Annotated in this window: 115 protein-coding genes and 2 pseudogenes (1 of these 117 only partly in view); 34 read left to right on the top strand and 83 right to left on the bottom strand. The window is 72.0% G+C overall.

Annotated features, from left to right (window positions below):
- The 6 genes from tkt to pgl form a co-directional block, all read left to right on the top strand.
- Window positions 1-283, top strand: partial view of a transketolase gene (tkt, locus tag SACE_RS10565; RefSeq protein WP_021341286.1) — the 3' end only. Its footprint begins 1,817 nt before the window's first position; 283 of the gene's 2,100 nt are visible here — the last part of the coding sequence; its start codon lies off the left edge, out of view; the stop codon is at window positions 281-283.
- A gap of 14 nt (window positions 284-297) precedes the next feature.
- Window positions 298-1,398: a transaldolase gene (tal, locus tag SACE_RS10560; protein ID WP_009942962.1), complete on the top strand. Its 1,101-nt coding sequence runs from the start codon at window positions 298-300 to the stop codon at window positions 1,396-1,398.
- A gap of 255 nt (window positions 1,399-1,653) precedes the next feature.
- Entirely contained in the window at window positions 1,654-3,297 is a 1,644-nt protein-coding gene (locus SACE_RS10555; protein WP_009942963.1) for a glucose-6-phosphate isomerase, read from the top strand.
- Entirely contained in the window at window positions 3,294-4,823 is a 1,530-nt protein-coding gene (zwf, locus tag SACE_RS10550; protein ID WP_009942964.1) for a glucose-6-phosphate dehydrogenase, read from the top strand. The genes SACE_RS10555 and zwf overlap by 4 nt, the downstream gene beginning before the upstream one ends.
- Window positions 4,820-5,782, top strand: a complete 963-nt coding sequence (opcA, locus tag SACE_RS10545; RefSeq protein WP_009942965.1) for a glucose-6-phosphate dehydrogenase assembly protein OpcA — start codon at window positions 4,820-4,822, stop codon at window positions 5,780-5,782. Before zwf ends, opcA begins: the two co-directional genes overlap by 4 nt.
- Window positions 5,779-6,558 carry a 6-phosphogluconolactonase gene (pgl, locus tag SACE_RS10540; RefSeq protein ID WP_009942966.1) on the top strand — a complete coding sequence of 260 codons (780 nt, stop codon included), beginning with the start codon at window positions 5,779-5,781 and terminating at the stop codon, window positions 6,556-6,558. Before opcA ends, pgl begins: the two co-directional genes overlap by 4 nt.
- 205 nt (window positions 6,559-6,763) lie before the next feature.
- Here pgl and SACE_RS10535 read toward each other — a convergent pair.
- A pseudogene (locus tag SACE_RS10535) lies at window positions 6,764-7,562 on the bottom strand (RNA-guided endonuclease InsQ/TnpB family protein); the annotation flags it as partial.
- The gene (locus SACE_RS39085; protein WP_231849968.1) at window positions 7,517-7,906 is read right to left on the bottom strand and encodes a helix-turn-helix domain-containing protein; all 390 of its coding nucleotides are present in this window, start codon (window positions 7,904-7,906) and stop codon (window positions 7,517-7,519) included. The pseudogene SACE_RS10535 and the gene SACE_RS39085, both read right to left, overlap by 46 nt.
- Before the next feature lie 111 nt (window positions 7,907-8,017).
- Between SACE_RS39085 and SACE_RS10530 the strand changes: the two genes are divergently transcribed.
- Window positions 8,018-9,232 carry a glycoside hydrolase family 10-like protein gene (locus tag SACE_RS10530; RefSeq protein ID WP_009942967.1) on the top strand — a complete coding sequence of 405 codons (1,215 nt, stop codon included), beginning with the start codon at window positions 8,018-8,020 and terminating at the stop codon, window positions 9,230-9,232.
- A gap of 102 nt (window positions 9,233-9,334) precedes the next feature.
- Here SACE_RS10530 and SACE_RS10525 read toward each other — a convergent pair whose 3' ends face one another.
- The 4 genes from SACE_RS10525 to rraA form a co-directional block, all read right to left on the bottom strand.
- Entirely contained in the window at window positions 9,335-9,796 is a 462-nt protein-coding gene (locus SACE_RS10525; protein WP_009942968.1) for a pyridoxamine 5'-phosphate oxidase family protein, read from the bottom strand.
- Between the two features lie 280 nt (window positions 9,797-10,076).
- Window positions 10,077-10,712, bottom strand: a complete 636-nt coding sequence (locus SACE_RS10520) for a potassium channel family protein (RefSeq protein WP_009942969.1) — start codon at window positions 10,710-10,712, stop codon at window positions 10,077-10,079.
- A 19-nt stretch (window positions 10,713-10,731) separates the two neighbouring features.
- Window positions 10,732-12,054: a TrkH family potassium uptake protein gene (locus tag SACE_RS10515; RefSeq protein ID WP_011873580.1), complete on the bottom strand. Its 1,323-nt coding sequence runs from the start codon at window positions 12,052-12,054 to the stop codon at window positions 10,732-10,734.
- Window positions 12,055-12,163: 109 nt separating this feature from the next.
- A complete protein-coding gene (gene rraA / locus SACE_RS10510) occupies window positions 12,164-12,640 on the bottom strand; it encodes a ribonuclease E activity regulator RraA (RefSeq protein ID WP_009942971.1) in 477 nt (158 codons plus the stop codon).
- A gap of 154 nt (window positions 12,641-12,794) precedes the next feature.
- On the opposite strand from rraA, the gene SACE_RS10505 reads away from it, so the two are divergent.
- Window positions 12,795-13,706 (top strand): amidohydrolase family protein, encoded by a 912-nt coding sequence (locus SACE_RS10505; protein WP_009942972.1) that lies wholly within the window; start codon window positions 12,795-12,797, stop codon window positions 13,704-13,706.
- A gap of 133 nt (window positions 13,707-13,839) precedes the next feature.
- Here the strand turns inward: SACE_RS10505 and SACE_RS10500 are convergent, their stop codons facing one another.
- The 5 genes from SACE_RS10500 to gap all read right to left on the bottom strand — a co-directional run bounded on the left by SACE_RS10500 (window position 13,840) and on the right by gap (window position 17,598).
- Window positions 13,840-14,181 (bottom strand): RNA polymerase-binding protein RbpA, encoded by a 342-nt coding sequence (locus SACE_RS10500; protein WP_031334125.1) that lies wholly within the window; start codon window positions 14,179-14,181, stop codon window positions 13,840-13,842.
- Window positions 14,182-14,237: 56 nt separating this feature from the next.
- Window positions 14,238-14,471, bottom strand: coding sequence for a preprotein translocase subunit SecG (gene secG / locus SACE_RS10495; protein WP_009942974.1), 234 nt, complete (start codon window positions 14,469-14,471; stop codon window positions 14,238-14,240).
- 97 nt (window positions 14,472-14,568) lie between these two features.
- Window positions 14,569-15,354 (bottom strand): triose-phosphate isomerase, encoded by a 786-nt coding sequence (gene tpiA, locus SACE_RS10490; RefSeq protein ID WP_009942975.1) that lies wholly within the window; start codon window positions 15,352-15,354, stop codon window positions 14,569-14,571.
- Window positions 15,355-15,356: 2 nt separating this feature from the next.
- Window positions 15,357-16,559 carry a phosphoglycerate kinase gene (locus SACE_RS10485; protein ID WP_009942976.1) on the bottom strand — a complete coding sequence of 401 codons (1,203 nt, stop codon included), beginning with the start codon at window positions 16,557-16,559 and terminating at the stop codon, window positions 15,357-15,359.
- A 28-nt stretch (window positions 16,560-16,587) separates the two neighbouring features.
- Complete coding sequence (gene gap / locus SACE_RS10480; RefSeq protein ID WP_009942977.1) at window positions 16,588-17,598, bottom strand: type I glyceraldehyde-3-phosphate dehydrogenase; 1,011 nt, start codon at window positions 17,596-17,598, stop codon at window positions 16,588-16,590.
- A 435-nt stretch (window positions 17,599-18,033) separates the two neighbouring features.
- On the opposite strand from gap, the gene SACE_RS10475 reads away from it, so the two are divergent.
- Window positions 18,034-18,996: a glycoside hydrolase family 16 protein gene (locus SACE_RS10475; RefSeq protein WP_009942978.1), complete on the top strand. Its 963-nt coding sequence runs from the start codon at window positions 18,034-18,036 to the stop codon at window positions 18,994-18,996.
- Window positions 18,997-19,378: 382 nt separating this feature from the next.
- Here SACE_RS10475 and whiA read toward each other — a convergent pair whose 3' ends face one another.
- From whiA to SACE_RS10445, 6 genes are all read right to left on the bottom strand, one after another.
- On the bottom strand, window positions 19,379-20,359 hold the full coding sequence (whiA, locus tag SACE_RS10470) for a DNA-binding protein WhiA (protein ID WP_009942979.1): 981 nt from the start codon (window positions 20,357-20,359) through the stop codon (window positions 19,379-19,381).
- Window positions 20,350-21,330, bottom strand: coding sequence for a gluconeogenesis factor YvcK family protein (locus tag SACE_RS10465; RefSeq protein ID WP_009942980.1), 981 nt, complete (start codon window positions 21,328-21,330; stop codon window positions 20,350-20,352). Before SACE_RS10465 ends, whiA begins: the two co-directional genes overlap by 10 nt.
- Window positions 21,327-22,205, bottom strand: coding sequence for an RNase adapter RapZ (gene rapZ, locus SACE_RS10460; RefSeq protein WP_009942981.1), 879 nt, complete (start codon window positions 22,203-22,205; stop codon window positions 21,327-21,329). The genes SACE_RS10465 and rapZ overlap by 4 nt, the downstream gene beginning before the upstream one ends.
- Window positions 22,202-24,355, bottom strand: coding sequence for an excinuclease ABC subunit UvrC (gene uvrC / locus SACE_RS10455; RefSeq protein ID WP_011873579.1), 2,154 nt, complete (start codon window positions 24,353-24,355; stop codon window positions 22,202-22,204). Before uvrC ends, rapZ begins: the two co-directional genes overlap by 4 nt.
- A 178-nt stretch (window positions 24,356-24,533) precedes the next feature.
- Window positions 24,534-25,613: a glycoside hydrolase family 172 protein gene (locus SACE_RS10450; RefSeq protein WP_011873578.1), complete on the bottom strand. Its 1,080-nt coding sequence runs from the start codon at window positions 25,611-25,613 to the stop codon at window positions 24,534-24,536.
- A 232-nt stretch (window positions 25,614-25,845) separates the two neighbouring features.
- The gene (locus SACE_RS10445) at window positions 25,846-26,868 is read right to left on the bottom strand and encodes a beta/alpha barrel domain-containing protein (protein ID WP_009942984.1); all 1,023 of its coding nucleotides are present in this window, start codon (window positions 26,866-26,868) and stop codon (window positions 25,846-25,848) included.
- Window positions 26,869-27,017: 149 nt separating this feature from the next.
- Between SACE_RS10445 and SACE_RS10440 the strand changes: the two genes are divergently transcribed.
- The 3 genes from SACE_RS10440 to SACE_RS10430 all read left to right on the top strand — a co-directional run bounded on the left by SACE_RS10440 (window position 27,018) and on the right by SACE_RS10430 (window position 29,505).
- The gene (locus SACE_RS10440) at window positions 27,018-27,776 is read left to right on the top strand and encodes a DeoR/GlpR family DNA-binding transcription regulator (protein WP_009942985.1); all 759 of its coding nucleotides are present in this window, start codon (window positions 27,018-27,020) and stop codon (window positions 27,774-27,776) included.
- Window positions 27,769-28,944 (top strand): MFS transporter, encoded by a 1,176-nt coding sequence (locus SACE_RS10435; protein WP_009942986.1) that lies wholly within the window; start codon window positions 27,769-27,771, stop codon window positions 28,942-28,944. The genes SACE_RS10440 and SACE_RS10435 overlap by 8 nt, the downstream gene beginning before the upstream one ends.
- A gap of 234 nt (window positions 28,945-29,178) precedes the next feature.
- On the top strand, window positions 29,179-29,505 hold the full coding sequence (locus tag SACE_RS10430) for a hypothetical protein (protein WP_009942987.1): 327 nt from the start codon (window positions 29,179-29,181) through the stop codon (window positions 29,503-29,505).
- A 20-nt stretch (window positions 29,506-29,525) separates the two neighbouring features.
- On the opposite strand, the gene SACE_RS10425 is transcribed toward SACE_RS10430, so the two are convergent.
- On the bottom strand, window positions 29,526-30,110 hold the full coding sequence (locus SACE_RS10425; RefSeq protein WP_009942988.1) for a helix-turn-helix domain-containing protein: 585 nt from the start codon (window positions 30,108-30,110) through the stop codon (window positions 29,526-29,528).
- 315 nt (window positions 30,111-30,425) lie between these two features.
- On the opposite strand from SACE_RS10425, the gene SACE_RS10420 reads away from it, so the two are divergent.
- From SACE_RS10420 to SACE_RS10410, 3 genes are read left to right on the top strand one after another with little or no spacing between them, the layout of a single operon-like run.
- Complete coding sequence (locus SACE_RS10420; protein WP_009942989.1) at window positions 30,426-31,262, top strand: EamA family transporter; 837 nt, start codon at window positions 30,426-30,428, stop codon at window positions 31,260-31,262.
- Window positions 31,263-31,293: 31 nt separating this feature from the next.
- Window positions 31,294-31,941 (top strand): FMN-binding negative transcriptional regulator, encoded by a 648-nt coding sequence (locus SACE_RS10415; protein WP_009942990.1) that lies wholly within the window; start codon window positions 31,294-31,296, stop codon window positions 31,939-31,941.
- Window positions 31,942-31,965: 24 nt separating this feature from the next.
- Window positions 31,966-32,673 carry a B3/B4 domain-containing protein gene (locus SACE_RS10410; protein ID WP_009942991.1) on the top strand — a complete coding sequence of 236 codons (708 nt, stop codon included), beginning with the start codon at window positions 31,966-31,968 and terminating at the stop codon, window positions 32,671-32,673.
- A 21-nt stretch (window positions 32,674-32,694) separates the two neighbouring features.
- On the opposite strand, the gene SACE_RS38655 is transcribed toward SACE_RS10410, so the two are convergent.
- Window positions 32,695-33,036 (bottom strand): aminotransferase class IV, encoded by a 342-nt coding sequence (locus SACE_RS38655; protein ID WP_009942992.1) that lies wholly within the window; start codon window positions 33,034-33,036, stop codon window positions 32,695-32,697.
- Between the two features lie 3 nt (window positions 33,037-33,039).
- Between SACE_RS38655 and SACE_RS39710 the strand changes: the two genes are divergently transcribed.
- Window positions 33,040-33,174 carry a hypothetical protein gene (locus SACE_RS39710; RefSeq protein WP_009942993.1) on the top strand — a complete coding sequence of 45 codons (135 nt, stop codon included), beginning with the start codon at window positions 33,040-33,042 and terminating at the stop codon, window positions 33,172-33,174.
- 207 nt (window positions 33,175-33,381) lie between these two features.
- On the opposite strand, the gene SACE_RS10400 is transcribed toward SACE_RS39710, so the two are convergent.
- From SACE_RS10400 to SACE_RS10360, 9 genes are all read right to left on the bottom strand, one after another.
- Window positions 33,382-34,539 carry a GDSL-type esterase/lipase family protein gene (locus SACE_RS10400; protein WP_009942994.1) on the bottom strand — a complete coding sequence of 386 codons (1,158 nt, stop codon included), beginning with the start codon at window positions 34,537-34,539 and terminating at the stop codon, window positions 33,382-33,384.
- A 137-nt stretch (window positions 34,540-34,676) separates the two neighbouring features.
- Window positions 34,677-35,132 carry a PH domain-containing protein gene (locus SACE_RS10395; protein ID WP_009942995.1) on the bottom strand — a complete coding sequence of 152 codons (456 nt, stop codon included), beginning with the start codon at window positions 35,130-35,132 and terminating at the stop codon, window positions 34,677-34,679.
- Entirely contained in the window at window positions 35,129-35,626 is a 498-nt protein-coding gene (gene ribH, locus SACE_RS10390) for a 6,7-dimethyl-8-ribityllumazine synthase (RefSeq protein WP_009942996.1), read from the bottom strand. Before ribH ends, SACE_RS10395 begins: the two co-directional genes overlap by 4 nt.
- Window positions 35,623-36,921, bottom strand: coding sequence for a bifunctional 3,4-dihydroxy-2-butanone-4-phosphate synthase/GTP cyclohydrolase II (locus SACE_RS10385; RefSeq protein ID WP_044547844.1), 1,299 nt, complete (start codon window positions 36,919-36,921; stop codon window positions 35,623-35,625). Before SACE_RS10385 ends, ribH begins: the two co-directional genes overlap by 4 nt.
- Before the next feature lie 11 nt (window positions 36,922-36,932).
- Window positions 36,933-37,583, bottom strand: coding sequence for a riboflavin synthase (locus SACE_RS10380; protein ID WP_011873574.1), 651 nt, complete (start codon window positions 37,581-37,583; stop codon window positions 36,933-36,935).
- A gap of 9 nt (window positions 37,584-37,592) precedes the next feature.
- Window positions 37,593-38,591: a bifunctional diaminohydroxyphosphoribosylaminopyrimidine deaminase/5-amino-6-(5-phosphoribosylamino)uracil reductase RibD gene (ribD, locus tag SACE_RS10375; RefSeq protein ID WP_037305750.1), complete on the bottom strand. Its 999-nt coding sequence runs from the start codon at window positions 38,589-38,591 to the stop codon at window positions 37,593-37,595.
- A 44-nt stretch (window positions 38,592-38,635) separates the two neighbouring features.
- Complete coding sequence (rpe, locus tag SACE_RS10370) at window positions 38,636-39,322, bottom strand: ribulose-phosphate 3-epimerase (protein WP_009943000.1); 687 nt, start codon at window positions 39,320-39,322, stop codon at window positions 38,636-38,638.
- 139 nt (window positions 39,323-39,461) lie between these two features.
- Window positions 39,462-40,856: an amino acid permease gene (locus SACE_RS10365; RefSeq protein WP_009943001.1), complete on the bottom strand. Its 1,395-nt coding sequence runs from the start codon at window positions 40,854-40,856 to the stop codon at window positions 39,462-39,464.
- A 134-nt stretch (window positions 40,857-40,990) separates the two neighbouring features.
- On the bottom strand, window positions 40,991-41,410 hold the full coding sequence (locus SACE_RS10360) for an OsmC family protein (RefSeq protein WP_009943002.1): 420 nt from the start codon (window positions 41,408-41,410) through the stop codon (window positions 40,991-40,993).
- A gap of 218 nt (window positions 41,411-41,628) precedes the next feature.
- Between SACE_RS10360 and SACE_RS39705 the strand changes: the two genes are divergently transcribed.
- Both SACE_RS39705 and SACE_RS10355 read left to right on the top strand, forming a co-directional pair.
- Complete coding sequence (locus tag SACE_RS39705) at window positions 41,629-41,757, top strand: hypothetical protein (RefSeq protein WP_009943003.1); 129 nt, start codon at window positions 41,629-41,631, stop codon at window positions 41,755-41,757.
- A gap of 48 nt (window positions 41,758-41,805) precedes the next feature.
- Window positions 41,806-42,519, top strand: a complete 714-nt coding sequence (locus SACE_RS10355) for a zf-HC2 domain-containing protein (RefSeq protein WP_009943004.1) — start codon at window positions 41,806-41,808, stop codon at window positions 42,517-42,519.
- A gap of 77 nt (window positions 42,520-42,596) precedes the next feature.
- Here the strand turns inward: SACE_RS10355 and SACE_RS10350 are convergent, their stop codons facing one another.
- The 6 genes from SACE_RS10350 to SACE_RS10325 all read right to left on the bottom strand — a co-directional run bounded on the left by SACE_RS10350 (window position 42,597) and on the right by SACE_RS10325 (window position 50,209).
- Window positions 42,597-43,067, bottom strand: coding sequence for a nucleoside deaminase (locus SACE_RS10350; RefSeq protein ID WP_009943005.1), 471 nt, complete (start codon window positions 43,065-43,067; stop codon window positions 42,597-42,599).
- Between the two features lie 77 nt (window positions 43,068-43,144).
- On the bottom strand, window positions 43,145-44,566 hold the full coding sequence (locus SACE_RS10345; protein WP_009943006.1) for an RsmB/NOP family class I SAM-dependent RNA methyltransferase: 1,422 nt from the start codon (window positions 44,564-44,566) through the stop codon (window positions 43,145-43,147).
- A complete protein-coding gene (gene fmt, locus SACE_RS10340; protein ID WP_009943007.1) occupies window positions 44,563-45,492 on the bottom strand; it encodes a methionyl-tRNA formyltransferase in 930 nt (309 codons plus the stop codon). The genes SACE_RS10345 and fmt overlap by 4 nt, the downstream gene beginning before the upstream one ends.
- Before the next feature lies 1 nt (window position 45,493).
- Complete coding sequence (gene def, locus SACE_RS10335) at window positions 45,494-46,042, bottom strand: peptide deformylase (RefSeq protein WP_009943008.1); 549 nt, start codon at window positions 46,040-46,042, stop codon at window positions 45,494-45,496.
- A 195-nt stretch (window positions 46,043-46,237) separates the two neighbouring features.
- Window positions 46,238-48,046: a gamma-glutamyltransferase gene (gene ggt / locus SACE_RS10330; RefSeq protein WP_009943009.1), complete on the bottom strand. Its 1,809-nt coding sequence runs from the start codon at window positions 48,044-48,046 to the stop codon at window positions 46,238-46,240.
- A 624-nt stretch (window positions 48,047-48,670) separates the two neighbouring features.
- Window positions 48,671-50,209: a putative glycoside hydrolase gene (locus SACE_RS10325; protein WP_021341834.1), complete on the bottom strand. Its 1,539-nt coding sequence runs from the start codon at window positions 50,207-50,209 to the stop codon at window positions 48,671-48,673.
- Between the two features lie 263 nt (window positions 50,210-50,472).
- Between SACE_RS10325 and SACE_RS10320 the strand changes: the two genes are divergently transcribed.
- Window positions 50,473-51,525 carry a polysaccharide deacetylase family protein gene (locus SACE_RS10320; protein ID WP_009943011.1) on the top strand — a complete coding sequence of 351 codons (1,053 nt, stop codon included), beginning with the start codon at window positions 50,473-50,475 and terminating at the stop codon, window positions 51,523-51,525.
- 114 nt (window positions 51,526-51,639) lie between these two features.
- Here SACE_RS10320 and SACE_RS10315 read toward each other — a convergent pair whose 3' ends face one another.
- Entirely contained in the window at window positions 51,640-53,661 is a 2,022-nt protein-coding gene (locus SACE_RS10315; protein WP_011873567.1) for a primosomal protein N', read from the bottom strand.
- Here SACE_RS10315 and SACE_RS40060 point away from each other — a divergent pair.
- From SACE_RS40060 to SACE_RS10305, 3 genes and pseudogenes are all read left to right on the top strand, one after another.
- Window positions 53,560-54,249 (top strand): annotated as a pseudogene (locus tag SACE_RS40060) (hypothetical protein); the annotation flags it as partial. The gene SACE_RS10315 and the pseudogene SACE_RS40060 sit on opposite strands and share 102 nt — an antisense overlap.
- A 112-nt stretch (window positions 54,250-54,361) precedes the next feature.
- Window positions 54,362-54,631: a type III PLP-dependent enzyme domain-containing protein gene (locus tag SACE_RS39695; protein WP_009943014.1), complete on the top strand. Its 270-nt coding sequence runs from the start codon at window positions 54,362-54,364 to the stop codon at window positions 54,629-54,631.
- Window positions 54,632-54,792: 161 nt separating this feature from the next.
- Window positions 54,793-55,251 carry a tRNA (cytidine(34)-2'-O)-methyltransferase gene (locus tag SACE_RS10305; protein WP_009943015.1) on the top strand — a complete coding sequence of 153 codons (459 nt, stop codon included), beginning with the start codon at window positions 54,793-54,795 and terminating at the stop codon, window positions 55,249-55,251.
- Here SACE_RS10305 and SACE_RS10300 read toward each other — a convergent pair.
- Complete coding sequence (locus SACE_RS10300) at window positions 55,227-55,949, bottom strand: YwaF family protein (protein ID WP_011873565.1); 723 nt, start codon at window positions 55,947-55,949, stop codon at window positions 55,227-55,229. The genes SACE_RS10305 and SACE_RS10300 overlap by 25 nt on opposite strands.
- 221 nt (window positions 55,950-56,170) lie before the next feature.
- Here SACE_RS10300 and SACE_RS10295 point away from each other — a divergent pair, with 221 nt between their 5' ends.
- Window positions 56,171-56,929 carry a S1 family peptidase gene (locus tag SACE_RS10295; RefSeq protein ID WP_009943017.1) on the top strand — a complete coding sequence of 253 codons (759 nt, stop codon included), beginning with the start codon at window positions 56,171-56,173 and terminating at the stop codon, window positions 56,927-56,929.
- Window positions 56,930-57,009: 80 nt separating this feature from the next.
- Here the strand turns inward: SACE_RS10295 and metK are convergent, their stop codons facing one another.
- From metK to SACE_RS10250, 9 genes are all read right to left on the bottom strand, one after another.
- The gene (gene metK, locus SACE_RS10290; RefSeq protein ID WP_009943018.1) at window positions 57,010-58,191 is read right to left on the bottom strand and encodes a methionine adenosyltransferase; all 1,182 of its coding nucleotides are present in this window, start codon (window positions 58,189-58,191) and stop codon (window positions 57,010-57,012) included.
- A gap of 116 nt (window positions 58,192-58,307) precedes the next feature.
- Window positions 58,308-59,561, bottom strand: a complete 1,254-nt coding sequence (gene coaBC, locus SACE_RS10285) for a bifunctional phosphopantothenoylcysteine decarboxylase/phosphopantothenate--cysteine ligase CoaBC (RefSeq protein WP_009943019.1) — start codon at window positions 59,559-59,561, stop codon at window positions 58,308-58,310.
- A complete protein-coding gene (gene rpoZ, locus SACE_RS10280; protein WP_009943020.1) occupies window positions 59,558-59,851 on the bottom strand; it encodes a DNA-directed RNA polymerase subunit omega in 294 nt (97 codons plus the stop codon). The genes coaBC and rpoZ overlap by 4 nt, the downstream gene beginning before the upstream one ends.
- A 232-nt stretch (window positions 59,852-60,083) precedes the next feature.
- Window positions 60,084-60,686, bottom strand: a complete 603-nt coding sequence (gene gmk / locus SACE_RS10275) for a guanylate kinase (protein ID WP_021341627.1) — start codon at window positions 60,684-60,686, stop codon at window positions 60,084-60,086.
- Complete coding sequence (mihF, locus tag SACE_RS10270) at window positions 60,683-61,000, bottom strand: integration host factor, actinobacterial type (RefSeq protein WP_029621395.1); 318 nt, start codon at window positions 60,998-61,000, stop codon at window positions 60,683-60,685. The genes gmk and mihF overlap by 4 nt, the downstream gene beginning before the upstream one ends.
- 995 nt (window positions 61,001-61,995) lie before the next feature.
- Entirely contained in the window at window positions 61,996-62,775 is a 780-nt protein-coding gene (locus SACE_RS10265; RefSeq protein WP_009943023.1) for an ESX secretion-associated protein EspG, read from the bottom strand.
- A gap of 71 nt (window positions 62,776-62,846) precedes the next feature.
- Entirely contained in the window at window positions 62,847-64,076 is a 1,230-nt protein-coding gene (locus SACE_RS10260) for a PPE domain-containing protein (RefSeq protein WP_009943024.1), read from the bottom strand.
- A gap of 12 nt (window positions 64,077-64,088) precedes the next feature.
- Window positions 64,089-64,595 carry a DUF3558 domain-containing protein gene (locus SACE_RS10255; protein ID WP_157355916.1) on the bottom strand — a complete coding sequence of 169 codons (507 nt, stop codon included), beginning with the start codon at window positions 64,593-64,595 and terminating at the stop codon, window positions 64,089-64,091.
- Between the two features lie 34 nt (window positions 64,596-64,629).
- Window positions 64,630-65,130: a hypothetical protein gene (locus SACE_RS10250; RefSeq protein WP_009943026.1), complete on the bottom strand. Its 501-nt coding sequence runs from the start codon at window positions 65,128-65,130 to the stop codon at window positions 64,630-64,632.
- 343 nt (window positions 65,131-65,473) lie between these two features.
- Here SACE_RS10250 and SACE_RS10245 point away from each other — a divergent pair, with 343 nt between their 5' ends.
- Window positions 65,474-66,427, top strand: coding sequence for an alpha/beta hydrolase (locus SACE_RS10245; protein WP_031334385.1), 954 nt, complete (start codon window positions 65,474-65,476; stop codon window positions 66,425-66,427).
- Window positions 66,428-66,586: 159 nt separating this feature from the next.
- Here SACE_RS10245 and SACE_RS10240 read toward each other — a convergent pair whose 3' ends face one another.
- The 7 genes from SACE_RS10240 to SACE_RS10210 form a co-directional block, all read right to left on the bottom strand.
- Window positions 66,587-67,069, bottom strand: coding sequence for a hypothetical protein (locus tag SACE_RS10240; protein ID WP_009943028.1), 483 nt, complete (start codon window positions 67,067-67,069; stop codon window positions 66,587-66,589).
- Window positions 67,066-68,142 carry a serine/threonine-protein kinase gene (locus SACE_RS10235; RefSeq protein WP_009943029.1) on the bottom strand — a complete coding sequence of 359 codons (1,077 nt, stop codon included), beginning with the start codon at window positions 68,140-68,142 and terminating at the stop codon, window positions 67,066-67,068. Before SACE_RS10235 ends, SACE_RS10240 begins: the two co-directional genes overlap by 4 nt.
- A 142-nt stretch (window positions 68,143-68,284) precedes the next feature.
- The gene (locus tag SACE_RS10230; RefSeq protein WP_009943030.1) at window positions 68,285-69,631 is read right to left on the bottom strand and encodes a cytochrome P450; all 1,347 of its coding nucleotides are present in this window, start codon (window positions 69,629-69,631) and stop codon (window positions 68,285-68,287) included.
- Between the two features lie 90 nt (window positions 69,632-69,721).
- Window positions 69,722-69,979, bottom strand: a complete 258-nt coding sequence (locus tag SACE_RS10225; protein ID WP_009943031.1) for a hypothetical protein — start codon at window positions 69,977-69,979, stop codon at window positions 69,722-69,724.
- Between the two features lies 1 nt (window position 69,980).
- A complete protein-coding gene (locus tag SACE_RS10220) occupies window positions 69,981-70,241 on the bottom strand; it encodes a non-oxidative hydroxyarylic acid decarboxylases subunit D (RefSeq protein WP_009943032.1) in 261 nt (86 codons plus the stop codon).
- A complete protein-coding gene (locus tag SACE_RS10215; protein ID WP_009943033.1) occupies window positions 70,238-71,662 on the bottom strand; it encodes a non-oxidative hydroxyarylic acid decarboxylases subunit C in 1,425 nt (474 codons plus the stop codon). Before SACE_RS10215 ends, SACE_RS10220 begins: the two co-directional genes overlap by 4 nt.
- A 4-nt stretch (window positions 71,663-71,666) precedes the next feature.
- A complete protein-coding gene (locus SACE_RS10210) occupies window positions 71,667-72,260 on the bottom strand; it encodes a non-oxidative hydroxyarylic acid decarboxylases subunit B (protein ID WP_009943034.1) in 594 nt (197 codons plus the stop codon).
- Window positions 72,261-72,477: 217 nt separating this feature from the next.
- On the opposite strand from SACE_RS10210, the gene SACE_RS10205 reads away from it, so the two are divergent.
- Window positions 72,478-72,903 (top strand): MarR family winged helix-turn-helix transcriptional regulator, encoded by a 426-nt coding sequence (locus tag SACE_RS10205; RefSeq protein WP_009943035.1) that lies wholly within the window; start codon window positions 72,478-72,480, stop codon window positions 72,901-72,903.
- A gap of 141 nt (window positions 72,904-73,044) precedes the next feature.
- Here the strand turns inward: SACE_RS10205 and pyrF are convergent, their stop codons facing one another.
- Genes pyrF through pyrR form a run of 7 tightly spaced genes read right to left on the bottom strand, consistent with a single transcriptional unit; the run spans window position 73,045 to window position 81,684 of the window.
- Complete coding sequence (gene pyrF, locus SACE_RS10200) at window positions 73,045-73,881, bottom strand: orotidine-5'-phosphate decarboxylase (protein ID WP_009943036.1); 837 nt, start codon at window positions 73,879-73,881, stop codon at window positions 73,045-73,047.
- On the bottom strand, window positions 73,881-77,213 hold the full coding sequence (gene carB, locus SACE_RS10195; protein WP_009943037.1) for a carbamoyl-phosphate synthase large subunit: 3,333 nt from the start codon (window positions 77,211-77,213) through the stop codon (window positions 73,881-73,883). Before carB ends, pyrF begins: the two co-directional genes overlap by 1 nt.
- A complete protein-coding gene (gene carA, locus SACE_RS10190) occupies window positions 77,213-78,334 on the bottom strand; it encodes a glutamine-hydrolyzing carbamoyl-phosphate synthase small subunit (protein WP_009943038.1) in 1,122 nt (373 codons plus the stop codon). Before carA ends, carB begins: the two co-directional genes overlap by 1 nt.
- Entirely contained in the window at window positions 78,331-78,867 is a 537-nt protein-coding gene (locus SACE_RS10185) for a PH-like domain-containing protein (RefSeq protein ID WP_009943039.1), read from the bottom strand. Before SACE_RS10185 ends, carA begins: the two co-directional genes overlap by 4 nt.
- The gene (locus SACE_RS10180) at window positions 78,867-80,165 is read right to left on the bottom strand and encodes a dihydroorotase (RefSeq protein ID WP_011873556.1); all 1,299 of its coding nucleotides are present in this window, start codon (window positions 80,163-80,165) and stop codon (window positions 78,867-78,869) included. The genes SACE_RS10185 and SACE_RS10180 overlap by 1 nt, the downstream gene beginning before the upstream one ends.
- Window positions 80,162-81,094: an aspartate carbamoyltransferase catalytic subunit gene (locus SACE_RS10175; RefSeq protein ID WP_009943041.1), complete on the bottom strand. Its 933-nt coding sequence runs from the start codon at window positions 81,092-81,094 to the stop codon at window positions 80,162-80,164. Before SACE_RS10175 ends, SACE_RS10180 begins: the two co-directional genes overlap by 4 nt.
- Window positions 81,094-81,684, bottom strand: a complete 591-nt coding sequence (gene pyrR / locus SACE_RS10170) for a bifunctional pyr operon transcriptional regulator/uracil phosphoribosyltransferase PyrR (RefSeq protein WP_009943042.1) — start codon at window positions 81,682-81,684, stop codon at window positions 81,094-81,096. The genes SACE_RS10175 and pyrR overlap by 1 nt, the downstream gene beginning before the upstream one ends.
- 350 nt (window positions 81,685-82,034) lie before the next feature.
- Between pyrR and bldD the strand changes: the two genes are divergently transcribed.
- Entirely contained in the window at window positions 82,035-82,523 is a 489-nt protein-coding gene (gene bldD / locus SACE_RS10165) for a transcriptional regulator BldD (RefSeq protein WP_009943043.1), read from the top strand.
- A 191-nt stretch (window positions 82,524-82,714) separates the two neighbouring features.
- On the opposite strand, the gene nusB is transcribed toward bldD, so the two are convergent.
- The 3 genes from nusB to SACE_RS10150 all read right to left on the bottom strand — a co-directional run bounded on the left by nusB (window position 82,715) and on the right by SACE_RS10150 (window position 84,987).
- Window positions 82,715-83,161, bottom strand: a complete 447-nt coding sequence (nusB, locus tag SACE_RS10160) for a transcription antitermination factor NusB (protein WP_009943044.1) — start codon at window positions 83,159-83,161, stop codon at window positions 82,715-82,717.
- 66 nt (window positions 83,162-83,227) lie between these two features.
- Entirely contained in the window at window positions 83,228-83,794 is a 567-nt protein-coding gene (gene efp, locus SACE_RS10155; RefSeq protein ID WP_009943045.1) for an elongation factor P, read from the bottom strand.
- Between the two features lie 83 nt (window positions 83,795-83,877).
- Window positions 83,878-84,987, bottom strand: a complete 1,110-nt coding sequence (locus tag SACE_RS10150; RefSeq protein ID WP_009943047.1) for a M24 family metallopeptidase — start codon at window positions 84,985-84,987, stop codon at window positions 83,878-83,880.
- Window positions 84,988-85,124: 137 nt separating this feature from the next.
- Here SACE_RS10150 and SACE_RS10145 point away from each other — a divergent pair, with 137 nt between their 5' ends.
- Window positions 85,125-85,652: a methylated-DNA--[protein]-cysteine S-methyltransferase gene (locus tag SACE_RS10145; protein ID WP_009943048.1), complete on the top strand. Its 528-nt coding sequence runs from the start codon at window positions 85,125-85,127 to the stop codon at window positions 85,650-85,652.
- Window positions 85,653-85,681: 29 nt separating this feature from the next.
- Here SACE_RS10145 and SACE_RS10140 read toward each other — a convergent pair whose 3' ends face one another.
- Complete coding sequence (locus tag SACE_RS10140; RefSeq protein ID WP_011873555.1) at window positions 85,682-86,995, bottom strand: MFS transporter; 1,314 nt, start codon at window positions 86,993-86,995, stop codon at window positions 85,682-85,684.
- A gap of 63 nt (window positions 86,996-87,058) precedes the next feature.
- Here SACE_RS10140 and SACE_RS10135 point away from each other — a divergent pair, with 63 nt between their 5' ends.
- Window positions 87,059-88,072, top strand: coding sequence for a GlxA family transcriptional regulator (locus SACE_RS10135; protein ID WP_009943050.1), 1,014 nt, complete (start codon window positions 87,059-87,061; stop codon window positions 88,070-88,072).
- On the opposite strand, the gene SACE_RS10130 is transcribed toward SACE_RS10135, so the two are convergent.
- Window positions 88,069-88,842, bottom strand: coding sequence for a PIG-L deacetylase family protein (locus tag SACE_RS10130; protein WP_009943051.1), 774 nt, complete (start codon window positions 88,840-88,842; stop codon window positions 88,069-88,071). The genes SACE_RS10135 and SACE_RS10130 overlap by 4 nt on opposite strands.
- Before the next feature lie 371 nt (window positions 88,843-89,213).
- On the opposite strand from SACE_RS10130, the gene SACE_RS10125 reads away from it, so the two are divergent.
- Window positions 89,214-90,389 (top strand): glycoside hydrolase family 64 protein, encoded by a 1,176-nt coding sequence (locus tag SACE_RS10125; protein WP_011873554.1) that lies wholly within the window; start codon window positions 89,214-89,216, stop codon window positions 90,387-90,389.
- 36 nt (window positions 90,390-90,425) lie between these two features.
- On the opposite strand, the gene SACE_RS10120 is transcribed toward SACE_RS10125, so the two are convergent.
- The 8 genes from SACE_RS10120 to SACE_RS10085 form a co-directional block, all read right to left on the bottom strand.
- Window positions 90,426-91,907, bottom strand: coding sequence for a glycoside hydrolase family protein (locus SACE_RS10120; RefSeq protein ID WP_009943053.1), 1,482 nt, complete (start codon window positions 91,905-91,907; stop codon window positions 90,426-90,428).
- Window positions 91,908-92,121: 214 nt separating this feature from the next.
- Entirely contained in the window at window positions 92,122-92,553 is a 432-nt protein-coding gene (gene aroQ / locus SACE_RS10115; protein WP_009943054.1) for a type II 3-dehydroquinate dehydratase, read from the bottom strand.
- Entirely contained in the window at window positions 92,550-93,665 is a 1,116-nt protein-coding gene (gene aroB, locus SACE_RS10110) for a 3-dehydroquinate synthase (protein ID WP_009943055.1), read from the bottom strand. The genes aroQ and aroB overlap by 4 nt, the downstream gene beginning before the upstream one ends.
- A gap of 43 nt (window positions 93,666-93,708) precedes the next feature.
- Window positions 93,709-94,236: a shikimate kinase gene (locus SACE_RS10105; protein WP_009943056.1), complete on the bottom strand. Its 528-nt coding sequence runs from the start codon at window positions 94,234-94,236 to the stop codon at window positions 93,709-93,711.
- On the bottom strand, window positions 94,236-95,441 hold the full coding sequence (gene aroC, locus SACE_RS10100) for a chorismate synthase (RefSeq protein ID WP_009943057.1): 1,206 nt from the start codon (window positions 95,439-95,441) through the stop codon (window positions 94,236-94,238). The genes SACE_RS10105 and aroC overlap by 1 nt, the downstream gene beginning before the upstream one ends.
- Before the next feature lie 69 nt (window positions 95,442-95,510).
- Window positions 95,511-96,140, bottom strand: a complete 630-nt coding sequence (locus SACE_RS10095; RefSeq protein ID WP_231849964.1) for a prepilin peptidase — start codon at window positions 96,138-96,140, stop codon at window positions 95,511-95,513.
- 179 nt (window positions 96,141-96,319) lie between these two features.
- Window positions 96,320-96,775 (bottom strand): PTS sugar transporter subunit IIA, encoded by a 456-nt coding sequence (locus SACE_RS10090; RefSeq protein ID WP_009943058.1) that lies wholly within the window; start codon window positions 96,773-96,775, stop codon window positions 96,320-96,322.
- Entirely contained in the window at window positions 96,772-97,008 is a 237-nt protein-coding gene (locus tag SACE_RS10085; RefSeq protein ID WP_009943059.1) for a PTS sugar transporter subunit IIB, read from the bottom strand. The genes SACE_RS10090 and SACE_RS10085 overlap by 4 nt, the downstream gene beginning before the upstream one ends.
- A gap of 330 nt (window positions 97,009-97,338) precedes the next feature.
- On the opposite strand from SACE_RS10085, the gene SACE_RS10080 reads away from it, so the two are divergent.
- From SACE_RS10080 to SACE_RS10060, 5 genes are all read left to right on the top strand, one after another.
- Window positions 97,339-98,115, top strand: coding sequence for a GntR family transcriptional regulator (locus SACE_RS10080; RefSeq protein WP_029621397.1), 777 nt, complete (start codon window positions 97,339-97,341; stop codon window positions 98,113-98,115).
- Window positions 98,112-99,401, top strand: a complete 1,290-nt coding sequence (locus SACE_RS10075; RefSeq protein WP_009943061.1) for a PTS transporter subunit EIIC — start codon at window positions 98,112-98,114, stop codon at window positions 99,399-99,401. Before SACE_RS10080 ends, SACE_RS10075 begins: the two co-directional genes overlap by 4 nt.
- A gap of 45 nt (window positions 99,402-99,446) precedes the next feature.
- Window positions 99,447-99,716 (top strand): HPr family phosphocarrier protein, encoded by a 270-nt coding sequence (locus tag SACE_RS10070; protein WP_009943063.1) that lies wholly within the window; start codon window positions 99,447-99,449, stop codon window positions 99,714-99,716.
- A 298-nt stretch (window positions 99,717-100,014) separates the two neighbouring features.
- Window positions 100,015-101,199, top strand: coding sequence for an IS30 family transposase (locus tag SACE_RS10065; RefSeq protein WP_143538303.1), 1,185 nt, complete (start codon window positions 100,015-100,017; stop codon window positions 101,197-101,199).
- A gap of 165 nt (window positions 101,200-101,364) precedes the next feature.
- Window positions 101,365-101,946, top strand: coding sequence for a hypothetical protein (locus SACE_RS10060; protein ID WP_009950844.1), 582 nt, complete (start codon window positions 101,365-101,367; stop codon window positions 101,944-101,946).
- A gap of 16 nt (window positions 101,947-101,962) precedes the next feature.
- On the opposite strand, the gene SACE_RS10055 is transcribed toward SACE_RS10060, so the two are convergent.
- From SACE_RS10055 to SACE_RS10005, 11 genes are all read right to left on the bottom strand, one after another.
- Window positions 101,963-102,817, bottom strand: coding sequence for a shikimate dehydrogenase (locus SACE_RS10055; protein WP_009950845.1), 855 nt, complete (start codon window positions 102,815-102,817; stop codon window positions 101,963-101,965).
- Window positions 102,804-104,030 carry an endolytic transglycosylase MltG gene (gene mltG, locus SACE_RS10050; protein ID WP_009950846.1) on the bottom strand — a complete coding sequence of 409 codons (1,227 nt, stop codon included), beginning with the start codon at window positions 104,028-104,030 and terminating at the stop codon, window positions 102,804-102,806. Before mltG ends, SACE_RS10055 begins: the two co-directional genes overlap by 14 nt.
- Complete coding sequence (gene ruvX, locus SACE_RS10045; protein WP_009950847.1) at window positions 104,027-104,503, bottom strand: Holliday junction resolvase RuvX; 477 nt, start codon at window positions 104,501-104,503, stop codon at window positions 104,027-104,029. Before ruvX ends, mltG begins: the two co-directional genes overlap by 4 nt.
- Window positions 104,500-107,172 (bottom strand): alanine--tRNA ligase, encoded by a 2,673-nt coding sequence (alaS, locus tag SACE_RS10040; protein ID WP_009950848.1) that lies wholly within the window; start codon window positions 107,170-107,172, stop codon window positions 104,500-104,502. The genes ruvX and alaS overlap by 4 nt, the downstream gene beginning before the upstream one ends.
- Before the next feature lie 66 nt (window positions 107,173-107,238).
- On the bottom strand, window positions 107,239-107,538 hold the full coding sequence (locus SACE_RS10035; RefSeq protein ID WP_029622145.1) for a hypothetical protein: 300 nt from the start codon (window positions 107,536-107,538) through the stop codon (window positions 107,239-107,241).
- The gene (locus tag SACE_RS10030) at window positions 107,535-107,936 is read right to left on the bottom strand and encodes a DUF948 domain-containing protein (RefSeq protein WP_009950852.1); all 402 of its coding nucleotides are present in this window, start codon (window positions 107,934-107,936) and stop codon (window positions 107,535-107,537) included. Before SACE_RS10030 ends, SACE_RS10035 begins: the two co-directional genes overlap by 4 nt.
- A 99-nt stretch (window positions 107,937-108,035) precedes the next feature.
- Window positions 108,036-109,001: a 2-hydroxyacid dehydrogenase gene (locus tag SACE_RS10025; RefSeq protein ID WP_009950853.1), complete on the bottom strand. Its 966-nt coding sequence runs from the start codon at window positions 108,999-109,001 to the stop codon at window positions 108,036-108,038.
- 530 nt (window positions 109,002-109,531) lie between these two features.
- On the bottom strand, window positions 109,532-110,893 hold the full coding sequence (locus SACE_RS10020; protein WP_009950854.1) for a replication-associated recombination protein A: 1,362 nt from the start codon (window positions 110,891-110,893) through the stop codon (window positions 109,532-109,534).
- A 35-nt stretch (window positions 110,894-110,928) separates the two neighbouring features.
- Window positions 110,929-112,440 (bottom strand): SulP family inorganic anion transporter, encoded by a 1,512-nt coding sequence (locus SACE_RS10015; protein ID WP_009950855.1) that lies wholly within the window; start codon window positions 112,438-112,440, stop codon window positions 110,929-110,931.
- A 94-nt stretch (window positions 112,441-112,534) separates the two neighbouring features.
- Window positions 112,535-113,134, bottom strand: coding sequence for a carbonic anhydrase (locus SACE_RS10010; protein ID WP_009950857.1), 600 nt, complete (start codon window positions 113,132-113,134; stop codon window positions 112,535-112,537).
- Between the two features lie 69 nt (window positions 113,135-113,203).
- Window positions 113,204-113,587, bottom strand: a complete 384-nt coding sequence (locus SACE_RS10005) for a hypothetical protein (RefSeq protein ID WP_231849963.1) — start codon at window positions 113,585-113,587, stop codon at window positions 113,204-113,206.
- Window positions 113,588-113,664 lie beyond the last annotated feature (77 nt).

Below are 113,664 nucleotides of genomic sequence, written 5' to 3'. Positions count from 1 at the left end.
AACCCGTGTGGTGTCGATGCCGTGCGTGGAGTGGTTCGACGCGCAGGACGAGGCCTACCGCGAGCAGGTGCTGCCGCGGGGCGTGCGCGCCCGGGTGGTCGTCGAGGCCGGTATCGCGCAGCCGTGGTACCGCTTCGCCAAGGACAGCGGCGAGATCGTCTCGATCGAGCACTTCGGCGCCTCGGCGGACTACAAGACCCTGTTCAAGGAGTTCGGGTTCACCGCCGACGCCGTGGTCGCCGCGGCGCGCCGGAGCCTGGACAACGCACGCGCCAACGCGTGAGTGGAGGAACATCAGTGACCACCAACAGCAACCTCGAGGCGCTGAGCGACGCGGGTGTCTCCATCTGGCTGGACGACCTCTCCCGCAAGCGGATCAACTCCGGCAACCTCGCCGAGCTGATCTCCGACTACGCGGTCGTGGGCGTCACCAGCAACCCGACGATCTTCGCCAAGGCGCTGTCCAACGCCGCGGACTACGACGAGCAGGTGCGTGAGCTGGCCGCGCGCGGCGCGAGCGTCGACGACGCCGTCCGCGAGCTGACCACCCGCGACATCCGCGAGGCGGCCGACATCTTCCGCAACATCTACGAGGCGGGCCACGACGGCCGCGTCTCGCTGGAGGTCGACCCGCGGCTGGCGCACGACACCGAGCGCACCGTCGCCGAGGCCCTGGACCTGTGGAAGGCCGTCGACCGGCCCAACCTGATGGTCAAGATCCCGGCCACCGTCGAGGGCCTGCCCGCCATCACCCGCGTGCTGGCCGAGGGCGTCAGCGTCAACGTGACGCTGATCTTCTCGGTGGAGCGCTACCGGGACGTCATGGACGCCTACCTCGCCGGTCTGGAGCAGGCCAAGGCCAACGGCCACGACCTCGCCCGGATCGCCTCGGTGGCCTCGTTCTTCGTCTCCCGGGTCGACACCGAGATCGACAAGCGCCTGGAGTCGGTCGAGGGCGGGCAGGAGCTGCGGGGCAAGGCGGCCATCGCCAACGCCCGGCTGGCCTACGCCGCCTACGAGGAGGTCTTCGCCTCCGACCGGTTCAAGGCCCTGGCCGCCGAGGGCGGCAAGCCGCAGCGCCCGCTGTGGGCCTCGACCGGCGTCAAGGACCCGTCCTACTCCGACACCCGCTACGTCGACGAGCTGGTCGCGCCGAACACGGTGAACACCATGCCGGAGGCGACGCTGTTCGCCTCGGCCGACCACGCCGACGTGCGGGGCGACCAGGTGTCGGGCAAGGCGGCCGAGTCGCAGCAGGTCTTCGACTCGCTGTCGGCCGCGGGCATCGACCTCGACGACGTGTTCGCCGTGCTGGAGCGCGAGGGCGTCGACAAGTTCGAGAAGTCCTGGGAAGAACTGCTGCAGACGGTTCGCGAGCAGCTCGACCAGGCCAAGTGAGCGGTGGGCGCGGGGCGCCGGCGGCGAGACCGCCGGTGCTCCGCGCCCTTCCGGTGCGCGGCATGCCGCGCTTGGCCGGATCAAGCAGACTGTGGGCACGCCGCCGGTGTCGTGCCCGCGGTTCGGCAACGCCGAGGATGCCCATCCCGGCCCGCTGCGGGGCCACGACGGCCGGCTGGCCGTCCAAGACCACCGGCCGGTGCGCACCTTGGTGTCCAATCCACGCTTTTGGAACTCGAGCGCTGAAGGACTTACATGGCGACCGAAACCTCAGTCGAAATCTCCGACTCGGCGCTGGCTGACGAGGCCCGGCCGCTGGCCGAGCGGCTGGCCGGTGACAAGGCGGCGAGCAGGCTCGCCGCGCAGGACCCCACGCTGTGGGGCCCGGACGCCGAGAGCGAGGCGTCCATCCGGCTGTCCTGGACCACCCTGCACGAGAGCTCCCGGCCGCTGCTGGCCGAGATCGACGCCCTGCGCGCGGAGCTGCACTCCGAGGGTCTGGACCGGATCGTGCTGGCAGGCATGGGCGGCTCGTCGCTGGCGCCGGAGGTGATCACCGCGACCGCCGGTGTACCGCTGGTCGTGCTGGACACCACCGACCCCGGTCAGGTCGCCGACGCGCTGGCAGGCGACCTCGACCGCACCGTGCTGGTCGTCTCGTCGAAGTCGGGCACCACCGTCGAGACCGACAGCCACCGCCGCGTGTTCGAGCGGGCGTTCTCCGAGAACGGAATCGATCCTGTGACCCGCATCATCGTGGTCACCGACCCGGGATCGCCGATGCAGAAAGCCGCCGAGGAGGCCGGCTACCGCAAGGTCTTCACCGCCGACCCCAACGTCGGCGGCCGCTACTCCGCGCTGACGGCCTTCGGCCTGGTGCCCGCCGGGCTGGCCGGCGCCGACATCGCCACGCTGCTCGACGACGCCGCGGCGGCGTTCGGTTCGCTGCGCGAGGACTCCGAGAACAACCCGGCCGTGCGGCTGGCCGCGGCACTCGGCGCGGCGCACGCCAGGAGCGCCGAGAAGGTCGTCTTCGCCGACACCGGCTCGGGCGTCAAGGGCCTGCCGGACTGGGCCGAGCAGCTCATCGCCGAGTCGACCGGCAAGAACGGCACCGGCCTGCTGCCGGTGGTCACCGAGGGCGCCCGCGCGGCCGGCTTCGCCGACGCCGGTGACGACGCCACGACGGTGGCGATCGGTCCCGCCGACGAAGCGGCCCGGATCAGCGTCGACGGCCCGCTCGGCGGCCAGTTCCTGCTGTGGGAGTTCGCCACCGCGCTGGCCGGCCGCCTGCTGGGCATCGACCCGTTCGACCAGCCCGACGTCGAGGCCGCCAAGAAGGCCGCGCGTGCGCTGCTGGACGGCGCGGGCGGTGGCCCGGCCGCGACCCCGGCGACCGTCGACGGCTCGATCGAGGTGCACCCCTCCGGCGACTGGCTCTCGGCCGGGGTCGGCACCGTCGCCGAGGCGCTGCGGGCGTTCCTGGCGACCGCGCCGGGCAGCGGCTACCTGTCGGTGCAGGCCTACCTCGACCGGCTCGACGACGCCTCGGCGGCCGTGCTGCGCCCGGAGCTGGCGCGCCGCACCGGCCTGCAGACGACCTTCGGGTGGGGTCCGCGGTTCCTGCACTCCACCGGGCAGTACCACAAGGGCGGCCACCAGAACGGGGTCTTCCTGCAGATCACCGGCACCGCCGAGGAGGACCTGGAGGTCCCCGGCCGGCCCTACACGCTGGGCGAGCTCCAGCGCGCCCAGGCGCTGGGCGACGGCCAGGTGCTGGCCGAGCACAACCGGCCGGTGCTCCGGCTGCACCTCAACGACCGGGCGGCCGGCCTGGTCGAGCTGGTGAAGGCGGTGCAGGGCCTGCACCAGGACCAGGCACAGGAGGGCGAGGCGTGAGTTCGCAGTGGCAGAACCCATTACGTGACCCGCGGGACAAGCGGCTCCCGCGCATCGCGGGGCCGTCCGGGCTGACGATCTTCGGCGTCACCGGCGACCTGTCCCGCAAGAAGCTGATGCCGGCGATCTACGACCTGGCCAACCGCGGGCTGCTGCCGCCGGGCTTCGCGCTCACCGGCTTCGCCCGCCGGGACTGGGCCGACCAGGACTTCGGGCAGGTCGTCTACGAGGCGGTCAAGGAGCACGCCCGCACCCCGTTCCACCAGACGGTGTGGGACCGGCTGGCCGAGGGCTTCCGGTTCGTGCCCGGCTCCTTCGACGACCCGGCGGCGTTCGACCGGCTCGCCGAGACGGTCAAGCAGCTCGACGCCGAGCGCGGCACCGGCGGCAACCACGCCTTCTACCTGTCGGTTCCGCCGTCGGCGTTCCCGACGGTGCTCAAGCAGCTCTCCCGCTCCGGGCTGACCGAGCAGTCGCCCGACACCTGGCGGCGGGTGGTCATCGAGAAGCCGTTCGGCCACGACCTGTCCAGCGCGCAGGAGCTGAACCGGATCGTCAACGAGGTCTTCCCCGAGGACTCGGTGTTCCGCATCGACCACTACCTCGGCAAGGAGACCGTCCAGAACATCCTGGCGCTGCGCTTCGCCAACCAGCTGTTCGAGCCGATCTGGAACGCCCACTACGTCGACCACGTGCAGATCACGATGGCCGAGGACATCGGCCTCGGCGGCCGGGCCGGCTACTACGACGGCATCGGCGCCGCGCGCGACGTCATCCAGAACCACCTGCTGCAGCTGATGGCGCTGACCGCGATGGAGGAGCCGGTCTCCTTCTCGCCGCAGGACCTGCGGGCGGAGAAGCTGAAGGTGCTCTCTGCGACCAAGCCGGTCGGTCCGTTCGACCAGACCACCGCGCGCGGCCAGTACACCGGCGGCTGGCAGGGCGGTTCGCTGGTGCCCGGGCTGCACGAGGAGGGCGGTTTCTCCCCCGACTCCACCACCGAGACCTACGCCGCGATCACCCTGGAGGTCGAGAGCAGGCGCTGGGCCGGGGTGCCGTTCTACCTGCGCACCGGCAAGCGGCTGGGTAGGCGGGTCACCGAGATCGCGGTGGTGTTCAAGCGCGCCCCGCACCTGCCCTTCGACGACACCATGACCGAGGAGCTGGGGCAGAACGCCCTGGTGATCCGGGTGCAGCCGGACGAGGGCGTGACGATGCGCTTCGGCTCGAAGGTCCCCGGCACCTCGATGGAGGTGCGGGACGTGACGATGGACTTCGGCTACGGCCACGCCTTCACCGAGTCCTCGCCGGAGGCCTACGAGCGGCTGATCCTCGACGTGCTGCTCGGCGAGCCCTCGCTGTTCCCGGTCAACGAAGAAGTCGAACAGTCCTGGAAGATCCTCGACCCGGTGCTGGACTACTGGGCCGCGCACGGCAAGCCCGAGTCCTACAAGGCCGGGACCTGGGGTCCGCCGTCGGCGGAAGCCATGATGGCCCGCACCGGACGCACCTGGAGGCGACCGTGATCATCGATCTGCCGTCCACCACCACGTCGCAGGTCAACAAGAAGCTGGTCGAGCTGCGCGAGAGCGGTGGCGCCGTGGCGCTGGGCCGGGTGCTGACCCTGGTGATCGTCACCGGTGACGGGACCGAGGTCGAGAAGGCCATCCAGGCGGCCAACGACGCCAGCCGGGAGCACCCGGCGCGGGTGATCGTCGTGGCGCGCGGCCTCAAGCAGGCGGCGCCGCGGCTGGACGCCCAGATCCGGGTCGGCGGTGACGCCGGCGCGTCCGAGGTCATCGTGCTGCGCCTGTACGGCGCGCTGGCCGACGAGGGCGCCGGGTCGGTCGTGCCGCTGCTGCTGCCGGACGCGCCGGTCGTGGCGTGGTGGCCCAGCGACGCTCCGGAGAGCCCGGCCAAGGACCCGATCGGCGCGCTGTCGCACCGGCGGATCACCGACGCCGCCGCCGAGGCAGACCCGATCGGAGCGCTGCAGGACCGCGTCCGCTCCTACACCGACGGCGACACCGACCTGGCCTGGACGAGGCTGACGTCGTGGCGCGCGGTGCTGGCGGCGGCCCTGGACCTGCCGCCGCACGAGCCGGTCACCGCGGCCACCGTCAGCGGCGCGGCGGACTCGCCGTCGACCGACCTGCTGGCGGCGTGGCTGGCGAGCTACCTGGACATCCCGGTGCGGCGGCTGGAGCACCCGCGCGGGCCGGGCATCGTCTCGGCGGTGCTGGAGCGCCCGTCGGGCAACGTCGAGATCGTCCGGCCGGACGGCAAGGTCGGTTCGCTGACCCAGCCGGGTCAGCCGGACCGGCGGGTGGCGTTGCAGCGCCGCGAGGTGCGGGACTGCCTGACCGAGGACCTGCGCAGGCTGGACCCCGACGAGATCTACGAGGCGACCCTGCACGGGCTCTCCAAGATCACCAAGGGTGACGAGGCGGAGCAGGAGACCGACGAGGAGGGCGAGGAGTCGTGACCGCTCCTGACGTCGTCGTCCACGAGGGCAGCGACTTGCTGGCCGCGGCCGCCGCGGCCAGGCTGATCACCGCCGTCGTCGACGCGCAGACCGCGCGCGGTGCGGCGTCGGTGGTGCTCACCGGCGGGCGCACCGGGATCGGCGTGCTGGAGCAGGTCCGGCTCTCCCCCGCCTGCGGCGCGGTGGACTGGGGCCGGGTCGACCTGTACTGGGGCGACGAGCGGTTCCTGCCCGACGGCGATCCCGAGCGCAACGAGACGCAGGCCCGCAAGGCCCTGCTCGACCACGTGGCCGTCGACCCGGCCAGGGTGCACCCGATGGCGCCGTCGGACGGCAGGTTCGGCCCGGATGCCGACGCGGCGGCGGCCCACTACGCCGAGGTGCTGGCCACCCAGGCGGACGCGGCGACCGACACGCCGGTGCCGGCGTTCGACGTGCTGATGCTGGGCGTCGGCGAGGAGGGGCACACCGCCTCGCTGTTCCCGGACACCCCGTACGTTCGGGAGTCCGTGCACATGGTCGTCGGCGTGCACGACTGCCCGAAGCCGCCGCCGACGCGGATCTCGCTCACCCTGCCCGCGATCCGCGCGGCCTCCCAGGTGTGGCTGATGACCACCGGTGCGGCCAAGGCCGAGCCGGTGGCGGCCGCCCTGGGCGGCGCGGACCCGGTCGACATCCCGGCCGCGGGCGCGCACGGGCGCAACCGCACCCTGTGGCTGCTCGACCGCGAAGCGGCCGCGGCCGTCGCTCCCCTCGAGGTAGTCGAGGAGCACTGAGCGGGCGGTAGCTGCGAAGCGGGCCTGTCGCCACCGGCGGCGGGCCCGCTTTTCGCTCTCCGGGGAGGCTGGATTTCGCTCCCCAGGGAGGCTGGTTGATTTGATTCGAAGGCGAGTCTCGTTGACTTCCTTCCCACGCCTGAAGGCGGGGAATTCCAACCCTCGCGGGTCGGGTTTCCTGCTTCGTAGACGGTTGCCGTTCCGGCTATCGCTGGGCGGGTCTTACACCGTCTCCACAGGCAGACACCGCCAGCCCGGCGGCCTCGATGTTCTTCGCTGCGTTGACGTCCCGGTCATGGGTCGAGCCGCATCCGGTGCAGGTCCATGACCGCACCTGAAGCGGCATCGATCCAGCGAGGCGACCGCACCGAGCAGGTTTTGCTGGAGGGGAACCACTGGTCGACCGCGATCACCTCACGTCCGTACCAGTCGGCCTTGTACTCCAACATGGTGCGAAACTCCGACCACGACGCATCAGAGATCGCACGTGCCAGGCTGCCGTTGCGCAGCATGTTCCGGACTTGCAGGTCTTCGATCACGACCGTTTGGTTCTCACGGACGAGTCGAGTCGTCAGCTTGTGCAGGTAGTCCCGCCGTCGGTCGGTGATCCGCGCATGCACGCGGGCCACCTTCCTACGGGCCTTGGCCCGGTGGTTCGATCCTTTTTCCTTACGGGCCAGTTCCCGCTGGGCACGAGCGAGCCGGGCCCGATCTCGGCGTTCGTGACGGGGATTGTTGACCTTCTCTCCGGTCGACAGCGTCACCAGCGACTCGATCCCCGCATCAACACCAACCGCATTGCCGGTCGTGGGCAGGTGTTCAACGTGGGTTTCGACGAGGATCGACACGAACCAGCGCCCAGCCGCGTCGCGGGAAACCGTGACCGTGGACGGCTCCGCGCCCTCCGGCAGCGGCCGGGACCACACGATGTTCAACGGCTCAGGCACCTTCGCCAACGTCAGCAGGCCATCCCGCCACTTGAACGCCGACTTGGTGTACTCGGCCGACTGGCGAGACTTCTTGCGGGACTTGAACCTTGGATACTTCGCGCGTTTGTCGAAAACGCCGCGAACGCGCCCTGAAGGTGCCGCAACGTCTGCTGGAGAGGAACCGACGGCACCTCGCTGAGGAACGACAGATCGCCGGTCTTCTTCCAGGCAGTCAGTAGCGCGGAGGTTTCGGCGTAGCTCACCCGTCGCTGCTCGCGGTGCCACGCCTCGGTGCGTGCTTGGAGGGCATTGTTGTAGACGAGCCGGATGCAGCCGAACGTGCGCAACAACTCCTGTTGCTGCTGTTCGGTGGGGTAGAAACGGTACTTGTATGCCCGTTTCACCCGTGTCCTGGCCATGTCTCGCACGCTAACCTGCAGTATGCGAAGCTGATCAGTGGGTAACCGAAGGGCACTGGGATCGGCTTCCTCCCCACGGCTGAAGCCGGGGTCTCCGCCGATTGGAGTTCGATGACCTCCCACCCGTCCCGCAGGACGTTCCTGGGCGCGGCGATCGCCTCCGCCGCGTTGCTGCCCGGTCTGGTCGCCGTCGCGGGCGCGACGGCACCGGCCGGTCCGACCACCGAGATGCGCGGGGAGTGGATCTCCTCGGTGTCCAACATCGACTGGCCGAGCAAACCCGGCCTGAGCGCCGAGGCCCAGCGCGCCGAGTACACCAGGCTGCTCGACCAGGCCGTGGCCGACAAGCTCAACGCGGTGTTCGTGCAGGTGCGCCCGACCGCCGACGCCTTCTGGCCGTCGCCGCACGAGCCGTGGTCGCACTGGCTGACCGGCGAGCAGGGCGAGGACCCCGGCTACGACCCGCTGGCGTTCATGGTCGCCGAGGCCCACAAGCGGGGGTTGCAGTTCCACGCCTGGTTCAACCCGTACCGGGTGAGCATGCAGGCCGACCCGAACGCCCTCGTACCCGAGCACCCCGCGCGCAAGCACCCGGACTGGGTCTTCGCCTACAACGGCAAGCTGTACTACAACCCCGGAGTTCCCGAGGCGCGCGCGTTCGTCGAGGACGCCATCATGCACGCCGTCGAGAACTACGACGTGGACGGCGTGCACCTCGACGACTACTTCTACCCCTACCCCGCCTCCGGCCAGAAGATCCCCGACGAGGAGACGTTCCGGCAGCACGGCGGCAGCTTCGACGACATCGAGGACTGGCGGCGCAACAACGTCGACCTGCTGGTGTCCGAACTGGACCAGCGCATCCACGCGGCCAAGCCGGACGCACTGTTCGGGATCAGCCCGTTCGGCATCTGGCGCAACGCCTCCAGCGACCCCGACGGCTCCGACACCAAGGGGCTGGAGTCCTATTCGGCCATCTACGCCGACAGCCGCAAGTGGGTCAAGGAGGGATGGGTCGACTACATCACCCCGCAGATCTACTGGCAGATCGGGCACTCCGCCGCCGACTACGCGGTGCTGGTGCCGTGGTGGGCGAAGACGGTTGCGGGCACCGACGTCGGGCTCTACATCGGACAGGGTGCCTACAAGGTCGGCAGCGAGGGCTGGACCGACCCGGGCGAGCTGTCGGCGCACCTGACGCTCAACCGCGACCACCCCGAGGTCAAGGGCGACGTGTACTTCAGCGCCAAGTCCCTGACCGGCAACGCCAAGGACGCCTACGCCAAGGTGGTCGCCGACCACTACGGCGACGTCAAGGCGCCGTGACGCCCGGGGCCGGTGGCCGCGGTGCGCGGTCGCCGGCCCCGCTCGCGGAAGTCACGTCCAGGCCCCGCACGCGAAAGTCGAGTCCAACCTGCGGTCACGTCGTCAGTGCGCGGCGAGCTTGCGGAAGTCCCAGCTCCGCACGGTTTCCGGGGTGATCCGCAGCCACGCGTGCCGCTGGTCGTGGACGAACTCCTCGGAGTCGAAGTACTTGCGCGCGAACAGTCGCTCGGGCACCTCCAGTGCCGGTTCCGCTTCCCCGGTCCTGGGCACCTCGCCGACCACCTCGGCGTCGCCGACCAGCTCCGCGCCCCGCAGCTCGTGGTAGTCCACGCCGGCGTCGACCAGCACCGCCACCCGCGGGTCGCGGGCGATGTCGGCCCACCGCTGGCTGCGGGTCAGCGAGTAGAGCCACAGCGACCCGGTGTTCCAGACGAACCACAGCGGTGTGACGTGCGGTCCCGAGTGCCCGCTGGTCCCGACCCGGCAGGTCCGCTCCGAGGCCAGGAAAGCGTCCAGTTCGCCAGGGGACATGGCGATCCGCCGACCGCGCTTCTGCTCCACCACGCCCGGTTCCTCCCATCCACGAGCCGTCGGGCCGATCAAAGCACACCGCCGCCCGTCACCCGGCCGGCAGGCACGGCCACGGGGTGTCAGAGCCTGACTTTCATCTTTGCAAGCGGTGTCAGCCGCTTGGCCCACCCTCGCAACCGGCACCGCCGCGGGTTCTCAGGCGTCCTCTGGCGAGGACAGCTTTTTCGCGGCGCATGGCTGATGCGTGAAAAAAGATCTTGGAGCCAAAGGGGCCGCCACCGGAACCGCCACGCAAGACGAGTTCAACAAACTCTCAGGTGATGTCTGCGAACTCCTCCACCTGGTCCTTCTGCCCGGCCACGATGAGGATGTCGCCCTTGCGCACGACGGTGTCGGCCGTGGCGTAGGTGAACTCCTCCCCCGGTCGCTTCACGCCGACCACGGTGACGCCGTACTTGGAGCGCAGCCTGCTCTCACCCAAGGCCCGGTCCACCGCCTCGTCCGGCGTGAGCGTCTTGACCAGCGCGAAGTCCTCCTCGATCTCGATGTAGTCGAGCATCCTGCCGGTCACCAGGTGCGCCACGCGCTCGCCCATGTCGTGCTCGGGCAGCACGACGTGGTGCGCGCCGACCCGTTCGAGGATGCGGCCGTGCTGCCTGCTGGTGGCCTTGGCCCAGATGTGCGGGATGCCGAAGTCGGCCAGCAGCGAGGTGGTCAGGATGCTGGCCTCCAGGTCGGTGCCGATCGCCACCACGGCGCGCCGGAACTGCGGCACGCCCAGCTGGCGCAGGCTCTCGGGGTCGGTGGTGTCGGCGACCGCGGTGTGGGTGAGCTCGTCGGCGTGCCGCTGCACCACGTCCGGCCTGGAGTCGATGGCCAGCACCTCCGACCCGCGGCTCACCAGTTCTCCGGCCAGCGAGCTGCCGAACCGGCCCAGCCCGATCACCACGATCTGACTCGTTTCGTTCCTAGCCAACGATCGGTCGCTCCTCTGGTAGCTCGTAGCGGCGGGGGCGTTCCCGCAACGCCAGCGCGGAGGCCAGCGTGATGGGACCGAGCCGCCCGATGAACATCAGCGCCACCAGCAGCGCCTGCCCGGCCACCCCGATATCCGGGGTGATGCCGGTGGAGAGGCCGACCGTGGCGAACGCCGAGACCACCTCGAACAGCACCTGGTCGAGCCCGAAGGGCGTGATGACCAGCAGGACCAGCGTGCACGTCATGACCAGTGCGACGCCCAGCAGGGCGATCGTCAGCGCCTGCCGCTGCACTCCTTCGGGCAGCCTGCGGCCCATCACGTGCACGGTGGGCTCCCCGCGGATCTCGGCGTGGATGACGAACGCCAGCAGCGCGAAGGTGGTGATCTTGATGCCGCCCGCGGTGCCCGCGCTGCCGCCGCCGATGAACATCAGCACGTCCTGCACGAGCAGGGTCGCCGGGTACATGCTGCCGATGTCGACGGTGTTGAAACCCGCGCTGCGCGGCATCACGGCGGCGAAGAACCCCGCCAGCAGCTTGGTCTGCGGGCTCAGCGGACCGAGCGTGGCGGGATTGGTCCACTCGGCGACCGTGATCGCCCCGCAGCCGCAGACCAGCAGCACCGCGGTGCCCGCGACGGTGATCTTGGTGTGCAGGCTCCACCGCCTCGGCACGCGCAGGCGGCGGCCGAGCTCGAGCAGGACGGGGAACCCCAGGCCGCCGGCGATGACGGCGAAGATGATCGGCAGGCAGAACCACGGGTCGGCGACGAACCCCATCATGTTGTCGGAGTGGAGCACGAAACCGCCGTTGTTGAACGCCGAGACCGCGTAGAACGCGCCTTCGTAGGCCGCGCGGCCCAGCGGCCGGTCATAGCCCGCGAACAGCCGTGCGGTCAGCGCGAGCATGACGACGGACTCGAACAGCGCGGTGACCAGCACGATCAGGCCCAGCACCCGGCGCACCTCGCCCAGCCCGAGCGTCTTGGTCTCGGCCTGCGCGGTCAACTGCATACGCAGCCCGAAGCGGCGCAGCACCAGCAGGCTCAGCACCGAGGCCATCGTCATGATGCCCAGCCCGCCGAGCTGCATCAGGCACAGGACGACCACCTGGCCGAACACCGACCAGTACATCGGGGTGTCGACGACGTAGAGCCCCGTGACGCACACCGCCGAGACCGAGGTGAACAGAGCCGTCATGAAATCGGCCGACTCATCGCCCGCGGCGGCGCCGGGCAACATCAGCAGCGCCGTGCCCGTACCGGTCAACGCGCCGAAGCCGCCGACGATCAGCACCGCCGGGCGCCTGCGCACGGCGGTGAGCTTCGCAGACCGCCCGGACCGGGCCCTGTCGTTCACAACCTGCGCGCCCCGCTGTCGATCGGTTCTTCCCGACAGCCTCGCAGACCAGCCCGCGGCGTGCTCAGTCCGCGGAGGCCACGACGACGATGCCGTCGGTGTCGCTGACCAGGTGTTCGCCCGGCACGAAGTCGACGCCGCCGAAGGACACCACCTCGTCGAGCACGCCCTCGCCGGTCTTGGTGCTCTTGCGCGGGTTGGTGCCCAGCGCCTTCACACCGAACTCCATCCCGGCCAGCACGGCCGAGTCGCGCACCGCGCCGTGCACCACGACGCCGCTCCAGCCGTTGGAACGGCCGAGCTCGGCGATCAGGTCCCCGATCAGCGCCGTGTGCACCGAGCCGCCACCGTCGACGACCAGCACGTCGCCCTCGCCGGGCCCGGAGAGCACCTGCTTGAGCAGCGCGTTGTCCTGGAAGCAGCGCACCGTGCGGATCCGGCCGGAGAACACCGCGCGGCCCCCGTAGTTGCGGAGCTGCACGTCGCAGCTGCGAACCGACGGGCCTTCCCGGTCGGCGAGGTCAGCGGTCGACAGATCCATGGTTCCTCCACGCGACGTCTCCAGAAGTGGCGTGAGCGTATCGGCTCCGCCCGGTACCGGAATCGCGGTCGCGAGCAACGCCACACCGGGTTCCAGCCCCCGCGAACAGTGCGCACGCGCGGCGCGAGGGGGCGCCCCGCTCTATCGTCGGGCGATGGGAGCCACCGGCAAGGTGTCGACGCTCGAACCCCTCGTCGACTCCAACGTGCACCTGTGGGACCAGCACGTGAACCCGGTGTTCTGGCTGACCGACCGCACCGCGGCCAAGGCCCTGCTGGGCGACTACGAGTCGCTGCCCGACACCTACCTGCTCGCGGACTACCGCACCGAGACCGAGGGCTGCGGCGTGCGCGGCATCGTGTGGTCCGATCCGGGTGCGGCCGATCCGGTCGCCGCGGCCGAATGGGTGCAGCGGCAGGACGACGGCAGCGGCGAGGTGACCGGGCTGGTGACCCTCGGCGACCCGGCCTCGTCGGACTTCGCGGGTCTGGTGGAACGCGTGCGACGCATACCGCTGGTACGCAGCGTGCGCGTCCGGTTCGTCGAAGCCCTGACTCCCGGCGGCTCGGCGACCGGGTCTCCGCTGGACGACCCGCGGACCATGGACAACCTCGCCCTGCTCGCCCGGCACGGCCTGGTCGCCACGATCGAGGCCGAGAGCAGGCAACTGCACCTGGCCGCCCGGATCGCCCGCGAGTTGCCGGACCTGCGCGTCGTCATCGACCACTTCGGCTGGCCGACCGACCTGACCGACGCAGGCTTCCAGCAGCACACCGAGCGGCTCGACGCCCTGGCGGCGGAGCCCAACGTCGCGACGCGGATCGACGCGCTCGGCACCGTCTTCGGCGACTGGACCACCGACGGCGTGCGCCGCTGGCTGCTCGCGGCCGTGGAGATCTTCGGTGCGGGCCGGTGCATGCTCGGCTCCGACCTGCCGATCGAACGGCTGCGCTCGGGCTTCCGCCCGCTGTTCGACGCCTACGGCGAGATCTTCACCCACCATTCCGACGCCGAGCGCCAGATGCTCGGTCACGGCACCGCGCAGCGCTGGTACGGCGCACCGTGACAGCCGACCGCGCGGAACCGTGACAGTCGCGGGAAGCACTGCCGCTGGGCCGACCCGCCACCCGGGCGCGGCCGCCCGCAAAAGCAGAACCGGGCGGGTGGGGAGATCCCCACCCGCCCGGTTCCGGCGTCACTCAGCGGCCCTTGCGCTCCTTCAGCTTGGACAGCGCCTCCTCGAGGATGGCCATGCCGTCGGAGTCACTGCGGCGTTCCTTCACGTAGGCCAGATGACTCTTGTAAGGCTCGTTGCGCCGCGCTTCCGGCGGGTTCTGCTCGTCCTGTCCCGCCGGGAGACCGCAACGCGGGCAATCCCACTGCTCCGGCACGTCGGCGTCCAGGGCGAACGACGGCCGGGTGTGGTGGCCGTTGGCGCACCAGTAGTCCACCCGCTTGCGCGGCGCCGACTCACCCCGCTCCGACTCGCCCATCGGACCCGCCCCCACGCGCGTGCCGCGAATGGCGTTACCACCAGTCATCCATCCTCACCCACCAAGCGGCCCGGGGTCGCCCGCTGCACCCGGGGTGCAGCCGGTCAACCGATCTTGATCAGCAGGCCGACGCCGACGATGGCGATGATCCACAACGCGATGACGAAGAGCGTCATCCGGTCGAGGTTCTTCTCCGCGACGCTGGAACCGGCCAGGCTGGACTGCATACCGCCGCCGAAAAGCGAGGAGAGCCCGCCGCCCTTGGCCCGGTGCAGCAGCACCAGCAGCACCAGCAGCACACTCGTCACGATCAGCATGATCTTCAGGAAAAGGTCCATCACGTCCTCGTTCGCACAGCGGTTCGCAACCTAGAGTACCGGGCCGCTCTCAGCCAGTGGACCGCCGTCCGCCTCAAGCGGCCCGGCACTCACCGAGTCACGGCAGGGGTCCGCCCGCGGCCATGGCGCTGAGCTTGGTGAACTCGTCGCCGTTGAGGCTGGCCCCGCCGACCAGAGCGCCGTCGACGTCGTTCTGGCCGATGAGCTCGCCGATGTTGCTGGACTTCACCGAGCCCCCGTAGAGGACCCGGACCTCGTCGGCGATCTCCTTGCCGTACTTGTCCGCCAGGGCGGTCCGCAGCGCCGCGCACACCTCCTGCGCGTCCGCCGCGGTCGCGACCTTACCGGTCCCGATCGCCCACACCGGCTCGTAAGCCACCACGACCTGGCGAATCTGCTCGGTTTTCAGCCCCTTGAGCGCGTTGATGAGCTGGGTGGTGCTGTGCTCGACGTGCCCGCCGGCCTCGCGCACCTCCAGCGGCTCGCCGACGCAGAGGATCGGCGACATCCCGTGCTTGAGCACCGCGCGCACCTTGCGGTTGACGACCTCGTCGGTCTCGGCGTGGTGCTCGCGGCGTTCGGAGTGGCCGACGACGACGTAGCTGCAGCCGAGCTTGGCCAGCATCGGGCCGGACACCTCACCGGTGTAGGCACCGGACTCGTGCTCGGAGACGTCCTGCGCGCCGTGCTTGAGCAGGAGCTTGTCGCCGTCGATCAGCGTCTGCACGCTGCGGATGTCGGTGAACGGCGGGATCACCGCCACCTCGACCTTGGCGAAGTACTTCTCCGGCAGGGAGAAGGCGATCTTCTGCACCAGGGCGATGGCCTCGAGGTGGTTGAGGTTCATCTTCCAGTTGCCCGCGATCAGCGGTTGCCTGGCCATGCTCAGCGTCCCTCCTCGAGCACCGAGACACCGGGGAGCTCCTTGCCCTCCAGGTACTCCAGGGAGGCACCGCCACCGGTGGAGATGTGGGAGAAGCCGTCCTCGGGCAGGCCGAGGCTGCGCACCGCGGCGGCCGAGTCGCCGCCGCCGACGACGCTGAACGACCCGGAGTCCACGATGGCCTGCGCGATGCCGCGGGTCCCCTCGGCGAACGCGGGGAACTCGAAGACACCGGCCGGGCCGTTCCAGAACACCGTCCTGGAGCCGGCCAGGATGCCCGCGAACAGCTCCACGCTGCGCGGGCCGATGTCCAGGCCCATCCAGTCGGCCGGGATCGCGTCGGCGTCGACCACGCGGGACTCGGCGTCGGCGGCGAAGCGGTCGGCGACCACGACGTCCACCGGCAGCACGAGCTTGTCGCCGTGCTCCTCCAGCAGCTTGCAGGTGGACTCGACCTGGTCCTGCTGCAGCAGCGACTTGCCCACGCTGTGGCCCTGGGCGGCCAGGAACGTGTAGGCCATGCCGCCGCCGATCAGCAGCTTGTCGACCTTGGGCAGCAGCGCCTGGATCACGCCCAGCTTGTCGGAGACCTTCGAGCCGCCCAGCACCACCGCGTACGGGCGCCGCGGGTCGCCGGTGAGCGTGCGGAGCACCTCGACCTCCGACAGCACCAGTCCGCCGGCGTAGCCCGGCACCCGCTTGGCGATGTCGTAGACCGATGCCTGCTTGCGGTGCACCACGCCGAAACCGTCGGAGACGAAGGCGGCGCCGTCACCGACCAGCGCGGCCAGCTCGTCGGCCAGCGCACCGCGCTCGGCGTCGTCCTTGCTGGTCTCGCGGGCGTCGAAGCGGACGTTCTCCAGCAGCACCACCGAACCGTCGGCCTGGGCCGCCACCGCCGACTTCGCCGACTCGCCGACCACGTCACCGGCGAGGGCGACGTCGGCGCCGAGCAGCTCGCCGAGCCTGGCGGCGACCGGGGCCAGCGAGAACTTCGGGTCCGGCTCGCCCTTGGGACGCCCGAGGTGGGCGGTGACCACGACCCGCGCGCCCGCGCCGGTCAGCTTCTCGATCGTCGGCAACGACGCCCGCACCCGGCCGTCGTCGGTGATCCTGTCGCCGTCCAGCGGCACGTTGAGGTCGGCGCGCACGAGCACGCGCCGACCCCGGACGCCTTCGGACAGCAGATCGTCAAGGTTCTTCACGGTCTGCTCCTGCAGTGGGACTTCGGGTTCAGGCCAGCTTCTTGCCGACCAGCGCGGCCAGGTCGGCCAGGCGGTTGGAGTAGCCCCACTCGTTGTCGTACCAGGAGACGACCTTGACCTGGTTGTCGATGACCTTGGTCAGCGGCGAGTCGTAGATCGACGAGGCCGGGTCGGTCACGATGTCGCTGGAGACGATCGGGTCCTCGTTGTAGCGCAGGACGCCCTTGAGCCTGCCCTCCGCGGCGGCGGCCTTGAACGCCTCGTTGACCTCCTCGACCGAGGTCTTCCTGCCGACGGTCGCGGTGAGGTCGGTGACCGAGCCGGTCGGGACCGGGACGCGCAGCGCGTAGCCGTCCAGCTTGCCGTTGAGCTCGGGCAGCACCAGGCCGATGGCCTTGGCCGCACCGGTGCCGGTCGGCACGACGTTCAGCGCGGCGGCGCGGGCGCGGCGCAGGTCCTTGTGCGGGCCGTCCTGCAGGTTCTGGTCCGCGGTGTAGGCGTGCACCGTGGTCATCAGGCCGTGCTCGATGCCGAAGCTGTCGTGCAGCACCTTGGCGATCGGCGCGAGGCAGTTGGTGGTGCAGGAGGCGTTGGAGATGATGGTCTGCGAACCGTCGTAGAGGTCGTCGTTGACGCCCAGCACGACGGTCAGGTCCTCGCCCTTGGCCGGGGCGGAGATGATGACCTTCTTTGCCCCGCCCTCGTCGACGTGCTTGCGCGCGTCGGCGGCGTTGGTGAAGAAGCCGGTGGACTCCACGACGACGTCGACACCCAGCTCGCCCCACGGCAGCTTGCCCGGGTCGCGCTCGGCGAGGATCTTGATGAGCTTGCCGCCCACCTCGATGCCCTCACCGGTGACCTTCACCTCCTGGTCGACCCGACCGAGGATGCTGTCGTACTTCAGCAGGTGGGCCATGGTCGCGACATCGCCCAGGTCGTTGGCGGCCACGATCTCGATGTCGTGTTCGCTGGCGGTGGCTGCCCGCCAGAAGTTCCGCCCAATACGACCGAAGCCGTTGATACCTACGCGAACGGTCACGCCGATCTCTCCTCGTGACTGACCCGGCCGGCTGCGCGGCGGGCGAGCGGTTTGTGTCTCACCGGCAACCCTATCGGTCCTGCTCCGGGTCTCAACCGGGCGGGCGACGCAGGTCGCGCAGGGGGTTGGTGGTGTCCACGGTGCGGGATGGCAACGGGTCCCGGCGGCCTCCCGCCACCCGCGCGCGCTCCCCCTTCCGGTGCACCGGGATTGGGTGCGTTCGCCGGTTGATCGGAATGCGTGAGAGCGCTCTCATATACCCGTGACCGACGTCTCTGCACCGGTCCCGCACGGCGCTCCGCGCCACGAGGGCGCCCTGGCGGCACATGACGCGCAGCGTCATGAGGGCGCCCTGGCGCCATCCGCGCGGAGCGCGGATGAGTCACGGCCCCACTGGGGCCCAACGACCGGTGTCCGGAAGGAAGGCGAACCCTGATGCCCCGACCCCCACTGCCCCGCACCGCGCGAACCCCGCACCGCCGCCGACGCGTCGCCGGCCTGTCGCTCGCCCTCGGCCTCACCCTCACCGGGCTGGCCACCGTCCCGGCGCAGGCCGACGTCCCGCCGCCGGAGCCGGGCTGGACGCTGGCCTTCGGCGACGACTTCACCGGCCCGGCGGGTTCCGGGCCTTCCGGCGAGTGGATCGTCGACACCGGGCACTCCTACCCCGGCGGTCCGGCGAACTGGGGCACCGGGGAGATCCAGAACTACACCGGCGATCCCGCCAACCTCAGCCACGACGGCCAGGGCAACCTGCGGATCACGCCGCTGCGCGACGGGTCGGGCGGCTGGACCTCGGCCCGCATCGAGACCCGGCGCGCGGACTTCAAGGCGGCCGAGGGCGGCGTCATGCGGCTCGAAGCGCGGATCAGGATGCCCGACGTCACCGGTGAGGCCGCGCTGGGCTACTGGCCCGCGTTCTGGGCGCTCGGGGCGCCCTACCGCGGGAACTACTGGAACTGGCCGGGAATCGGCGAGTTCGACGTCATGGAGAACGTCAACGGGCAGAACAACGTCCACGGCGTCCTGCACTGCGACGTCGCACCCGGCGGCTCGTGCAACGAGAACAACGGGCTCGGCGGGAGCCGGGAGTGCCCGGGACAGCCGTGCCAGCAGGACTTCCACACGTTCCGCTTCGAATGGGACCGCTCCGGCGCGCAGGAGCAGCTGCGCTGGTACGTCGACGGCCAGCAGTACCACTCGGTGTCGGAGTCGCAGGTGAGCCCGACGGCGTGGCAGAACATGACCTCGCACGAGGGCTACTTCCTGCTCCTCAACGTCGCGATGGGCGGCGCCTTCCCCGACGGCGTGGCCGGACACGCCACCCCGACCGCGGCGACCGAACCCGGACATCCGATGGTCGTGGACTACGTGGCTGTCTACGCGCGAGGCGCGTAGAAGGGCGCGTGAGCGCCATCCGCGCGAAGCGGGGATGAGTCACGATCCGACAGGCTCTACCGCCGGTGCCGCGGCGCGGCCGGCGAGGCGAGTCGTGCCGGGTCTCGCGGCCTGCAGGGCGGATTGGCAAGCCGTCGAATGCGCAGTAGCCCGGAGCGGTGCGGCTCCGGGCTACTGCGGTTTCGTCTTGCGGGCGGGAAGCGGTGGATGGCCGACGGAAAGGCCCTGATGCCCGACAGCGGGGCGGGGCCGGGCTTTCGGCCGGAGGATGACGTCCCCGGCTTGGGTGGGAACCTCCGGCACTTGAACGCAAGGCGCTTCGGACCCTGACTCATCCGTGCTTCGCACGGATGCCGTTAGGGCGGCCTCGTGACGCGGAGCGTCACGCCTCCAACATCTCCGCCGTTACGGCGGATTCGGTGTCGGGGAGGCCGAGTTCGCGGGCGCGCTTGTCGGCCATGGCAAGGAGGCGGCGGATGCGGCCTGCCACGGCGTCCTTGGTCATCGGGGGCTCGGCGAGCTGGCCGAGCTCCTCCAGCGACGCCTGGCGGTGCGAGAGGCGCAGCTTGCCCGCGACCAGCAGGTGGTCCGGCGCCGTGGGTCCGAGCAGCTCCAGCGCCCGCTCCACCCTGGCCGCCGCGGCGACCGCCGCGCGCGCCGAGCGCCGCAGGTTCGCGTCGTCGAAGTTGGCCAGCCGGTTGGCCGTGGCGCGGACCTCGCGGCGCATCCGCCGCTCCTCCCACGCCAGCACGCTGGAGTGCGCGCCGAGGCGGGTGAGCAGGGCGCCGATGGCGTCGCCGTCGCGGACCACGACCCGGTCCGCCCCGCGCACCTCGCGGGACTTCGCCTGGATGCCCAGCCTGCGAGCGGCCCCGACCAGGGCCAGCGCGGCCTCCGGCCCGGGGCAGGTGACCTCCAGCGAGGAGGACCGGCCTGGTTCGGTCAGCGAGCCGTGCGCCAGGAAGGCGCCGCGCCACGCCGACTCGGAGTCGCAGGCGCCGCCGGAGACCACGTGCGCGGGCAGGCCCCGCACCGGACGGCCGCGCGGGTCGAGCAGCCCGGTCTGGCGGGCCAGCCCTTCGCCGTCCTTGACCACGCGCACCACGTAGCGGGTGCCCTTGCGCAGACCACCGGAGGTGATCACGTGCACGTCGGACTGGTGGCCGAACAGCTCGTGGATCTCCTTGCGCAGCCGGCGCGCCGAGGACCCGCTGTCCAGCTCGGCCTCCACCACCACCCGGCCCGCGACGATGTGCAGGCCGCCCGCGAAGCGCAGCAGCGACGACACCTCAGATCGCCGGCAACAGGTCTTGGTCACCGACAGCCTGCTCAGCTCGTCCTTGACCGCCGAGGTCATCGCCACCGGTCCGTCCTCCTCTCCAGCGCGGCCGTCAGGCTCGCCGCCAGCGCCTCGGGATCGTGCCGTCCCGGCATGCCGGGCAGGGCGACCCGATCAAGCAATGTCTGCGCACCCAGACCTGCCGCGGCGGCGCGGAGCCGGTCCGGGGTCGGCACCGAGTCGGCGTCGGCCAGCACCGCGTCCACCCGCAGCGCGGGTGCGTGCTGCGAGAGTACGTCGAGGTGCTGTTCGGGTGAGAATCCCGCCGTCTCGCCCGGTTGCGGGACAAGGTTGAGCACCACGACCCGCCGCGCGGAGGTGTTCACCAGCGCCTCGTGCAGCTCCGGGACGAGCAGGTGCGGCAGCACGCTGGTGAACCAGGAACCGGGTCCTAGCAGCACAACATCGGCTTCCAGCACCGCCTGGACGGCCTGCGGGCAGGCCTTGGGTTCACCCCGTTCCCCGTTGCTGGAGTAGAGCCGCACCTGCTTCACCCGACCGGGCGTACTTGCCAATGCGACTTGTCCCCGGATCGTGCGAATGGCGGCGGGGTCCGAGTCGAGCCCGACGACGTCGCCCTCCATGTCCAGCGGGGTGCTCGACATCGGCAGCACCCGGCCGCGCACGCCCAGCAGCTCGCACGCCTGGTCGAGCACCGCGACGGGGTCGCCGAGGACCTCCAGCAGGCCCGCGAGCACCAGGTTGCCGACCGAGTGGCCGGCCAGCGCGCCGTTGCCGCCGAAGCGGTGCTCGAAGACCTCCGACCACACCCGGCGGTCGGTGTCGGACAGCGCGGCCAGGGCCTTGCGCAGGTCGCCGGGTGGCAGCAGGCCCAGCTCGCGCCGAAGCCTGCCGGAGGAGCCGCCGTCGTCGGCGACGGTGACCACGGCGGTCACCTCCGAGGTGATCCGCCGCAGCGCCGAAAGCGTCGCCTGCAGGCCGTGACCGCCGCCCAGCGCCACCGCTCGCACGGTGCCGTCGTCTCCGGTGCTCACTCGCGTCCCAGGTCCCGGTGGACGGTCTTGACCATCATCCCTTCGTCGTCGGCGAGCCGTCTGGCCAGCTCCTCGACCAGCGCGACGCTGCGGTGCTTGCCGCCGGTGCAGCCCAGCGCCAGCGTCAGGTAGCGCTTGCCCTCGCGGTGGTAGCCGGCGCCGACCAGCCGCAGCAGCTGCTGGTAGTTGACCAGGAACTCCTCGGCGCCCTCCTGGCCGAGCACGTAGTTGCGGACCTCCTCGTCGAGGCCGTTGAACTCGCGCAGCTCGGGGATCCAGAACGGGTTGGGCAGGAACCGGCAGTCCATCACCAGGTCGGCGTCCATCGGCAGGCCGTACTTGTAGCCGAACGACAGCACCGTCACCCGGGTGCGGGTGCTGGCCTCGGTGCCGAAGGCGTCCTCGATCTTGGCGCGCAGCTGGTGCACCGACAGCGCGGTGGTGTCGAGCACCAGGTCTGCCTCCGAGCGCAGCCGCGACAGCAGGGAGCGCTCGGCGGCGATGCCGTCGGCGAGCCTGCCCTCGCCCTGCAGCGGGTGCCCGCGCCGCACCTGCTCGAAGCGGCGGATCAGCACCTCGTCGGTGGCCTCCAGGAACAGCACCTTCGGCTTGTAGCCGCGGGCGTCGAGGTCCTTGATCACCGAGCCGAGGTCCTCGGTGAACGCGCGGCTGCGCACGTCCATCACCACGGCGACCCTGGTGATCGCCCCGCTGGAGCGGGCCCCCAGCTCCACCATGGTCGCGATCAGTTCCGGTGGCAGGTTGTCCACCACGAACCAGCCCAGGTCCTCCAGGCACTTGGCCGCGGTGCTGCGGCCGGCACCGGACAGGCCGCTGACGACCGCGACCTCGATGCCGGTCTGCTCCTCGCTCACTGACTCTCCCCTTCAGCGTTGTCCCGGCTCTCGCCGGTTCCCCCTCCTGCCGCCAGAGCCGCATGGACGGTCTCGGCGGTGCGCTGCCCGAACCCGGGCACCGCGCTGATCTCCTCCACGGTCGCCTGCCGAAGCCTTCGCAGCGAGCCGAAGTGCTTGAGCAGCGCGGTGCGGCGGGCCTCTCCCAGACCCGGTATCGAGTCCAATGTGGAGGATTTCATGCGCTTGGACCGCTTCTGCCGGTGGTAGCGGATCGCGAAGTCGTGGGCGGCGTCGCGCACCCGTTGCAGCAGGTAGAGCGCCTCGCTGGTGCGCGGCAGGATCACCGGCTCCGCCTCGTCGGGCAGCCACACCTCCTCCAGCCGCTTGGCGATGCCGATCACGGCCACGTCGGTGATGCCGAGCTCGGTGAGCGCGTCGGCCGCGGCGTTGGCCTGCGGGGCGCCACCGTCGATCACCAGCAGGTTGGGCGGGTAGGCGAACTTGCGGGGCCGGCCGGTCTCGGGGTCGATGCCGGTGCGCTCGGCTTCCTGCGGGGTGACGGCGACGTCGGCCTCGGGCTCCCCGGCGGCGGTGTCCGCCAGGCCGTTCCCGGCGGCGGTATGCGCCGAGCCGTTCCCGGCGGCGGTACCCACCGAGCCGTTGGCGGCGACGGTATCCGTCGAGCCGTTCTCGACGGCGGCGGTGGCGCCCGCGGAGCCGTTGCCGCCCTCCTGCGGCGGGGCGGTCTCCTTGAGGTAGCGGGCGAAGCGGCGGCGCACGACCTCGGCGATGGACCCGACGTCGCCGCCCTCGGCGCCTTCGCGGACCGCGAACCGGCGGTACTCGGACTTGCGCGGGACGCCGTCCTCGAACACCACCAGCGAGGCCACCACGTCGGTGCCCTGCACGTGGCTGACGTCGATGCACTCGATGCGCAGCGGTGCCGTGTCGAGCCCGAGCGCGTCCTGCAGCTCCTGCAGCGCGGCCGAGCGCGCGGTCAGGTCACCCGCCCTGCGCAGCTTGTACTGGGTGAACGCCTCCTTGGCGTTGCGCTCCACGGTCTCCATCAGCGCGCGCTTGTCCCCGCGCTGCGGGACCCGGACGGCGACGCGGCCCCCGCGCAACCCGCTCAGCCACTCGGTGATCGCCTCGCACTCCGGCGGCAGCTCCGGCACCAGCACCTCGCGGGGCACCGGGGTGCCGCCCGCGTCGGCCTGCTCGGCCAGCGCCGCCTGCTCGCCGTAGAACTGGGTGAGGAAGCGCTCGGCGAGGGCGGCGGTGCCGGTCTCCTCGACCTTGTCGATGACCCAGCCGCGCTGGCCCCGCACCCGGCCGCCGCGGATGTGGAAGACCTGCACCGCGGCGGCGAGCTCGTCGTCGGCGAAGGCGATCACGTCGGCGTCGGTGCCGTCGCCGAGCACGACGGCCTGCTTCTCCATCGCCCGGCGCAGCGCCTCCAGGTCGTCGCGCAACCGGGCGGCGCGCTCGAACTCCAGCTCCTCGGACGCCTGGCGCATCTCCCGGTCCAGCTTGCGGATCAGGGTGTCGGTGCGGCCGGCGAAGAAGTCGCAGAAGTCCTCGACGATGCGGCGGTGCTCGTCGGCGTCGACCCGCCCGACGCACGGCGCGGAGCACTTGCCGATGTAGCCGAGCAGGCACGGCCTGCCGATCTGGGAGTGCCGCTTGAACACCCCGGCCGAGCAGGTCCGCGCCGGGAACACCCGCAGCAGCATGTCGAGCGTCTCGCGGATCGCCCACGCGTGGGCGTAGGGGCCGAAGTAGCGGACGCCCTTTCGCCGGGGGCCGCGGGTGACGTAGAGCCGCGGGAAGTCCTCGTGCAGGGTGACCGCGAGCACCGGGTAGGACTTGTCGTCGCGGTAGCGGACGTTGAACCGGGGGTCGTACTCCTTGATCCACGAGTACTCGAGCTGCAGCGCCTCGACCTCGGTGCCGACGACGGTCCAGCGCACACCGGTGGCGGTGGTCACCATCTGCCGGGTGCGGGGGTGCAGTCCGGAGAGGTCGGCGAAGTACGACGACAGCCTGCTGCGCAGGCTCTTCGCCTTGCCGACGTAGATCACCCGCCCCTCGGCGTCGTGGAAGCGGTACACGCCGGGGGCGTCCGGGATCGTCCCGGGAGCTGGTCTGTAGGTGGACGGATCGGCCACGCCTCCACCCTACGTGCGCGACCGACACGCCCGGTCATGAGCCGGGCGGCACCGGGCGGGTCCGGCCACGACCCCGCCGGACCCGCCCGGTGCCCCGAAGAAAGGCGCGGACACCCGTCCACCCCGCCTTGGCACCACTGATCAGATGGGGCGGACGGGGGTGATCAGACGGGCCGGATCACAGCGGACGCGGCAGCCGCTGGTCCACCGGGGCCAGCCCGAACGGCAGCGACGGCAGCGTCTGGTACCAGTACGCGGTCGACGAGACGTCGTTGTTGAGCTTGTTGGCGTGCCCGTGCTCGATGGTGACCCGGATCGAGCGCTCGAACACCACGGGGTCCTCGACGTGGAAGCGGTAGTAGGACACCTGGCCGCTCCAGTTCGGGCCTCCCGGCATGGTCAGCCCGTGGTAGGGCGCGTGGTAGGCCTGCGACGGGCACCAGGCGGTGTTCAAGTAGTCCTCGGTCCCGGTCCCGTGCAGGCGCGGCGGCCACGGCTCGCCGTCGATGAAGATCATGTCGTCGCCCTCCCCGTACCAGTTCCAGTCGCTGGTCTCGCGGAGGTTGTGGACGTTGAGCACGCAGCCCACGTAGTGGCCCCGGCCCTCGGCTTCCAGCAGCACGTAGTTGCCCGCGCCGTCGCGGTTGGTGCCGCCGAAGAGGTACTCGTCGTTGGTCTGGTCGCCCTGCTCGATGCCGTCGGTGGGGTTCTCCCTGCGCCACTGCGCGTGGAAGTAGCCCACCTCGGGATCGGCCTCGTCGTGCTGCTCGAAGTCGATGTAGTAGTAGAAGACGACCGGTTTGACGCTCATCTCGCTGACCAGCTCGAAGCGCGCCCCGGACGCGAAGGGCATGGCGAACCAGCAGTTGAAGCCCTTGCCGTCCTGCGGGCTCATCTGCAGCGGCGCGGAGACGAAGTTGCCGGTGCGGCCGTGGCCCATGCCGAAGAAGTCGCCCAGCGGCACCAGCACGCTGGGGTGCGCCGAGTCGTCCCAGGTGATCCGCAGCACCAGCCTGCGCAGGTAGTCGGCCTCCACCTCCTCGGGCTGACCGGCGTGCTCGACGGCCACGGTGCACCAGATGTGGGTGATCACGCCCGGCCCGCGGATGTCGGCCAGCTCGCGGGTCTGCCCCGGCTGGAGCCGGATCCGGTCGTCGTTGCCGCCGCTGGTGTCCCAGCTCGACACCCTGCCCCGCCTGCTGCGCCGCAACCTCGGCAGGTCCCGCAGGCTGCTCCCGAACGATCCGTACCCGGACATCGCCGTCCCTCCCCAGTCGTTGTGCCCGATCGTCGTGCCGTCGGCAATCGCTTGCGCGAGCGGCATGTGCCGATGATCACAAGGTAATCGGAGAACGACTCGCGACGCCCGGATTCTCCCGAATCCGGGTCCGAGATCCGCGAATCCCTCGAATGCGCGAATCCCTCGAATGAAGGCAGGAAGCAGCACGCGCGCGCCGCGGCTGATCACGCAGGGCGACTGGAGCCGCCCGTCAGCGGGTCGGCGGTTGGTAGCTCTCGATGCGGCGCAGCAGGTTTCGCACGCGCGCGGCGTAGAGCGGCGAGAGCGCGTAGCCGGGGTAGCTGGCGAACCAGGTCGCGCTGCCGAGGCTGACCGCGTCGGCGCCGGCCCAGAAGTACTCGCGGCAGTCGTCGAAGGTGCGGATGCCGCCGGTGGCGATGATCGGCAGCTTCACCCCCGCGTCGCGCAGCTCGGCCACCACCCGCAGGCCGATCGGCTTGATCGCGCGCCCGGAGAGCCCGCCGAAGCGGTTCTTCAGCAGGGGCTGACCTGTCTCGGGGTCCAGCCGCAGGCCCTTCACCGTGTTGATGGCGGTCAGCGCGGAGACGCCGTGCTTGGCGGCGAGCCGGGCGTGGGCCAGGTAGTCGTAGTCCGGCGACAGCTTGAGGATGACCGGGTGCGCGCTGCGCGGCACGGCCTCGGCCAGCACCGACTCGATGATGGCGTTGAAGTCGAAGTTGACGTTGTGGCAGGAGACGTTGAACTCCACGGCCGCGATGTCGCCTGCGGGCACCGCGTCGTTGATCTTGTCGATCAGCGTCACGAACTCCTCGGCCGAGAAACCGCCGACGGAGATGATCGTGTTCTGCCCGCGGGTGCGCGGGTAGTAGTCGCGCAGGTAGGCGTCGAGCCCGACGTTGCACCAGCCGAAGGCGTTGAGCCAGCCGCCGTCCACCTGCCGCAGCGCCTGCCCGTAGCGCTTGAGCAGCGCGGGCAGCTCGTGCAGCGGCCACTGGTCGCGGGTGGTGAAGTGGCCCTCGCGCGGCTCGACGGTCAGCGTCCGGGTGGTGACCGCGCCGAAGCGCTCCAGGGGCACGAACTGCGAGATCGGGCTCATGCCGTAGGGGATGAGCTTGGCGTTGGCGACCCCGTAGCCGAGCAGGCTGGACGAGGTCACCAGGCGGTTGCGCAGGTGGATGTCGCCGAGCCGGACGGCGGGTGCGAGGGGTTCGTCCCGGACCAGCCGTAGGTTGCGCTCTGGGGCCACGCTCACGATCTCCTCCTGCCTGCGCCGACGACCGGCACCGTGCGTCGTCGCGTCCCATTGTCCCCCACGCCGCGCGGTGCCTCACAGGCGCCATCCGCACACATGTCCTGTTCGATGGATTGACTTTCGAACACGAAGTGCGTTCGAATGCACTCGTGGAAGCAGCGGAGCGCTCACGCGCGATCATCGAACGCCTGCGGGCGGCGGAACGGGTCACCGTGGCCGAGCTCGCCGAGGAGACCGCCAGCTCGGAGATGACCATCCGGCGCGACCTCGACCTGCTCGCCGAGCAGGGCGTGCTGCGCCGCGTGCGCGGCGGCGCGGTCAGCCTGCTGCTGCGCGGCGAGGCGACGCCCTTCGCCGTGCGCGAGCGGGAGTCGGCCGAGGCCAAGCGCCGCATCGCCGCCGAGGCGGGCGACCTGCTCACCGACGGCGAGTCGGTGGTGCTCGACAGCGGCACCACGACGCTGGAGCTGGCCAGGGTCCTGGCGCACCGGCGCCTCACCGTGATCCCGCTCGACCTGCACTCGACCAACGCGCTCAGCACCGGACCGGGGGTCCGGCTGCTGATGCCGGGCGGGCAGACCCAGCCCGGCGAGCTGTCGTTCGTCGGGCACCTGACCGAGACGTCGCTGCGTGCGCTGCGCACCGACACCGCGGTGATCGGTGTCTGCGGTCTGTCGGTGCGGCACGGCCTCACCGCGCACGACCTCGCCGAGGTGCCGGTCAAGCAGGCGGCGATCGCCTCGGCGCGGCGCACCATCGCCGTGTGCGACGGCACGAAGTTCGGCCGCACCGGTCTGGGGCACGTCTGCGACGTCACCGCGCTGGACGTGGTGATCACCGACCGCTCCGCACCCGCCGACTCGATCGCCGAACTGGAGGCGTCGGGAGTGGTGGTGCGGGTTGTCTGAGACGCTCGCCGCCGCCCGTCCCGTCCGCGCCGAGCAGCGCGCCCGGTGGGCGTGCACGACCTACTTCGTGCTCACGGGCCTGACCCTGGCCACCTGGACCGCGCGAATCCCCGCGGTCAAGGGCGACCTGCGGCTGGACGACGCCCAGATCACGATCGCGCTGTTCGCACTCGCGGCCGGGACCGTGCTGGCGATGCAGTTCGTGGGCAGGCTCGCCGACCGCTTCGGCAGCGCGCGGGTCATGGTGCCCGCCGGGGTGCTGCTCGGACTGACCACGGCCGTGCTCGGCCTCGCGTGGAACGCTCCAACGCTCCTGGCCGGGCTGCTGCTGCTCGGCGTGTGGCACGGCACCGTTGACGTGACCATGAACGCGCACGCCGTCGAGGTCCAGCGCCACTACGGGCGGCCGATCATGGGGTCGTTCCACGGCATGTTCAGCGTCGGAGGTCTGCTCGGTGCCGGGCTCGGCGCCCTCGCCGCGCACTTCCAGCTCACCGCCGCGACAAACTTCCTGGTCGTCGGCATCGCGGTCACCGTGCTGGCGGCGGTGACCGGCCGGGCCCTGCTCCCCGCGGAGGAGCACCCGCCGCAGGAGAAGCCGAGCACGAGCCGGGGTGTGCCCGCGGCGATCCTCTTCCTGGGCGCGCTGGGCTTCTTCTGCTCGGTCGGCGAGGGGTCGGTGGCCGACTGGTCACCGCTGTACCTGCACGACACGCTGCACACCAGCGCGGCGGTCGCGCCCATCGGCTACGCGGTCTTCTCGGTGACGATGGCGGTGTTCCGGTTCCTCGGCGACCGGATGTCCACGCTGTTCGGGCCGGTCGTGCTGGTGCGCTGCTGCGGTCTGGTCGCCGGGATCGGACTCGGGACGGCGCTGCTGCTGCACCACCCGGTCGCCGCGATCATCGGCTTCGGCCTGTTCGGCGTCGGGCTGTCCTGCATCGTGCCGCAGGTGTTCAGCGCGGCGGGCAACCGCGACCCGCAGCGCCGCGCCCGCGACCTCGCCCAGGTGAGCACCCTCAGCTACGGCGGCCTGATGGCGGGTCCGGTGTTCATCGGACTGGTGGCGCAGGGTTTCGGCCTGGCGGTCGGACTGGCCATCCCCGCCGTGCTGGCGCTGCTGGTGGCGCTGTCCGCACCCGCGGTCCGGCCGCGCCGGGCGGGCTGAGGCGGCTCGGGCCGAGGCGGCCATCGTGCACCCCGCAGCCTGGATCCCGGCTGCCGGGCCGCTCGCCTCTGCGACGCCAGCCCTCGAGTCATAGCACCTCAGAAGAGGTGTGGGCCCGGCTGCGAAGACGCCTCCGAGCCGGGGTGACCGGGGCGTCTGGTCGGCCCGGGCACTTCCCCTACCCGGATCAACCGGTGCGTGCATCCGGAGCACGCACACCTCATACTAGAACTCGTGTTCGACTTCGTCCAGCCGGGCCCGCTCTCCCGGTCCGGCGACGACCGCCGGCTCCGGCCACCGCGGCCGGTGTGGGTCGACCTCGCCCGCCTGTACCCGCGGCCGGAGCGCGCCCGCCCGTTCCCCGAGGGGTGGGACGTGCAGGCGGTCGTCCCGGGCGACCTGCTGGCCTGGCGGCGCACCACCACCGGGACGTGGATCGCCGAAGTGCAGTACCGCATCCGCCGCGGCGACGACTCCGAGGGCGTCCGGCACACGGCGTGGATACCCGCCGAAGCCGTGCGGCCCCGCCACGACGCGCCCGCACGCAAGGACCAGTCCTGACGGCCGGCCCGCCTCCGCGATCAGGCGGTGGAGGCAGGGCCGGGCGGCAGGTGGACGGTCATGATCAGGTGGCAGGTCTCGGTACCCGAGCCGCGGTAGGCGTGCGGGGCGTCGCCGTCGAAGGTGGCGGTCTGCCCCGCTTCGACGACGCGCTCGACGCCGTCGACGACCAGGACCATCCGGCCGGAGGTGACGCTGACGGTTTCCACGACTCCGGCCTGGTGCGGGTGGCTGGGGTACTCCTCGTCCGGCTCGAGCCGCCAGCGCCAGACCTCGACCGGGGCCGAGCCCGAGGTCGTCAGCACGAGCCGGGCCTCGCCGCCCCGCTCTCCGGTCCACAGCGGCGCCACGGCGTCGGCGGCCACCACGCGGACGCGACCTTCGGGCGGCCCCTGCATCAGCGCGGACACCGAGACGCCGAGGGTGTCGGCCAGCCGGACCAGGGTGGCCAGGTTGGGGTTGCCCTGAGCGTTCTCCAGCGCCACCAGGGCACCCTTGCTGACCTGGGCGCGCCTGCCGAGCTCCTCCAGCGACAGACCGGCGCGGACGCGGGCCGCCCGGACGTTGTGCGCGACGGTCCGCAGGGCTGCGGCTGTCTCGGCCACCTGATCACATCCTCACAGTGGACCATTGCGATGAACCGCTCGGTCGGTTGGTTAACTCGGCTCGGTCGTTATGTTGTACGGTCTGGTCGTTCGAATGAATGTTAAGGGATGTTCTACAAGCGGCGTGAGCCGCTTGCGGTGCGGGACTCAGCCGGCGCCGCCGCGGGTTCTCAGAAGCCCTTCTCGCGAGGACAGCGCCGACGTGTGAATCGGGCATTCATGATGTCGGCGCTCCCGGAGCGAGAAGGTTTCTGAGGTTCCGCCACCCACACCGCTACGCAAACCACCTCTGAACAATTCCTTTAGGGATGTGCCGTGATCGCTCTGCTGCTGGCCCTGGGCAGCTCGCTCGCCTACGGGTGCGCCGACTTCCTCGGCGGCCTCGGAGCCCGCAGGGCTCACGTGCTGCGCACCGTGATGATCGCGGCCCCGGCGAGCCTCGCGGTCGAGCTGCTGCTGTGGCCGTTGCTCGGCGCCTCGTTCAACGCCGCGGTCCTCGGCTGGGGTGCCGCGTCGGGTGTCGCCTCGGCGGCCGCGTTCGCCCTGCTCTACCGGACCCTGGCGATCGGCCCGATGAACGTGCTGTCGCCCGTGACCGCGCTGGTGTCCGCCGCGCTGCCCGTGGCCGCGGGTCTGCTGCAGGGCGAGCACCTCGCGGCCGCCGGACTTGTGGGGCTGCCGCTCGCGCTGGTGGCGGTGGTGCTGGTCAGCGCCGGACACGGCGCGGGCTCGACGCGCCCGTCATCCTCCGCGCTGCTGCTGGCCTTCGGTGCGGGCACCGCCATCGCCCTGCAGTTGATCTGCCTGCACCAGGCCCCGGCCGACAGCGGAGTGGCTCCGCTGATCGTGGGCCGGGCTGTCTCCTCGGCGATCAGCCTCGCCGCGGCGGGGCTGATGCGGCGCAGGCTGGGCTCGGAGCGGCCCGCGTACGCGATGTCGGCGGCGGCCGGCGCCCTGGACTCCGTGGCGAACCTGCTGTTCCTGCTCGCCGCCCGCGGCGGGGACCTCACCGTCGTCGCCGTGATCGTCGCCCTGTACCCGGCCGGCACGGTCCTGCTCGCCCGCGGCGTGCTCGCCGAACGCATCCACCGCGGCCAGCTCGTCGGCCTGGGCACCGCCGCCGTCGCCGTCAGCCTCCTCGCCGTGACCTGAGCAAGCCCCTACCCCGACCAAGGAGAACAGCATGCTGGTTCAGCCCTGGGACGCCGGCCTGGACGAAGCCGAGTGGCAGATCTGGATCGCGCAAGGCCACGACTTCGGACAGCTGAGCGTCAACGGCCTGCCCGGCCACCCGCCCGTCACCGTCCCCACCCACTTCACCTGCGACGGACAGCACCTGCTGATCCACCTCGCCCGGCCGAACCCGGTCTGGAAAGCGATCGAGCAAGACCCGAACGTCGTGTTCACCGTTGTCGGCGACTACGCCTTCATACCTGGTCCTTGGCGCGCGAAGGCCGGCACCGCGCCCCGCGACGGTGTTCCCACGAGCTACTACACGGCGGTCCAGTTCACCTGCCGCGCCGACATCGTCGACGACCCCGAGGCCAAGGCCGAGCTGCTGCGCCGCCAGCTCGCCCACTTCCAGCCCGAAGGCGACCACGCCCCCGTCGCCGTCGGCCAGCCGCCCTACGGCCGGATGCTGTCCGGTATCCGCGGCCTGCGCCTGGAGGTCACCGAAGTGCTGGCCAAGTTCAAGTACGACGACCAGAAACCCGTCGAGCACCGCACCGCCGTCGCCGACCGGCTCACCACACGCGGCCAGGGCCTCGACGTCCCCACCGCGCGCCAGCAGCGCCGCCGACTGGACCGCATCGGTCCCTGGAAACCCTGACCAACCCCTCGACAAGGACCCCGCATGCCCGCTTTCCGCCTCGCGTCCGCCGTCGCAGAAGCATTTCCCGACACCCTGATCGCCGTGGTCACCGCCACGGGCCTGCGCGGCGGCGAACCCTGGCCGCAAACCGCCGCCCTGCTGGAGGAACTGGAGCAACAGCTCGCCGACGGCACCTGGCAGCCCGCCGACGAGACCGACCCCCGCATCGAGGCATGGCACACCGCCTACCGCTCGTTCGGCACCAACCCCCGCCGCACCCGCCCCAGCGTCGACGCGCTCGGCCGCCGCCTGGCCAAGAGAGGCACCCTGCCTCGCATCAACCCGGCCGTCGACTCCTACAACGCCGTTTCCGTTCGCCACGGCCTGCCCGCCGGCGCCTTCGACCTGGACCACGTCACCGGCGACGTCGTCATCCGACACGCCGACGGCACCGAGTCCTTCACCCCGCTCGGCGAACCCGGCACCGTCGAGAACCCCAGGTCGGGCGAGGTCGTCTACACCGACGCCACAGCAGTCCTGACGCGCCACTGGAACCACCGCGACGCCCACCGCACCCGCGTCACCGAGGACTCCGCGCGCGTCGCCTTCGTCCTCGAAACCCTCCACGCCGACCGCGACGGCCACCTCCTCGAAGAAGCCGCGAACGAGCTTCAGAACCTGCTCGCCCCGCATTCCGAACAGATCGCCGTGCATCACCTCAGCCCGGCGCAGTCCCAGATCACCGCCTGAGACCGCCCCGGGTCGCCCTTCTCAGGAGAGCCGCGCGGGCTCCTCGACGCGCACCGGGGTGAGCCAGTGGCGGTAGCGCTCGTCCTCGCCGTTGACCACAGCCGTGAACGCCGCCGAGATCTTGCCGCTGACGCGGCCCGTGGCGGGCAGTTCCCGGTCGTCGACCGAGCGGACCGGCACGACCCCGGCGGCGGTGCCGGACATGAAGACCTCGTCGGCCGCGTAGAGGTCGGCGCGCAGCAGGCTCTCCCGGCGGACGGTGAGGCCCAGGTCGCCTGCCAGCCGGAGGACGGTGTCCTGGGTGATGCCGGCCAGCGCCCCGGCCGACGACGGCGGCGTGCACACCACGCCGTCGCGGACCACGGCGTGGCGGTGGCGCCCGGCAGCCTGTTCTCCTGCGACCAGCGCTACCGCGACCACCTGCGCCTCAGCTTCGCGCTGCCGCCCGAGCTGCAGGACCGGGCCGTGAGCGGACTGGCCAAAGCGTGGGCGCGGCGGTGACACCTCGACGCGCGTGGGGCGTACCCCAGGGCCACACCCCACGCGCGCGACGCCGGTGCACCGACGGCCGCGACGCGCAGGCACCATCCGGAGCAGCACATCTTCGGGCAGCGCGGGAGCGGAGCACAGGAATCCGGCTACCGGTCCAGCAGGCTCACTGGAACGCGCCGAGATGACCGAGCGTCACGTGAGTTCGAACCCAGGCACTCAGCCTGCGAACGGACCGTCGTCGCCGAAAACCAGCTCGGCGAAGCGCTCCCCCACGCGCCGGTGACCGGCCGGATTCGGGTGCAGTTCGTCGGGCAGGGGCAGCTCGGCGAAGTCCCGTTCGCCGTAGAGCGAGCGGCCGTCGAGGTAGTGCAGGTTCGGGTCGTCGGCGGCTCGGCGCTCGACGATGCGGGCGAGTTCGTCGCGGATGACGTTGAGCGTCAGCCGACCGCCGGCTACGTCGGCGGGGTCGCCCGTTGCCCGGAACCGCAGGGCGGGAGCGCCCGGGTCCAGCGCCCCGGGGCCAGGGGTGTCCTCGTGGATCGGGCACAGGATCGGGGACACGACCAGCAGCGGAGTGGTGGGATGCCCCTCGCGGATGGTGTCGAGGAAGCCGTGAACCGCCGGGACGAAGGCCCGCAGGCGCATCAGGTCCGAGTTGACCACGTTGATGCCGATCTTGACGCTGATCAGGTCCGCGGCGGTGTCCCGCATGGTCCGCGCGGTGAACGGGTCGAGCAGGGCGTTGCCGCCGAACCCCAGGTTGACCAGCTCCACCCCGCCGCGGGAGGCGGCCAGCGCAGGCCAGGTCTCGGTGGGGCCACCCGCGGTGGAACCGTGGCTGATCGAACTGCCGTGGTGCAGCCACACCCGGCGGCCACGGTCCGGTGCCGGCTCAGCCGGGGCGTCGGTGCGCAGCGCCACCAGCTCGGTGATCTCGGTCTGCGGCAGCCAGATCTCGACGTCCTTGTCACCGGCGGGCAGCCCGGTGAACCGTGCGGTGCCGGGCGGGCCGGGCCGGGTGGTCGCGGACAAGGTGGCCATGTCGACGACGCGGACGTTGCCGCCGGGCACGCTGGTCCGCCCGGCCGGACGGCCGTCGACGACCAGGTCGTACAGCCCGTCGGCGAGGGTCGGGCCGCCCTGGTAGGCCGTCTTCGTGGGCAGCACGTCCAGCTCGATGGCGGTGGCGCGGGTGCGCAGCGCCAGCCGCACGCCCGAGGGCTGGGCGGCCACCGCGGCCAGGTACTCGTCGGGGAACTGCTCGCGAGCCCAGGAGGGCAGCCGGTGCGGCAGCACGCCGTGCGCGGTGCGTTCCAGCTCGACGGCGCCGCGCAGCACATCCGGCCCGATCGGGGTGGTGATCCAGTCCGTCACCTAGCCTCCTGGACGCCGTCGAGCGAGAGGTTCATGATCACAGCGTCCCAACCGGGCAACCGATACGCACGCGAATTTCGCACCTCGCAGAACGCATCGGGGCGCTGCCGGGCGGCTTCGGCCTCCGCCCTGCGCTCTCAGTCCTGCTCGGCGTCCAGCCTGCGGCGCAGCTCGCGGAGCTCGCGCATCGCCGCCACCGCGTGCGCCCCGTCGGTCGCCTGGATCGCCATGATCGGCACGTACTCGTCCTCCGGCAGCTCCAGCCGCGCCCACGGCGCGCCGTCGGGGAAGCTGACCGCCTGGACCAGCTCCCAGCGGTAGCGCTGGGTGCCGATGATGTTGCGGACCTCGATGCCGGCGCTGTCGGCGCGCATGCGCGGCCGGGTCAGCAGCATCACGCCTGCCGCCAGCAGCAGCCCCAGCACGGCCATCGACACCTGGTCGGAGACCTGGAACGTCACACCGGTCGGCGTGTTGCGCAGCAGCGTGCCGACCACCGCGAAGGTCACGACGAGCACGACGGCCACCGGGATCGCCACCCGGCGGATCTTCTTCGGCCGGACCTCCACCGACCCGACCGCGGCCGCGTTCACAGGAAGCCCCGCCCGTTCTCGAAGCCGCGCAGCTCGCGCAGCACCAGCGCGGTCTCCAGCGCCGCCGCGGTCGCCTCGAAGCCCTTGTCCTCGGCCGAGTCCTCGAACCCGGCGCGGGCCAGCGCCTGCTCCTCGGTGTCGCAGGTCAGCACGCCGTTGCCGACCGGGGTCGACTCGTCGAGCGAGACCCTGGTCAGGCCCGCGGTGACCGAGTCGCACACGTACTCGAAGTGCGGGGTGCCGCCGCGGATCACCACGCCCAGCGCGACCACCGCGTCGTGCTGGTGGGCCAGCTGCTGGCACACCACCGGCAGCTCGATCGAACCCGGCACCCGCACCACCGTCGGCTCGGCGACGCCCGCCTCGCTCGCGGCCGCCAGGGCGCGTTCGAGCAGCCGGTCGGTGATCTTGGCGTGCCACCGGATCGCCGCGATCCCCAGCCGCAGCTCACCCGCCTGCGGTACCGACGCCTGCGGTCGACCCTCTCCGCTCATGCCGTCACTCCCGCCTCGCCGCCGAGCGAGGAGTCCTCGCCGTCCTCCAGGTCGTACAGCTCGTGGCCCATCCGGTCGCGCTTGGTCTGCAGGTAGCGCAGGTTCTCCGGGTTCGGCCGGATCGGCAGCGGCTCGCGGCCGACGACCCGCAGCCCGTAGCCCTCCAGGCCGACGCGCTTGGCCGGGTTGTTGGTCAGCAGCCGCATCGACTTGATGCCCAGGTCGCAGAGGATCTGCGCGCCCTGGCCGTAGTCGCGGCCGTCGACCGGCATGCCCAGCGCGACGTTGGCGTCGACGGTGTCGGCGCCGTCGTCCTGCAGCTGGTAGGCCTGCAGCTTGTGCATCAGCCCGATGCCACGGCCCTCGTGCCCGCGCATGTAGAGCACGACGCCGCGCCCGGCCTCGGCGACCTTCTCCATCGCCGCGGCCAGCTGCGGGCCGCAGTCGCAGCGCAGCGAGCCGAGCACGTCGCCGGTCAGGCACTCCGAGTGCACTCGGACCAGGATGTCCTCGCCGTCGCCGATGTCGCCGTAGACCAGCGCGAGGTGCTCGATGCCGTCGAGCGTGCTGTCGTAGCCGACGGTGCGGAACGTGCCGTGCGCGGTGGGGATGCGCGCCTCGGCGACCCGCACGACCTGCTGCTCGAACCGGCGCCGGTAGGCGATCAGGTCGGCGATGGTGATCAGCGCGAGGTCGTGCTCGTCGGCGAAGACCTCCAGCTCGTCGCGGCGGGCCATGTCGCCCTCGCTCTTCTGGCTGACGATCTCGCACAGCGCGCCGGCCGGGCGCAGCCCGGCGAGCCGGGACAGGTCCACCGCCGCCTCGGTGTGGCCCGGGCGGCGCAGGACACCGCCGTCGCGCGCCCGCAGCGGCACCACGTGGCCCGGTCGGTTGAGGTCGTCGGCGGAGGAGTCGGCGTGGGCCAGGACCTTGAGCGTGTGCGCGCGGTCGGACGCCGAGATGCCGGTGCTGACGCCCTCGGCCGCGTCGACGGTGACCGTGTAGGCGGTGCCCTTGCGGTCCTGGTTCCAGTGGTACATCGGCGGCAGGTCGAGCCGGTCGCAGTCCTCGCCGGTGAGCGCCACGCAGATGTAGCCGGAGGTGTAGCGGACCATGAACGCCACCATCTCCGGCGTCGCCATCTCGGCGGCGAAGATCAGGTCGCCCTCGTTCTCGCGGTCCTCGTCGTCGACGACGATCACCGGGCGTCCGGCCGCGATGTCGGCCAGTGCGCGCTCGATGTCGTCGAACTTGTGTGTGCTCACCGTGTTCGTGCCCTTGCCTTCGGGGTGCACCTCGTGCTGGTTCACCACGTCCGCCCCCTGCTGCCCCCATTGTCCCCCGAAAGCGGGGAAGCTCCACGGCCCAGGTCCGCCAACTGCGCCTGCGCGAGCCGTTCCACGTGCTTGGCCAGCACGTCGACCTCGATGTTGACCTCGTCACCAGGGGCCCGGAAGCCAAGCGTGGTGAGCTCCTTGGTGGTGGGGATCAGCGCGACGCTGAACGACTCCTCGCCCGCCTCCACCACGGTCAGCGACACGCCGTCGACGGTGATCGAGCCCTTCTCCACCACGTAGCGGGAGAGCCGCGCGGGCAGGTCGAAGCGGGTCAGTCCGTCGGCCTCGGCGGAGCGCAGCACGGCCGTGCCGTCGACGTGGCCCTGCACGATGTGGCCGCCGAGCCGGTCGCCGAGCGCCATCGCGCGCTCCAGGTTGACCCGGTCGCCGACGCCGACGTGCTTGAGCGAGGACCGGCGCAGCGTCTCGGCCACGACGTCCACCGTGAACGCTCCTTCGAGGACGTCCACGACGGTCAGGCACACGCCGTTGACCGCGATCGAGTCCCCGTGGCCCGCATCCGAGGTCACCACCGGGCCGGCCACGGTGAGGCGGCTGCCGTCGGCCAGCGGCTCGGCGGCGGTGACGGTGCCGAGCTCCTCCACAATCCCGGTGAACACGGGCTCCTCCTACTCCTGCGCGACCGGCACGGCGCTGACGCGCACGTCCGGGCCAACCATCGTGACCTGCTCCACGTGCAACCGGAACGCCTGCGAGATACTTCCCACTCCGGCGTCGCCGAGGGCCGCGCGGCCCGAACCGAGCAGCGCGGGAGCGATGTAGCCGAGCACGCGGTCGATCCGCCCGGCCGCGGCGAAGGCCCCGGCGAGCACGGGCCCGCCCTCCAGCAGCACGTCCACCGCACCGCGGCCGGCGAGCTCGGCCAGCACGGTGTCCGGATCGGACGCCGGCAGCAGGAGCGTCTCGGCGGTGTCGTCGAGCACGCGCGCTCCCGCCGGAACGGGCCGGTTCCCCACCACGACGCGCAACGGCTGGTGCTCGTGCAGGCCGCCCTCCGGCGTCCGGGCGGTCAGCTGCGGGTCGTCGGCCAGCACGGTGCCGGTGCCCGCGACGACGGCGTCCATCCGCCGCCGCAGCTCGTGGACCTCGGCGCGCGCCTCGGGGGAGCTGATCCACTTGCTGGTGCCGTCGGCCGCCGCCGAGCGACCGTCCAAAGTGGCCGCGTACTTCCACGTCACGTGCGGCCGTCCGGTCCGGGCGAAGTGCAGCCAGGCGCGCAGCGGGCCGGACTCGGCCTCCTCGGCGAGCAGTCCGCTGTGGACCTCCACGCCCGCCGCGCGCAGGATGTCGGCGCCGCCCGCGGCGACCGGCATCGGGTCGCTGACCGCGTGCACGACGCGGGCGACCCCGGCCGCGAGCAACGCGTCGGTGCAGGGCGGGGTGCGGCCGGTGTGCGAGCAGGGCTCCAGCGTCACCACCGCCGTGCCGCCCCTGGCCCGCTCGCCCGCTTCACGCAGGGCGACGACCTCGGCGTGCGGGCCGCCGGGCGGCCGGGTCGCGCCGATCCCGGCGACCGCACCGGCGGCGTCGAGCACGACGCACCCGACGGGCGGGTTGGGGCTCGTCGTGCCGCGCACGCCCTCGGCCGCGCCGATCGCGGTGCGCATCGCCGACGACAGCGCCGCCTCCGAGCCCGTCCCGCCCACCGGGCTCACAGCCCGGCGTGCGCGTTCGCGAAAGCCGGGGCCGCCTGGCCCCGCAGCGCCTCGACCGCCTGGGCGGGGTCCCCGGCGCCGTAGACGGCCGAGCCCGCCACGAAGCAGTCCACACCGGCCTCGGCGGCCTGCTCGATGGTGTCGGCGTTGATGCCGCCGTCGATCTCAACGACGAGGTTGAGGTGACCGGTGTCGACCAGCTCGCGGGCCTTGCGCACCTTGGTGAGCACGTCGGCGATGAAGCTCTGGCCGCCGAAGCCCGGCTCGACCGACATCACCAGGAGGGTGTCGTAGTGCTTGAGCACCTCGACGTAGGGCTCCAGCGGAGTGTTCGGCTTGATCGACAGACCCGCCTTGGCCCCCGCCGCGCGCAGGTTCTTGGCCAGCATGACCGGGTCCTCGGCGGCCTCGACGTGCACGGTGACGTTGTAGGCGCCCGCCTCGGCGTAACCGGGGGCCCAGCGGTCGGGGTCCTCGATCATCAGGTGGCAGTCGATCGGGATGTCGGTGGCCTTCAGCAGCGACTTCACCACGGGCAGGCCGAGGGTCAGGTTCGGCACGAAGTGCGCGTCCATCACGTCGACGTGCAGCCAGTCGGCGCGGTGGCCGGGCTCGCCGTTGACGGCGGCCATCTCGTCGGCGAGGCGGGCGAAGTCGGCGGAAAGGATGGAGGGCGCGATCATCGGCTGGTTCGACACATGCGGGAGTGTAAATGCCGCTTCCCGGGCACTCCTCCGGTGCCTGCCGGCGGCGCCGGGACCTGGTCCCGCCCGCCTCTTCCGCCACAGCCGCCGGCGCCCGGGCACCGGCCTTCGCGGCGGGTCAGCCCCTCGCCGCCGCCCGCTTCCGGACCACGTAGTAGGCCCCGACCAGCACCAGCAGGAACGGCACGCCCGCCTTCCACGCGGTGTTGAACTGCTCGGTGAACGGGGTGGTCAGCAGCACGGCCGCCACGAACACCATCACCAGCACGGTCGTCACCGGCGTTCCCGGCAGCCGCACCGGCGACGGCGGCAGTCCCTCCGCCGCCCGCCGCCTGCGGAACGCCAGCTGCGTGGCCAGGATGAGCAGCCACACGATCAGCGCGCCGAACAGCGCCAGCCCGAGCATCATCGGGAACGCGGTCTCCGGCGAGAACACCGAGATCGCCGCCGCAAGGGCCAGCCCCACCGCCGAGAGCAGCAGCGCCCGGCGCGGCGCGCCGTTGGCGCTGAGCCCGGTGAACCACTTCGGCGCGTAGCCGTCCCTGGCCAGCGAGTAGGTCATCCGCGCGGTGACGTAGAGGTTGGTGTTCATCGCCGAAAGCGCCGCGGTGAGCACCACGAAGTTCATGATCCCCGCCGCGGCCGGGATGCCCGCCGTCGCGAAGAGCCGGACGAACGGGCTCTGCGTGACGTCGTCCTCGGTGGACACCTGGTTCCAGGGCAGGATCGAGACCACCACGAGCATGCCGACGACGTAGAACAGCGCCAGCCGCAGCACGGTGCCGCGCGCCGCGCGGGGGACGTCGCGGCCGGGATCGCGGGACTCCGACGCGGTCAGCGCGACGGCCTCGGTGCCGAGGTAGGAGAAGGTGACCACGGTCAGCGCCAGCCACACCGCGCCGATGCCGTTGGGCAGGAAGCCGTCGTGCTCGGTCAGCGCGCTCACGCCGACCGGGGCGTGTCCGGGCAGGCCGAAGACGATGTAGGTCAGCCCGAGCAGGATGAACACCACGATCGTGACTACCTTGATCATGGCGAACCAGTACTCGAACTCGCCGAAGTAGCGCACCGCCGAGGCGTTGACCGCCAGCATGACCGCCGAGAACACCACCACCGGCAGCCACAGCGGCATCTGCGGGTACCAGAACTGCACGTAGAGCCCGGCTGCGACTACCTCGCTGCCGATGTTGACCACCTGCGCGGCGAAGTACATCCACCGCTGCACGAAACCGGCCAGGCCGCCGAGGTAGCGCTGCGCGATCGGGCCGAAGCCGCCCGCCTCCGGGTGCACCACGATCATCTCGGCCAGCGCGTAGGCCAGCGCGAGCGCGGCGAACGCGGCCACGGCGTAGGCGATGATCACCGCAGGACCGGCGATCGAGATCGCCAGCCCCGAACCGAGGAACAGCCCGGTACCGATCGCACCGCCGACGGCGATCATCCCGACCTGGCGGCCGGAGAGATCTCTGCGCAGACCGGACTGCTCGTCCGATTCGGTCACGGCCTTGCTCACGGGTGCCGCCTTCCTCGTTCGCGGTGAGGCGCCGAGCGCCTGCGGTGCGCCGAGGACTGTACCGGCGGGTTGTGACGGATCGGTCTCGCCCGGACGCCGGTCCGCGCACACCTCTCGCGGCCGCGGGGCCGGGGTCAGTCGCGCGGCAGCTCGAGCGAGATCGGGGTGCCCTCCTCGACCGCCCGGCTCACCGTGCACAGCCGCTCGATCGCCCGCTGCACCGCGTCGACGAGCTTCGCGCGCTGCCCGGCGTCCTCGATCGGGCTGAGGTCGACGTCGAAGCGCACCTGGACCTCGGCGAACTTGTGCGGGTCCTCCTCGGTCTTGGTGCGGTCGGCGTGCACGTCCAGCGTGGCCGACTCGCCGAGCCTGCGGATCAGCATGCTCTCGCTGGTCACCGCCGAGCAGCCCGCGATGGCCGCCAGCAGCAGCTCTCCCGGGGTGAAGGCACCGGGCGCGCCGTCGCGCCCGATCGTCACCTCCGCGCCGCGGTCGTTGGTCGCGGTGAAGGTGTGCTTGCCGGTGCGGCGCACTTCGACCGGTGTGGATGACATTCGGCCCCCTCTTGTCGGGTTGCGGTGGTTCCGCGTGCCGGATGCGGTTGTCCGCACCGCCTGCGCGGGTGATCGTCACACGAGCACCGCACGGCGCCGGCAGGTGCCGTGCGGAACCGTGAACGTCCAACATCAGCCGCCGCGCCGATGTTCCGCACCGAGGTGGGGCCACGACCACGACGACGTCCGAAGGGCCGGCGCGCAGGCCGTCGCCCGGCGTGGGCGCGCTGATCGCCGTGGCGGTGCTGGTCTCGGCCGGCCCGCTCGCGCTGACCGTCGCCGGGGCGTGGCTGGTGTTCGGCGCCGTGGTGCACCTGCTGCCGATCCGCTCCGGACCAGCCGGGTGAGAGCGCACCCCCCGGAACTCCGGGGGCGGTGGGTCCGACAATCTGGGTGTGAACTGTGAAAGCTGCCGGATCTCGATCTCGGCGCGGCTGGACGGCGAGGACGGGACCGCGCCCGACGAGCAGGTCGACGCCCATCTGGAGAGCTGCGCCGCGTGCCGGGCGTGGCAGGCCAAGGCCGCGATGCTCACCCGGGGGCTGCGGGTCCGCCCCGCGAGCCCGACCCCCGACCTGGTCGACGCGGTGCTCGCGCACGCCCCGCGCCGGCGCCACCGGGCGGTGCCGCGCGTCGCGCTGGCCGTGGTCGCGGTGGCCCAGCTCCTGCTCGGCGCCCTGCAGATGCTCGGGCTCGGTCCGCACGCCCACCACGGCATGAGCGCCCACCTGTTCAACGAGAGCACCGCGTGGAACCTCGCCGTCGGTGCCGGGCTGCTCTGGGCCGCGGCCCGCACCCGCGCGGTGTCCGGGATGCTGCCCCTGCTGAGCGTGTTCCTGGTGGTGCTGACCGGCTTCTCGCTGCACGACCTGATGGCCGGTGTCGTGTCGGTGGAGCGGGTGGCCTCGCACGGCCTGATGCTGCTGGGGCTCGGTCTGCTCTACACCGTGCACCGCACCAGCAGCGGTGGACACCCCGGCGGCGCTACCGCCGACGACTCCGACGAGCACACCGGGCTCTCCGGTCCCCGCACCGATGTCCCGGGCAGGACGGCGGCGTCCGGTCGCCCGCCGCTGCGGCCCACGGCGCAGGACCGCCGGGCGGCATGATGTCGGCGATCCCGGAGCCGGAGGACGCCTGAGGTTCCGCCACCGGAACCGCCAGGCGAACCGCCTCCGGAAAACCCTCAGTCCTCGTCCTCGCCGATGTCCTCGTGCCACAGCCGCGGGTTGGCCGCGATGAAGTCGGCCATCATCTCGACGCAGCCCGGGTCGTCGAGCAGGACGACCTCCACGCCGTGCTCGGCCAGCCAGTCGTGGCCGCCGTGGAAGTTGCGGGCCTCGCCGATCACCACCCGGCTGATGCCGAACTGGCGGACCAGACCGCTGCAGTACCAGCACGGCGAGAGCGTGGTGACCATCGTCGTCCCGGCGTAGGAGCGCTGCCTGCCCGCGGCGCGGAACGCCGAGGTCTCCCCGTGCACCGACGGATCGCCGTCCTGCACCCGCCTGTTGTGCCCCCGCCCCAGCACCTCGCCGTCCCGGCCGACCAGCGCCGCGCCGATCGGGATCCCGCCTTCGGCCGCGCCCGCGCGGGCCTCGGCCACCGCGACGGAGAGCCACTCGCGGAAGTCGGCTTCGGACGGTCGCTCCGGCATCTCGTTCCTCCCGGGTGCGGCCACGCGGGCCGGCCTGCTGGTCAGTTCTGCCGAGGGCGTCCGCCGCCGGGGCGCGCTCACACCCTCAGCAGCGCGCAGAACATCGCGTCGGTGCCGTGCCGGTGCGGCCAGAGCTGCACCGCGGGCCCGTCGCCGAGGTCCGGGACGCCCGGGAAGTACGGCCGGGCGTCGAGCTGCTCCACCCCGGCGCGCCGGACGACGTCGGAGACGACACCCTCGGTCTCCGACAGGTGCGGCGAGCAGACGACGTAGGCCACGACCCCGCCCTCGCGGGTCAGCCGCACCGCCGAGAGCAGCAGCTCGCGTTGCAGCTTGGCCAGCTCGGCCACGTCGTCCGGACGCCTGCGCCAGCGGGCCTCGGGGCGGCGGCGCAGCGCGCCGAGTCCGGTGCACGGGGCGTCGACCAGCACGCGGTCGTAGCCGGGTTCCAGTCCGGGGTCGCGGCCGTCGGCCACGTGGACCTCGACCGACAGCCCGTCGGTGCTGCGGCGCACCAGGTCCGCGCGGTGCGGCGCCTGCTCGACGGCGTCGAGCGTGCCGCCGTCCATCGTGACCAGGGAGCCGAGCAGGTTCGCCTTGCCGCCGGGCCCGGCGCACAGGTCCAGCCACCGCAGGTCCGGGCCCTGCACCTCGACCCTGCTCAGCGCGACCGCGACGAGCTGGCTGCCCTCGTCCTGCACCGAGGCGAAGCCCTCCCGGACCGGTTCGAGGTCGCCGGGATCGCCCGCGCCGGAGTCGAGGTGCACGCCGTAGGGCGAGTACGGGGCCTCGTCGCCACCGGTGATGGCGGCCAGCTCCTCGGCGCTGATCTCGCCGGGCCGGGCGGTCAGGTGCACCGCGGGCCGGGCGTCGTCGGCGGCCAGCGCCGCCTCCAGCTCCGCGCCGACCGAGCCGAGCGCGTCGGCGAAGGACTGCGCGATCCACCTCGGGTGGGCGTAGCGCAACGCCAGATGGCCCACCGGGTCGTCGTCGCGCGCGGGAGCGAGCCGGTCGATCCACTCCTGCTCGTCGCGCTCGCTGATCCTGCGCAGCACCGCGTTGGCGAAACCCGCCTGCCGCGAGCCGGACTCGGCGCGCACGATGTCCACTGTGGATGCCACGGCGGCGTGCGCCGGGATGCGGGTGCGCAGGAGCTGGTAGGCGCCCAGCCGCAGCGCGTCCAGCAGCTCGGGGTCGATCCCGTCCAGCGGCCGGGCGCTGCACTCGCCGATCACCGCGTCCAGCAGGCCCTGCGCCCGGCACGCGCCGTAGGTCAGCTCGGTGGCCAGCGCGGCGTCCCGCCCGCTGATCCGGCGCTGCTTGAGCAGCGCGGGCAGCGCGAGGTTGGCGTAGGCGTCCCGGTCGCGCACCGCGCGTAGGGTCTCCAGCGCCGCGCTGCGGGCCGGGTCCTCGACCGGCGGCCTGGCCGGGCCGCCCCGGTGCCGCGGCGGGCGGGTTCCTCGCGGCCGGGAGGGCCTGCGGGGACGATGGTCGGTCACTTCAGCCGTTCTCCTTGCTCGATCCGGCTCCCACGTGCCCAGTCCGTGGCGGCCATCCGCTTCTTACCCTGCGCCTGCACCTCGCCCAGCGCCACCGGTGCGCTGCCGGTCCCGGCCAGCACCCGCCTGCGCTCGACCCGGATCTCACCGGGGGCCAGCCCGAGGTCCTCATCCACAATGGACACCGGACCGAGCTTGAGCCGCTCGTCGCGGAACGACGCCCACGCGCCCGGGTCCGGCGTCACCGACCGGACCAGCCGGTCCACGGCCCGCGCCGGGGCGGTGAAGTCGACCCTGGCGTCCTCGACCTCGACCTTGGGGGCGTAGCTGACGCCGTCGGCAGGCTGCTCCTCGGCCCGCAGCGTGCCGTCGGCGATCCCGTCGAGCGTGGCCACCAGCAGCTTGGCGCCGGAGACCGACAGCCGCTCCAGCAGCACACCGGAGGTGTCGGTGTCGCGGACCTCCTCGGTGACCACGCCGTAGACCGGGCCCGCGTCGAGCTCGGGCACCAGCCGGAACGTGCTTGCACCGGTGATCTGGTCGCCGTGCTTGATCGCGGCCTGCACCGGTGCCGCGCCCCGCCACGCGGGCAGCAGCGAGAAGTGCAGGTTGACCCAGCCGTGCTCGGGGATGTCCAGCGCAGTCTGCCGCAGCAGCGCACCGTAGGCCACCACCGGGCAGCACTCCGGCTCCAGCTCCCGCAGCCGCGCCAGGAACTCGGGGTCGGAGGCCTTGGCCGGGGTGAGCACCTCGATGCCGTGCTCGTCGGCGAGCGCGCCGACCGGTGAGCGCATCAGCTTGCGGCCGCGCCCGGCCGGGGCATCCGGCCGGGTGACCACGGCCGCGACCTCGTGGTTCGCGGACTCGATCAGCGCCCGCAGCGAGGGGACGGCGGGCTCGGGGGTACCGGCGAAGACCAGGCGCATGTCAGCGTGCCCTCCCGAACAGCGGGTGCGGGCTCTCCTTGATCACCGGCGCGTTGCCGTCGAACCACTCGGCACCGCGGATCTCGCGCATCGCCGCCTTGCGGGTCTGCTCGTCGAGGCGGTCGACGAACAGCACCCCGTCGAGGTGGTCGGTCTCGTGCTGGATGCACCGCGCGAGCAGGTCGGTGCCCTCGATCTCCACCGGCTCGCCGTGCATGTTCCAGCCGCGGGCGACGACGTTGCGGTAGCGCTCGCAGTCCCAGCTCATGCCCGGGATCGACAGGCAGCCCTCCGGGCCGAACTGCAGCTCCTCGTCCACGGCGGTGAAGGTCGGGTTCACCAGGTGCCCGGCGAAGCCGTCGCAGTGGTAGGTGAACACCCGCAGGCCGACGCCGAGCTGGGGAGCGGCGATACCGGCGCCGCCCTGGTCCTCCATGGTGTCCCAGAGGTCCTGGACGAGGTTGCGCAGCTCCTTGTCGAAGTCGACGACCTCCTCGGCGCGAGTCCGAAGCACCGGGTCGCCGAATAGTCGGATCGGCTGGACGGTCAACGCGGGCCCCCTGGCTGTGGCAACGGCAGGACCCCGGAAGTCTAGTGCGTCGCCCACCCGCCCACGGCGGACCGGTCCGCGCGCTCCCCGGTCGCCCCCGCGGGCCCGCCACCTGCGCGAAGGACCCGCGGGCCCGGCGCCGAGACCGGGGACCCGCGGGTCCTCCACGCAGTGCTCACGCCCGCGGCGTGACGATCACCTCCCGGGGACGACGACGGCGGCGGCCCCGCCGCCGCGGCGCTCGGGCTCGGCCGCGGCCACCCAGCGGCCGTCGGGCAGCCGCTCGACGCCGGTCGCGGCGCCGATCTCGCCGCGCTCGCCGCCGTCCTTGAACTGGTGGCCGATGGCGCGCAGCTTCTCGGCCTCCGGCTGCGCGGTGAACGCCGCCTCCGCGTCGGTCTGGGCGGAGTTGCGCTGCGAGGCCCGGGGCTCGGCGATGGCGTCCACAAGGGACATGCCGCGGTCGACGCGCCCGGTGAGCACCTGCAGCACAGTGGTGATGATCGTGGCGCCGCCAGGGCTGCCGACGGCCAGCAGCGGCTTGCCGTCCTGCAGCACGATGGTCGGGCTCATCGAGCTGCGGGGCCGCTTGCCGGGGCCCGGCAGGTTCGGGTCCGGCTGCCCTGGCCGGCTCGGGGTGAAGGAGAAGTCGGTCAGCTCGTTGTTGAGCAGGAAACCGCGGCCCGGCACGACGATCCCGCTGCCGCCGGTCTGCTCGATGGTCAGGGTGTAGGAGACGACGTCGCCGCTGGCGTCAGCCACCGTCAGGTGCGTGGTGTTGGGGCCCTCGTAGGGCTCGGCGCCGCCGGCGGGCCGAGCCTGGCAGCCCTGCTCCGGTGCCCGCGGGTCGCCGGGCGCGACCGGCGTCGGCAGCACCGCGTCGGGGGTGATCAGGCACTCGCGGGAGTCGGCGAACTCCTGGGAGAGCAACTCCTTGGTCGGGACGTCGTTGAAGGCCGGGTCGCCGACCCAGCGGTTGCGGTCGGCGAAGCCGATCTTGCTCGACTCCAGGAACCGGTGCAGGTACTCGGTCTTGTCGACGCCGGAGAGGTCGGTGCGCTCCAGCATGTTCAGCGCCTCGCCGACCGTCGTGCCGCCCGAGCTGGACGGCGCCATGCCGTAGACGTCCAGGCCGCGGTACTCGACGTGGGAGGGCGCCTGCTCGACGGTCCGGTAGCGGCGCAGGTCCTCGTCGGTCATGCCGCCGGGCCGCACCACCCGGCCCGCGGCCGGGTCGACCTGCGGAGCGCGCACGGTCCGCACCACGTCGGCGCCGATCTCACCGCCGTAGAGGGCGTCGACACCATCCTTCGCGAGCGCGCTGTAGGTGTCGGCGAGGTCCGGGTTCCGCATGGTGCTGCCGACCTCGGGCAGCTTTCCGCCGGGGAGGAACAGGTCGCGGGTGGCGGGGAAGGCGCTGAACCGCGCCTGGTTGCTCTCGGTCTGCGCCCGGAAGGTCTCGTCGACCGCGAAGCCGCGGCGGGCCAGCCGCTCGGCGGGGCGCAGGACCTCGCCGAGGTCCTTGCGGCCCCAGCGGTCGAGGGCCTCCTGCCAGGTCAGCGGGGTGCCCGGCACGCCGACGCCGAGGCCGCTGGTGACCGCTTCGTCGAACGGGATGGGCTTGTCTCCCTCGACGAACATGTCCTCGCGCGCCGACGCAGGCGCGGTCTCCCGGCCGTCGATCGTGGACACCGCGCCGCTCTGGGCGTCGTAGTGCACGAAGTACCCGCCACCGCCGACCCCGGCGGAGTAGGGCTCGGTCACCCCGAGCGCCGCCGCGACCGCCACCGCGGCGTCGGCCGCGGTGCCGCCCCGGCGCAGCACCTCGATGCCCGCCCGCGTGGCTTCCGGGTCGACACTGGACACCGCGCCGCCGTAGCCGACCGCCTCGGCCTGCTTGGGCGGTGCCTGCGGTCCGCCCGGCGCCGCCTGCGCCACCGGCGCGACCAGCGCGCACGTCGCCAGCACACCCACCGTGAGCCGGACCTGTCTCCCGAGCACCATCGTTACCTCCAACGAGCGACGACGCTGGATACTCTGCCGAGTACCGACGGTGAAGACAACAGGTGCGCCCGTGCGGGCGGAGCAGACGTCCGGCGAGCACGGGGTGATGCCCCCTGCAAGCCATGATGCCGAAGCGAGCCGGGAAATCGTTCAGCTCGGGCAGAATGCACGTGTGCGGCGGGCGCGCGGGTGGCTGGGCGGAGCGGTCGCAGTTCGTCGCGATACTGCTCGCGGTACGGCTCTTCGGCGAAGAGATACCTGCGCAGCAGTGGGCGCGGCGGAGAGCCAGAAGAGCGCCGACGACACGTTGATCGTCGACACCGGCGGGCTGACGGTCGTGGACCGGCGATGGCTCCGCTGGAAGGACCGGTCCTTCTCGCCTGAGCTGGGAGGAGTTGGAGAGCGTCCGCGTGGCGGCCGCTCCCGACGGGAGTGCGTACACCTTGGCCGCGGAGGCCACGTGATAGCCGCACTCCGGCTGGACCGACATCGCGAAGCGTGCCGGATCGCTGTCGGCAATGCGGTCGGCGCTTGAGCGTTTCGGCGGGGACAAGTACCGGAGCTGATCGCACACCTGAGCACTTCCCCCGCGGCCTGCCACGGGGGAAGTGCTCAGGTCGACGGCTAACCCGCCGGCGCGAGCGCCTGGTCGTGGTAGCGGCAGTTCGCCGCCCACAGCAGGAACGACGGCATGCCGCCGTCGCCTGCCGCCCTGATCTGGGCGGCCACCTCGGCCGGGCCGTAGGAGGCGCCGAGGCTGAAGTCCTGCAGCCACGGGATGATCTGCACGTCGGTGCCCTCGACCGCCTTGGCGAACTCGGCCAGCGAGTTGCGCACGATCTCGTAGGGCTGGGTGTCGGGGTCGGCCACGCCGAACTCGCCCGGTCCCCAGTGCGACGGGTACACCATCGGCGCGATGTAGTCGGTGTACTGGGCCATCTGCCTGATGTCCTGGGCGATCTGGGTCGGCCGGTTCACCGAGATCCCGAACACCGACGCGCCCAGCAGCGCGCCGCGGGAGCGCACGGCCGGCTGGGTCTGGCGCAGGAAGTCGGCGATGCCCGCCTCCGGCGTGGTCGTCAGGCCGGGGAAGCGCATCTGCTCGATCGCCCCGTCCGGCCGCCGGACATAGTCGTAGAGGACGTCGTCGAAGCCGAGCGAGGCGGCCTCGGTGGCGATGTCGATGTTGTACTGGCGCACCACCGGGTCGGCGAAGTTGGTGAACGCGAAGCCGCCGTAGCCGCCGGTCCAGGGCTGCCCGCCCGCGGTCTGCACGACCCGCTCCGGGTGGCCGCCGCGCCACGACGCCTCGCCGAGGATCGGGTCCTTGAACGCCACGAGCCTGCCGACCACCCGCACACCCATGCCGTGCAGCTGGTCGACGGCCTGGCGGGCGTTGTAGTAGCCCTTGACCGCGCCGATCTGGTTGGCCATGGGCACCGCGGAGTCGTAGGGGACCTCGCCGCTCTCGTCCTTGATGTCGAGCTCGACGGTGTCGATGCGGCCCTGCCGCGCCATCTCCAGCACCGGCTCGCGCAGCGTGGCGCTGGTCCAAGCCAGGCCCGTCATGTGCACGGCGCGCATGCCGGGGTGGCGGATGTGCACGGTCATCGTCTTCTCGGTCCGGTTGCCCGCCAGGTCCGAGGCCACGACCTGCACCTCGCGGTCGGGCCGCTCGACGACCGCGGAGAACGCGCCGTTGACGACCTGGGTGGGCTTGCCCGCGACCGTGACCGTGTCGGCGCCCTCGGCGGTACCGGTCACCGTGACCGGTTTGCCAGGCGACTCCGGGCGCAGCGAGTCGTCGACCCGCAGCACCGGCGGTGTGCTGTCCACTGTGAACTCGCGGGTCGTCGTGCTCGACCCGATCACCGAGGGGGTGACGACTTGCAGCTGGTGCGGGCCGTCGGGCAGCGCGGCGGTCCGCAACCCGATCGTTCCGCGCTGTTCATCGGTGGGGACCTCGCGGTCGTCGATCAGCACCCTGACCCCGTCGGTGGACCCCGCCTGGATCCGGATCGACCGGGCGGCCTCGTCGGACCGCAGCGGGTGCTGGGGAAGTCCGCGCACCTCGACGTCCTCAGTGGACGTCAGCCACAGCAGCAGGTAACCGGCCACCAGCACCACCACGGTGCCGACCGCGACCGCTACCCATCTCGGCATGTCGGCCAGAAAGGCCCTGACTCCGGTTCGCAACGTTGACGCCTCTTCGGGCGCAGCATCCGTCACCGCTTTCGCCTCCCCGACTTGGGCGAATTCGTACGGCTGGCAAGAGTTTTCACGCTCGGTCGAAGATGACCTGCGGTACCACTCTCTCAGGTGACAACTTAAAGATCAATTAACCACATGGAGTATCCACATGACGACTCCGGCTCTCTACGGTGACGGGGGCGAAGCCGCTTTGATCCATCAGGCTGACCGACGGGATGCACGCGATGTGGCCAAGACCGCGCTCCGGCGTCGCCGCGACGGCGACCCTCCTGATCGCCGCGCTGTGCGCGGCTTCCTGCACGACGGGTTCGGCGACCGATGCCGCGGTCGTCCCCCCACCGCCGCCGAAACCCCCGGCACCCGCTCCGCCACCGCCGCCCCCGGCGCCGGAATCGGTGCGGGCCAACGAACTCGGTGACGTGCCGGTGCTGATGTACCACCGCATCACCGACGTGCCGGAAAGCGTCTACGACCGGACGCCGGCCGATTTCCGGGCCGAGCTGGAAAGGCTGGCCGCGGAGGGCTACGTTCCGGTCACCGCCACCGAGTACGCGAGCGGCCGGTTCGACATCCCGGCGGGCACCCATCCCGTCGTGCTCACCTTCGACGACGGTTCGGTTACGCAGTTCACTTCGGACGGTTCGGGGCGTCCCGCACCGGGCACCGCGGTGAGCATCCTGCTCGAGGTCGCCGCGGCCCACCCCGGGTTCCGCCCGGTGGCGACCTTCTACGTCTTCAACCCGCCGTTCGAGGAGCCGACCGGTGCGCGCGGCCTGAAGTGGTTGCACGACAACGGTTTCGAGATCGGCAACCACACCCTCGACCACCCGAACCTGGGCCAGGTCTCCGGGGCGCAGGCCCAGCAGCAGATCGCCGGCATGCAGCGGGTGATCACCGACGCGGTGCCGGGCCTGGTGGTTCGCTCGCTGGCACTGCCGCTCGGGGTGCATCCCGACGACGAGAAGCTCGCCGCGGACGGTTCCGCGGACGGCGTCACCTACCACCACGACAGCGTGATGCTGGTCGGCTCGAACCCGGCGCCGTCGCCCTGGTCGGCCGACTTCGACCCGGCCAACATCCCGCGCGTCCGCTCGCAGGGACCGGGTGGCCAGGAGGCCGGGTACGGCTCGACCGCGTGGCTCGACAAGCTCGCTGCCGATCCGGAACGCCGCTACACCTCCGACGGCGACCCGAACCGGGTGTCCGCGCCTGCCTCGGTGTCCGAGCAGCCCAGCGCAGCCGCGCAGGCCCAGGTGTACCGCTACTGACCCGGCACCGGCCCGTGGCACACCTGCCAGCACGGACCGGGACGCAGCGCGTGGCTCGCGGGGCATGCGCAGAGGTGGCTCGGCACACGCACATGTGCCGAGCGGCCCGCCTGCTCACAGCAGTTCGAGCGGGTCCAGCCGCACCTGCAGCTCGGCCGCCTTGCGCGCGGCGCGCACGGCCTGCGCCTCGTGCAGGGCGGTCGCCAGCGCCCTGCCCTCGGTGCGTTCCACGCGGACGAGCACGCGCTCGCGCTCGGAGTTGCCTTCCTCGTCGACCTCGCCGATCGGCACCGGTCCCAGCACCTCGCCGGTGGCGGGCATCTCGACGACCTCCAGCAACGACTCGATCGCCTCCGGGGTGCCGTCGACCGCCGCCACCCGCTTGGCCGGCGGGAAGCCCAGCTCCTCCCGGCCCGCCAGCTCCAGCGCGGCGAACCAGGCGGGGTCCCAGCGCACCAGCGCCTGGACCTGCTGCAACGACGAGTCGGCCATGACCACGACCCGTCCGCCGTCCTTTGCCGGACGCACCATCCCCGCCGCCGCGAACCACAACCGCAACGCCTGCTCGGAGGCGCGCAGCTCCGGACGCGACAGCAGCGTCCGGCCGTCCAGGAGCAGCGCGGCGCCGTAGCCGCCCTCCGCGACCGGTTCCGCGCCGGGCGTGCAGACGACCAGCGCGGGCCCGGCGGGCACCGACTCCAGCACCTCTCCTCCGCCGGAGGTGCGCACCGCGACGCCGCTGAACGCCCGGCCGAGCTCCTCGGCGGTCCGGCCCGCGCCCACCGCGACCGCGCGCAGGCGCCGCGATCCGCAGGAAGGGCAGCGGAACGCCGCTTCGGCGGCACCGCACCAGCGGCAGGCGGCCGGTTTCGGCGCGCCGTCCTCGGTGCCGCCGGGCAGCGCCAGCGGCCCGGCGCAGCGGCGGCACCGCGCGCTCTCCCGGCAGTCACCGCACGCGAGCGCGGGCACGTAACCGCGCCGCGGGACCTGCACCAGCACCGGCGCACCGGCGCGCAACGCGGCGCGCGCGGCCTCGAAGGCCACCGACGGCAGCCGCGCAGCGCGGGCCGCGGGATCGCGCGCGAGCTGGGTGTCGTCCTCGCCGATCGCGGTCACCCGAGGGGCCGCGGCGCGCACCTGGTCGCGGTGCGCGACGATCTCGCGCGCCCATCCCGACTGCACGAGCAGCGCGGCCTCGGCCGTGCGCGCGAACCCGCCGACGACCAGCGCCGCACCGCTCGCGTGCGCGCGGTGGGTGAGCACGTCGCGGGCGTGCGGGTACGGGACCTGCGGGTAGCTGTGCAGGTCGTCGCCGTCGTCCCAGACCACCGCCAGGCCCAGGTCCCGCACCGGCGCGAACATCGCCGCCCGGGTACCCACGACCACCCGCGTCCTGCCCCGCAGCACCGACAGCCACCGCCGGTAGCGCTCCGCCGGGCCGAGGTCCGACACCAGCGCGACCACACCGTCGTCGCCGACCAGCTCGGCGCAGGCCGCGTGCAGGCGCTGGACGTCGCGGTGGTCGGGTACGACGATCACCGCGCCGCGTCCCGCCGAGGCGGCGGTCGCCGCGGCTTCGGCGAGTCGGGTCGGCCAGTCCTCCCCCGGCAGCGCCTGCCAAACCGCCCTGGCGGTCCGCCCCGCGTGCACGGCGTCCAGGAACGACCCGCCGTGCTGGTAGACGGCCCACGCCTCTCCGGAGGGGCGGGCGGGCGGCGGCACCGGTTCGCTGGGCGCCTCCTTCTCGACCTTGGCCTGCCGGGGCGGGATCGCCAGCCGCACCACGTCGCTGAGCATGCCGCCGTAACGGGCGGCGACCGCGCGGGCCAGCTCCAGCAGCTCGGGCGAGAGCACCGGCTCCGGCGAGTGCACACGCTCGACCCACAGCAGGCTGCCCTTGAAGTCCGAGCTCTCCCGCCGCTCCAGCAGGAAACCATCCACGAGCTTGCCGCTGAAGCGCACCCGGACCCTGCAACCGGGCACCGCGGCCCCGTCCAGCCGGTCGGGCAGCAGGTAGTCGAACGGGCGGTCCAGGTGGGCGGGCAGCGGGACCTCGACCAGCACGCGCGCCACGGGCAGGTGCGGGGCCGCGGTCCGCTCCGCCTTCGCCCCCTTCCGCGTGTCCCCGCCTGCCATGCCTCTTCTCTACCAGACCGCGCCGACGCGGCCGGGCGCGACGTCAAGGGCACGTCAGAACCGGCGCGGGCGCCGTCAGGAACCCACCCGGACGGCGCCGCGGCGGCGGCGCCGCGAGTAGGTCTGGGTGGGACGGACTTCCCGCCAGCCGAAGGGAAAGATCCCGTGACCCTCGCCGAGCTGATCCCGAGCCTGCGGATCTGTTTGCCGACGCGACTGGACGAGCGGATCTGGTCGGACCGCACCGACGGCGCTGCCCGACGGCGACATCACCATCGGTGGTGCCTCCCCGGCGCACCTGGCCGAGACCTTCGACACGCCCGGCTACGTCGTGGACCCCGCCACCGTCCGGGCGCGCTGCCGCGCCTACCAGGCGGCGCTGCCCGGCGCCGAGATCGCCTACGCGGGCAGGGCTTTCCAGTGCCGCGAGATGGCCGCGCTGGTGGCGGGCGAGGCCTGTCGCTCGACGTGTGCTCGTCCGGGGAGCTCGCCACCGCCCTGGCCGCCGGCGGGCCGGCTCGACGGATCCTGTTGCACGGCAACGCCAAACCGGACCGCGAGCTGCGCGCGGCGCTCACCGCGGGCGTCGGGCGCGTGGTGCTCGACCCGCTCGACGAGATCGACCGGCTGGGCGCGCCGGCCACCCGCCGCCAAGACGTGCTGTGTCACCCCGGGCGTCGACGGCCACACGCACCGCGCGGTGACCACCGGCGTCGACGACCAGAAGTTCGGGTTCCCGCTGGGCCGCGCCGCCGAGGCGGTCGAACGCGTCCGGCGGCAGCCCCGGCTCGAACTCGTCGGCCTGCACTGCCACATCGGCTCGCAGATCACCGACGTCGGCGTCTACGAGGACGCCGTGCGGCGCCTGGCCGCGTTCATGACCGAGATCGCGCTGCGCCACGGCACGTGCCTTCGGCAGCTCAACATCGGCGGCGGGCACGCCGTGCAGGCCACGGGCGGACTCGTGTGATCCCCGCCAGGGCGGTCACGGCGGGTCATTACCATTCCGGCAAGCTCCGGAACTTGAAAGGCTGTCTGTGATCGGTGAAGCGGCGCAGCCGCTTGGCGCACCCCGCAACCCGCACCGCCGCGCAGCGTGCGTTCACAGACCGGCATTCTGAAAGGACCCGCGTGTTCCACGTCGTCTTCTACCACCCCGAGATCCCGGGCAACACCGGGAACGCGATCCGCATGGCCGCCGGCTCCGGCGCCGCCCTGCACCTGATCGAGCCGCTGGGGTTCTCCGTGGACGACGCGAAGCTGCGCAGGGCGGGGCTGGACTACCACGACCGCGCCGCCCTGCACGTGCACCCGGACCTGGACGCGGCGTGGACGGCACTGCGCCCGGACCGGGTGTTCGCGTTCAGCTCGTCGGCCACCCGCTCCTACGAAACGGTGTCCTACCGCCCCGGCGACGTGCTGATGTTCGGGCCGGAGTCGGTCGGGCTGCCCCCGGAACTGCTGGAAGCCGACTACGTCACGCCGCTGCGGATCCCCATGCTGCCCGGCAACCGCTCGCTCAACCTCGCCAACTCCGCGGCCATCGCCGTCTACGAGGCGTGGCGTCAGCAGGGCTTCGCCATGCCCTGAACCCGCTGCCGCGTCCACGGCCAGGTCACCAGCGCCCAGGCCGCCATCCCCACCACGATCTCGACCCCCAGGTACCAGGGCCAGCCGCCCATCAGGTCCAGCAGCGACGGGTTCTCCGGTTTGCTGTTGAGGAAACCGTAATTGGTGCCCGCCGATTCGTTGAAAACCAGGACCACGACACCCCACGCGAAGGTGACCGCCACCGACCGCCAGTAGTCGCGCCATTCCGGGCGCATGTCCATTCCCCAGGTGAGGAATGCCGCCGCCCACACCACCACCAGGTGCTGCGCCCAGAAGTCGATGAAATCCAGGTGCGGGAAGTCGGGGGCGTCCAGCGCCGGGGTGATCATGGCCTGCGGGGTCAGCGTGAGACCCCAGTAGTAGGTCAGCGCGTAGGCCCACTGGCTGCGCGTCCACAGCGCGTAGACCGCGGTCATCCACGCCAGGTCGCACAGGTGCAGCGGCAGCGACACCTCGACGTCCCACTGCGCAGGCAGATGCCGGTAGACCAGCATCGGGACCAGGAACGCCAGCATCGCCAGCGCGAACCCGCGGGCGAACCACCGGGCCGCGGCGGTGCGGCCCCAGTGGTGGCCCAGCACCGCCAGCGCCACCGATCCCACGACGATCAGGCCCATCAGCACCCAGTGCGACGGCCCGTACGGGGTGAAGGTGCGTTCCGCCAGGAGCGGTTCCACCAGCACAGCCTAACCCGGACTCCGCCGAACCTGCCGGTGAATTGCTCCGTTCGCCGGAAAATGCGGCCCGCGGAATTGATTTCCCGATTCGTTCCCAATTAATCGCCATTTTCCGCAGCGGCCGTTCGGCGGTGTGGGGCCGGCAGCGCCCGAGGACATCATTCTTCCCATTCCGCGCTTTGCCTGTGCGGCGATCGCTGTTTCTTCCGGAGGGGATGACCATGGGAACCTGGCGCGAATCCGCGGCGGTGCTGGGCGTGGCGGCGATGGCCTGCGCCACGGCGCTGGCCACCACCGCGACGGCCGGTGCCGACGAGCCCGGCACCTACATCGTGGGCGGCGGTGAGGTGCGGACCGAGACGCCGTGGATCTCGGCGCTGCACAACGGCGGCTCGTTCACCTGCACCTCGTCCATCGTGGCCGGCACCTGGGTGATCACCGCCGCGCACTGCGTCGAGGGCGGCGGCGACTTCTCGGTGCGCGTCGGCTCGCTGCAACGCAGCAGCGGCGGCACCGAGGCGGGGGTGTCGGAGGTCTTCATCCACCCCGACTACGACTGGCCCACCAGCGACATCGCACTGCTCAAACTCGACAGGGAGGTGCACACCGAGTACTCCCCGCTGGCCACCGCCGAGGACCTGGCCGACGGCCAGGCCGCCACCGTGATGGGCTGGGGCTCGGAGAAGCCGGACTGGTCGGGCCCGCTGCCGGAGAACCTCAAGTACGCCGACGGCACCGTCAGCGACGCCACCTGCGAGCTGGACAACCTCGCCACCCCGGTGCTGTGCACCGACACCGACGGCAGCGTCGCCGGCGGCGACTCCGGCGGCCCGGTGCTGGTCAAGAGCCCGGCCACCGGCCGGATCGTGCAGGGCGGTGTCTGCGCCATCGGCCACCAGCCCGCGGGCAGCGGCTGGGCCGGCTACACCAGCGTCGTCGCGCACGCCGACTGGATCGCCCAGACCATGGGCACCGCCTGACGACTGCCCGTACAACGACCGCGGGCGGGTGGCGACCGGTCTCCCGGTACCACCCGCCCGCGGTCGGCGTCGGGAACGGCTCAGGCGTTGGCGGCCGACTTCAGCGCCTCCGCGCGGTCGGTGCGCTCCCACGGCAGGTCCAGGTCCGGGCGCCCGAAGTGGCCGTAGGCGGCCGTCGGCGCGTAGATCGGACGCAGCAGGTCCAGGTCGCGGATGATCGCGGCCGGGCGCAGGTCGAAGACCTCGTTGATCGCCGACTGGATGCGGGCCGGGTCGACGTTCTCGGTGCCGAAGGTCTCCACGAACAGGCCGACCGGGGCCGCGGCGCCGATGGCGTAGGCCACCTGCACTTCGATGCGGCTGGCCAGACCGGCGGCGACCGCGTTCTTGGCCACCCAGCGGGTCGCGTAGGCCGCCGAGCGGTCCACCTTCGACGGGTCCTTGCCGGAGAAGGCGCCGCCGCCGTGGCGGGCCATGCCGCCGTAGGTGTCGACGATGATCTTGCGGCCGGTCAGGCCGGCGTCGCCCATCGGGCCGCCGACCACGAAGCGGCCGGTCGGGTTGACCAGCAGGCGGACGTCGGAGGTGTCGATGTCCAGGCCGTCGACCTCCGGGCCCACGACCTGCTCGCGCACGTCGACGCCGAGCATCTTGTCGAGGTCGATGTCGGCGGCGTGCTGGCTGGAGACCACCACGGTGTCGAGCCGGACCGCCTGGTCACCGGCGTACTCGATGGTGACCTGGGTCTTGCCGTCCGGGCGCAGGTACGGCAGCACGCCGTCCTTGCGGACCTTGGTCAGCCGCCGCGACAGCCGGTGCGCCAGCGCGATCGGCAGCGGCATGTACTCCGGGGTGTCGTCGCAGGCGTAGCCGAACATCAGGCCCTGGTCGCCCGCGCCCTGCTTGGCGATCTCGTCGATGACGCCCTCGACACGGGTCTCGTAGCCGGTGTCGACGCCCTGGGCGATGTCGGGCGACTGGGCGCCGATGGCGATGTTGACGCCGCAGGAGTTGCCGTCGAAGCCCTTGGCGGAGGAGTCGTAGCCGATCTCCAGGATCTTGTCCCGCACGATCGTCGGGATGTCGGCGTAGGCCTCGGTGGTCACCTCGCCGGCCACGTGCACCTGGCCGGTGGTGACCAGCGTCTCCACCGCCACCCGGGACCGCGGGTCCTGGGCGAGCAGGGCGTCCAGGATCGAGTCGCTGATCGCGTCGCAGATCTTGTCCGGGTGCCCTTCGGTCACGGACTCACTGGTGAACAACCTGCGGCCGGCTCCGCGCAGGTCATGCTGCTGACTCACAACTCTCCCTGGATGGTTCGAAGACTACGCCGCCGGTGCGGTGCGGCGGGAAATGCTCTGAAGATTTGGCTTCGAGGTTACTGTCGCCCCAGCCGCAGGCTCACCGCATCCCACAATGTGGACGCTAGCAGCGACTTGGAGCCGTGGCGGATCGGGCTCTCGGCGCCGTCGGCGGCGAGCAGCCAGCCCCCGTTGTCCTCGCCCTCGAAGGCGCCGCCTTCGCCGACGGCGTTGACGACCAGCAGGTCGCAGGCCTTGCGGGCGAGCTTCGCGCGACCGTAGTCGAGGACCGTGGTGCCGGGGTCACCGGTCTCGGCGGCGAACCCGACGATCACCGGCACCCGCAGCCGCCCGTCCCGGCGTGCCTGCACCAGCTCGGCGAGGATGTCGGGATTGCGGGTCAGCTTGACCGGGTCCGGGTCCTGGTCGGACTTCTTGATCTTGTGCTCGGCCAGCGACTCCGGCCGGAAGTCGGCGACCGCGGCCGCCATCACCACCGCGTCGGCACCGTCGGACTCGGCCAGCAGCGCCGCGCGCATCTCCTGGGCCGTACCCGCCCTGACCACCCGCACCCCGGCGGGTGGCGCCAGGTCGGCGGTGTAGGCCGCCACAAGCGTGACGTCGGCACCGCGGTGCGCGGCGACCCGGGCCAGCGCGTAGCCCTGGCGCCCCGACGAGCGGTTGCCCAGGTAGCGCACCGGGTCCAGCGGCTCGCGGTTGCCACCGGCCGAGACGACCACGCGGCGGCCCGCCAGGTCGTGGGGCAGCGCGGCGGGCTCGGCCAGCAGGAGCCGGGCGAGGTCGACGATCTCGGCCGGGTCGGGCAGCCGGCCCTTGCCGGTGTCGGCGCCGGTGAGCCGCCCGCTGTCGGGCTCGGCCACCACGACGCCCCTGCTGCGCAGCAGGGCGACGTTGTCGCGGGTCGCGGCGTGCTCCCACATCTCGGTGTGCATCGCGGGCACCATCAGCACCGGACACCGTGCGGTGAGCAGAGTGGAGGTCAGCAGGTCGTCGGCCATGCCGTGGGCGGCGCGGGCCATCAGGTCGGCGGTCGCCGGGGCGACCACGACCAGGTCGGCCTCCTGGCCGAGCCGGACGTGCGGCACCTGCTCGACGTCGGTGAAGACACCGGTCTGCACGGGCTGCCCGGACAGCGCCTCGAAGGTGGCGGCGCCGACGAAGCGCAACGCCGCCTCGGTCGGGACCACCCGCACGTGGTGCCCGGACTCGGTGAGCCGACGCAGCACCTCGCACGCCTTGTAGGCGGCGATGCCGCCACCGACGCCGAGGACCACCCGCGGCGGGCGGTCCTCGGCGCGCGGGGTCGTCATTCGCCTTCGGTGTGCTCGAGCACGCCGGCGTGGATCTCGCGCAGCGCGATCGACAGCGGCTTCTCCCGCGGGCCCGGCTCGACCAGCGGGCCGACGTACTCCAGCAGGCCCTCGCCGAGCTGCGCGTAGTAGTCGTTGATCTGCCGCGCGCGCTTGGCGGAGTAGATCACCAGCGCGTACTTCGAGCTGACCTGCTCGAGCAGGTCGTCGATCGGCGGGTTGGTGATGCCCTCCGGGGCGTTGAGCGACGGGCTGCTGTTGAACGCAGCCAGAGCGTTGGGGGTGCTCACGTGAGTGGCTCCTGCTCCTCGTGAATGAACGGGCACCGGTGCCGGTGCCGGGCTTGTGCGCCGACGGGCGCGGCGGGCGTCCGGCAGTGCCGACCGGCTCCAGGCCCGGCCGGGGCCGGTCCTGGCGGGCCGGGCTCGCTGGGCGTGGTCCGCTCGGCGGCAGCCGTCCGACCGCCCCCGTCCGGCTGCGCGTCGGCGCGAACCGGGTCGCCCCGGTCCGCGTCGAACGGTCTCACCGTTGGCGGCCGACCACCAATCCTATCAATTCGCTGGTCGCCGACCGCACGTCGGCGTTGACCACGGTCGCGTCGAACTCGGACTCGGCGGCGAGCTCCTCGCGCGCGGTCTCCAGGCGCTTGCGCACCACCTCGGGGTCCTCGGTGCCGCGGCCGGTCAGCCGCTCCACCAGCACCTCCCACGACGGCGGCAGCAGCATCACCAACTGCGCCTCGGGCATCGCCCGGCGCACCTGGCGGGCGCCCTGCAGCTCGATCTCCAGCACCGCCGCCCGGCCCGCGGCCAGCGCGGCCTCGACCGGCCCGCGCGGGGTCCCGTAGAGGTTGCCCGCGTAGCGGGCGTGCTCGAGCATCTCGCCCGCGGCCACCATCCGCTCGAACTCCGCGGTGTCGACGAAGTGGTAGTGCACGCCGTCGATCTCACCGGCCCGAGGCGGTCTGGTGGTGGCCGAGACGCTGAAGAACACCTCGGGTGCCTGCCTGCGCAGCTCGTTCAGCACGCTGGACTTGCCGACGCCGGAAGGCCCGGAAACGACGGTGAGCCGAGGCCGACCCTGATGGGTGGGCCCCGGCTCAACGCCGGTTTTCGCGTCGATCACTCGCCGCTGAACTCGGCGAGCAGCGCCTTGCGCTGCCGCTCACCAAGGCCACGCAGCCGACGGCTGTTGGCGATCTCCAGCCGCTCCATGATCTGCTGAGCGCGCACCTTGCCGACGCCGGGCAGGGCCTCGAGAAGGGCGGAGACCTTCATCTTGCCCAAGACCTCGTTCTCGTCGGCGTCCTGCAGGACCTGGGCCAGGCTGGTTCCGCCTCGCTTGAGGCGCTCCTTGAGCTCAGCTCGGGCGCGACGGGCGGCAGCCGCCTTTTCCAAAGCTGCTGCCCGCTGCTCCTCGGTCAGCTGGGGAAGGGCCACCATGTCCTCCGTGATGTGGGGTTTCTCTTGATCGGTGCGGCGACGGTACCGAGCCTGCCCGGCCGGGTTCCACGCGGGTCCGACTTTTGTGAGCGAGGTTCACCGGGGGTTCCGCCGCCTGGCCCTCCAGGACCACTCGTACACGGCACGCACGAGCACGGGGCCGCTGCAAGTACTACCAACAAAGCCGCTGAAGTGCACTAATCTCAGCCAAAACTGTTCCGATGTGTCCGATTTCCGGGCAGTTGAGCGACGCTGGGGGTGTCATCGCAGGTCAGGTCGGGCTCCGCGGCGCGCATGAGGACGAGTGACGAAGACCTCCGTCCGAGCCTCCCGCAGGCGCCGGTTCGCGGGTGGCTCGGGCATCGGTTCAGCGCCTTCGAACCGCTCCTCTACCGGCCGGTAACCGGGTGTCCGAGTGCCCCGCGGAGGCGGCACTCGACTGCGACGGAGCGCGTCACCGCGCGTAGCGCCGGTGACCTCCGGTGACGTACTCCACTCGGAGCAACGGCCTCGCCGAACGGGGCTACGGCGTCGCTGCAGCGGGCACGGGTGAGGTGCCGCACGGCAGGATCGCGCCAGCTTGCGGGGCGGACGACCATGCGCGGGCGGGCTCACCTCGGGTTCGGCGTTCGTCCCTTTCGCTGTGGCCGCTGCTACTTCGGATGGTGAGTCCGATAGGCCGAATGGCTTTCCATACGCGCACCATTCGGCCCTGCTGTGCCAGGTCGGCCGTTGTGGGTGTGGTGGTGCCCTTGTGGCTCTCTGCTGCTGGGGCAGGTGTGAAACCGCGGCGCTGTAGCCGTTCTGATGGCTTCGATGGTGCCCCAAAGGCCTCCCTGCGCCTCAGAAGCCAGCCTGGTGCGCAAAGCCGCGCCAGCGGCGTCGCAGGGCCATCGCTGCTCTCGTTCGTCTCCGATGTGCCGGCATGCGACACCGGGCGGCCGACGAGTTGTTCCCGTCAGCCGCCCGGTGGGCGTCGATCGTGCGTCCGCTCAGTCGCGCGGGATGGTCTTCAGCAGGTCCTGGATGCGCGGGGCGAGCTTGGCCTTGTCGATCGGGGCGATCGTCGTCCACGGTTCGCCGCTGCGCCGGCTCTCCTCCATGAAGTACCAGCCCTTGGCGTTGGCGAAGCAGTTCGTGACGACCGCGCCCCGGGCCCGCTTGCCGTGGCCGTCCATGACGGCGGCGCCGAACTGCGCGAAGGACGTGCGCATGCCGCCGGCCATGTCGATGAGGGCGCGGGCGTCGTCGCGGCGGACGCCGTTGCGGGCCAGGCCCTCGGCCATCGCCAGGTCGGACTTGCCCGCCTCCTTCGCGGCCTTCTCGAGCTGCGCGCTGCGCAGCGACACCGCACGCCCCGCCCCTGCCTTGAGGTCGGGCAGGACGCTGAGCAACGCCCGCACCATCGAGTCGGCGGGCAGGGCCTGCAACTGCACGCTGTCCTCGGTCTGCACGGCCAGCGTCGCGTTGGCGCGGACGTTGGCGACCATGCCGCTCAGCTTGCGCTGCTCACCGTCGACGAGCCGGCGGAAGGTCACGTCGAACGCCCGCTCGTAGCGGTGCAAGGGCAGAAACAGGCCGTAGATGTCGTCTTCGCGGTCCCGGTCACCGAAACCGATACGGCGAAGCTCGTCCCAGGCGCGCTGCTCGGCCGCGCGGCGCTCGGACTGCAGGACGCCTTCCGAGAGCACGTTCAGCACGATCGGCTTGGTGCCGAGCTTGAAGTGCTTCCACGCCTCGTAGAACGCCTGCTTCGACAACTCGATCTTCACGACTGCTCCCCAGCCTTGCGCGGGCGGCACCCGTTGCCTGGTGCCGCCCGCGGTTCCTGTTCTGTTAGGGCCTACTTCTGGTTCCAGTCACCGAAGACCGGAGGGGCCACCTTCGGCAGCTCGTCGTCGAAGAAGCCGTGGTCGCCCTTGAGGTAGTCGGGGGTCTCGTGCTCGAGGTCCTCCTCGCCCTCCTGGCCGCGACCGCGCGCTCCCGCGCCGCCCATGGCACCAGCGCCACCGCGGCCGCCCGCGCCACCGGCGCCCGGAACGCCCGCGCCCGCACGACCGCCGGCTCCGACACCGGACTGCCCGCCCGGTCCGAGCGCACCGCGCCCGGAACCGGCGCCGACACCGCCGCCGGAACGACCACCGGCACCGACGCCGGGACCCCGGCCTCCGCCGGAACCGCCGCGACCGGTACCGCCACCCTGGTTCGGGCCCTGGCCGCCGCCCGGAGGGATGATCCCGGTGTTGGGGCCGTACGGGCTCGGACCCTGGGGGCCGGGACGCAAGGGGCCGTCACCAGGACCGCGCGTGCTGCCGTCCCAGTTCGGCGTCGTGGTCGACGGCGGCGTGTAGCCACCACCGGAACCGCCAGAGCCGGAACCACCTGAACCGAAGCCGCCGGCACCGCCACCGCTGTAGCCCGCGCTGCCCGAACCGGCGGGCACTGCACCACCGGTGCCGCCACCCGGCGCGGGCGTCATGCCGCCGACACCGGTGTGCTGGCCACCGGACACCGTGGTCTCCATGCCACCGGGCGGCGGCGGGGTGAACACGGCGCTGGCACCGACAGTGCTCTGCGAGGCGCTGTCGTAGTTGTTGAAGGCCGTCACGGCCTCCTGGCGGAGCTTCTCGTTGTGCGCCTTGGCCGCCTCAGCATCGGTCTGGCCGTTCCACATGCTGTCCCAGCCCTCTTCGATCCAGGTGTCGTCCGGGACCGACTGCTCCTCGCTCGAAGCCGGGATCGACGACTGGACCTTCTTGAAGGCATCTCCCTGCTCGCTCATGAGCTGGGCCTGGGCTCGGGCGTTCTCCGCAGTCACCTCGGTCCAGAGCACGACCGGCGCGACCGCGCCCTGCATCGCCTCACCGGACTTGGACTGCATCACCACGCCGGCTTCGCCGAGCTTGGTGTTCACCCGCTCCGCGAGGTCGGTCAAGTACTTCTGCTCGCCCTCCCACGCGGACTTCTGGTCGTAGAGAGGGTCAGCACCGGCTCCACCCTCGACCCAGCCACGCATCTGCTCCAGCGAGGAGCCCTCGAAGTCCGAGGGCTCTAACTGCCTGGTCTCTCCCATTCCTCAACCCCCTCAAGCATTGGGCAGGTTCTTCAACGCCGCATCGGCGAACTGCTTCGACAGCCCACAGGGCTCGACGGGAGCCTCCGAGACCACCGTGTTGATGTACAGAGATCCCTTGTCGGAAACATCTACCGACAGCAGGCAACGCCGCTCGTCTCCGACCTGCGTCGCCGGGTAACCACCGACGTTGGTCGGCACGCCGTCCGACGCACCTTCGGCGAAGTCCTGCATCGTCTCCTTGTCAGTAGCACTGACGAAGACCAGCCATCCCTCGGCCGTCTTGCCGAGCTGGTAGTCACACCCCAGGAAACCGGTGGACTCACGCTCCTCCGGTGCCTGGTCCGCACCGATGGCTCGCGCCTGGTCCGCGCTCACGACGGAGCAGCGGTCCGCCACGGAAACCGACTTCTGAGGAGCAGTGCGCGTCGACTTCGTCTCGCTCGGCGGCTGCGCGGAAGTGGCACCACCGTCTCCGGGTGGTGTTTCAGCACCCCCACCTCCGCAACCTGCCAGCACCAGGCTGACCAGGACCGCACCAGCAGCGAGCCCTTTACGCACGAATACCTCCTCGGAAGCTGTCCTCAGCGTTCTGGTCGTCGAGCCGCGTCTGCTGCGCGCTCGCCCGAAGATTAGCCGCCGTCTCGCGGAACACCTTGGCGAGCTTCTGATAGTTGTCGAGATACGCGCTGTCGTCACCCGCGCCGACCTTCTCGTACTCGGCGACCGCACGCGTGCTGACGGGATCCTTGCCCGGGGGCTTGATCATCGAGAGGCGGTTGAGGTCACCCTCGCGCTCCGTCATCTTCTCGGCCTCGTCCTCGAAGAACTGGGCCAGCTTGTCCACCTGGTCGGGCTCGACGCGCATGGTCGCGCCCGCGGCGATCTTCTGGGCCGCGTCGGCCTTGCTGGCCGCACGCGCCATGGTCACGGCGCTCTGCGCCATCGCGACGGGGGCTGCCATCGGCAGCACGCCCATCGCCTGCGCGCGGTCCAATTCCCGCTGGTCGTAGGCGTCCAACGGGATCTGGTTGCCTCCCTCGTCACCGGCCACGGAAAACTCCCCTCGTCATCCTTGCCGCCGGCTCGAGCACGGCAGCTGATCACTTGCCAGCACGGAAACGTTAGCGCAAGACGGTGACGTCCAGGCATGGGTTTGGAAAAGGAAGCCAATACGACATCCGGGTGGTTTCCACCCAGTGGGTGTCAAGTGTGCGTAAGGGGCGTTCCGGCAGGTACGGCAGCCGCGCGGTGACGCGGCGGAGCGAACGGCGGGCAGGGAAGTCGCCCACTCGGCGGCGGGGAGGACGAAGCAGCCACCGCCGGAATTCCGGGTGTCGCGGGCAGCTTGGTGCCCGACTGTCGCGCGCGGCGGGCTCACCACTCAAACTATGCGCGTGGAAGCAGACATCCTCGGTGAGCCGTATCGGTCCAGGACACTTGCGTTTCCGGTGCGTGGTGGCGGTGAGGCCGTCGCGACGTTGGTGCACCGGGCGGCGGAGCCGACCGAACGAGATACCGAGGCCGCCGAGCGGGGCGCCGTGCTGTACGTGCACGGGTTCTGCGACTACTTCTTTCAAGACCACGTGGCCACGCACTTCGTCGAGCGCGGGTACGACTTCTACGCGCTGGATCTGCGCGGTTACGGGCGGTCCATGCGACCGGGGATGCTGCCGAACTACGTCACCGACCTGTCAGAGCACTTCGAGGAGCTCGACGCCGCCGCCGAGGTCATCCGGGAGGCCGGACACCGGCGCCTGGTGGTGCTCGGCCACTCCACCGGCGGCCTGATCACCGCGTTGTGGGCCGATGCAAGGCCGGGCGCGATCGATGCGCTGGTACTCAACAGCCCGTGGCTGGACCTGTCGGAGTCGTGGTTCCACCGCACCGTCACGACCGCCGTGAACCACGTGCTGCGGCACTTCCTGCCGAAGTCAGTGGTGCGGCGCGGGGTGGCACCCACCTACGCCCACTGCCTGCTCCGGGAACATCACGGGGAGTGGGAGTACCGCCTGGACTGGAAGCCGGTCGAGGCCTTCCCGATCCGTTCGGCGTGGATCAGCGCGGTGCGCCGCGGCCACGCCCAGGTTCAGCGCGGGCTGTCGGTGAGCGCGCCCGTGCTCGTGCTGCACTCGGTGCGCAGCCTGCTGCACCGCAAGCAGTGGGAGCCCGCGGCGATGACCGCCGACACGGTGCTGGACGTGGAGCAGATCGCGCGGTGGGCGCCGAAGATCGGACCGGACGTCACGACGGTGGCGATCCAGGACGGGCTGCACGACCTGGCGTTGTCGGGACCGCCCGCGCGGGAGAAGTTCTTCGCCGAGATCGACGCCTGGCTGGGAGACAGGTAGACGGGCGGCGGCGCTACTCGGCTTCTGCGCAACGCATCAGCTGGTCACGCCGTGGAGCTTCGCGGGCTCAGAACGGAATCCGCGGGGCTGCGACCTCGCTGGCGGCGCGCCCTCGGCGCAACTCCCCGCGGTCACGCGCTACTGCGAAAACCGACGGTTTCACTGGCCGGCTTTCTCGCGCTCCTCCAGGCGCTGCTTGCGCTGCTCCTCGATGCGCTTCTGCAGCTCTTCCCGCCAGTCCTGCAGTTCCTTGTGCTTGTCCTCCTCTTGTTCCTGCTGCTCCTCGTCCATGTTCTCCTGCGGCGCGGGCGTGGGAACCGTCACCGTGACGGGAGGCGGCGGGGCAGGCAGGTCCATGGTGCGCACGTCATCGGCGACCCGGTCCGCCGCCTCGAGGACGGTCCCCGCGTTCGCCGGGTCCATCCGGCCCTGGGCCTGCGCGGCGGCGATGCTGCGGGTGAGGTCGGCGAGGGCGGCTTCGGCGGCGGGGCGGTCGTGCCGCGTGGCCGCGGCCTTCACCGCTTCCACCCCGGCGATCAGCTGCTGGCGCACCTGCGGGTCCACCACCGGTTTCGGCTCGCTCCCGCAGGCCGCGAGCAGCGCGACAACAGGCGCGACGATCGGGAGCAGGAGGCGATTCATTGCCGCACCAGGCTTTCGAGGTTGGCGAGGTCTTCCGGCAGGCGCGCGACCCCGGGCGGTCCGGAGGCCGGCGGCAGCGTCGGTCCGGGCGCCGGCTCCGGTGGCGGCTGGAGGAACAGCAGCAGCGCGACCACGGCGGCCACCGCGCCGACACCGGCGAGCGGCCACTGCCACCGGCGCCGCTTCGGCTCCGGAGCGGGAGCCGCTTCCCGCACGAGCTCTTCGGCGGCGATCTGCCTGGTCGGCGGACGGGGCGTCTCCGCGGGCACGGCCGGGATCAGGTCGGTCGCCTCGCCGCTGAGCAGGTCCGCGCACCGCTCGGCCGAGGGCCGTTCGTGCGGGGCGGTGGCGGTCATCGCCCGCAGGATGCCGCGCAGCGGTTCCGGCAGCGAGTCGGGCACGAAGGGTGAGCGGGTGAGCCGCGCGAGTGCGGATTCGGGCCCGGCGCCGGGGTATTCGGTGCGGCCCGTCACGCATTCCAGGAGGACCAGGCCGAGCGCGTAGACGTCGACCGCGTGGCCGACGCCGGTGCCGCGCACCTGTTCCGGCGCCATGTAGGTGGCGGTGCCCATGATCGCCCCGGAGCTGGTCATGCGGCCGACGGCGTCGATCAGCCGGGAGATGCCGAAGTCGGCGAGGTAGACCCGGCCGTCCCGCGCCACCAGCACGTTCGACGGTTTGACGTCGCGGTGCACGATGCCGTTGGCGTGCACGTACGCGAGCACGTCGGCGAGGCGGTGCCCGAGGTCGGCGACCTGCGCGGGCGGCAGCGGCCCCGACTCCAGGATGTCGGCCAGCGTCTGCCCCTCCACCAGCTGCATGACCAGGTAGAGCTCGTCGCCGCCCGCGCTGTAGTCGAAGACGGGCACCAGGCCGGGATGGCTGAGCCCGGCCAGCAGACGCGCCTCCTCCTCGAACCGCGAGCGGCCGGTCTCGTCGGTGCCCGACCGGAAGACCTTCACCGCGACCAGCCGTTCCAGGCGGGTGTCCATCGCCCGGTAGACGTCGGCCATACCGCCGCCGCCGAGGCAGGCGCCCAACCGGTAGCGCCCGCCGAGCACGCCTTCCACCATCGGCCCTCCGTACGGTTCCCGACCACGACCATAAACGAGGACCTACCCGGCGGAACCGGCAGCGCGGCCAGGCGGACGTTCGCGCACCACACGTCGGCGCAGCCGGAAGCAACTTTTCCAGTTCGCGGGTGGTGAAAGCTCGTCAGCGGGCCAGGCGGACCGTGGTGTGGAAGTTGTCGAAGGTAGCCGGTAGCGGGCCCTGCGGCCCGAGGGCCGGGCCCTCGCCGGGTTCGAACTCCGCGTCGCGCATCAGCACCGCGAGCAGCGTGCTGGTCACCAGCAGTACGAGGTTCTCGCCGGGGCAGCGGCCCGGTCCCGCGCTGAAGGGGACGAGGGCCGAGTGGTGTTCGGCACGGCCGTCGAGCCAGGCCTCGGGAGTGAAGGCGTGCGCGAAGTCCGCCGCCGTCTCGTCGCGGTGGAACAGCGGCGCGAACACCAGGAAGGCCGTGCCCGCGGGGAGCTGACGTCCGTCCCACGCGGTTTCCTCGACGCTGTCGCGGAGCAGCATCGGCGTGGTCGGCCAGAGCCTGAGCGCGTCGAGCACGCACGCCCGCAGGTGGTGCAGCGGTTGCGGCGTCGCGAGGTCGGACTCGGCGATCTCCGACCTGGCGCGAGCGGCCTGCTCCGGCTGCGCGGCGAGCAGCGCGAGCGCGCGGAACGCGGCCATTCCCGCCGCGTCGAAGGCGAAGAGCCAGTGCGGCACCTGCTCTTCCGGTGCCTGCACCGGGGTTTCGGCGCGTGCGACCGTCTCTGCGAGGCTGCCGGGCTCCGCCCGCCGCAGGTGTTCCCGCAGGCGCGCACGCAGGTCGCGGCGCAGGGACAAGCGCTTCGGGCTCAGGAACGCCCAGTTGGCGTCGGACCGCAGCGCGTCGAGCTCGCCGGTCAGCTCGCGGTCGTCGCGCGCCTGGTCGCCCAACACGATCCGGCGGACGACGCGCCACCAGCCGGCGCCGAAGGTCTGCCAGTCCAGCGAACCCGTCCGCTCCGCCTCGTCGAGCAGCACGCGTGCTTCCTCGCGGACCACCTGGATGAAGCGCGGCGCCAGGTGGTGCGCATGCTCGCGGGTTTCGAGCACGTGCTCGTGGAACTGCCGCCTGCGCGCGCGGTCGAGCCCGCGCGAGAGGAGCACGCCGTGGGGCTGGAAGTGGCCGAGCGCGGCCTGCTTCTCGCGGTTGGCCGGGGTGAACGACTCCGCGTCGCTCACCAAGACCCGCCGCACGTGCTCCGGTGAGAGGACCAGCACGACGTCCCGTCCCGGCACGCGCAGCCGCAACGGGCCCGCGCCGTAGCGGGAACGCAGCTCCCGCAGCAGGCCGACGGCTCTGCGGTCGGCCCGCAGCCGCTCCGCGAGCGCCATCACCCGCGGTCGTCGCGAGATCACGCCGGTGGCCAGCGCGGGCAGCACGACCTGGGCGGCCACCCTCGCGGTGTCGGTGGGCGAAGCCGTGCGCACGCCGGTGGTGAGCGCCGCGGAAACCTTCGGAGTCATCCGGTTTTCCCTTCCGCCGTGGTGATCCAGAGGTACCCGGGGAGATCGCCACCTACACCCGGGCCCGGCGAAAGGGAAAACCAGGCGTGGTCAGCCGTGAACCCGGCGGATCCGCTCGAAAGTCCACTGGTGGGCCGGTCTCGCCACCAGGCCCCGCGGAGGATCCGGCAGGAACACCGGATCACCGGCGAAGTGCGCGACGACGACCAATCTGTCCTCTGTGGACCTGTAGACATCGGCCGCGTTCGCGTTCCGCAGCAGCGGCAGCGCAGTGCGGTCGATCCAGTCGAGAAGCTCGGGCATCCGCCCTGGCGCCGCCCGCACCTCCCACATCAGCGCGTCGTCCACTTCAGGCACCCTCCCGCAGCGGCGGCACCGCCGGCAGCTCGGGTGCGGCGTCGATGTCGGCCTGCGTCATCCGGAAAGCCTGCGGATAGGACTCCCGGCAGGTCCGCCGGTCGGGTTCGGTGGTGCGCCAGGCGTAGAGGCAACGCGCGCACTGCAACACCTCCCACACGCCCGCGACCGGCGACACCGCCAGCCGCCGCACCTCCTGCCACGCGCAGCGCGGACACATCATCGCGACATCCTCCTTCCGCGGTGCGGTCACTTCCGGCTCATCAGCTCTTGCAGCTTCCCGACCCAGGCCGCCGCCTCGGGCAGGTCGGCGACCGGCTGGCTGTAGTGGCCGCGCGCGTCGGGAGACACCGGGGTCGTCGCGTCGATCACCAGCTTGTTGGACATTCCCGGCGGCTGCGATCCCGGATCGAGCTCCAGCACCGACATGCCGGGCAGGTTCACCAGGTCCCCCGCCGGGTTGACCTTGGTCGACAGCGCCCACATCACCTGCGGCAGGTCGAACGGGTCGACGTCCTCGTCGACCACGATCACGAGCTTGCAGTAGCCGAGGCCGTGGGGAGTGGTCATGGTGCGCAGCCCGACGGCCTTGGCGAATCCGCCGTAGCGCTTAGCGGTCGACACGATCGCCAGCAGCCCGTGGGTGTACATCGCGTTGACCGCGCGCACCTCCGGGAACTCCGCCTTGAGCTGCTGGTGGAGCGGCACGCAGGTGGCCGGGCCGATCAGGTGGTCGACCTCGGTCCACGGCATGCCCAGGTACAGCGACTCGAAGACCGGGTCGGTCCGGTAGGAGATCCGGTCCACGCGCACCACGGGCATGCTGCGGCCGCCCGAGTAGTGCCCGGTGAACTCGCCGAACGGCCCCTCGATCTCGCGCTCGCGGCCCTCGACCACGCCCTCCAGCAGCACTTCGCAGCCCCAGGGAACGTCGATCCCGGTCAGCGGTGCCGTGGCGATGGGCGCCGGGGCACCGCGCAGCGCGCCGGCCATCTCGTACTCGGACTGGTCGTAGGCCAGCGGGGTGCCGGCCACGACCGAGATCATCGGGTCGTTGCCCAGGGCGATGGCGACCGGCAGGTCCTCACCCGCCCGTTCGGCCTCGTCCAGGTGCAGCGCGATGTCGTGCATCGGCACCGGCTGCAGGCCGAGCCGGTTGCGGCCCTTGACCTGCATCCGGTACACGCCGACGTTCTGCTTGCCGAAGTGGTCCGGGTCCCGCGGGTCGCGGGAGACCACGGCGGCCTTGTCGACGTAGAAGCCGCCGTCCCCTTCGTTGAGGCGGAACAGCGGCAGCACCGAGAAGAGGTCCACCTCGTCGCCCTGGAGAGCGTTCTCGGCGAACGGCGGGTCGGTGCGGCGTTCGGGCGGCACCGGGAAGTCCTCCCACCGGCGGACGAACTCCTCGACCTGCTCCCTGGTCGAGGTCGTCGCGGGCATGCCCATCGCGACCGCGTGGTTGGCCCAGGACCCGTGCACGTTGAGCGCGACGCGGGCGCTGGTGAAGCCGGCGATGTCGTCGAAGTACAGCGCGGGTGCGCCGGAGCCCAGCCGGGAAGCCGCGTTGGCCGAGGCACCCAGGTCGGGTTCGGGCATCACCTGTTCGGCGACGTGCAGCAGTTGGCCCTGCTCGTCCAGCGCGGCCAGGAAGGACCGCAGATCGTCGTACGCCATCGGTTCACCCCTTCAGGTCTGTGGTGCCACGAGCCGCGGCGAGCCCGCGCCAGCGGCGCGCGGCGGCGGCAGGCAGGTCGAACTGGTCGAGCACCCGGGCCACGACGTGGTCGACGACGTCGTCGACGGACTCCGGGTGGTTGTAGAAGGCGGGCATCGGCGGCACCACCACCGCGCCCATCCGCGACAGCGCGAGCATGTTCTCCAGGTGGATCTCGCTCAGCGGTGTCTCGCGGGGAACGAGCACGAGCTTGCGGCGTTCCTTGAGGACCACGTCGGCGGCGCGTCCCACGAGGCCGTCGGCGTAGCCGACGCGGATGCCGGCCAGCGTCTTCATGCTGCACGGGGCGATGATCATGCCGTCGGTGCGGAACGAGCCCGACGAGATGGCGGCCGCCTGGTCGCCGGAGCCGTGCACGACGTCGGCCAATGCGGCGACCTCGCGCGCGGTGCGCGGGGTCTCCAGCTCGATCGTGGTCCGCGCCCACCTGCTCATCACCAGGTGCGTCCGCACCTGCGGCAGGTCGTGCAACACCTCCAGCAGCCGCACTCCGAGGGGCGCGCCGGTGGCACCGGTCATCCCGATGATCACCCGCATGTTCCCTCCAATGGTCGGCGAACTAGTTCGTGTACGAACGTTCGTGTACATACTATCACCGGTCGATGCGAGTACCCCGCGACGTGTCGCGCCCGGTTCGTCTAGGGTTCGTTCCACGGACGGTGAAGCCGCCCGAGCCGCGAGCCGGAGCGGTCGTCCGAGGTCGCACCGACCCCGGGCGCTTTCCCGAAACTCCCCAGCCTGCTGGAGACCTCACGTGGAACTGGACCAGCCCGTTTTCCACCTCATGCGGCGAGCCCTCCAGGAGCACGGCGCGCGCTGGCAGGCGCGGCTGCCCCACCTCACCAAGCCCCAGTACGCCGTGCTCAGCGCGATCAGCCGCAGGCCCGGCATCGAGCAGGCCGCGCTCGGCCAGCTCGCGGCGATCGACAAGGCGACGCTGGCCTCGCTGCTGCTGCGCTTGGAACAGCGCGGTCTGGTCCGGCGCGCCGTCGACGAGACCGACCGCAGGCGCAGGCTCCTGGAGCTGACCGACGAGGGACGCGCGGAGCTGCGCACCACCGAGCCGGTCGCCGAGGAAGTCGACACCGCGATGCTGGACAGGCTGACCACGCGGGAACGCGAGCAACTGCGCCGACTCCTGGGCAAGCTCTCGCCCGGCGACGGCGAGCCGCAGGCCTGAGTGCCTGTCTTTGGTCTTTGAAGCGGCGCAGCAGCAACCAGCACCGCCACCCCAAGTGGGTTCGAAGACAGTCGAGAGGACCCCGGAAATGCCGAACGGGGCCCCTCGCGGACGAGGAGCCCCGTTGGTATCGCGTTGCCGTCAGGCGACCAGCAGCCGCGCCAGGTCGTCGCGGACGCGCCGCGCCGCCGAGCGCAGGCCACCGACGTCGGGGCCGTGGTGCAGCACGTCGCGGGCCGTGGCGGGCAGGACCTGCGGCAGGGCCGGCCCGAACACCGCGCGCAGGTCGGCCACCGTCGCCCCCTGCGCCCCGAGCCCCGGAGCCAGGATCGGGCCGTTGAGCTTGGAGAAGTCCAGCTCACCCGGCTTGATGGTGGCGCCCGCGACGACGCCGACGTAGCCCATCGGGTCGGCGCCGGCATTGGTCTCCGCCGCCGAGTCCACGATGTACTGGGCGATCGAGTCGCCGCTGCCGTGCACCGAGCGCTGGAGCCCGGCGCCCTCCGGGTTCGACGTGCGGGCCAGCACGAACACCCCGCGCCCGGTCTGCTCGGCGATGCCGATGGCCGGGGCCAGCGATCCGTAGCCCAGGTAGGGCGACGCGGTGATCGCGTCGGCCGCCAGCGGCGAGTGCTCGTCGAGGTAGGCCATGGCGTAGGCCGTCATCGTCGAGCCGATGTCGCCGCGCTTGACGTCGAGCAGCACCAGCGCCCCGGCCTGCCTGGCCTCGGCGATGGTGCGCTCCAGCACCGCGACCCCGGCCGAGCCGTAGACCTCGAAGAACGCCGACTGCGGCTTGAGCACCGCGACCTCACCGGCAAGCGCCTCCACCGCCGTCAGCGCGAAGCGCTCCAGACCGCCGGCGTCCTCCGGCAGGTCCCAGGCGCTGAGCAGCGCCGGGTGCGGGTCGATGCCCACGCACAGCGGTCCGCGCGCGGCCGTCGCGTCGGCCAGGCGCTGCCCGAAGCCCTGGGTCATCATCCCTCACCGCCCTGCCGCAGGGCCGCCTGCAGCGCCTGCAGCGGACGGACACCGATGTTGCCGCGGATGGCGGCCTCGATGCCCTGCACGGCAGCGGCGGCACCCTGCACCGTGGTGATGCACGGGATGTCGCGCGACACCGCGGCGGTGCGGATCTCGTAGCCGTCGACGCGCGGACCCGGGTTGCCGTAGGGGGTGTTGATCACCATGTCGACCTCACCGGCCTTGATGAGGTCGATGACGTCGCGACCGTCCCCTGTGGACTCGGTCTGGGCGTCCTCGTTGTGCTTGCGGACCACGGTGCACGGGATCCCGTTGCGCCGCAGCACTTCCGAGGTGCCCGTGGTGGCCAGGATCTCGAACCCGAGGTCGGCCAGCCGCTTGACCGGGAACACCATGGAGCGCTTGTCCTTGTTGGCCACCGAGACGAACACCCGGCCCGAGGTCGGCAGCGAACCGTAGGCACCGGCCTGGGACTTGGCGAAGGCCTGCCCGAAGGAGGTGTCGATGCCCATGACCTCGCCGGTGGACTTCATCTCCGGCCCGAGCAGCGAGTCCACGCCGTGGCCCTCCGGCGTGCGGAACCGGTGGAACGGCAGCACGGCCTCCTTGACCGCCACCGGCGCGTCGATCGGCAGGTCGGCGCCGTCGCCGACCGCGGGCAGCATGCCCTCGCCGCGCAGGTCGGCGATCTTGGCGCCGAGCATGATCCGCGCCGCGGCCTTGGCCAGCGGCGCCGCGGTCGCCTTCGACACGAACGGCACCGTCCGCGAGGCGCGCGGGTTGGCCTCCAGCACGTAGAGCACGTCGTCCTTGAGCGCGTACTGCACGTTGAGCAGGCCGTGCACGCCGATGCCCCTGGCGATGGCCTCGGTGGACCGGCGCACCTTCTCGATGTCCTGGCGCCCGAGCGTGATCGGCGGCAGCGCGCACGCCGAGTCACCGGAGTGGATGCCGGCCTCCTCGATGTGCTCCATCACGCCGCCGAGGTAGACGTCGGTGCCGTCGCACAGCGCGTCGACGTCGATCTCGATGGCGTCGTCGAGGAAGTTGTCCACCAGCACCGGGTGCTCCGGGGTGACCTCGGTGGCGCGGGCGATGTAGTTCTCCAGCGACGGCTCGTCGTAGACGATCTCCATGCCCCGGCCGCCGAGCACGTAGGACGGGCGCACCAGCACCGGGTAGCCGATCTCGTCGGCGATGCGCTTGGCACCCTCGAACGAGGTGGCCGTGCCGTACTTCGGCGCGGGCAGCCCGGCCCCGGCCAGCACGTCGCCGAACGCGCCGCGCTCCTCGGCGAGGTGGATCGCCTCCGGCGGCGTGCCCACGATCGGCACCCCGGCGTCGGCCAGCCGCTGCGCCAGGCCCAGCGGGGTCTGCCCGCCGAGCTGCACGATCACCCCGGCCACGGTGCCCGAGCGCTGCTCGGAGTGCACGACCTCCAGCACGTCCTCGAACGTCAGCGGCTCGAAGTACAGCCGGTCGGAGGTGTCGTAGTCGGTCGAGACCGTCTCCGGGTTGCAGTTGACCATCACGGTCTCGAACCCGGCGTCGCGCAGCGCCTGCGCCGCGTGCACGCACGAGTAGTCGAACTCGATGCCCTGCCCGATCCGGTTCGGCCCCGAGCCCAGGATGATCACCTTGGGCTTGTCGCGCTGCTCGGTGACCTCCGTCTCCGCCGCCGGGTCCGACTCGTAGGCCGAGTAGTGGTACGGCGTGCGCGCCGCGAACTCCGCCGCGCAGGTGTCCACCGTCTTGTACACCGGACGCACACCCAGCCGGTGCCGCAGCGCGCGGACCCCGTCCTCACCGGCCAGCTCCGTGCGCAGCGCGGCGATCTGGCGGTCCGACAGCCCGGCCCGCTTGGCGCGCCGCAGCAGTCCCGCGTCCAGGACCGGTGCCTCCACCAGCTCGGCGCGCAGCTCCACCCACGCCGCGATCTGGTCGAGGAACCACGGGTCGATCCCCGACGCCTCGTGCACCTGCTGCACCGTCGCGCCCAGCCGCAGCGCACGCTCCACCGTGTACAGACGGCCGTCGTGGGCCGTGCGCAGGTCGTCCAGAGTGGACACTAGGTCCGCGCCGTCCGGGTCGGACTTGGTCCAGAACCCGATCCGCGAGGTCTCCATCGACCGCAGGGCCTTGCCCAGCGCCTCCGAGAAGCTGCGGCCCAGCGCCATCGCCTCGCCGACGCTCTTCATCGTCGTGGTCAGCGCCGGGTCGGCACCCGGGAACTTCTCGAACGCGAACCGCGGCACCTTCACCACCACGTAGTCCAGCGTCGGCTCGAAGCTCGCCGGGGTCTCACCGGTGATGTCGTTGCGGATCTCGTCCAGCGTGTAGCCGATCGCCAGCTTCGCGGCGATCTTGGCGATCGGGAAGCCCGTCGCCTTCGACGCCAGCGCCGAGGACCGAGACACCCGCGGGTTCATCTCGATCACGACCATCCGCCCGGTCTCGGGGTGGATGGCGAACTGGATGTTGCAGCCGCCGGTGTCCACACCGACCTCGCGCAGCACCGCGATGCCCACGTTGCGCATGTGCTGGTACTCGCGGTCGGTCAGCGTCATCGACGGCGCGACCGTCACCGAGTCACCGGTGTGCACGCCCATCGGGTCGATGTTCTCGATCGAGCAGATCACCACGACGTTGTCGGCGTGGTCGCGCATCAGCTCGAGCTCGTACTCCTTCCACCCGAGCACGCTCTCCTCGATCAGCACCTCGTGCACCGGCGACTCGGTCAGCCCGAACGAGGCCATCCGCTCCAGCTCCTCGTGGGTGTGGGCCATCCCGGACCCCAGGCCACCCATCGTGAAGCTCGGCCGGATCACCACCGGCAGGCTGTGCTCGGCGACGAAGGAGCGGACCTCCTCCATCGACCTGCACACCGCGCTCTCGGGCACCTCGCCGCCGATGCCGCGCACGATGTCCTTGAACCGCTGCCGGTCCTCGCCGCGCTCGATCGCGTCGATGTCGGCGCCGATCAGCTCGACCCCGTACTTCTCCAGCACGCCGCGCTCGTGCAGCGCCATCGCGGTGTTCAGCGCCGTCTGCCCGCCCAGCGTGGCCAGCAGCGCGTCCGGCCGCTCGGCGTCGATGACCTTCTCCACGAACTCCGGGGTGATCGGCTCGACGTAGGTGGCGTCGGCGAACTCCGGGTCGGTCATGATCGTCGCCGGGTTGGAGTTGACCAGGCTGACCCGGATGCCCTCCTCGCGCAGCACCCGGCACGCCTGGGTACCGGAGTAGTCGAACTCGCACGCCTGGCCGATCACGATCGGACCCGACCCGATGACCAGAACGTGTTTGATGTCAGTCCTCTTCGGCATCAGCGCGCCTCACTCATCATGTCTACGAACTGGTCGAACAGGGGGGCGGCGTCGTGCGGGCCCGCCGCCGCCTCGGGGTGGTACTGCACGCTGAACGCCGGGCCGTCGAGCAGCCGGAGCCCCTCCACCGCGCCGTCGTTGGCGCAGTGGTGGCTCACCATCGCGCGGCCGAATTCGGTGTCGAAGCGCTCCCCCGGCTCGCCCTCGACGGCGAAGCCGTGGTTCTGCGCGGTGATCGCCACCCTGCCGGTCTCGGCGTCGATGACCGGGATGTTGATCCCGCGGTGGCCGTAGCGCAGCTTGTAGGTTCCCCGGCCCAGCGCGCGGCCGAGGATCTGGTTGCCGAAGCAGATGCCGAACAGCGGCAGCTTGCGGTCCAGGGCCTGCCTGGTCAGCTCGACCTGCTGGTCGGTGGTGGCCGGGTCGCCGGGCCCGTTGGACAGGAACAGCCCGTCGGCGCCGACCGAGAGCACCTCCTCCAGTGTGGAGGCCAGCGGCATCACGTGGACCTCGATGCCGCGCTGGGCCATCATCCGCGGGGTGTTGGACTTGATGCCCAGGTCCAGCGCGGCGACGGTGAACCGCTTCTCCCCGACCGCCGGGACCACGTAGGGCTCGGCGGTGGTGACGTCACCGGCCAGGTCGGCGCCGACCATCCCGGCGCTGGCGACGACCTTCTCCACCATCTCCTCGTCGGAGCGCAGGTCGTGGCCGGAGAAGATCCCGCCGCGCATCGCGCCGTGCTCGCGGACGTGCCGGGTCACGGTGCGGGTGTCCAGACCGGAGATGCCGACGATGCCCTGCCGCCGCAGCTCCTCGTCGAGCGGACGCAGCGAGCGCCAGTTCGACGGCACCCGGGCCGGGTCGCGCACCGCGTACCCGGCGACCCAGATGCGGGCCGACTCGTCGTCCTCGTCGTTCCAGCCGGTGTTGCCGATCTGCGGCGCGGTCTGCACCACGATCTGGCGGTGGTACGACGGGTCGGTCAGCGTCTCCTGGTAGCCGGTCATGCCGGTGGAGAACACCACCTCGCCCAGGGTGCTCCCCTCGGCGCCGTAGGCCTCTCCCCGGAAGATCCGCCCGTCCTCCAGTACCAGCGCCGCAGGCGTGTGCGCGGTCATAGTTGCTCCTCCTGCCGCGGACTCGCGGTCTCCTCCGGGGTGGCCAGTGCCCGCACTGCCTCGACCCACTCGTTGTGCACTTCCTTGTCGTCGCAGCGGAAGCCGGTGTCCAGCGACCGCTCCCCGAGCCGCCAGGTCACCACCAGCAGCCCCGCTCCGGGCACGACCTTGTTCGCCAGCTTGTGGTCCACGCGGGCGTCCTGGACGGACGCGGCCGGGATCCACAGCGGACTCGCGCCGTCGCGGTCGATCCGCAGCCCCGACCGGTGCAGGTGGACGGTGCCGTTCGCGCGGTGCCCGACGTCGCCGACGGCGATGCGGTCCTGCCAGTCACCGGCCGTCGTGGTGCCGACGTACATGCCGGTCGCGGCCGCGAGCAGCTCCGCACCGGCGTCCTCCGGCGCCTCCGGGAAGCCGGGCAGCTCCGCGGCCTGCCGCCGCGCCCGGTTCACCCAGCCCCGGCGCATCCCGAAGAACACCAGCGCCGCCAGCGCCAGCATCCCCAGCACCCACAGCAAGCGCTCCAGCTCCATCAGCGCCTCACCTTGCCCTCGACCGCCGTGATCGTCCCGCGCAGCATCGTGGCGACCACCCGCCCGGGCAGCTCCATGCCCTCGTACGGCGAGTTCTCGGCGATGCTGGCCAGCTCGGCGCCGCGCACCGTCCAGCGCGCACCGCCGTCGACCAGCACCAGGTTCGCCGGTTCGCCCGCGGCGACCGGACGTCCCTGGTCGGCCAGCCCCGCGATCTCCGCGGGGCGCTCGCTCATCACCCGCGCCACGCCGCGCCAGTCCAGCAGCCCGGTCTCGACCATCGTGGCGACCACGACGCCGAGCGCGGTCTGCAGTCCCAGCATGCCCGGCCGGGCCGCCGACCACTCGCAGGTCTTGTCCTGGTCGGCGTGCGGGGCGTGGTCGGTGGCCACGCAGTCCACGGTGCCGTCGGCCAGCGCCTGCCGCAGCGCGCGCACGTCGTCGTCGGTGCGCAGCGGCGGGTTGACCTTGTAGAGCGGGTCGTAGCCGGCGAGCAGGTCGTCGGTCAGCAGCAGGTGGTGCGGCGTGACCTCGGCCGACACCCGGCCCCGGCGCTCCTGCGACTTCCACCAGCGCAGGATCTCGGCGGTGCCCGCGGTGGAGACGTGGCAGACGTGCAGCGTGCCGCCGGTGTGCCCGGACAGCAGGCAGTCGCGGGCCACGATGGCCTCCTCGGCCGGGGCGGGCCAGCCCTCCAGGCCGAGCTTCGCGGCGTTGGCGCCCTCGTGGGCCTGCGCGCCGACGGTCAGCCTCGGCTCCTCGGCGTGCTGGGCGACGACTCCGCCCAGCGCCCTGGTGTACTCCAGCGCGCGCCGCATGACCAGCGGGTCGTGCACGCAGTGGCCGTCGTCGGAGAACAGCCGCACCCCGGCCGACGAGCGCGCCATCGTGCCCAGCTCGGCCAGCTTCTCCCCGGCCAGGCCGACGGTGACCGCGCCCACCGGGTGCACGTCGACCAGGCCGACCTCGCGGCCCCGCCGCCACACGTGCTCCACGACCACCGCGTTGTCGGCGACCGGGTCGGTGTTGGCCATGGCGAAGACCGCGGTGTAGCCGCCCAGCGCCGCGGCCACCGAACCGGTCTCGATCGTCTCGGTGTCCTCGCGCCCCGGTTCGCGCAGGTGGGTGTGCAGGTCCACGAAACCGGGCAGCGCGACCGCACCGCCGGCGTGCACGATCTCGTCGGCGTCGACCCGCAGGTCCGCGCCGATCTCGGCGATCAGCCCGCCGTCGACGAGCAGGTCGACCGGCTCACCCTCGCCGTAGGGACGAACATCCTTCAGCAGCACCCGGCTCATGCCGCGATCTCCTCTCCGGCCAACAGGTGGTAGAGCACCGCCATCCGCACGTGCACGCCGTTGCGGACCTGCTCGGTGATGGCCGCCCGCGGGGAGTCGGCCACCGCCGGGGCGATCTCCATGCCGCGCAGCATCGGACCGGGGTGCAGCACCACGGCGTGCTCGGGCAGCCTGGCGAGCCTGGCCTCGTTCATGCCGTAGGCGATCGAGTACTCGCGCGCCGACGGGAAGAACCCGCCGTGCATCCGCTCGGCCTGCACCCGCAGCAGCATCACCGCGTCGAGCCCGGGCAGTTCCGGATCGAGCTCGTGGCGGACCTCGGCGCCCCAGTGCTCGACGCCGGCGGGTACCAGCGTCGGCGGCGCGACCAGCACGACCTGCGCGCCGAGCGTGCGCAGCAGGTGCACGTTGGAGCGCGCGACCCGGCTGTGCAGCAGGTCGCCGACGATCGCGACGCGCCTGCCCGCCAGCTCGCCCAGCCGCTCGCGCAGCGTCGCGGCGTCCAGCAGCGCCTGCGTCGGGTGCTCGTGCATGCCGTCACCGGCGTTGACGACCTGGGTGCCGGTGGCCTCCAGCCAGCCCGCCAGCCGGTGCGCCGCGCCGGAGGCCGGGTGGCGCACGATCACGCAGTCCGCACCCGCCGCCGACAGGGTCAGCGCGGTGTCGCGCAGCGACTCGCCCTTGCCGACCGACGAGGCGCCGGCCGACACGTTGATCACGTCGGCGCTCATCCACTTGCCCGCGACCTCGAAGGACACCCGGGTCCGGGTGGAGTTCTCGTAGAACATCGTCACCACGGTCCGCCCGCGCAGCGTCGGCAGCTTGCGGACCTCCCGGCCGAGCAGGGTCTGCTTGAGGGTGCCCGCGGTGTCGAGCACGGCGGTCGCGGTGGCCGCGTCGAGCCCCTCGGTGGACAGCAGGTGGCGCATCAGGACTCCTCCCCGCTGCGGCGCAGGACCACCGCGTCGGCCTCGTCGACCTCGGTGAGCCGCACCGCGACGTCCTCGCTGCGCGAGGTCGGCACGTTCTTGCCGACGTAGTCGGCGCGGATCGGCAGCTCCCGGTGGCCCCGGTCGACCAGCACCGCCAGCTGCACCGCGCGCGGGCGGCCCTGGTCGCGCAGGGCGTCGAGGGCGGCGCGCACCGTGCGGCCGGAGTAGAGGACGTCGTCGACGAGCACGACCAGCGAGCCGTCGATGCCGTCGGCGGGAAGGCTGCTCGGCTCGAGGGGACGGTTGGGTCGTTTGCGCAGGTCGTCGCGGTAGAGGGTGATGTCGAGGGTGCCGGTGGGCACCGTCACACCGCTGAACTCGCTGATCTTGGCGGCCAGCCGGTCGGCCAGCGGGGCGCCCCGCTTCGGGATGCCGAGCAGGACGATGTCGCTGCCGCCGGTGTCCAGAGCGGTCTTCTCGATGATCTGGTGCGCGATCCTGGCTATCGTGCGCGCAACGTCACCGGCCGACAGGAGCTCGCGCTCCTCGGCCGGATCCGCCGCGCCCGCCTTGTGGCGTGACGCCACGGTGGACCTCCTTCCCCGCCTCACTGGACGGGTCCTTAAAGGATGGCTTCGGGTCCTCTCCCGACGGCTGTCGGCCGGCTGGTGAGGACGGGTGTTCCGCGACGGGAGGATCCGCGCCGGTGCCGCTGGTGAAAGCCGCACCGCAGGGTGTCCGCCGGGCCCGCGTTGTACGCTATCAATGCGTGCGGGTCAATCGTCCGGGTGGTGTGGTGGTACTCGCCCCCCTGCGAACGAAGACCAACTTGACCTGGTGACGCTCGCGAGCGAACATTACTCTCCGTATCGATCTGAACTTGCCTCCTCGGCATCCGGTATCGGCTGACGGGGCGAATGAAACGGAGAAACGCCACATGGGCGACTACGCCAAGGCGCTGGGCGGCAAGCTCCGCGCTATCCGCCAGCAGCAAGGTCTCTCGCTGCACGGCGTCGAGCAGAAGTCAGGCGGGCGGTGGAAGGCCGTGGTCGTCGGGTCCTATGAACGTGGCGACCGCGCGGTGACCGTGCAGAAGCTGGCCGAGCTGGCCGACTTCTACGGGGTCCCGGTCGCGGAGCTGCTCCCGGAGGGCCGGGTGCCTTCCGGCGCCGAGCCCGCCACCAAAGTCGTGATCAACCTGGAGCGGCTGCAACAGCTCCCGGCCGAGAAGGTGGGCCCGCTGGCCCGCTACGCGGCCACCATCCAGAGCCAGCGCGGCGACTACAACGGCAAGGTGCTGTCCATCCGCACCGAGGACCTGCGATCCCTGGCCATCATCTACGACATGACGCCCGGAGAGCTCACCGAGCAGCTAATCGACTGGGGCGTGCTTCCGCCCGAAGCGCGCCCGGCCCGGGAGGAGTGACGAACAACGGCGGAGGCCCACCCGATCGGGTGGGCCTCCGCCGTTGTGTCACCGTTCGCTCCCGTCGGCGCGGGAGCGGGCCTTGATGCCGCGTTCCTCCCCCGGGTCAGCCTCCGGCCATCCCGCTCGGCGGGCCTGGTCGGCCGACCCGCTCGCCGAGCCTGGTAGCGGGGCGGCGCGCCCGTCCGCGGCTACTCGGCGCCGGGGTTCGCGCCGCGCAGCGTGCTGCGCAGGCGGTCGCCGATGCCGGCGATGCGCCCGAGCACGCCGTTGACGAAGCGCGGCGAGTCGTCGGTGGACAGCGCCTTGACCAGCTCGACCGCCTCGTCGATGGCCACCGCCGGGGGCACGTCGTCGCTGCGCCACAGCAGCTCGTAGAGCCCCAGCCGCAGCACCGCGCGGTCCACCGCGGGCATCCGCGCCAGGGTCCAGCCCTCGGCGTGCTCCACGAGCAGCTCGTCGATGCGCTGCCGGTTCGCGGTGACGCCCTCGACCAGGGTCACCGTGTACTCGTTGACCGGCGGCAGGTCCGGAGAGCCGACCCGCCCGGAGAGCAGCGTGACCGCGTCCTCCCCGCGCAGGTCGGCCTCGTAGAGCACGTCCACCGCGCGTTTGCGGGCCTTGTTGCGTGCGCCCACCTCACACCCACTTCCCGGCAGTGCCGCGCCTCGCGCGGGCGCCGCCGACGGGGCCGACAGGGGCCGTCACTTGGTGCTGACGCGGCCGAGGTAACGGCCGTCGCGCGGGTCGACCTTCACCTTGTCGCCGGTGTTGAGGAACAGCGGGACCTGGATCTCGGCGCCGGTCTCCAGGGTGGCGGGCTTGGTACCTCCGGTGGAGCGGTCGCCCTGCACACCCGGGTCGGTGTGCTGGATGTCGAGCTCGACCGAGGCGGGCAGCTCCACGTACAGCGGGTTGTCATCGTGGCGGGCGACCACGACCTGGCTGTTCTCGAGCATGTAGTCGGCCGCGTCGCCGACGACCGAGGCGGCCACGCCGACCTGGTCGTAGGTGTCGGGGTCCATGAAGACGTAGTCGGTGCCGTCGTTGTAGAGGTAGGTCATCTCGCGGCGGTCGACGTTGGCGGTGTCGACCTTCACGCCCGCGTTGAAGGTCTTGTCCACAACCTTGCCCGAGAGCACGTTCTTCAGGGTGGTGCGCACGAAAGCGCCGCCCTTGCCGGGCTTGACGTGCTGGAAGTTCACGACGGACCAGAGCTGGCCGTCGAGGTTGAGCACCAGTCCGTTCTTCAGATCGTTCGTGGAAGCCACGTTCGGGGTCTCTCCTGTGGTGATGGCTGCGGTGTTTCTCATCGGCGCGTTGGCGTGCCGCCGACGCGGGGCGCACGTCGCGCTCAGACGGCGATGAGCTCCTTCGTCGTCAAGGTGAGGAGCTCCGGCGTGCCAGGACGCACGACCAGTGTGTCCTCGATGCGGACGCCGCCACGCTCCGGCAGGTAGACGCCGGGCTCGACGGTGACCGCCATTCCGGCGGCGATTCTACCGTCTCCCCGCTGGGACAACGCCGGTGCCTCGTGGATCTCCAGGCCCACGCCGTGTCCCAGGCCGTGCAGGAACCGGTCGCCGTAGCCGGCCTCCTCGATCACCGCGCGGGCGGCGGTGTCGACCTCGCGGACGTCGGCGTCGACGGCCACCGCGTCCCGGCCCGCGGTCTGGGCGGCGAGCACGAGCTGGTAGATCTCCTGCTGCCACTCGGCGGGCCTGCCCAGCACCAGCGTCCGGGTCATGTCGGAGTGGTAGCCGTCGACCAGCGCGCCGAAGTCGATCTTGACGAAGTCGCCGGGGGCCAGCACCGCGTCGGTGGGCCGGTGGTGGGGCACCGCGGAGTTGGCGCCCGCGGCGACGATGGTGTCGAACGACGGCCCGGCGGCGCCGTGGTCGAGCATGCGGCCGTCGAGCTCGCGGGCGACCTCCAGCTCGGTGCGACCCGGCCGCAGACCGCCGTGCTCGATGAGGTCGGCCAGCGCCCGGTCGGCGGCCGCGCAGGCCATCCGCAGCGCCTCGACCTCGGCCTCGTCCTTGATCAGCCGCAGCCGCTCGACCAGCCCCGGGGCGCGCACCAGCTCGGCCGCTCCCGCGGCATCGGCCAGCTCGTCACGGCCGTCGACGGTCACGTGGTGGCTCTCGAAGCCGGTCCGGCGGTGGGCGCCGGCGGCGGCGGCGATCCGCTCGGCCAGCGCCAGCGCGCTCGCCCGCTCGATGACCTGCTCCAGGTCGGGGACCTCGGCGGCGGCCTGGGTCAGGTACCTGCCGTCGGTGCAGAAGACGGTGCGGGTCTCCGCACCGGGCTCGTCCGCTGCGTGCACCACCAGGGCGGCGTTGGAACCGGTGAACCCGGTGAGGTAGCGGACGTTGAGCAGGTCGGTCACCAGCATCGCGTCCAGCTCGCGTTCGCGGAGGCCGGTGCGCAGGTCGTGGCGTCGACGGGCGTGCGTTTCGGACATGGAACGCAGCCTAACGGCTGGACGCGCCCGCCGACCGTGGTCGAAGGGCTCTCGGCGCAAAGCCGCCAACCGCTGGTCGCGGCGTCCCGGATCGCGGCCGTGCGGCATCGTCGGTGGGCACGGCTAACCTGCGGCGCATGCGGACGGAGTTGTCCTGGACGGTGGTGCGCGGCCCGGTCGGCGAGGTGACCGCGGTGGCCGGCGAAGCCGGACTGGTGCAGGTGTGCTTCGGGGGACCGGACCAGGTGCTGCCGCACTACGGCGAGGCCGAGCCGGCCGAGGCCGGGGAGCCCGCCCTGCGGGCGGGTGCCCAGCTCGAGGAGTACTTCGCGGGCCGGCGGCGCGCGTTCGACCTGCCCGTCGACTGGTCGAACATCGAGGGTCTGCGGCTGCAGGTGCTGCGGACCCTGCACGAGCAGGTCCCCTTCGGACGGACGCTGAGCTACCGGGAGCTGGCGGGGCTCGCGGGGCGCCCGGAGGCGGCCCGCGCGGTCGGGACCATCATGGGCAGCAACCCGGTGCCGATCGTGGTGCCCTGCCACCGGGTGGTGGCCAGCGGCGGCGGGCTGGGCGGATTCGGACCCGGCCTGGAGGCCAAGCGCAGGCTGCTGGTGCTGGAGGGCGCGCTCGACGCGACGCTGCTCGAGCTCGGCATGCTGGCCTGAGGCCGGCGCATCGGTAGCGGCGCGCGGCGTCACCGCCCCGTGGCCGCCCGTTCCCGGTCCGGCTCGGAAGGCGGGGCGGGCCTGGCCTTCCGGACCGACAGCGAGAACGCCGTTGCGAGCAGGCACAGCAGTCCCGCGCCGTACCAGGCGGCGGCGTAGTCGCCGAACTGGTCGCGGACCACCCCGGCGATGCTCGCGATGGCGGCCGCGCCGATCTGGTGCGAGGCGAACACCCATCCGAAGACGACCGAGGCGCGCTCGCCGAAGTGCTCGCGGCACAGCGCCATCGTCGGCGGCACGGTGGCGATCCAGTCCAGGCCGTAGAAGACCACGAACAGCACCATCTGCGCTCCCGGCGTGGGCGCGAAGAGCTGCGGCAGGACGAACAGCGACGCACCGCGCAGGGTGTAGTAGACGGCCAGCAGGATCCGCGGGTTGAACCGGTCGGTCAGCCAGCCGGAGAGCACCGTGCCCGCCACGTCGAACACGCCGATCACCGCGAGCAGGCCCGCGGCCGTGGTCTGCGGCATGCCGTGGTCGTGCGCCGCCGGCACGAAGTGGGTGTTGACCAGACCGTTCGTGCTCGCCCCGCAGATCGCGAACGCGGCCGCCAGCAGCCAGAAGGCGGGCGTGCGCGCCGCGTCGCGCAGCGCGGTGAGCGCGGCGGCCGCGGCGTTGCCGGTGCGCGGTTCGGGCAGCGGTTCGCTCGCCCCGTAGGCCAGCACGCCCACGTCGGCGGGGCGGTCGCGCAGCAGGAGCCAGACCAGCGGCACGATGGCCAGCGCCGCGGCGGTGACCAGCAGGGAGGCCGAGCGCCAGCCGTAGGCCCCGGCCAGGTGGGCCACCAGCGGCAGGAAGACCAGCTGGCCGGTGGCGCTTGCCGCGGTCAGCACCCCGCTGACCAGGCCGCGCCGGGCGACGAACCAGCGGTCGACCACCGTGGAGACGAACGCCAGCGCCATCGACCCGGTGCCCAGCCCGACCAGCAGACCCCAGCAGAGCACCAGCTGCCAGCTCGCGGTCATGAACACGGTGAGCCCGCTGCCCGCCGCGACGAGCAGCAGCGCGCACACCGTCACGACCCGGATGCCGAAGCGCGCCATCAACGCCGCGGCGAACGGGGCGGTCAGGCCGTAGAGGAGGAGGTTGAGCGACACCGCCAGCGAGATCGTGCTGTGCGGCCAGCCGAACTCGTGGTGCAGCGGGTTCATGAGCACACCCGGCACCGAGCGGAACGCGGCCGCTCCCAGCAAGGCGACGAACGCGACCGCGGCGACCCACCACGCGGGGTGGAAGCGCCGCTGCCGCACCACTTCAGGGGACGTTTCGATCACGTCCAACACCTTCGGCGACGGCGGTCGGCGCTGACGAGTGGCCGGGTGGCCAATATGTGGCAGGATCTTGCCATGGCTGCCGAGTCGCGCACCGCCGCCCACCGCGTGCTGGTGCTGGGCGTGTCCGAGGTCGTCGGCTTCGACCTGACGATCCCCTCGCAGATCCTGTCCAAGGCCGCGGGCCCCGACGGCGAAAAGCTCTACGACGTGCGCGTCGGCAGCCTCGACGGCGGCCCCATCCGCACCTCCTCGGGCTACTCGGTGCTGCCCGAGGTCGACCTGGAGTTCCTGGCTGAACCGGACACCCTCATCGTGCCCGGCACCTACGTGGCCGGGCCCTGCACCGACGGCACCCTGCCCGCCGACCTCGCCGGCTACTTCGCGGCGCTGCCCGAGAGCACGCGCGTCATGTCGATCTGCACCGGCGCCTACGTGCTGGCCGCCGCCGGGCTGCTCGCCGGTCGTCCCGCGACCACGCACTGGGCCCACGTGGAGCACTTCCGCACCCTCTACCCCGCCGTCGACCTGCACCCGGACGTGCTGTTCGTCGACGACGGCGACGTGCTGACCTCGGCGGGCGTGGCCGCCGGGATCGACCTGTGCCTGCACGTCATCCGCCGCGACCACGGCAGCGAGGTCGCCAACCGGGCCGCGCGCCGCAGCGTCGTGCCGCCGTGGCGCGAGGGCGGGCAGTCGCAGTTCATCGAGCGCCCGCTGCCCGAGGCCACCGGCGACGGCACCGCCGCGGCGCGCGAGTGGATGCTCGAGCGGCTCGCCGAGCCACTGACCCTCGCGGCCATGGCCGAGCGGGCCGGGATGAGCGTGCGCACCTTCGCCAGGAAGTTCCGCGCCGAGACCGGGTGCAGCCCGCTGGACTGGCTGCTCCAGCAGCGCGTCGAGCACGCCCGGGAGCTGCTGGAGTCCACGGACCTGGCCGTCGACCGGGTCGCCGAGCAGTCCGGCCTGGGTAGCGGATCCTCCCTGCGCGCGCACCTGCGGCGGAAGCTGGGCACCACGCCGATGGCCTACCGGCGGACCTTCCGCACCAGGACCGAGGACGGCCGGACCGAGGAGATTCGGGCCTAGGAGACCGGGTCGGCCCGCCGCACCGGCGAGGCGTCGACGAACCACTCCCGGCCGAGCAGCAGCGCGAACACCGGCAGCGGGAGCCGGAGCAGCATCCGCAGGAGCGGCGAGAGACGCCCGGTGCCGTGCACCTGCGACCGGTGGGCGGCCAGGGCGGCGCGCTTCTGGCGCGCGAAGCGCCGCACGTCGATCCGGTGCGTGATCGCCGCGCGCGGGCTGTAGGCGTGGTCCAGCGCGGCGGGGTCGAAGCGCACCGGCAGCCGCAGCAGGCGCGCGAGTCCCAGCAGCCGGGCGACGCCGTCGCGCGGCATCGTCGCCTCCAGCACGCGCGGTACACCGGCCAGCTCCGCGGCGAGCTTGCCTACCTCGTGCACCTTCACGTGGTCGCGGTGGCCGTAGCCGCCGTTGCCGTCGTAGCTCAGCAGCATCCGCACCTCCTCCTCCCGCAGAACGGCGGCCAGCCGCTCGGCGGCCTCGGACGTGCTCGCCCGCACGAACCGCGTCCGCCCCGGCGGGTCGGGGAACAGCACCTCGCCGTGCCCGCTGTCGGCGTAGCCGAGGTGCACGACGCGCGCCACGCCGAGGGCCCGCGCACTCGCCCGCAGCTCGTCCAGGCGGCTCGGCACGCGCTCGGTGTCCGCGTGCACGACACCGTCGGTCGCGACCGCGACGACCACCCGGTGCCCCTCGGCGGCGGCGCGGGCGAGCGTGCCGCCGGTCATGAACACCTCGTCGTCGGGGTGGGCGTGCAACGCCAGCACAGTCGCCATGGATCTCGGTCCTCCCGCGGCTCGTCTCCGGTTCCCGGATCGTCCCCGTTCCCGGGCCACCCTGGTACGACCGGCCCGCCCCTGGATCGCCGGGCCCATCCTCGATCGCCGGACCGGTGAACCACCCTCCGCTGGCGGAAAATCGCCCCTCTCGCACGGTTTTCACCGAGTTGCCGCGAGATTCCAGGGACTGCCGGAACGCGGCGCCCTCGGCACCACGCGGACCCGGGTGTACGGGCTGTCCGTGAAGTCTGTTGACGGGCTCGGCTGATCCGCGCACCGGTCTGGGGCGGATCGGAGCATTGTCGATCGATGAGAGCGCTCTCACGATGTACCCACCGACGGGTCCGCCGTCGGGGAAGGGAGCCAGCATGATCAGCCGGAGAGCTTTCCTCGGCGGGATGTCCGCCGCCGCCCTCGCTGTGCCCGTCCTGGGTTCACCAGCCCTCGCCTCGCCCCTGACCACCGCACGCCGCCGCGCCGCGCCGACGCTGCCGCTGACGATCGTCAACAGCAGCGGCAACTTCGACAACGCCTCGGTCTCGGTTTACATCGTCGGCGTCAACCTCGACACCGGTGAGCACGCCCGCGTGACCCCGGACGGGCAGCTGCTCGCGGTCTCGCCGTCGGACAACGGCTCCGACGGCTACGCCGACTACGCGATCCCGTTGCAGGGCAGCGGCGACACCACGCTCACGCTGCCGAACATGTCCGGCCGCATCTACTTCGCGCTGGGCGACAAGCTCAAGTTCAAGGTGGTCACCGACGGCGCGGGCAAACCCGCGCTGCAGTACCCGGCGGGCTGGGTGTCAAGCGACGCCAACTACCGCGTCCTGCACGACACCGTCGAGTTCACCTTCAAGTCCGACGGCATGTACTGCAACACCACGATGGTCGACATGTTCAGCGTGCCGCTCTCCATCGAGCTCCAGGGCGCGCAACAGCAGAAGACCGGCACCCTGGTCGCGGGCGGCCGGGAGAAGATCCTCGCCGGTGTCGGCGAGAACCCCGACTTCGGCGGGCTGCGCCAGGAGGACATGCGGGTGATCGCGCCCGGGCACGCGCTGGACCTGGGCGCCTTCCCGGACACCTACTACGACTCCTACATCGACGAGGTGTGGAGCAAGTACCAGTCGACGCAGCTCAAGGTGAACACCGGCGACGGCCGGGTCTTCACCGGCCAGGTCTCCGGCGACGCGTTCACCTTCGACGGCGGGGTGCAGCCGATCGGCCGCCCGAGCACCCGCGACGTGCTGTTCTGCGACGGCGCGCTCGCCGCGCCCAACGACGGGGTCACCGGGCCGGTCGCGGCCATCCTGGGAGCGGCGTTCAACCGCTCGACGCTGCTGGACGCCACCGACCAGCCGGGCACCGACCCGGCCGCGTTCTACCGGCACCAGGTGACCAACCACTACTCGAAGGTCATGCACGCCAACACCGAGGACGGCAAGGCCTACGGGTTCGCCTTCGACGACGTGGCGAACTTCGCCTCCTACATCCAGGACGGCGCGCCCACGGCGATCAAGGTCACCCTCACCCCGTGGTGAGCGTCCGCGTGGGGCTCCCGACCGCGCCCGGGGGCCTCACCGGCCGCTCGCGGCGTCCCACTCCTGCTGGGAAACCTCCCGCAGTCGCGAGCCGTTGGCCTCGACTGCCTCGACCGGGACCGTCCACAGTCGACCCAGGGAGTCGAGCAGCCCGACTTCGCCGTCCGGTGCGCGCAGCGCGGGCGCCTGCGCCGGGATCGTGGCGACGACAGGCAGGTCGTCCAGCGCGGGCACCCTCTCCCCGAGCACTCCCCTGGCGATCTTCTCGGCCACCGACCTCCGCTCGACGCGGATCTTGCCGCCGTCGCGCACGATGTCCACGGTGCGCGTCGGGGAAGGAACGCCGAACCCGTCGAGCACGGCGCGCGCTCGGCGGGGCGACTCGCACGCGTCGAGGTCCACCACGTCCAGCCCGAAACGGCGGATGTCGGTCGGCGCCGGGTTCAGCGCCGTGGCGCGCAGGACGTCCACGGGTACGACTCCGCACGGGTCCGTAGTGGACACCGGCGCGCGACCGCCAGGGTCGCGCACCAGACCGGGACCTTCCTGCCACACACCGGGAATGATCAGCGGCCGGTACGGGTGGCGGCTGAAGTCGCGGTCCCAGAACGTGACCGTGGTACCCGCCGCCGTCTGGTGGGCGATGGCGAAGGCGTCCAGTGCCTCGACCCACATCCAGTCCGCGCTGAACGCGTCCACCACCGACCGCGCCCGGCTGCCGCGGGTCGCCGAGGCCGGCTGGAATCCCCGGTCGGTCAGCGCCTGCACCCGGTCGCTGAACGTGGCGTCCTTGGCACGCAGCACGAACTGACCCGCGCCGTTCCAGCCCGCGCCCGCGGCGGTGGTGTCGGTGAACATCAGATAGAACCAGCCGTCCAGGAACAGCGCCGAGGGCTGTCCCGCCCCGTAGACGTTGGCGCGGACGACCTCGCCGGAGGCCGTCACCACGGGCCTGCCGCCCGACTCGCGCCGCCAGGACATGCCGTCGGCGCTGCTGGCCACCCCGATGGCGTTGCCGTGGGCGTGGTCGCCCGCCGCGCCCGTGTAGTACAGGTAGTAGCGGCCACCTGCCCGCACCACCGACGGGTCGCAGGTGTGCATCGCGTCGAACCCGCCCGGCTGCCCGGCGAACACCGGCACGGCCGGCGCACCGCCGTCGGCGGTGAACGGGGTGCCGAGGTCGGCGGAGGCCGCGTGCAGCACGTCGTCGCCCGCCGGGCCGACGCCCGGGAGCTGGCTGCACCACCACGCCCGGTACCGGCCTTCCTCGGCCACCACGGTCGGGCCGTAGTTGTACGGGGCGGGCTGCCCGCCGGCCAGCACCACTGCGGCGCTCTCCCTGGCGGCCGAGGTGGTCAGCGTCGCGCTTGGCGGCGGGGTCGGCGACGTCGGGTCGTCCAGCGGCCCCGGCGCTCCCTCCACAGTGGTGCAAGATGCGAGCAGTGCGGTCGCGGACAGCGCGAGCAGCGAACTGCGGAGCCGGTTCCCGCGCCCACGCGCTGAAGCCCGTTCGATCATGGCGCGGACACCGACCTCCCCCGGAGAAGACCCCGCCGCCCCGCGAGCGGCGACGTCTGAACCGGACCAGTTTAGGAGATCAGCGGATTCCGGGCGCCGCGGACGGGTTTTTCCGTCCACAGCGCGGGATTCGCGCCGCAACGGGAACGCACTCGGGCGCGCCGGAGCACCGCGCCTGGAACCGCCCCCGGGCGCCCGACGGCGCCGGGGTGCGTCAAACGCTCTCTTCGGCCAGCCAGCGCAGCGCCAGCGCGTACCCGCGCACACCGAGGCCGACCACGACGCCCGTCGCGATGTCGGAGAGGTAGCTGCGAGCCCGGAACTCCTCCCGCTTGTGCACGTTGGAGATGTGCACCTCGATCAGCGGGGCCTCGACCTGGGACGCGGCGTCGCGCACCGCGACGGAGTAGTGCGTCCAGGCGGCCGCGTTGAGCACCACCGGCAGGCCGTGGTCGGCGGCCTCGTGCAGCCAGCCCACCATCTCGCCCTCGTGGTCGGTCTGGCGGACCTCGACGTCGATGCCCAGCTCCTTGGCCGTGCCCTCGCACAGCGAGACCAGATCCGCGTAGGTCGTGCTGCCGTAGACGGCGGGCTCGCGCTTGCCGAGCCTGCCCAGGTTCGGGCCGTTGAGAACCAGCACCTTCACAGCAGAACCCCCGATCCGCCGGACTTCTGCTCCGGGGCACCGGTCAGCGCCGAGTACGCCGCCGCGATCAGCGACGGGTCCGGGCCTTCCAGCCTGCCCGGCTTGGCCAGCCCGTCGAGCACGACGAAGCGGAGCACGCCGGACCGGGTCTTCTTGTCCACGCGCATGCCCTCCAGCAGCTGGGCGAGGGCGTCGGGGTCGTAGGTGGTCGGCAGCCCGAGCAGGTCGAGCACCTTCTTGTGGCGGTCGGCGGTCTCGTCGTCGAGCCTGCCCGCCAGCCGCGCCAGCTCGGCGGCGAAGACCAGGCCGACGCTCACCGCCGCGCCGTGGCGCCAGCGGTAGCGCTCGCGCCGCTCGATGGCGTGGGCCAGGGTGTGGCCGTAGTTGAGGACCTCGCGCAGGTGCGACTCGCGCAGGTCCGAGGCGACCACGTCGGCCTTGACCTGGATGGCGCGCCGCACGAGCTCGGCGATCACCTCGCCCGCCGGGTCCAGCGCCCCCTGCGGATCGGCCTCGACCAGCCGCAGGATCTCCGGGTCGGCGATGAAGCCGGCCTTGACGACCTCGGCCATCCCGGCGACCAGCTCGTTGCGCGGCAGGCCCTCCAGGGTCGCCAGGTCGACCAGCACCGCCGACGGCTCGTGGAAGACGCCGACCAGGTTCTTGCCCGCGTCGGTGTTGATGCCCGCCTTGCCGCCGATCGCGGCGTCGACCATGCCCAGCAGCGTGGTCGGCACGTGCACCACCCGGACGCCGCGCATCCAGGTGCCCGCGACGAAACCGGCCACGTCGGTGACCGCGCCGCCGCCGAAGGAGACCACCACGCCGTCGCGGTCGAGTCCGATCTTGCCGAGGACCTCCCAGCAGAACCCGGCCACCGCCAGGCTCTTGCCGTCCTCGGCGTCGGGCACCTCGACCCGGTGCGCGTCCAGGCCCGCCGCGGCGAGCTCGTCGCGCACGGTCTCGACGGTGGTGGTGATGCTGGGCTGGTGCACCAGCGCCACCACCGAGGCGTCGCGCAGCATGTCGACCAGCTCGCCCAGCAGGCCGCGGCCGACCACGACGTCGTAGGGCGCCTGGCTCTCGACCCTGATGCGCACGGGTTCGGTCATCCTCGGCTCTCTCCCCATCTCTGCAAGATCGTTTCGGCTGGAATTATTCACGACCGGCGGCGCGGTCGGCGGTGACCCGCTCGACGATCCGGTCGACCAGCGCGTCCGGCTCGACGCCGTCGGTGGCCAGCTCCCAGGTCGCCACCTCCCGGTAGAGCGGCAGGCGGGCGTCCAGCAGCGCCTTGAACGTCGCGCGCGGGTTCACGCCCGCCAGCAGCGGCCGTGCGGTGGAAAGCCCGGTGCGGCGGGCGCCCTCGGCCAAGCCCACCGACAGGAAGACCACCGGCTGCTCGGCCAGCAGCGCGCGGGTGCGCTCGGAGAGCACCGAACCGCCGCCGAGGGAGAGCACGCCGTCGTGCTCGGCCAGCGCGGCGGCCACCGCGCGCTCCTCCATGGCGCGGAACACCGGCTCGCCGTCGCCGGTGAAGATCTCGGCGATCGGCTTGCCCGCCACGCGCACCACGTCGTCGTCGGTGTCGCGGAAGGCCACGCCGAGCCGCTCGGCCAGCAGCCGTCCGACCGTCGTCTTGCCGGCCCCGGGCGGGCCGACGACCACCGCGCACGGGCTCATCAGCGCACCTGCCGCTTCTCGGCGCGCTCCCGCAGCCCGGCCAGGTAGCCCTCGACGTTGCGGCGGGTCTCCGGCAGCGAGTCGCCGCCGAACTTCTCCAGCACGGCCTCGGCCAGCACCAGCGCCACCATCGTCTCGGCGACCACGGCCGCGCGGGGCACGGCGGTGATGTCGGAGCGCTGGTGCATCGCCTGCGCGGGCTCGCCGGTGACGACGTCCACCGTGGCCAGCGCGCGGGGCAGGCTGGAGATGGGCTTCTTGGCGGCGCGCACGACCAGCGGCTCGCCGTTGGTGATGCCGCCTTCCAGACCGCCCGCGCGGTTGCTGCCGCGGCGCACCCAGCGCTCGCCCTCTGCCGGGTAGATCTCGTCGTGGGCGGCGCTGCCGCGCCGGTGGGCGTTGGCGAAGCCCTCGCCGATCTCCACGCCCTTGATCGCCTGGATGCTCATCAGCGCGCCCGCCAGCCGGGCGTCGAGCTTGCGGTCCCAGTGCACGTGCGAGCCGATGCCCGGCGGCAGGCCGTAGGCGATGACCTCGACGACGCCGCCGAGGGTGTCGCCGTCCTTCTTGGCCGCGTCGACCTCGGCCATCATCCGCTCGGTCGCGGCGTCGCCGAAGGCGCGCACGGGGTTGTCGTCGATGGCCTTGAGGTCGTCCGGGCCGGGCAGGTGGTCCGATTCCGCGCTGACGCCGCCGAGGCTGACGACGTGGCTGAGGATCTCGACACCGAGCAGCTGGCGCAGGAAGTGCCGTGCGACCGTGCCCACCGCGACCCGCGCGGCGGTCTCGCGCGCGCTGGCGCGCTCCAGCACCGGGCGCGACTCCTCGAAGCCGTACTTCTGCATGCCGGCCAGGTCGGCGTGGCCGGGGCGCGGGCGGGTGAGCGGCTCGTTGCGGGCCAGCGAGGCGAGCACGTCGGGGTCCACCGGGTCGGCGGCCATGACCTGCTCCCACTTGGGCCACTCGGTGTTGGCGATGCGCACCGCGACCGGGCCGCCCTGGGTGCGGCCGTGCCGCACGCCGCCGATGATCTCCAGCTCGTCGGCCTCGAAGTTCATCCGGGGGCTGCGACCGAAGCCGAGCTTGCGGCGCTCCAGCTCGGCGGCGATGTCGGCGGTGGTCACCTCGACCCCGGCGACCATTCCCTCCAGCACCGCGACCAGGGCGGGGCCGTGCGATTCTCCAGCGGTCATCCAGCGCAGCACACCTGTAGATCCTGCCACGATAGGTGCAGGCCGGACGCTTCCGGGTGCTGCATCCGGCGGATCCACGGCTCACCAGGCACCCGCGGTGACCTCCGGACCGCCGAACGCCGCCGGGAAGGCCGCGACCAGCCACGCGGGTAGCAGCATCGCCGGGCCGTGCGCGACCGCGGCGCCCCGGGACCGGGCCGCCACCACCAGCGTCAGCCCCGCCGCCACGGCGACGCAGCCCAGCACGGCGGGAACCGACACCGCGCCCACCACGGCGCCCAGGCTCCCGGCCAGCTTCACGTCCCCCGGCCCGATCGACGCCGGCGAGAGGACGCGCACGCCCAGGTAGAGACCGGCGAAGAGGACCAGCCCGGTGAGGCCGCCGAGCAGCAGACCCGGGTCCGCCGCCCCCAGCAGCAGCGCGGCCACCGGGTAGGCGGTGAGGGTGAGCACGTCGGGGAGGCGGCGTGCGATCAGGTCGCACGCGGTGAGCAGGACCGCGAGCCACCCCAGCCACAGCGGCACCGGCACCCACCACGGCGGCATCCAGCCGCAGGAGACCGAGAGCCCCACCACCGACCACAGCACCGCGACCGCGAGACCGCACGCGAACCTCGGCACCACCACGCCCCTGCGCAGCGAACGCAGCAGCATCCCGCCCAACCCACCGGCGACGGCACCCGCCGTCCCGGCCACCACAGACCAGGTCACCGGCGAAGGATCGGCCGGACGCCCGCCCGACGGCGGGACGCCGGCGCTGAAAACCCGCGTGTCGTGCGGCAGACCCGCGACTCGTGCGACGCGCTTTCCCGCGCGCTGCGAGGCCGGCGACGCGCCGTGGAGTCCTTCGGGCCGCTACGGCAACCCGAAGGACTCCAGGGCGGACTCGCTCAGCCGCTGACGGCGAACAGCGCGTCGCCGGCCTCGACGCGGCCGTCCTCGCGCAGGTCGCTGAGCGCCTCCGGCGCGACGTCGAGCGCCACGACCGGGCACACCGAGGAGTAGCCGTGCGACTCGACCTCGGTCGGGTTCCAGGTCACGATGCGCTGCCCCGCCTCGACCACGTCGCCCTTGGCCACGTGCAGCGTGAAGCCCTCGCCCTTGAGCTTGACCGTGTCGATGCCCAGGTGGACCAGGACCGCCGTGCCGCCCGGCGCGGCGACGACGAACGCGTGCGGGTGCAGCGTCGCGACCGTCCCGGCGATCGGGGCGACGGCGTCGGCGCTGCCCGGCTCGGGCTTCACCGCCACACCGGGACCGACCATCGCCTGCGAGAACACCGGGTCCGGGACCTCGCTGATCGGGGCCGCCAGCCCCGGGACCGGGCTGCCCACCTCGATGCTCACAACAGGTCCTCGATGTCCTCGGCCAGCGAGTCGGCCTCCGGGCCGACGACCACCTGCACGATCGAGCCCTGGCGCATCACGCCGTGCGCGCCCGCGGCCTTCAGCCCCGCCTCGTCGACCTTCGCCCCGTCGCTGACCTCGCAGCGCAGCCGCGTGATGCACGGCTCGATCTCCACCACGTTGCTCCCGCCGCCCAGTGCGGCCAGGATCGCGGCGGCCTTGTCAGCAGCCACCCCGAGCTCCCTTCGTCGTCAGCCGGTGCGCGACCCGCGCCCGGCCCGCGGTCCAGACGATCTTGCGCCACCGGATGTCGATGCGGCAACGAAAACCACACCGCCTTGACACCCGCACGCGGACCGCGCAATCTTCGCATCCAACTGGTTTAGACCGGACAGTACCAACCGGAGATCGGGACTGAACAGCAGCAGAGCGAGCGAGATCGACGCCGACCTCGGATCATCGTCGGGGAGCCCGCGCACGGCAGTCCCACAGGAGGCAGCGTGGCCGCACAGCGCACGGTGGATCCCGGCGGGACCACCGCAGGCGAACAGCGTCGTCAGGAGGTGCACCTCGCCTCCGGCGCGCTGCGCGACGGGCCGCTGCCCAAGCACGTGCAGCTCCGGGAGATCCTGCGCGAGCTCGCCTCCGGCGAGCTGCTGCCCGGCTCGCCGGTGCCCTCGGAACGGGAGCTGGCCACCCGCTACGGCGTCTCCCGGCTGACCGTGCGCGAGGCCGTCGGGCAGCTGGTCGCCGACGGCCTGCTGGTGCGGGTGCGCGGCAAGGGCACCTTCACCACCCGGCCCCGCGTCGACTCCGCCCTGCACCTGGCCTCCTTCAGCGAGGACATGCGCCGCCGCGGGATGCGCCCGGAGACCGTGGTGCTCGACGGCGCCGAGGCGGTGCCGCCGCACGCCACGGCCGAGGCGCTGGGACTGCCCGCCGGGAGCCCGGCCTACTGGCTGTTCCGGCTGCGCAAGGCCGACGGCGCGCCGATGGCCGTCGAGCGCGGCTGGTACCACCCCGAGCTGGTGCCCGGCCTGCTCGGCCAGTGCCTCACCGACTCGCTCTACACGCTGCTCGACCGCGTCTACGGCGTGCGGCTGGAGCACGGCACCCAGACCGTGCTGGCCGAGGGCGCCGACCCGGAGACCGCCCGGCTGCTCGGCGTCCGCCCGGGCAGTCCGGTCCTGGTGTTCCGGCGGGTGTCCACCGCGCAGGGACGGCCCGTGGAGGACATGACTTCCTGGTACCGGGGCGACCTGTACCAGGTGACGATGCGGCTCGACCGCAACCCGGACGACTTGCAAGGCCACGACCGCCTACCAGGAGGTAACCGATGAGTGCCAGCGCCCCACCGGCGTCCGGCAGCAAGGGATTCGCACTGCTGCAAAGACTGGGCCGCAGCCTGATGCTGCCCATCGCGGTCCTGCCCGCGGCGGCGCTGCTGCTGCGCCTGGGCCAGGACGACCTGCTCGGAGCCGTTCCCGGCCTGCAGACGGTCGCCGGCGTCATCGGCGCGGCGGGTGGCGCGCTGTTCGACAACCTGCCGCTGCTGTTCGCCATCGGCGTGGCCATCGGCTTCGCCAAGAAGGCCGACGGCTCGACCGCGCTGTCGGCGGCGGTCGGGTACCTGGTGCTCTCCGGCGTGCTGTGGGAGATCGCCAAGCCCGAGGAGGGCACCGCCTACAACAAGGGCCCCTACGGCGTGCTCGGCGGCATCATCGCCGGTCTCACCGCGGCCTGGCTGTGGCAGCGCTACCACCGCATCAAGCTGCCCGACTACCTCGGCTTCTTCGGCGGACGGCGCTTCGTGCCCATCGTCACCTCGCTGGCGATGCTGGTGGTCGGCGTGGTCATGGGCCTGCTGTTCCCGCTGTTCGACGCGGGGCTGACCGCCTTCAGCGACGCCGTCACAGCCAACGCCGTGATCGGCGGCGGCGTCTACGGCGTGGTCAACCGCCTGCTGCTGCCGTTCGGCCTGCACCACATCCCCAACAACGTGGTCTGGTTCCTGTTCGGCGACTACCACGGCGAGAAGGGCGACATCGCCCGCTTCTTCGGCGGCGACCCGTCCGCGGGCACCTTCATGACCGGCTTCTTCCCGATCTTCATGTTCGCCCTGCCCGCCGCCGCGCTGGCGATCTGGCAGTGCGCGAAGCCCTCGCAGCGCAAGATCGTGGGCGGTGTGATGCTCTCCACCGCGCTCACCGCGTTCCTCACCGGCATCACCGAGCCGCTGGAGTTCTCGTTCATCTTCGTGGCCTGGCCGCTGCTGCTGATCCACGCGGTGCTCACCGGCACGTCGATGGCCCTGGTCAACGCGCTGGACATCCACAGCGGGTTCGGATTCTCCGCCGGTGCGATCGACTACGTGCTCAACTTCGGCATCTCGCAGAAGTCGCTGCTGCTCATCCCGATCGGGCTGGGCTACGCCGTCGTCTACTACTTCCTGTTCCGCTTCATCATCACCAAGTGGAACCTGCGCACCCCCGGACGTGAGGAGGAGGAAGGCGCCGCGGCCACCGAGCAGGCTGCGAGCGGAGACACATCGTCGGCACCCCGGAAGACCACGGATAATGCCGGGAGCGGCACACCCGACCCCGACACCGGCGGTGCCCGCAGCTGAGCCGGCCGCGACCGGCGCGTGAGCCTATTCGAGAACGGAGCATCCATGCCTGAGCGACGGGTCACCGTGGCGAGCAAGGTGGGACTGCACGCGCGTCCGGCTGCCCTGGTGGCCAAGGCCGCCGCCGCGCAGTCGGTCAAGATCACGATCCGCAAGGACGACACCCAGCCGGTGGAGGCGGGCAGCATCCTCGGCCTGATGACGCTGGGCGCGGCGCACGGCGACGAGGTCGTGCTCTCGGCCGAGGGCGAGGGCGCCGAGGCCGCCCTCGACCACCTCGTCCAGCTCGTCGGCTCGGACCTCGACGAGAGCTGAGCCGCCTCCCGCGACCAGCGAGGGCCCCTGCCGGACGCGGGGGTTCTAGCGGTCCTCGCAACACCTGCGACCTGTGGGAGTTGCGAGGACCGTGGCATGTGAGGGTGACCGTGCCGAGCTGAAGCAACGTTTCCTGGACCGGCTTGATGCGGTTGGGAGCGTCACTGTGGCGGCCCGTGAGCTGGGCCTGAACCGGAACACGGCCTTTGGTTGGGCCCGGCAGGCTGGGCGGCGGTCGATTCGAGCGTCGCGTCGACACCCACGGCGCGAGGAGTACGAGCGGTTGCGTTCCGAGGGTGTGGCCCGACGTCGGGCGGCCGAGCGGGTGGGCATCAACGAGCGCACGGCGAAGGACTGGGACTACGGGGTCCGCAAGAGCCGGAACGCGCGGACCTACCCGAACGGGGTTCGTGTCGATTACGCGACGGGCACCAGCACGATCGTCGACGTGAACTCCCCAGCGCCCAAGCTGTCCGCACTGGACAAGCAGTTGCATCCCCGGCTGCTGACCTTGGTGGAGCGGGAGCGGATCCGGGACCTGCGGGCCGAGGGCCACTCACTGCGGGACATCGGGAGCGCGTTGGGGCGCTCAGCCAGCACGATCTTGCGGGAGATCCGCGCGAACTCCACCCACGGCGGCTACCAGCCATATGCGGCCCACCGCGCGGCGGCCGCCCGTCGGCCACGCCCGAAGCAACGCAAGCTGATCGCGCAGGGCCCGTTACGCCAGTTCGTGGCCGATGGCCTGCGCGAGCGCTGGTCACCGGAGCAGATCTGCCACGCTCTAGGCAAGGAGCATCCCGGCGACCAGAGGATGCGAGTGAGCGTGGAGACGATCTACCAGGCGCTGTACTTCCAGGCCCGCGGTGGTCTCAAACGCGAAGTACAGGCCGCGATCCGCACCGGCCGGACCCGCCGCAAGCCACGCCGCAACCCGAACCAGCGCACCGCGCGGTTCATCGACCCGATGGTGATGATCAGCGACCGCCCCGCCGAGGCCGCCGACCGGGCCGTGCCCGGCCACTGGGAGGGAGACTTGATCATTGGCGCTGGCAGCCAGTCCGCGATCGGCACCCTGGTAGAGCGCACCACGCGGTACACCATGCTGGTCCACCTACCGAACGGGCACGACGCCGAAACGGTCCGGGACGGACTCGTAGCGACGATCACAACGCTGCCGAATCACCTCCGTGGCTCGCTGACCTGGGACCAGGGAGCCGAGATGGCCCGCCACAAGCAGTTCACCATGGCCACCGACATGCCGGTCTACTTCTGCGACCCGGCCAGTCCCTGGCAGCGCGGTACCAACGAAAACACCAACGGACTGCTGCGCCAGTACTTCCCCAAGGGCACCGACCTCGGCACTTACGGACCCGAGGACCTCGAGCACGTCGCCCAACAGCTCAACGGGCGACCACGCAAAACGCTCGGCTGGGACTCCCCAGCCGAGCGCCTCGCTATGCTCCTGACCAAAGCCAGTTAATCACCTGTGTTGCGACGACCCCTTGAATCCGCCACGGCAGGGGCCCTCGTGCGTGCGCGGCCGTCCCCGGTGGACCGGCAATGCTCGACAGTTCGCACCGGAACCTTCCATGATCGTGCCGCGTCCCACCCGGGACCCACACCGCAGCGGCCGAGGGGATGGAAGATGGACGACCAGATGTGGGCGCGCGGGGCGTTGTCGGCGGCGCTGGTGGCCGCCCTGTCCGGCTGTGGCGGCTCGGGCGCACCGCTGAACCCGCAGCAGGTGCGGCAGGCCCTCCCCGACGCCGGCGCGCTGCCCGCCGGCTGGTCGGCCGACGGCTCCGACTCCAGGCTCGCCGCCGGCGACGACGCGGTGAACGGCTGCCGGTACGACACCGAGGCCGGTTGCCAAGGTGTCCTGGTCGTGGCGAAGCAGGAGTTGGAGCGGCCAGGAGGCGACTCGGCGACCGTCGGCCTGCAGGCCTTCGGCACCCCGGACGGCGCCGGATCCCGGTATCGGGCGCTGGTGGACTGGCTGGGCGGCAAGGACGAGCTCACCGAGATCGACCTGCCCGCCGTCGGCGACGAGAGCCACGCCTACCAGGACTCCGACGAGACGCGGGTGGTGCTGCGGGTGGGCACCGTCGTCGCCGTCATCACCGACGAGTCCAAGGACACCGAGGTGGCGCAGCGGCTGGCCGCGATGCAGGCCGAACGCATCGAGCAGGTGCAGGGCGGCTCCCCTGCCGACGCCACCTACCGGTGAGGCGAGCGCGCGTCGCTCACAGCGGGAGGGGCACCTGCCCGCCGGTCGCCGCCGCCAGCGCGTCGCGCATCGCACGGCGCGGAGCGGTGCGGCCGGTGAACTGCTCGACCTGCCCGAACGCCTGGTGCAGCAGCATGTCCAGGCCGGTCGCCAGCCGGCCCCCGGCGTCGGCCACCGCGGTGGACAGCGGTGTGGGCCACGGGTGGTAGACGACGTCGAGCAGGCACGCGGCGCGCGCCAGCGCCGGCGCGTGGGCGTCCACGGCACCGGCGGGCAGCGTCGAGACCACGACGTCGGCGGCCGGCACCTCGGCCGCGAGGTCCACTTCATCGAGCCGCTCGGTCCGCACCCGCAGGCCCACCTGCTGCGCGGTCTCCAGCGCCTCGCCCGCCCTGGCGGGCTCGCGCACCGCGAGCACCACCTCGCGGACGCCCAGTTCGGCCAGCCCCGCCAGCGCCGCGGCGGCGGTACCGCCCGCGCCCAGCAGCAGCGCCCGGTGCCCGGTGGTGAAGCCTCCCGCCGCGCGCAGCGCGCCGGTCACCCCCTCGACGTCGGTGCAGTCGGCCGCCCAGCCGCCGCCTGGACGCGGGGTCAGGGTGTTGGCCGCCCCGACCGCGGCGGCGCGGTCGGTCACCACGTCGGCGAGGGCCAGCGCGGCGCGCTTGCCCGGCATCGTCACCGACAGCCCGGCCCACTCCGGACCGAGACCGCCGACCAGCCCCGGCAGCTCGTCGGCGTCGGCCTCGATCCGCTCGTAGGTCCAGTCGCCGAGCCCCAGCTCCGCGTAGGCGGCGCCGTGCAGCACCGGCGAGAGCGAGTGCTCGATCGGCTTGCCGACGACGGCGGCCCGGCGGGCCTCAGAACGCGCCACGCCTGCGCGCCTCGTCGATGAAGGCCTGGTGCTCCTGCTGGTTGTTGGCGAAGCAGGAGGTGCCGTCCGGGTAGCACTTGACGAAGTACTTCCAGCCGCCTTCCTCCGGCTTCTCGGCCGCGGCGACGGCCTCCTTGCTGACCGTCGAGATCGGCGTCGGCGGCAGGCCGTAGTTCTGGTAGGTGTTGTACGGCCCGGGCCGCTGCCGGTCCTCCGGCTTGGTCAGCAGCGTCGGCTTGTCCAGCGGGTAGTTGATCGTCGAGTCGAGCCCGAGCTTGATCACCGGGTGGGTCAGCCGGTTGTAGATCACCCGGGAGACCTTCGGGAAGTCCTTCTCGATGCCCTCGCTCTGTACCAGCGAGGCGATGATCAGCACCTCGTAGGGCGAGTGCCCGGTCGCCTCGGCGGCCTGCGGCATGCCCGCGGCCTCCAGGTTCGCCGCCGACTTGGTGACGACCTGGCGCAGCACCTCCTCGGGTGCCTCACCGGGCTTGATGTCGTAGATGCCCGGCATGATCAGGCCTTCCAGGCGGCGCTTGGGCTCGGCCTTGGAGGCGCCCTCCAGCGCCCACTCCGGCACGCCCAGCGAGGCCAGGTCCGCGGTCGCGGCGATCTCGTGCATCTGCTCGGGCGTCGTGCACGGCCTGCTGCCCTGCGCACCCGCGCAGGTGGCGTCCGCGAGCTTGGTCAGGATGCCCGGTGAGTGCCCGCCGTCGGGGGTCAGCTGGTCCTCCAGCCGCTGCCCGCCGCGGACCTCGACCCGCCCGGTCTTGGCCGCGGGCGACAGGATGTGGGCCACCGCGGCCGCACCCGACATCTTCGACTTCATCAGGTAGAAGCCCGGCTGGATGCCGTTGATCTGCCGGTTGTTCTCGGCTGCCTTGATGAACGCCTTGGTGCTGGCCACCACGTCGGCCTGGCGCAGCTTGGTGCCGATGGCGCTGACGGTGTCACCGGACTCGACCTCGACGACCACGTCGCCGGTGCCCTGGCCCTGGTAGTCGTCGTAGGTGCCGATCTGCAGGAACTGGCTGACGCCGTAGACCACCCCGGTGCCCACCAGCAGCAGGACGAACAAACCCGCCAGCGCGGTCACCGAGCGCTGGCGGCGGCGACGGCGGAACCGCTCCCGCTCCTCCCGCACCTGCCTGCGCCCGCGCGGCCGCGTCGTCTCCCCGGAATCGTCTGCGAACAGTCCGAGATCGTCGCTCACGAAAGTTCCTCTCGAGTCGTGTTCCCCCGGGAGTCCAACCACGCCTGCAGAATCTCGACGGCCGCGGCCTGGTCGACCACGGCCCGTTGTTTCTTACCGCGCACGCCGCGCTTGCTCAGCATCCGGCTGGCGGTGACGGTGGTGAGCCGTTCGTCGGAGTAGACCACCGGCACCGGGGCGATCCGCTCCGCGAGCGCGGTGCCGTAGCTCTCGGCGGCCTCGGCCGCCGGGCCGTGCCTGCCCGCGAGCGTCCTGGGCATGCCGACGACGACCTCGACAACCTCGTGCTCGGCGACGATCTCGACGAGCCTGCCGAGATCGCCACCGCCTTCGACATCGCGCTGCAACGTGACCAGCGGGGTGGCCAGCATCGGCGCCGGGTCGCTGAGCGCGACGCCGACGCGGACCGCACCGACGTCGATCCCCAGACGCCGTCCGGGGCCGGGCCGGTGCCCGCTGCCTTGCGCGTTCACCCGCGAGCCACCGCCTGATCGAGACCGGTGCGCAGCGCGGCGATCGCGGCGGTGATGCCCGCCGGGTTCGAGCCGCCGCCCTGGGCCATGTCCGGCTTGCCGCCGCCGCGGCCGCCGACCTCGGCGGCGAAGGAAGGCACGAGCTTGCCCGCCTTGAGCCCGAGGTCCTGGGCCGGGGTGTTGACACCGACCACGAAGCTGACCTTGTCGCCGTCGGCGGAGAACAGCGCGACCACGGCGGGCCGGGAGCCCAGCCGTCCGCGCACCTCGCCGGCCAGCGCCCGCAGCGCGCCGCCGTCGACGCCGTCGGGGACCTGCTCGGCCACCAGCGTCACGCCGTGCACGTCGGTGCCCTTGCCTGCCAGCTCGCCCGCCGACTGCAGCACCTGGGCGACCCGCAGCTGCTCGAGCTCCTTCTCGGCGCTGCGCAGCCTGCTCACCACACCGGCGATGCGCTCGGGCAGCTCCTCGGCGGGCACCTTGAACTGCTCGGCGAGCCGGCTGACCAGCAGGTGCTCCTTGCTGATGTGGCGCATCGCGTCCATGCCGACCAGCGCCTCGACCCGGTGCACGCCGGAGCCGACCGAGGAGTCGGCGACCAGCTTGACCACGCCGAGCTGGCCGATGCGGCCGACGTGGGTGCCACCGCACAGCTCGCGGGAGTAGTCGCCCATGTCGACCACGCGCACCTGGTCGCCGTACTTCTCGCCGAACAGCGCGACCGCACCGAGCTCCATGGCCCGGTCCATGGTCGTGGTGTAGGACTGCACCTCGACGTCGTTCTGCAGGTAGCTGTTGACCTCTTCCTCGACGCCGCCGAGCACCGCGCCCGACACCGCGGCCGGGGCGGTGAAGTCGAAGCGCATCCGGCCGGGCGAGTTCAGCGAACCGGCCTGCGCGGCGCGCTTGCCGTAGGCGCTGCGGACCGCGGCGTGCACCAGGTGCGTCGCCGAGTGCGAGCGCTCGATGGCGTGCCTGCGCTTGGAGTCGACGGCCGCCTCCAGGCTGGTGTCGACGCCCAGCTCACCCGCGGTGACCTTGGCCCGGTGCACGAACAGGCCGGGCACCGCGCGCTGCACGTCGTGGACCTCGACCTCCACGCCCGGACCGGTCAGCCTGCCGGTGTCGGCGATCTGGCCACCGCCCTCGGCGTAGAACGGGGTGCGGTCCAGGATCAGCTCGACCTCGGTGCCCGCGGCGGCCGACTTCGCGGGCACCCCGTCCACCAGCAGGCCCAGCACCCGGCTCTGCGCCTGCAGGTCGGTGTAGCCGAGGAACTCGGTGGTGCCGTGCTGGTCCAGCAGCGTCCGGTAGGTCGACAGGTCGCCGTGGCCTGACTTGCGGGACTTGGCGTCCTCCTTGGCGCGGCGGCGCTGCTCGCTCATCAGCTCGCGGAAGCCGTGCTCGTCGACCGAGAGGCCCTGCTCGGAGGCCATCTCCAGGGTCAGGTCGATCGGGAAGCCGTAGGTGTCGTGCAGCTGGAACGCCTTGGCACCGGCGAGCTGGGTGCCGCCTGCCTTCTTGGTGTCGGCGACGGCGAGGTCGAAGATCTTCGAGCCCGCGGTGAGGGTGGACAGGAAGGCGTCCTCCTCGTTGCGCATCACCGAGTCGATGCGGTCGAACTCGGTGACCAGCTCCGGGTAGCTCGGAGCCATCGCGTCGCGCACGACCGCGGCGAACTCGCCCAGCACCGGCTCGTGCACGCCGAGCAGGCGGGTCGAGCGGATGATGCGGCGCAGCAGGCGGCGCAGCACATAGCCGCGGGCCTCGTTGCCGGGGGTGACGCCGTCGCCGACGAGCATCACGCCGGAGCGGGCGTGGTCGGCGATCACGCGGAAGCGGACGTCGTCCTCGTGGTTGGCGCCGTAGCTGCGGCCGGAGAGCTCCTCGGCCTTGGCGATGACCGGGCGGACCAGGTCGGTCTCGTAGACGTTCTCCACGCCCTGAAGCAGGCAGGCGACCCGCTCGACGCCCATGCCGGTGTCGATGTTCTTGGTCGGCAGCTCGCCGATCGGCGGGTGCCCTTCCTTTGGCGGCAGCTCACCTCGGATGTCCTGCATGAACACGAGGTTCCAGATCTCGATGTAGCGGTCCTCGTCGACGACCGGACCGCCCTCGCGGCCGTACTTCGGGCCGCGGTCGTAGTAGATCTCCGAGCAGGGGCCGCCGGGACCGGGCACGCCCATGTCCCAGTAGTTGTCCTTGGCGTCGCGCACCTGGATCCGCTCGGCGGGGATGCCGGTGACCTTCTGCCACAGCGCGGCGGCCTCTTCGTCCTTCTCGAAGACGGTGACCCACAACCGCTCCGGGTCGAATCCGTAGCCGCCGTCGGCCTGGGAGCTCGTGAGCAGCCCCCAGGCGTGCTCCATGGCGCCTTCCTTGAAGTAGTCGCCGAAGGAGAAGTTGCCCGCCATCTGGAAGAACGTGTTGTGGCGGGTGGTCTTGCCGACCTCGTCGATGTCACCGGTGCGCACGCACTTCTGGATGCTGGTGGCCCGCGGGTACGGCGCCGGGGCGTCACCCAGGAAGTAGGGCTTGAACTGCACCATCCCGGCGTTGACGAACAGCAGCGTCGGGTCGTCCAGGATCAGCGAGGCGCTGGGCACCACGGTGTGCCCGGCCTTGCGGAAGTGCTCGGTGAAGCGCTGGTTGATCTCGTGGGTCTGCACGGTGGGTCCTTCGAGGTGGGCGGTGTCGGGAGATCGGTGGCGGCGGGACGCGCGGACGCTCCGGCGTCAGCGTCCCGCCCGCCGAGCTCGCCGCTCCCGCGCCCGCCGGGCGTCGTCGTCGGTGCCGGTCGCGCGGTAGGAGCCGTCGGCGCGCTCGGCCACCTCGTGCAGCTCCTGCTCCCGCTCGCTCATCCCGGCGCGGACGTCCGCGCCGAAGGACCCGACCGCTCCCGCGAGCTCGCGCATCGCACCGCCGAGCTGCTCGGCCGCCCCGGTCGGGGTCGCCTTGCGCGCGGTCTCGCCGAGCTTGCGGCTAATCGCGACACCGGCGGCGATACCGGCGCCGAACCAGAACATGCGCCTCACTTGCGACCACCCTTGCGCCGGGAGTGCCTGCCCGCGGGCTCTTCCTTGCGCTTGCGCCGGGCGCGCAGCGCCTTGCTGACCCCGTAGGAGAAGGCCGCGGTCTTCACCAACGGCCCACCAAGTGTAGCCGTGAACAGCGAGGACAAGGCCGAGACGTTGCCGCTGACGGTCTTGGCGTTGGCGGTGATGCCGTCGACCCGCTCGAGCTGGGTGTTGACGTGGGTGAGCGTCGTGTTGGCGCCGGTGAACAGCGGGTCGGAGTTCTCGTGCGCCTTGCGGATCGCGACGGTCGCCTCGTCCAGCGTGCGGCCGAGCTTGACCAGCGGGATCGCCAGCAGCACGACCAGCAGCACGAACGCGCCTGCCGCGATGAGCGCGGCGATCTGCGTGGGCGTCACGTGCCCCTCCCGTTTTTTCCACGTGGTGTGCGGCCACCGGTCACACTGCCGGTGGATTGATCGCGGTCAGGTTACCGAACGGCCGAGCGAGTCCCGTGCTTACCCCGCCACCGGCGTGACCGGCGCGTTCCCGCCGAGCACGGCCGCCACGTTGCGGGCCGCGAGCTCGGCCATCGCGGTCCGGGTCTCGATCGTCGCCGACCCCAGGTGCGGGGCGAGCGCGACGTTGTCCAGCTCCAGCAGAGCAGGCTCGACGGCCGGTTCGCGCTCGAAGACGTCCAGCGCCGCTCCGGCGATCCGTCCCTCGTGCAGCGCGGTGGCCAGCGCCCGCTCGTCGACGACCGGACCACGGCTGGTGTTGACCAGCACCGCGCTCGGCTTCATCAGGCCGAGGGCGCGCTCGCCGATCAGGTGCCGGGTCTGCTCGGTCAGCGGGCAGTGCAGCGACACGACGTCGGACTCGCGCAGCAGGTCGTCCTGGGCGAGGTAGCGGGCGTCGAGCTCGGTCTCCACCTCGGCGGCCGCGCGGCGCCGGCCCGTGTAGGCGATGCGCATCCCGAACGCCCTGGCCCGCCGGGCCACCGCCTGCCCGATCTCGCCCAGCCCGACGATGCCCAGCGTCTTGCCCTGCAGACCGGTGCCGAGCATGAAACCCAGGTGGAAGCTCCACGGCTGCCGCGCCCGCAGCAGCCGCTCGCCCTCGCCCAGGCGCCGGGTGACCGAGAGCAGCAGGCCGAACGCCAGGTCCGCGGTCGCGTCGACCAGCACGCCCGGGGTGTTGGTGACCGCGATGCCGCGCCGGCTGAGCGCGGCGACGTCGACGTTGTCGTACCCGACCGCGACGTTGGCCACGATCCGCAGACCGGGCCCCGCGGCGTCGGCCACGGCGTCGTCGACGCGGTCGTGCAGCATCGACACGATGGCATCCGCCCCGCGCACCGCCTCGTGCAGTTCGGCGACCTCCAGCGGCCGGTCCTGGCCGCAAACCCGCACCTCCCCCGCCGTGCGCAGCACGTCCAGCGCCGACTCCGGCACCGACCTGGTGACCACGATCCGCCTGTCCACGACTACCCCAATCCGTTCGGACGCTCCGCCGGGCAGCGCGAATCTACCCGTGACCAGATCGGAGGTCTCCGGCGTCTTCCGGGCCCGCGACGTCCCCCGCTTTCACTACGCAGGTACCGCCGTCTGCGTGCTCTTGATCGAGTCCGCGGCAGCCGATGACCGGGTGGATGAACGACCAGGAGCGGACATGACGGCGAGGCTCGCCGACCGATCGGCACGAGTGCTGAGGAGCCAGACCTGCCCCATCTGCGGCGGCCCGATGATCCCGGTGCAGGGCACCGGCAAGTGGGTCTGCCCGCGGTGCTGAGCACCGCTTCGCGCGCCGCAACCTCGCGACGGCCCGGCGCCCCCTTCCATCGGACTCCGCCGCGGCCGACCAACGCACCGACGGCTCCCCGCCACGGCGGCAGCGTGCCGTTGCCCCGGGTGCCGTTACCTCGGCCGGGCGCCGGCCCGGCCACCGCCGCTCCGGAGAACACTCAAACGGGACCGGTGGGGCGGGCGCCTGCCTCCCCGATGCGCAGCGGCCTTCAGCCCGGTGTCTCCCCGCGGATGATGCCGCGCAGCTTCGGCACGCGATCGGCGAGCGTGCGCTCCGCGCCTCGCCCCGTCGGGTTGTAGTAGTCCCGGCCCACCAGCTCCGACGGCGGGTACTGCTGCGCGAGCACGCCCTCGGTCCTGCCGTGCGGGTACCGGTAGCCCTGCGCGTTGCCCAGACGGCTCGCGCCCGCGTAGTGGCCGTCGCGCAGGTGCGGCGGCACCGGCCCTGCCTTGCCGGCCCGCACGTCGCCCAGCGCCTCGTCGATCGCGGTGATCACCGCGTTGGACTTCGGCGCGGTCGCCAGGTGGATGGTCGCCTGGGCCAGCGCGAGCCTGCCCTCGGGCATCCCGATGAACTGCACCGCCTGCGAGGCGGCGACCGCGGCCTGCAACGCGGTCGGGTCGGCCATGCCGATGTCCTCGCTGGCGTGCACCACGAGCCTGCGGGCGATGAACCGGGGGTCCTCGCCTGCCTCCACCATCCGGGCCAGGTAGTGCAGCGCGGCGTCCACGTCGGATCCGCGGATGGACTTGATGAACGCGCTGACCACGTCGTAGTGCTGGTCGCCGTCGCGGTCGTAGAGCACCGCGGCCCGGTCGACGGTGGCCTCGACGGTTGTCAGGTCGATCTTGTCCGAACCGGTCGAGGCCGCCGACTCGGCCGCGGCCTCCAGCGCGGTCAGCGCCCGCCGCGCGTCGCCGCCGGCCAGGGAGACCAGGTGCGCCTCGGCCTCCGGTTCCAGCTCCAGCGCACCGCCGAGGCCGCGTTCGTCGGCGACCGCGCGGCGGACCAGCTCGCGGATGTCGTCCTCGCCGTGGCTGCGCAGTTGCAGCACCAGCGAGCGTGAAAGCAGCGGGGCGACCACGGAGAACGACGGGTTCTCCGTGGTCGCCGCCACCAGCAGCACGGTGCGGTCCTCGACCGCGCCGAGCAGCGCGTCCTGCTGGGTCTTGGAGAAGCGGTGCACCTCGTCGATGAACAGCACCGTGGCCTCGGCCGTGCGCCCCAGCCTGCGCCTGGCCTCCTCGATGACCGCGCGGACCTCCTTGACGCCCGACGACAGCGCCGAGAGCGCGACGAACCGGCGTCCGGTCGCCAGCGACACCAGGTTCGCCAGCGTCGTCTTGCCGGTGCCGGGCGGCCCGTAGAGCAGCACCGACGCCGGGGCCGCGCCCTCCACCAGCCTGCGCAGCGGTGCGCCCGGCCCCAGCAGGTGCTTCTGCCCGATCACCTCGTCCAGCGACCGCGGCCGCATCCGCACCGCGAGCGGGGCGTTCTCGGCCAGCCGCTCGCCCGCGCGGTCATCGGCCTCGGCGCCGAACAAGCCATCGTCGAACAGGCCCTCAGTCACGCCTCGACGCTACCGGTCACCCCCGACCGGCCCGGTCAGCCGGTCCGGCCGGGCAGCGCCAGCTCCACGTCGTGGTCGGAGCGCCTGCGCTGGGCGACCCAGTGCTCGACCGCCTGGTGGCAGGCCCGGTCGAGGTGGCGGACCATGGTCAGGTCCAGGTGCACGCTCTTGCCGTCGGGCAGCCGCTCCAGGTGGTCCAGCAGCCTGGGCAGCCGCAGGAACGTCGCGTTGCCGCCGAACTCCACGCGCACGTGGTCGTCCTGGTGGTGCGACTCGACCGACAGCCGCGACATCTCCCACGCGCTCTTGATGATCGCCACGCCGAGGCCGACCAGGGTGCCGATGAGCAGGTCGGTGGCCACGATCATGACCGCCGTCAGAACCAGCACGAACGCCTCCGAGCGGTGCTCGCGCACCAGCGCCGCCACCTGGCGCAGCTCCAGCAGCTTCCAGCCGGCCTGGATCAGCAGGGCGGCCAGCACGGCGGTCGGGATGTAGTTGAGCACCCCCGGGAGCATCATCACGAACAGCAGCAGCCAGCAGCCGTGCAGGACCCGCGACAGCTTGGTCCGGGCGCCCGCCTGCACGTTCGTGGCGCTGCGCACGATCACCGCGGTCATGGGCAGCGCGCCGAGGAAACCGCACACCGTGTTGCCCGCGCCCTGCGCGATCAGTTCCTTGTTGTACTGGGTCTTCGGCCCGGTGTGCATGCGGTCGACGGCGGCGGCGCTGAAGAGGCTCTCCGCGGAGGCGATCAGCGCGAAGGCCACGATCGAGCCGAGCACCGCCGGGCTGACCAGCCCGCCCCAGGCATCGACGCTGGGGACGTTGACGGCGGCCAGCAGCGAGCCGACCTCGATCTTCTTGATCGGCAGGGCCAGCACCAGCGTCACGGCGCTGGCCACGACGACGGCGACGAGTGCGCCGGGCACCATCCGCATCTTCTCGGGCATCTTCTGCCACAGCGCGGCGACCACCAGCGTCAGCGCCGCCACGGCCAGGCCGCTGATACCGGTCGCGGTCGTGGTCGCGGTCACCAGCAGGTCCGGGATGCCCGCGAACTTCTCCGGTGTGTGGGCCGGCTGGGGCAGGCCGCCGACCGGGTAGATCTGGCCGAGGATCAGCACCAGGCCGATGCCGGCGAGCATGCCCTGCACCACCGACGGGGAGATCGCCCGGAACCAGCTGCCGATGCGGCCGACGCCCATGATGATCTGCAGCAGCCCGGCCCCGGCCACGATCACGCCCAGGGTGCCGAGGCCGTGTTGGCTGACAGCCGAGGCGACCAGCACCGTCAGCCCGGCCGCCGGGCCGCTGACCTGTATCGAGCTGCCGGGCAGCAGCCCGACCACGATGCCGCCCACGACACCGGTGATGATGCCCAGCTCGGCGGGCACGCCGGAGGCGACGGCGACGCCCACGCACAGCGGCAGGGCGACCAGGAAGACCACGAGGGAGGCGCCGAGGTCGGCGCCGAGGGTCTGCTTCGGCCAGCGCGGTGCGGTGCGGCGCACCTCCGAGCGTGGCGATTCGAGTTGAGTCGTCACTTTGCACTCCTGCGGAGATCGAAGCGGAAAAACGAATGAGGAAGCGCGCCCGCATCCGTAGGCGCATGCGGGCGTGCGTGGTGGGGCGGTCGCGTTACAGCGGGAGGAATTCCTCGACGTCGTCGTGCGGGCAGGCCGAGACCAGGCCGGTGTCGATCTCGTAGAACCAGCCGTGCAGGCGCAGCTGCCCCGCGTCGATCCGTTCGCGGATGAACGGGTACGACCGCAGCGTGTCGAGCTGTGCCCGCAGGTGGCGCTTGCTCTCGGTCCGGACGCTCGGGTCCTCCGGGCCCTGCTCGACGCCCGGCATGCCGTCGGTGCCGAGCCAGGTGCGCATCGCGGGCAGCTGCTCCAGCCCGCGCCCGGCCGCGCTGAGCGCGGTCACCGCGCCGCAGTGCGAGTGCCCGCACACGATGATCTCGGGGACGCCCAGCACGATGACCGCGTATTCGATCGTGGCCATTTCACTGGAAGCCGAATCCGGCGTGTAAGTCGGGACGACATTCCCCGCCGTCCGCAACTCGAAAAGCTTCCCAGGCTCGGCGCCGGTGATCTGCGACGGGACCACCCGGGAGTCCGAGCAGCCGATGAACAATGCCACCGGTTGCTGACCCGCGGCCAGTTGCCTGCGCCGGGTCTCCGGGAGCATGCCGGGATGACGACGTGCGTGGTGCACGAAGTGGTCGAAATTCATTGCTCGCCCCTGCTCAAGGTGAACACTTGTGTTGTCGGCACGTGAAACCCGTGTTTCGGGCTCGTTTCCTCAGTGCCGGAACACCTGGAGCAGGGCGGGTGAATGCAGTGATCTGACCCGTTCTTCGGGAAGCACGGCGAGCCGGGGCCGGTAGCGGACCTCCTGGTCTGCGAACTGACGGTCCCGGATGCCGTGCTGCATGCTGTGCGGCAGCGGCCTGCGGCCGAGCTCGCGGGGCACGTAAGCCCTTCGGTGCAGCGCGATTCCGGGCAGCCGCTCGCGGAGCTTGTGCCCTTCGCGGTGCTCGTGCTTCTCGGTTTCGGACTTCGACGAGCCGGACTGGAACACCGGCCCGGAACTCGCCGAGCTCTGCAGCGGGCCGAGGACGGTCAGCAGCACCACGAATAGCAGGAATATTCCTGCTCTCGTGATGCGCCAAGCCGTGCTCGCCACTGGATCCTCCCACTATGTGGATACGACGAGGGGAGCTCCCCCGGTGTCCTCGTCGACACTAGAGAAGGGAAGTATCG

It is taken from the genome of Saccharopolyspora erythraea NRRL 2338 (assembly GCF_000062885.1).
Classification (GTDB): Bacteria; Actinomycetota; Actinomycetes; order Mycobacteriales; family Pseudonocardiaceae; genus Saccharopolyspora_D; species Saccharopolyspora_D erythraea.
The sequence above is the reverse complement of the archived record's forward strand: the minus strand, read 5'-3'. Positions and strand labels throughout refer to the sequence as shown.

Bases quoted from the DNA above. Each gene is read 5' to 3' on its own strand.
- SACE_RS10555 (WP_009942963.1), top strand. From the start codon at position 1,654: ATGGCGACCGAAACCTCAGTCGAAATCTCCGACTCGGCGCTGGCTGAC.
- SACE_RS39085 (WP_231849968.1), bottom strand. From the start codon at position 7,906: ATGGCCAGGACACGGGTGAAACGGGCATACAAGTACCGTTTCTACCCC.
- SACE_RS10530 (WP_009942967.1), top strand. From the start codon at position 8,018: ATGACCTCCCACCCGTCCCGCAGGACGTTCCTGGGCGCGGCGATCGCC.
- rraA (WP_009942971.1), bottom strand. From the start codon at position 12,640: ATGGATCTGTCGACCGCTGACCTCGCCGACCGGGAAGGCCCGTCGGTT.
- SACE_RS10505 (WP_009942972.1), top strand. From the start codon at position 12,795: ATGGGAGCCACCGGCAAGGTGTCGACGCTCGAACCCCTCGTCGACTCC.
- SACE_RS10500 (WP_031334125.1), bottom strand. From the start codon at position 14,181: ATGACTGGTGGTAACGCCATTCGCGGCACGCGCGTGGGGGCGGGTCCG.
- secG (WP_009942974.1), bottom strand. From the start codon at position 14,471: ATGGACCTTTTCCTGAAGATCATGCTGATCGTGACGAGTGTGCTGCTG.
- tpiA (WP_009942975.1), bottom strand. From the start codon at position 15,354: ATGGCCAGGCAACCGCTGATCGCGGGCAACTGGAAGATGAACCTCAAC.
- SACE_RS10475 (WP_009942978.1), top strand. From the start codon at position 18,034: ATGCCCCGACCCCCACTGCCCCGCACCGCGCGAACCCCGCACCGCCGC.
- SACE_RS10450 (WP_011873578.1), bottom strand. From the start codon at position 25,613: ATGTCCGGGTACGGATCGTTCGGGAGCAGCCTGCGGGACCTGCCGAGG.
- SACE_RS10415 (WP_009942990.1), top strand. From the start codon at position 31,294: ATGCTGGTTCAGCCCTGGGACGCCGGCCTGGACGAAGCCGAGTGGCAG.
- SACE_RS10410 (WP_009942991.1), top strand. From the start codon at position 31,966: ATGCCCGCTTTCCGCCTCGCGTCCGCCGTCGCAGAAGCATTTCCCGAC.
- ribH (WP_009942996.1), bottom strand. From the start codon at position 35,626: ATGAGCGGAGAGGGTCGACCGCAGGCGTCGGTACCGCAGGCGGGTGAG.
- ribD (WP_037305750.1), bottom strand. From the start codon at position 38,591: ATGCGCACCGCGATCGGCGCGGCCGAGGGCGTGCGCGGCACGACGAGC.
- rpe (WP_009943000.1), bottom strand. From the start codon at position 39,322: ATGATCGCGCCCTCCATCCTTTCCGCCGACTTCGCCCGCCTCGCCGAC.
- SACE_RS10360 (WP_009943002.1), bottom strand. From the start codon at position 41,410: ATGTCATCCACACCGGTCGAAGTGCGCCGCACCGGCAAGCACACCTTC.
- SACE_RS10350 (WP_009943005.1), bottom strand. From the start codon at position 43,067: ATGCCGGAGCGACCGTCCGAAGCCGACTTCCGCGAGTGGCTCTCCGTC.
- fmt (WP_009943007.1), bottom strand. From the start codon at position 45,492: ATGCGCCTGGTCTTCGCCGGTACCCCCGAGCCCGCCGTCCCCTCGCTG.
- ggt (WP_009943009.1), bottom strand. From the start codon at position 48,046: ATGGTGCTCGGGAGACAGGTCCGGCTCACGGTGGGTGTGCTGGCGACG.
- SACE_RS10325 (WP_021341834.1), bottom strand. From the start codon at position 50,209: ATGCCGAGATGGGTAGCGGTCGCGGTCGGCACCGTGGTGGTGCTGGTG.
- SACE_RS10320 (WP_009943011.1), top strand. From the start codon at position 50,473: ATGCACGCGATGTGGCCAAGACCGCGCTCCGGCGTCGCCGCGACGGCG.
- SACE_RS10315 (WP_011873567.1), bottom strand. From the start codon at position 53,661: ATGGCAGGCGGGGACACGCGGAAGGGGGCGAAGGCGGAGCGGACCGCG.
- SACE_RS10295 (WP_009943017.1), top strand. From the start codon at position 56,171: ATGGGAACCTGGCGCGAATCCGCGGCGGTGCTGGGCGTGGCGGCGATG.
- coaBC (WP_009943019.1), bottom strand. From the start codon at position 59,561: ATGACGACCCCGCGCGCCGAGGACCGCCCGCCGCGGGTGGTCCTCGGC.
- SACE_RS10260 (WP_009943024.1), bottom strand. From the start codon at position 64,076: ATGGGAGAGACCAGGCAGTTAGAGCCCTCGGACTTCGAGGGCTCCTCG.
- SACE_RS10240 (WP_009943028.1), bottom strand. From the start codon at position 67,069: ATGAATCGCCTCCTGCTCCCGATCGTCGCGCCTGTTGTCGCGCTGCTC.
- SACE_RS10235 (WP_009943029.1), bottom strand. From the start codon at position 68,142: ATGGTGGAAGGCGTGCTCGGCGGGCGCTACCGGTTGGGCGCCTGCCTC.
- SACE_RS10230 (WP_009943030.1), bottom strand. From the start codon at position 69,631: ATGACTCCGAAGGTTTCCGCGGCGCTCACCACCGGCGTGCGCACGGCT.
- SACE_RS10215 (WP_009943033.1), bottom strand. From the start codon at position 71,662: ATGGCGTACGACGATCTGCGGTCCTTCCTGGCCGCGCTGGACGAGCAG.
- SACE_RS10210 (WP_009943034.1), bottom strand. From the start codon at position 72,260: ATGCGGGTGATCATCGGGATGACCGGTGCCACCGGCGCGCCCCTCGGA.
- pyrF (WP_009943036.1), bottom strand. From the start codon at position 73,881: ATGACCCAGGGCTTCGGGCAGCGCCTGGCCGACGCGACGGCCGCGCGC.
- carB (WP_009943037.1), bottom strand. From the start codon at position 77,213: ATGCCGAAGAGGACTGACATCAAACACGTTCTGGTCATCGGGTCGGGT.
- carA (WP_009943038.1), bottom strand. From the start codon at position 78,334: ATGACCGCGCACACGCCTGCGGCGCTGGTACTGGAGGACGGGCGGATC.
- SACE_RS10185 (WP_009943039.1), bottom strand. From the start codon at position 78,867: ATGGAGCTGGAGCGCTTGCTGTGGGTGCTGGGGATGCTGGCGCTGGCG.
- SACE_RS10180 (WP_011873556.1), bottom strand. From the start codon at position 80,165: ATGAGCCGGGTGCTGCTGAAGGATGTTCGTCCCTACGGCGAGGGTGAG.
- SACE_RS10175 (WP_009943041.1), bottom strand. From the start codon at position 81,094: ATGCGCCACCTGCTGTCCACCGAGGGGCTCGACGCGGCCACCGCGACC.
- bldD (WP_009943043.1), top strand. From the start codon at position 82,035: ATGGGCGACTACGCCAAGGCGCTGGGCGGCAAGCTCCGCGCTATCCGC.
- SACE_RS10150 (WP_009943047.1), bottom strand. From the start codon at position 84,987: ATGTCCGAAACGCACGCCCGTCGACGCCACGACCTGCGCACCGGCCTC.
- SACE_RS10145 (WP_009943048.1), top strand. From the start codon at position 85,125: ATGCGGACGGAGTTGTCCTGGACGGTGGTGCGCGGCCCGGTCGGCGAG.
- SACE_RS10135 (WP_009943050.1), top strand. From the start codon at position 87,059: ATGGCTGCCGAGTCGCGCACCGCCGCCCACCGCGTGCTGGTGCTGGGC.
- SACE_RS10130 (WP_009943051.1), bottom strand. From the start codon at position 88,842: ATGGCGACTGTGCTGGCGTTGCACGCCCACCCCGACGACGAGGTGTTC.
- SACE_RS10125 (WP_011873554.1), top strand. From the start codon at position 89,214: ATGATCAGCCGGAGAGCTTTCCTCGGCGGGATGTCCGCCGCCGCCCTC.
- SACE_RS10120 (WP_009943053.1), bottom strand. From the start codon at position 91,907: ATGATCGAACGGGCTTCAGCGCGTGGGCGCGGGAACCGGCTCCGCAGT.
- aroB (WP_009943055.1), bottom strand. From the start codon at position 93,665: ATGACCGAACCCGTGCGCATCAGGGTCGAGAGCCAGGCGCCCTACGAC.
- SACE_RS10105 (WP_009943056.1), bottom strand. From the start codon at position 94,236: ATGAGCCCGTGCGCGGTGGTCGTCGGCCCGCCCGGGGCCGGCAAGACG.
- SACE_RS10075 (WP_009943061.1), top strand. From the start codon at position 98,112: ATGAGTGCCAGCGCCCCACCGGCGTCCGGCAGCAAGGGATTCGCACTG.
- SACE_RS10070 (WP_009943063.1), top strand. From the start codon at position 99,447: ATGCCTGAGCGACGGGTCACCGTGGCGAGCAAGGTGGGACTGCACGCG.
- SACE_RS10060 (WP_009950844.1), top strand. From the start codon at position 101,365: ATGGACGACCAGATGTGGGCGCGCGGGGCGTTGTCGGCGGCGCTGGTG.
- SACE_RS10010 (WP_009950857.1), bottom strand. From the start codon at position 113,134: ATGAATTTCGACCACTTCGTGCACCACGCACGTCGTCATCCCGGCATG.